Below are 94,116 nucleotides of genomic sequence, written 5' to 3'. Positions count from 1 at the left end.
CGTTTCACCGGGGCCCTCCGGGCGCTTCCCTTCGTTCTTGCGTTTCCGACTCTATCAGACTCTTTCGTGTCCGATTCCCGGCCGAAGCGGGTTCCTGCTGTTTCGCTTTCCAGTTCTTCGCTTTCGCGTTTCCCTTTCCGGCGAGTCCGACTCTATCAGATCCTTTCGGGCCTGATTCCCAGTCAGTGGGGTTTGCCGTCCCGGCCGCTGGGCCGTTCCGACGAGTGAGACTTTAGCGGAATCCCCAGCCCCGACGCTAATCGGGTCTCCTTCGAACACTGATTCCTCATTTCGCACGTGCGCACATAAAAACCCGCGACAGACGTCGCTCGTTTCGGTGGTTACTGCGGAATGGTTGTCCGGGGACCGACCGGAGTCGGCGCTCACGTCGGACAACTCGGAGCACACTACGGACCGGTGTGGGGCGTGTCAACCCCGGTCCGCCCGCCCCGTCACAGTAGGCCGGCCGGTAGTCGCGTGGGCTGGTGGCCAGGTGTGTCGCGAAGTGCTGGCGCATGGTGATCTCGCTGCCGGACCCGCGCGGCGTGCGACCTCGGGAAGAGCCAGGTCTGTGCGCTCCAGCAGCTTCTGGGCTGCGTCGATGCGTTGCGTGATCAGCCGGCGCATCGGCGTCGTACCGGTGGTGGCCTGGAAATGGCGGGCGAAGGTGCGGGCGGGCAGGCCGGCCGCGCCAGGATTGGTTGCGGTGGGGCCGCAGGGCTGGAAGCTGAGCGCCGAAGGAGTGGCTCGTGCCACCGCCTTGACGTTGCATGGCGGTGGGTTCGCGGGCGTGGTGTGCTGCGAGGAGCTGGTGACCGTCGTCAAGGAGTAGCTGGTCAGCCGTTGCCTGTGGCCAGCTCACGGCTGCGGTCGCGGGCAGCTTCCAGAGCGGCGATGAGGGCGGCCCGAACCCCGTGGTTCTCCAGTTCCCGGATGGCGCTGATCGTTGTGCCGGCCGGGCTGGTGACGGCCTCACGGAGCTTGACCGGGTGTTCACCGCTGTCCCGGAGCATGACCGCCGCCCCGATGGCGGCCTGGACGATCAGGTCGTGGGCCTGGGCGCGCGGCAGGCCTAGCAGAATGCCGGCGTCGGTCATCGCCTCGACGAGGAAGTAGAAGTACGCGGGCCCCGATCCGGAGAGTGCGGTGGCCGCGTCCTGCTGGGACTCGGGGACCCGGAGCGTCTTGCCGACGCCTCCGAAGATCGCCTCGGCGTGGTCAAGGTGCTCGGCGGTGGCGTGACTGCCCGCGGAGATGACGGACATGCCTTCGTCCACCAGGACGGGTGTGTTCGGCATGACGCGTACGACCGGGGTGCCTGAGGCGAGGCTGTCCTCGATGAAGGCCGTCGTGATACCGGCGGCGGCGCTGATGACGAGGCGGTCCGCGGTGATGTGGGGGGCGAGCTCGCCGAGGAGCCGGCCCATGTCCTGGGGCTTGACCGCGAGGATGAGGATGTCGGCGCTCTTGGCGGCCTCGGCGTTGGTGACGGCCTCGACTCCGTAGCGGGTGCGGAGCTCCTCGGCGCGTTCGGTGCGGCGGGTGGTCACCAGCAGGTCGCGAGCCCGCCAACCCGCCCGGATCATGCCGCTGAGCAGGGCCTCGCCGATCTTTCCGGTACCGAGGACTGCGACTGTCTGGGTCATGCGGTTCATCCTCCGGGTGGCGGTGCGCGGTGCTGCTCGTCGGTCGCCATCCTCGCACCGCGCCGTCAGGTGGTGCGGCGCCGGAGGGTGGCGGCGCCCGGGCGAGGCCGGTGATGCTGCCCGGCTCGACGGCGAAGTCGAGGCCGTGCGGTCTCCCCTTACGACGGTGAGCGCGCGGGCCTCGACGGCACTCGCGTCCGCAGGGGCTCGACACATCCATCATGCGATGACCGGTGATCCCGCCGACGCGCCCTCGTCAAGGGATACGGCCTGCCCCGCCGGGGCGGTCAGCGGACCAGCACGCCGGCTCCGACCTCATAACGCTTCTCGACCATGTCGTCGGGGAACACGGCTGCCAGCTGTCCGCGCTCCTCGTCCAGGGAGCGGCGGCGCGCGAAGTCACCGGATGCGGAAGGCTGCGCGAACCGGGTCCTCCCGGTGCGCCGTAAGCGCCGCTCTCCGCCCGGGGTGACGGCGCAGCCGGGTGTCATGGCCGGCGATTCAGCGGACGGTTCATCGTGCATACGCCCCGGGCGCTTCTACCGGCGCCCGGAGCGCTTTCCCTTGGCGCTCTTGCGGGCCGCCGGATTGCCGGTCCGGGACGAGCGGCGCTTCGTGTACTGGGCGAGCGCCGTCTCGTACTCCGTGCGACGCAGCTTCTCGCCCGGTGCCTCGGTGAACGAGCGGATGAAATAGGCGAGGAGCGAGCCGATGAAGCCGATCGACTTGAGACCGCGCAGCCGGTCCTCATGGGCCGGGTCGGCGGGGCGGCGGGTGAAGCCCTCCCAGGTCTTGCGGAAGGCGATGGCGCTGCAGACCGCGAACATCAGCACGACCAGCATGCCGACGAAGCTGCCGACCTCGGCGATCTCCAGCCCCTGGTAAGCGAAGCGCAGGACGAAGCACGCGGCGACGGCCGCGACGAGCGAGCCGACGGTGGCACCCACGCGCCGCAGCCCGTACCCGCCGTCATGGTCGACCCAGGTCGTACCGAAGAGACGGAGGGTTTCGGGCTGCGGCCCTGGTGTGGTGCCGCCCGAAGGCTCGGCCGAGGACGTTCCGGGGGCTTCACTGTTCTCGCTCACGGAATCGATTATCCCCGGGCGCGTGCCGGTTCCGTCAGTCGCAGCGCGGAGCGATGTACCCGTCACTGCCTGTCTTGACGTAGGCGTCGGCCACGAACTGGCCGTTGGCGATGTTGTCCCAGAGGTTCGACGTGCCGTACGGGCCGGACACCCGCTCCCCCGGCTTCTGGCAGTACACCGGGACGCTCATCCCGTACGGCAGCGTCCGGACGATCCCGTACCGCGTCCCGGGTCCCCTGCGGACGTTGACGCGGTATCCAGGAGCGATCGGGTAGACGACGGTGTCCGCGGCGAGCGCCGTGACCTCCTCGCCGGCGACCGCGCCGGCGTCCGTGGTGGTTGTGCCGGCCGTGTTCTCTTCAACACCCATGAGGGCCTCCCCCGTTGAAAGCGATGCGTGTGACGCGCAGGCTAACAAGCCCCACGCTCCTCGCACGCACCATCGACTAGGCTCCGTTCGTCGCGCTTGCGCACGAACACACGGGGGTGGGCGATGCCGCCGCTGCGAGGGACCGGATCACATCCGGAAGCGGAGCATCCTGAGTACGCCGGACAGTACCGGCTCGAGGCATGTCTCGGCGCGGGCGGCATGGGTGTCGTGCACCTGGCGCGCTCCGCCTCCGGGCTCCAGCTCGCGGTGAAGGTGGTCCACCGCCAGCACGCGGCGGACCCCGAGTTCAGGGCACGTTTCCGGCAGGAGGTCGCGGCTGCCCGAAGGGTCAGCGGGGCGTTCACCGCGCCGGTCGTGGATGCCGATCCGGCGGCCGCGCTGCCCTGGATGGCCACCCTCTACGTACCCGGCCCGACGCTCGCCGCGCAGGTGAAGCGGAACGGACCTATGAGCCCCGCCGAGCTGCGCAGGCTCACGGCAGGCCTCGCCGAGGCTTTGCGCGACATCCACCGGGCCGGTGTCATCCACCGGGATCTCAAGCCCAGCAACGTTCTGCTCCCCGACTCCGGGCCCAAGGTCATCGACTTCGGGATCTCACGGCCGTACGACAGCGATCTCCGCACGGAGACGGGCAAGCTGATCGGCTCGCCGCCGTACATGGCGCCCGAGCAGTTCCAGCGGCCCCGTGAGGTCGGTCCGGCCGCGGACGTGTTCGCACTGGGGGCGGTGCTGGTGCACGCGGCGACGGGCCGGGGCCCGTTCGACTCGGACAGCCCGTACCTGGTGGCCTACCAGGTGGTGCACGACGAGGCCGATCTGGCCGGGGTGCCGGCGGATCTCGCGCCCCTGGTCGGTCGCTGCCTGGCCAAGGACCCGGCGGAGCGCCCCACCCCGGGCGAGATCATGGCCGCGCTGCACCCTCCGTCGTACGAGGCGGCCGCCTTCATACCGGTCCAGCGCAGGCCGCTCGCCGCCGAGTGCGGGGAAGCCGACGAGGACATGGGGGCGGACGAGGAGACCACGCACGTGCGTGCGGCGGGCGGGCCGCCCTCCGGATCCGGGCCGGGGGCGGTGCCGGGCCGTCGCACGCGGCACCGGCTCGCAGCCGTCGCCGCGGCAGTGGTGCTGCTGGCCGGCGGTCTCTGGGCGGCCGGAGCCTGGGGCGGGTCCGGGACGCCGGAGGCGGAAACCGGCGCGGGCGCGGAGAAGGAGCGCGCGACGGCCGTCGTACCGTGGCAGACCACCTTGCGCTCCCCGGGCAGCTCGACTCCGTCGTGTGCCCCGGGGGCAGGTTCGGGCTCCGCCCTGTACTGCGTGACCGACGGTTTCGGCACCGCCCGGCTGGATCCTTCGGACGGCCGGGTGGTCTGGGCGCACCGGGACGCGTCGAAGAGCTCCGGGAGCACGAGTCCTGTCGGCGCGGTGTCCGGGAGCATGGCCTACACCGTCGTGGCGGGCGAGAAGCTCCGCACGTACTCCTCCGGCAGCGGAATTGAGCTCTGGCATACGGATCTCTCCCGGTACGTCGACACCCCCTTGCCTGCGGGTGACACCCTGCTGACGGCCCGCCAGGACGGAACGCTCCAGGGACTCGACTCGGCGACCGGCGCCTCCAGGTGGCGGCACGCCGTCCCGGGACACATGCGGCCGGGTTACGCCGTGTACGACGCCGCGACCGGTCTCGCGTACGCGTACGAGAGCTCGGCTCAGGGGGCCACCACCCTGGTCACGGCCATCGAGGCGAAGACCGGCAGCACGGCCTGGCAGCGCAGGCTGGACGGGATGCTCACTCCGGCAGGGATGTCGGGCGGGGCGCTCCTGCTGACCTCCATGAACGAGAAGGCGCAGACCACCGCACTCGTCCGCTACGACCCGGCGCTGCGGAGCACGGCCCGCATCGCGCTGCCCTTCCGGATGAACGGGCCGGAGACCGTGGTGGACGGAGACACCGCCCTGCTGCTGGAGCGCGGCGGAACCCTGCTGGCCGTCGACATCCGCCCGGGCGGAGGGCGGGCCGAGCGTTGGCGGCTGGAGACGGCTGTCGGGATGACCTCGGCGCCGGTCCTCGGAGCGGGCGGCCGGCTGTACTTCTCTGCCGCCGACGGCCGGCTGCTCGCCGTCGACACGGAGCAGGGGACGCTGCTCGGCCAGACGCGTCCGAGGCTCAGGGACGGCAGGCTCAGCCATGCCTCGTCCCTGCCCGCCCCCGTCGTCCTGGGCGGAAGCGTCATCGGCACCGGACCGGACGGAACCGTCTTCGCCGTGGACGCGGACGACCCCGCCCACTGGTGAGATCAGGGACGGGGCCGGACAGGCCGCAGGGGGTCAGCCGAGCTTGGAGACGTCGCGGACCGCGCCCCGGTCCGCGCTCGTGGCCATCGCCGCGTAGGCGCGCAGGGCCGCCGAGACCTTGCGGTCACGGTTCTTCGGCGCGTACACGCCGTTCAGCGCCTCGCGGCGGGCGTCCAGATCGGCGTCGGGGACGAGGAGCTCGATCGAACGGTTGGGGATGTCGATCCGGATCCGGTCGCCGTCCTCGACCAGCGCGATCGTGCCGCCGGACGCCGCCTCGGGCGACGCGTGGCCGATGGACAGGCCCGACGTACCGCCGGAGAAGCGGCCGTCGGTGACCAGCGCGCAGGTCTTGCCGAGGCCACGGCCCTTGAGGAACGACGTCGGGTAGAGCATCTCCTGCATGCCGGGGCCGCCCTTGGGGCCCTCGTAGCGGATGACGACCACGTCGCCGTCCTTGATCTCCTTGCGGAGGATCTTGTCGACGGCGTCGTCCTGCGACTCGCAGACGACGGCCGGGCCCTCGAAGGTCCAGATCGACTCGTCGACGCCCGCCGTCTTCACGACGCAGCCGTCCACGGCGAGATTGCCCTTGAGGACCGCGAGGCCGCCGTCCTTGGAGTACGCGTGCTCCAGGTCGCGGATGCAGCCGCCCGCGGCGTCCAGGTCCAGGGTGTCCCAGCGCTCCGACTGCGAGAAGGCCGTCGCCGAGCGGACGCAGCCGGGAGCCGCGTGCCAGAGCTCGACGGCCTCGGGCGAGGGGGAGCCGCCGCGGATGTCCCAGTTCTTCAGCCACTCGGCAAGGGTGTCGGAGTGGACCGAGTGCACGTCCTCGTTGAGGAGACCGGCCCGGTGCAGCTCGCCGAGGAGGGCGGGGATGCCGCCCGCCCGGTGGACGTCCTCCATGTAGTACGTGCCGCCGGGGGCGACGTTGGGGGCGACCTTCGACAGACAGGGCACGCGTCGCGAGACCGCGTTGATGTCGTCGAGATCGTAGGCGAGCTCGGCCTCCTGCGCCGCGGCGAGCAGGTGCAGGATCGTGTTGGTCGAGCCGCCCATGGCGATGTCGAGCGCCATGGCGTTGTCGAACGCGGCACGGGTGCCGATGGCCCGGGGCAGGACGGTCGCGTCGTCCTGCTCGTAGTAGCGCCGGGTGATGTCGACGACCGTGCGGCCCGCGTCCTCGTACAGCGCCTTGCGGGCGGTGTGCGTGGCGAGGACCGAGCCGTTGCCGGGGAGGGAGAGGCCGAGGACCTCGGTCAGGCAGTTCATCGAGTTGGCGGTGAACATGCCGGAGCAGCTGCCGCAGGTGGGGCAGGCGTTCTCCTCGATGCGGAGGATGTCCTCGTCGGAGATACTCTCGTCGACCGCGTCGCTGATCGCGTTGACCAGGTCGAGCTTGCGGACCGTGCCGTCGACGAGGGTGGCCTTGCCGGCCTCCATCGGACCGCCGGAGACGAACACCGTGGGGATGTTGAGGCGCATCGCGGCCATCAGCATGCCGGGGGTGATCTTGTCGCAGTTGGAGATACAGATCAGGGCGTCGGCGCAGTGGGCCTCGACCATGTACTCGACGCTGTCCGCGATGAGGTCACGGGAGGGCAGGCTGTAGAGCATGCCGTTGTGTCCCATGGCGATGCCGTCGTCCACCGCGATGGTGTTGAACTCACGGGGCACCGCGCCCGCCGCCTTGATCGCCTCGGAGACGATTCGGCCGACTGGGGCGAGGTGGGTGTGGCCCGGGACGAACTCGGTGAAGGAGTTGGCCACCGCGATGATCGGCTTACCGATGTCCTCACTGGCTACGCCGGACGCCCGCATAAGGGCGCGGGCGCCGGCCATGTTGCGGCCGTGGGTGACAGTGCGGGACCTCAGCTGGGGCATCGTCGCTCGCTCCTTCGACAGAAAAGACTGTCTCCGAGCGTACGCCCCTCGTGCCAAGATCTGGACACGCCGTCCGACAGGCGGGACGGGGCGCCCAGTGCGCGGGCACGTGACAGGCCCGGACCGGATCACCCGTCGTCCAGATACCACGGGGGCTGGGGCTGGGGCTGGGGCCACCATCGCGATGATCTTCTCGGGGTCCATGGACGCCAGTGGCTCCGCCCTGATGACGTACCGCGGGATCGAGATGCCTAGCATGTGCGAGGCCGCCGGTTCGGCACGGAAGGCCGGGCCGGGCACGTCCAGCTCCGCCGCGATCCGCTCCAGCAGCCGGCGCGGCACCTATGCCCGCCGCCTCGTGCGTGAGCGCCGAGCGCCCGGCGTCGGAGCCGGTGGTGTCCGCCGTGCGGGAAGGGCCCCCCGGCGTGGGGACGTGCCGTCGGCGCCGGGTATCACGGGCGGGGAGTCCGCGCCGACGACGCCAGATGGAGCCGGGTGAAGGCGAGCGCTTCCGCGAGATCGGCCTCACGTTCGGCCGAGGACATGGCCCGGCGGGTGTTGACCTCGATGACCACATGGCCGTCGAAGCCGGTACGGGCCAGCCGCTCCAGCAGTTCCGCACACGGCTGGTCGCCCCGGCCGGGCACCAGGTGCTCGTCCTTGTTGGAGCCCTTGCCGTCGGCGAGGTGGACGTGGGCGAGCCGGTCGCCCATCCGGTCCACCATGGCCAGGCTGTCGGTGCGGGCGGTCGCGGTGTGCGAGAGGTCCACCGTGAAGTGCCGGTAGTCGTCATTGCTGACGTCCCAGGCGGGGGCGTACGCGAGCATCTCGCGGTCCCGGTAGCGCCACGGGTACATGTTCTCCACCGCGAAGCGCACATCGGTCTCGTCCGCCATGCGCCAGATGCCGGTGACGAAGTCGCGGGCGTAGTTGCGCTGCCACCGAAACGGCGGGTGGACGACCACCGCCGACGCGCCGAGCGCCTCTGCGGCGGCTCTGGCCCGCTGGAGCTTCACCCACGGATCTGTGGACCAGACCCGCTGGGTGATCAGCAGACAGGGCGCGTGCACCGCCAGGATCGGCACCTGGTGGTAGTCCGAGAGCCGCCTCAGCGCCTCGATGTCCTGGCTGACGGGGTCGGTCCAGACCATGACCTCGACGCCGTCGTAACCGAGGCGCGCAGCGATCTCGAAGGCCGTCGCCGTCGACTCCGGATAGACGGAAGCCGTCGACAGGGCGACCTTCGCATCCGGGATGCGCACCACTGGTTCTGCCACGTGGCCAGGGTACGGGCAGCCGTCCGCGACGCCGAGGGAGCCCGGCTGAAAGTGACCAGGGCCATGAAGGGAGGCAGCCGGGATCAGGCCAGGGCCGCCTGCTCCGTCGGCAGGTGGTCGAGGCGGCGGAGGATGACTCCCTCGCGCAGAGCCCAGGGGCAGATCTCCAGCTCCTCGACCCCGAACAGGTCCATCGCGCCCTCGGCGACGAGCGCCCCCGCCAGGAGCTGTGCGGCGCGCCCCTCGGTGACCCCGGGCAGATTCCCCCGCTGCGCGACGGTCATCGCCGACAGATTCGGCACCCACTCCTCCAGGGCCTTGCGGGTGAGGACGCGCTGCACGTACAGCCCTTCGGCGGAGCGGGCGGCACCCGTGATCCTGGCGAGCTGCCGGAACGTCTTGGAGGTGCCGACGACGCGGTCGGGCGGTCCCAGCCGGGTGAACTCGCCGACCGTACGGGCGATGCCGGCCCGGACATGGCGGCGCAGCGCCCGTACGGCGGTCGGGTCCGGCGGATCGCCCGGGAGCCAGCCGGCGGTGAGCCGGCCGGCGCCGAACGGCAGCGAGACGGCGGCGTCGGGCTCCTCGTCCATCCCGTAGCCGACCTCCAGGGAACCGCCGCCGATGTCGAGGACCAGCAGCTTGCCCGCGGACCAGCCGAACCAGCGGCGGGCGGCGAGGAAGGTCAGCCGGGCCTCCTCCTCACCGCTGAGGACGGCGAGGGCGACACCGGTCTCGTCCTGCACCCGGGCCAGCACCTCGTCCGCGTTGCCCGCCTCCCGCACGGCGGAGGTGGCGAACGCCAGTACGTCCTCGCAGCCCTTGTCCTCGGCTGCCTGAAGGGCGTCGACGACCGTCTTCACGAGGCGGTTCACACCCTCGGGGCCGATGGCGCCGTCCCGGTCGAGGAGTTCGGCGAGCCGCAATTCCGCTTTGTGCGAGTGGGCGGGCAGCGGGCGGGCACCGGGGTGCGCGTCGACCACCAGCAGGTGCACTGTGTTCGACCCCACGTCGAGGACTCCGAGTCTCATACGGGCACGCTACTGCGGCTTACTCTGGGCACGTGCCAAAGACGAAAAAGGCGAAGCCGGACAAAGCCACGAAGAAGCAGCAGAGAACGATGCGGGAGGCACACCAGCCGGAAGGAACGGGGCCGGACGGGCCCGACGAGAAGGGCCTCGACTTCGCGCGGGCCTGGGTCGAATTCCCCGACCCCGCCGACGACGAGCAGATCTTCCGGTGCGATCTGACCTGGCTGACGTCCAGGTGGAACTGCATCTTCGGCAGCGGCTGCCAGGGCATCCAGGCGGGCCGCGCGGACGACGGCTGTTGCACGCTGGGCGCGCACTTCTCGGACGAGGACGACGAGAAGCGGGTGGCCGGGCATGTCGCGCGGCTCACACCGGAGCTGTGGCAGTTCCACGACGTCGGCACGAAGACCGGCTGGGTCGGGGTCGACGAGGACGGCGAGCGCCAGACGCGGCGCTGGGAGGGCTCATGCATCTTCCAGAACCGCCCCGGTTTCGCGGGTGGCATGGGCTGTTCCCTGCACATCCTTGCCCTCAAGGAGGGCAAGGAGCCGCTGGAGACCAAGCCGGACGTGTGCTGGCAGCTGCCGGTCCGCCGTACGTACGACTGGATCGAACGGCCCGACGACACGCGCGTGCTCCAGATCTCGATCGGGGAGTACGACCGCCGGGGCTGGGGCCCCGGTGGCCACGATCTTCACTGGTGGTGCACGTCGGCGACGTCCGCGCACGGGGCCGGTGACCCGGTCTATGTGTCCTACCGTCCCGAGCTCACGGAGATGATGGGCGAGGAGGCCTACGACCGGCTGGCCGAGCTGTGCGAGCAGCGGCTGGCGGCCCTGCTGCCGATGGCGCCGCATCCGGCCGATCCGGCCTGAGAGCGTCCGTCTGCCGCCCTGCCCCGGCGGCCCGGGGCGGAGCGGACAAACGTTCCGCCTCGTTCCCGGGCCGCCGTTCGCTTCATCCGGCCGGTCCGGCCGGGGAGCCCGAGCCCGTCGTCGGGCCGGAGGACGGCGCGGGCTCGCCGGATCCGCCGGACGGTGAGGGTGTGGGGTTCGGCGAGCCCGGTGTCCCCGTCGGCGGACCGGTCGGCGTGGGCGTCGGACCCGGTGGGCCGGCGGGGCCCGTGGGGGACGGGGCCGCATCCGTCGACGGGGCGGACGGCGTGGGGCTCGGGGACTGCGAGGACGGGTCGTCCGGTGATGGCTCCGGGACACCGGGGCGCGGGGACGCGGCGCCGTATCCGGTGACCGCGACCGTGGACCCCGACGGGGTGAGCAGGACGCGCGCATTCCACGGGCCCTGCGGCTCGGCCGTGCGGTTCACCAGCACGTAGAAGGTGACGCTCCGGCCGGGGGCGACCGTGCCGGACGTACGGCTGAGGCGCAGCCACGGGGCGTCCGCACGCGCCGACCAGGCGACCGCCCGTGTGCCGGTGGCGGTCAGGGTGATCGCCGTACGGCCGCCGGACGAGCGGGCCGAGACCGCGAGCGGGCCCGCTCCGGCCGGGCCGTCGCCCATGCTGATGACCTCGGCCGAGACATCAGGTGCCCCGGGGCCCACCGTGAAACCGCCCTTTCCGTCGGGGCGGGCGTTGCCCGCGTTCTCGTAGTGGTCGTACGGCTCGCCGCCGGAGGCCGGTACCGCGGCCACGTCCGTCGCGGTGACCGAGGTGTCGCGGCCCTCGCCGGTCAGCGGCGCACCCCGGTAGGCGGCCCACAGGGCGATCACCGGGGCGGCGACGACCGTCGCCACGACCGTGGTCGTCACGACCCGGGCGCGCACTCGGTCCCGGCGCGCGGCCTGGTCCTTGGGGTCCAGCGGGAAGCCGGTGCGGCCGAAGCGCGGGGCGCCGGACCGGGACCGCCGGGCGTGCGTCAGGGCGATGTGCACCGAGGGGCGGGGGGCCTCAACGACCGGCAGTGCGGCGACCGGGGTGATGGTCGCGCCGGGCCAGGGCCCTGCCGCGCCGGCTCGCTCGGCGGCACGGCGACAGCGGGGGCAGTCGTCGACGTGCCGGACGAGCTCCCGGCGCAAGGTCGCCGGGAGCAGCACCTGGTGGGTGCCGGTGAGCCGGGCGACGGCGGGGCAGTTCCCCGTCTCCACCACGGCGAGGGCGGCGCGGGTGCGCTCCACCTCGCAGGCCGCTCCGGCCAGGAGTTCCCGGGCGCTGCCGGGGTCGAGGCCGAGGACTGCGGCGACGGCACGCGGGGTGAGCCCGTGGCGCACGGCAAGCTCCAGGGCCTCGCGCTGCTCGGGGGTGGTACCGGCGGCCTCGGGCCAGGCCAGCTGCGCGAGTTCGCGCCCGCGTGCTTCGGCCGCCGGGGACTCCGCGGGGCAGCCGGGGGCGGCGGCCTCCTCCGCGGCGCCCTGGTTTGCCTGGGTGGCTCGGCTTCCCCGGGTGCCGGACGCGCGGGCGCCCTCACGCGGCGCGCCGCCGAGCGGGCCGGCCGGCCGCCGGTGCGCCTGACGGCCCCGCCTCTGCTCGGTGAGGGCCCGCAGGCAGGTCCATCTGGCCAGGGCGTACAGCCAGGATTTACGTTCCTCCTCAGCCGAGGGGCACCGGCCGTCCTGCCTTTCGGCGATCGCCAGGACCGCGCCGAGCGCCTCGGTGGCGGCCTCGTGGTCGCAGAGCACGGAGAGGCAGTAGGTGAACAGACCGTCGAGATAGGGCTCGTAACACGCGGGCGACCGCTGTGCCGAGGGTCGGGCCTCGCGGCGGTGCGCCCGGGCGCCGGTGGTGTGCGTAGGGGGCTCCAGCCTGCTGCTCGTCACGTGGCGACCGTAGGCAGGTACGGGCGGGACCATGCCCGCACTTTCCGACATTTGACCCTTACGAGTGACAGTCCCCCTCGAAAGGGGACAGGAATCCCGAATTCCTCCAGAAATATCGCATCGGGCACATGTTCGGCTTCCGTGCCCGCGACCGGCGCTGTCAGACCTCACCTATACGGTGACGCCATGGCTGCCCGTACGAAATCCGCGAAGGACCGCCCGTCCTACCGCTGCACCGAATGCGGCTGGACGACCGCCAAATGGCTCGGCCGCTGCCCGGAGTGTCAGGCCTGGGGGACGGTCGAGGAGTTCGGCGGCGCCCCCGCGGTGCGTACGACGGCCGCGGGCCGGGTCTCCACCCCCGCCGTGCCGATCGGCCAGGTCGACAGCCGGCAGGCCACAGCGCGCTCGACCGGGGTCGGTGAGCTGGACCGGGTGCTCGGCGGAGGACTCGTCCCCGGCGCGGTCGTGCTGCTCGCCGGTGAGCCGGGCGTCGGCAAGTCGACGCTGCTCCTGGACGTGGCCGCCAAGGCGGCGAGCGACGACCACCGCACCCTCTACGTCACGGCCGAGGAGTCCGCCAGCCAGGTGCGGATGCGGGCCGACCGGATCCGGGCGATCAACGACCACCTGTATCTGGCCGCCGAGACCGACCTCTCCGCGGTCCTGGGGCACCTGGACGCGGTCAAGCCGTCCCTCCTCGTCCTCGACTCCGTGCAGACGGTCGCCTCACCGGAGATCGACGGCGCGCCCGGCGGCATGGCGCAGGTCCGCGAGGTCGCGGGAGCACTCATCAGGGCCTCCAAGGAGCGCGGCATGTCGACGCTCCTGGTGGGCCATGTGACCAAGGACGGCGCGATCGCGGGGCCACGGCTCCTGGAGCACCTCGTCGACGTGGTGCTGTCCTTCGAAGGCGACCGGCACGCGCGCCTCCGGCTCGTACGGGGTGTCAAGAACCGCTACGGCGCCACGGACGAGGTCGGCTGCTTCGAGTTGCACGACGAGGGCATCACCGGCCTGGCCGATCCCTCCGGGCTCTTCCTCACCCGCCGCGACGAGCCCGTCCCGGGCACCTGTCTGACGGTCACCCTGGAGGGCAAGCGCCCTCTCGTCGCCGAGGTGCAGGCACTGACGGTCGATTCGCAGATCCCCTCGCCCCGGCGCACCACCTCGGGCCTGGAAACCTCCCGGGTCTCGATGATGCTGGCCGTTCTCGAACAGCGGGGCCGGATCAGCGCCCTCGGCAAACGGGACATCTACAGCGCGACGGTGGGTGGCGTGAAGCTCACCGAGCCGGCCGCGGACCTCGCGATCGCCCTGGCCCTGGCCAGCGCGGCCAGCGACACACCACTCCCGAAGAACCTGGTCGCGATCGGTGAGGTGGGCCTCGCCGGGGAGGTCAGAAGGGTGACGGGGGTCCAGCGCAGGCTGGCGGAGGCGTACCGTCTCGGGTTCAAGCACGCCCTCGTCCCGAGGGACCCGGGACAGGTCCCGGCCGGTATGAAGGTCACAGAAGTGGCCGACATGGGCGACGCCCTGAGAGTCCTCCCCCGTAGATCTCGGCCGGACGGACCACAGGAGGACGGCGCACGCCGGTAGACTTTGCCCTGGTCTCGCCCGCCCGTACGAACGGTATGAGGGACGCAAGGGCACCGAAAACCTGTGACCGGAGGAGTGCAGTGGCAGCCAACGACCGGGCAGCATCGCCCGGAAAGTCCGGCCAAGGCACGGGGAACGAGGCGCTGATGCGCGCCTCGTTGAGCGCGGTCGCGCCCGGAACGGCCCTTCGCGACGGCCTGGAGCGCATCCTCCGCGGCAACACCGGCGGACTGATCGTGCTCGGCATGGACAAAACCGTCGAATCCATGTGTACCGGCGGCTTCGTGCTCGACGTGGAGTTCACCTCGACGCGCCTGCGCGAACTGTGCAAGCTGGACGGCGCGATGATCCTCGACAAGGAGATGACCAAGATCCTGCGGGCCGGCGTGCAGCTGGTCCCGGACGCCTCCATCCCGACCGAGGAGACGGGCACCCGTCACCGCACGGCGGATCGGGTCTCCAAGGCGTGTGGCTTCCCGGTGGTGTCGGTCTCCCAGTCGATGCGCCTGATCGCGCTGTACGTGGACGGGGAGCGGCGGGTTCTGGAGGAGTCATCCGCGATCCTGTCCCGCGCCAATCAGGCACTCGCCACCCTCGAGCGCTACAAGCTCAGGCTGGACGAGGTCGCCGGGACGCTCTCCGCGCTGGAGATCGAGGACCTGGTGACGGTCCGGGACGTGACAGCGGTCTCGCAGCGCCTGGAGATGGTGCGGCGCATCGCGACCGAAATCGCCGAGTACGTGGTGGAGCTGGGCACCGACGGCCGCCTTCTGTCGCTTCAGCTCGACGAGTTGATCGCGGGTGTGGAGCCGGAGCGGGAGCTGGTCGTGCGCGACTACGTACCCGAGCCGACCGCGAAGCGGTCCCGTACGGTCCCGGAGGCACTGGCCGAACTGGACACGCTCACCCACACCGAGCTGCTTGAACTTCCCGTGGTGGCACGGGCGCTGGGCTACAGCGGGTCCCCGGAGACGCTGGACTCGGCGGTCTCCCCGCGGGGCTTCCGGCTTCTGGCGAAGGTGCCGCGGCTGCCCGGGGCGATCATCGAGCGGCTGGTGGAGCACTTCGGTGGCCTGCAGAAGCTGCTCGCCGCGAGCGTGGACGACCTCCAGGCCGTGGACGGAGTCGGCGAGGCGCGGGCCAGGAGCGTCCGGGAGGGGCTCTCGCGGCTGGCGGAGTCCTCGATCCTGGAGCGGTACGTGTGAAAGGTCTTTCGTCCGACCAGCTCGTCAGGCCCCGCCGGATCGTTTCCGGTGGAGCCCCGCCGTCTTGTCAGTCCTTGGCCAGGACGAACGATGCGCGCCGGACGGTCTCGCCCGACACCTCGGCCTCCACCAGATACGTACCCGGGGCTGCGGCCTTGACGGGCGGTGTCGCGCACCGGGGTGCGCTCCCCTCGCGGTCCCACTCGACGGTGTGGACGACGGTCGCTCCGGCGGGGACCCGCAGGAAGAGGGCGCCGCTCTTCGGGCAGTCCTCGGAGGACCACACCTGTTCGTCGCCCTCACCGGCTTCGGTGATCGTGAGCACCGCACTCTTCGGGCCGAAGTCGGCCTTGCAGTCGGCAGCCGAGGTGTTCCTGGCGCTCAGCCGGAACTCCGGCTTGTCGTCGGGTCCGTAGCTGATGTCCGTCTTCAGGCTCAACTGCAGCACGGCCGGCTTGCAGTTGGGGAGCGTCGAGCCGGTCGGTACCTGCTGGCCGCCCGTACTGCCGCCGGCGCCCGCGCCCGTACCGCCCGATGCGGAGCCGCCCGCACCAGCGGTGTCCGATCCCGCCGCGCCGCCTGCCCCGGTGCTCCCGCCGCCGCTCTCGGATCCCGCGTCCGTGCCGGTTCCGGGGTTCCCCGACTCGTCCCGGCCGCCCGGAGGTTGGCCGACGACGGGGCCGGAGCTCGACGGTCCGGGAGTGATGGACGGGGCGGGGTCGGAGCCTCCGGACTTCCCGTCGTCCTGCCCGCCGCCGCTGCCGCCGCCCGTGGTGACGGCCCACGCGACCAGCGCCGCGAGCAGCACGATCACCAGCACCGCTACTGTTCTCCGACGCCAGTAGATGCTGGAGGGAAGCGGCCCGACCGGATTGCGCATAGAACCCACGGACCGAACTGTACGAGAGATCCACGCCAACTCCGGCCCCAACCGTCGCTCTGTTGACAACTTTTCCGGATCATCATCACGGAGCGGCCGCGGGCGGGGCACTTCCATCCGTTTTGCACCGGCTCGGGGCCCTCCAGGGCCTCGCGAGGGGTCAGAACGGGTGGCGCTATCACCCCCTGAGCCCACAGCCGGGCCGACACCCCCGCAGCCGTGCCCGATGTCCCGCCTTCCGTGCCAGGATCGTAGGTGCGATGACTGCCACGACTTCGACACAGACGCCCCCCGCCTCCCTCCATACCCCCGTCATCGGGTGGTTCGAGCAGCACGCCCGCGATCTGCCCTGGCGCCGCCCCGACGCGGGTGCCTGGGGTGTGATGGTGAGCGAGTTCATGCTGCAGCAGACCCCGGTGAACCGAGTCCTTCCGGTCTACGAACAGTGGATGGCCCGCTGGCCGCGCCCGGCGGACCTCGCCGCCGACGCACCGGGCGAAGCGGTCCGTGCCTGGGGCCGGCTCGGCTACCCACGCCGTGCGCTGCGCCTGCACGGGGCCGCGCAGGCGATAGCGGAACGCCACGGCGGTGACGTTCCGAACGAGCACGGCCAGTTGCTCGCACTGCCCGGGATCGGGGAGTACACGGCTGCGGCCGTGGCCTCGTTCGCGTACGGACAGCGCCATGCCGTGCTCGACACGAACGTCCGCAGGGTGTTCGCGCGGGCCGCCACCGGCATCCAGTACCCGCCGAACGCGACCACCGCGGCCGAGCGCAAGCTCGCCCGCGCGCTGCTCCCCGAGGACAACGAGCGCGCCGCCCGCTGGGCGGCGGCCACGATGGAGCTCGGCGCACTGGTGTGCACCGCGAAGAACGAGGACTGCGCGCGCTGTCCGATCTCCGGACAGTGCGCCTGGCGGCTGGCCGGGAAACCCGCTCACCAGGGGCCACCGCGCCGCGGCCAGACGTATGCCGGTACGGACCGGCAAGTGCGGGGGCGGCTGCTCGCGGTGCTCCGCGACGCGGTCACCCCGGTGCCGCAGTCCGCGCTGGACGCGGTGTGGGAAGAGCCCGTGCAGCGGGCGCGCGCCCTGGACGGCCTCGTCTCCGACGGGCTGGTCGAGCCGCTGGCGAACGGCCGGTACCGGCTGCCTCTGACCTGACCACGCTCCGGGCGGACCGGGCTTGTCCAGCGGCTGTCCAACGGCTGTTACACAACCGATGGACAGCCGTGCGTCCGCGTACGGCTGCTCCGCACACCCTCGTGACAACGCCTCCGTAACGTCGCTGACGCCGGGCAACGGGACCACCCCGGCCCGGCGGCGGTACACGGGGATTCACGGGGACGGAGGCGGTCGTAATGGCGCAGGGCGAGGTGCTCGGATTCGAGGAGTACGTACGGACCAGGCAGGACGCGCTGTTGCGCAGTGCCCGCCGGCTCGTTCCCGATCCCGTGGACGCGCAGGACCTGCTGCAGACCGCCCTGGTCCGCACCTTCGGCCGCTGGGACGGCATCGCGGACAAGTCCCTCGCCGACGCCTATCTGCGCCGCGTCATGATCAACACGCGTACGGAGTGGTGGCGGGCCCGCAAGCTCGACGAGGTCCCCACCGAGCAGCTCCCCGACGCGAGCGTCGACGACGGCGCCGAGCAGCGGGCCGACCGCGCCCTGCTCATGGACGTCCTCGGGGTCCTCGCTCCGAAGCAGCGCAGCGTCGTCGTGCTGCGACACTGGGAGCAGATGAGCACGGAGGAGACGGCCGCGGCGCTCGGTATGTCCGCGGGTACGGTGAAGAGCACGCTGCACCGCGCCCTGGCACGACTGCGGCAGGAGCTGGAGGACCGTGCGGCCCGGAGCCGTGAGGCCGAGGAGACTCCGGCGCGGATACCCGCGCAGCGCAACAGGCGTCATGACGAGCGGGGGCGGGAGCGGTGCGCGGTCTGACGGGCGGCATTGAGAGCTTGACGGCCGGCCGCGGGAGAGGACTCCGGGCAGGCTCGGCGGCGGGGGGCACGGCACTGGCCGGGTTCGCCGCCTTCGGGCTGTTCTGCGCCGGCTGTTCCGCCGGAGGCACGGGTACGCGCGACGAGGGCGCGGCGAGCACCCAGCAGGTCGCCCGGGCCACGCCGTCGAGCACGGCTCCCACCGGGACGTCGAAGCCGGCCCCGCGGGTGAACGCCGTGCGGCTCGTCAAGGGCGACCCGAAGGTGAGCCACCAGCTCAAGGACGACCTGAAGCCCTGTGCCGGTGACGAGTACCCGGTCGACACCTCCTACGGCACGCTCACCGACGGGACGGCCACGGATGTCGTGGTCAACGTGCTGACCTGCGGCGACTCGGTGGGGGTCGGCACCTACGTCTACCGGCAGCTCGCCGACGGTTCGTACGGGAACGTCTTCTCCGCCGAGGTGCCCGCGGTCTACGGCACCATCGACCGGGGCGATCTGGTGGTGACGACGCAGGTGTACGGGTCGAAGGACTCGGTCGCGTATCCCTCCGGTGAGGACGTCGTCACCTACCACTGGAACGCCGGCCGGTTCACCGAGACCGACCGGGTGCACAACGACTTCAACCGGGCCGTCGGCAGCGGGGAGGGCGCACTCCCCGCACCCCGGACGACGCAGAACTGAGGACCGCTCGCATGGCTGAGACCCATGTCCTCTTCGTCGAGGACGACGACGTCATCCGAGAGGCCACCCAGCTCGCGCTGGAGCGGGTCGGCTTCTTGGTCACCGCGGTGCCCGACGGTCTGCTGGGCCTGGAGGCCTTCCGGGCGGACCGTCCGGACATCGCGCTGCTGGATGTGATGGTCCCGGGCCTGGACGGCGTCAGCCTGTGCCGGCGCATCCGCGACGAGTCGACCGTGCCCGTGATCATGCTCTCCGCGCGGGCCGACGCGATCGATGTGGTGCTCGGCCTGGAGGCCGGGGCCGACGACTACGTCACCAAGCCCTTCGACGGGGCGGTGCTCGTCGCCCGCATCCGCGCCGTACTGCGCCGTTTCGGCCACGCCGCCGGCGCGGGCGGGACACCCGCCGGGGCCGGTGGGCCGCCGGACGGGGCGGGCGGTGTGCTGGTCTTCGGTGATGTGGAGATCGACACCGAAGGCATGGAGGTGCGCCGAGAGGGCGCACACGTGGGTCTGACGCCGACGGAGATGCGGCTGCTGCTGGAATTCTCCGCTGCACCCGGCACGGTGCTCTCCCGGGACAAGCTGCTGGAGCGGGTCTGGGACTACGGCTGGGGCGGGGACACACGCGTCGTCGACGTCCATGTTCAGCGGCTGCGCACCAAGATCGGGCAGGACCGGATCGAGACGGTCCGCGGCTTCGGCTACAAGCTGCGCGCATGAGGCGGCTGGCACTGCGGACCGGGGTCCGCTGGAAGATCAGCATCGCGATCGCCGCTGTCGGCGCGCTCGTCGCGCTGGCCCTGAGCCTCGTCGTCCACAACGCGGCCCGCGTCTCGATGCTGGAGAACGCGCGCGAGGTGCAGTTGGAGCGGCTGCTGTTCGCCCAGCGGCTGTACGAGGCGACGAGCCCCCAGAAGCCGTCGCCGAAATTCGGCGCCAAGATCAACGACCCGTCGCTGCCGGTGAGCCTGCGCGACCAGATCCGGGATCACCGGCGCGCCACCCGTGTCGACGAGTACGCGGGCGGGGTGCCCGACGTCTGGGCGGCCGTACCGCTGGCCAACGGCGACGTCCTCTCGCTGCACACCCGCTTCGCCGACCACAGCGCCACGATCATGGGCGACCTCGACCGGGCGCTCACCATCGGCTCGGTCTCGGTCGTCTTCGGCGGCTGCGCCCTGGGCGTCCTGATCGGCGGCCAGCTGTCCCGGAGGCTGCGCAAGGCGGCGGCAGCGGCCGGCAAGGTCGCCCAGGGCAATACGGAGGTACGCGTACGGGAAGCGGTCGGCGGGGTCGTACGGGACGAGACCGACGAGCTGGCCAGGGCCGTGGACGCGCTCACGGACGCGCTGAACGAGCGGATCGAGGCGGAGCGCCGGGTCACCGCAGACATCGCCCATGAACTGCGCACCCCTGTGACCGGGCTGCTCACCGCGGCCGAGCTGCTGCCCCCGGGGCGGCCCACGGAGCTCGTACGGGACCGGGCCCAGGCGATGCGGACCCTGGTCGAGGACGTTCTGGAGGTGGCCAGGCTGGACAGCGCCTCGGAGCGGGCCGAGCTGCAGGAACTGCAGCTCGGCGAGTTCGTCAGCCGGCGGATCCGGCTGCTGGATCCGGAGATCGCGGTGCGGGTGGTGCACGAGTCCTGGGTGAGCACGGATCCGCGGCGGCTGGAACGCATCCTGGGCAATCTGCTGGGGAACGCCGCCAAGCACGGGGCCGGCCCGGTCGAGGTCACGGTCGAGGGCAGGGTGGTACGGGTCCGCGACCACGGGCCCGGTTTCCCCGAGGCTCTGCTGCGGGAGGGGCCGAGCCGGTTCCGTACCGGCAGCAGCGACAGGTCCGTACGGGGCCACGGTCTGGGGCTGACCATCGCGGCGGGGCAGGCCCGGGTTCTGGGGGCCAGGCTGACGTTCCGCAACGCGGGGCCCGGCGGGGGCACGGGCGGGGCGGTCGCCGTGCTGTGGCTGCCTGAGCACGCGCCGACGAACACCGGGAGCTTCCCGGTCCTGCGGCAGGCGGAAACGGGCTGAGAGAACGAGGTGGGCCCCGTTCACTCCAGCTGCGCAGACGGTCTGGGACTCCTCGGCCGCCGTTTCCCTGCCGGGCCGCGTGCAGGGGAGCCACGCCGATTGCGATGAGCTCCATGATCACGGCGGAGCTCCAGGCGGTGCCACCCCAGGTGGTGACCGGCACGATCACGGTGGTGCCCGCGGTGAGGAGCGCGGCGCCCAGGTAGCCGGTGCTTCATGGTGGGGCCGATGCTCAGCTCGCGCACCGTCGCCTGGTTCTCCTGGATGAAGACGGAGAGTCGCGCGGCGGCCTTGAGTGCCTCGCTGTGGCGGACCAGGATCTTCTTCTTCGTCTCCGGGGTGCGCGGTCGGCCCGTCATCAGCGCGAGTGGCCCTCGGAGACGCCGAAGGCGACCTCGAGGAGAAGCGCGAGGCTGCTCTCGAGATCGCCACAAGGCTGGTGGCCAGGGCCCACGATCAGGGCCCCGACGGTGCCGCGTAAGGCGGACGCCGGACGCGTCAGATGTGGACGTGCACGGAGTTCAGGAACGAGACCGGGTTGATCGCCGTGCCGTAGTTCGGGCTCGTCCGGATCTCGAAGTGCAGGTGCGGGCCGCTGGAGTTCCCGGTGTTGCCGGACAGGGCGATCTTCTCACCCGTCTTCACGCGCTCACCGATCTCGACCTGGATCTTCGACAGGTGGGCGTACTGCGAGTACGTGCCGTTGGCGTGCTTGATCACGATGGCGTTGCCGTACGCAGGACCGTCGCCGCCGCCGTTCGGGCCCGCCTTGACGACCCGGCCGGTGTGCGCGGCCTCCACCTTGGTGCCGATCGGTACGGCGAAGTCCTGACCGGAGTGCTTGTTGGACCAGCGGTCGCCGCCGGTGCCGTAGCTGGCACTCAGCACATACTTGGTGACCGGGGCTTCCCAGGAAGCAGCCTTCTTCTTCGCCGCCGCCTTCTTCTTGGCTGCCGCCTTCTCCTTGGCGTCGACCTTCGCCACCTTGTCGGCCTTCGCCTTCGCGGCGGCCTTGCTCTGGGAGGTCGCCTGCTGAGCGACGGAATCGGCGGTGGCCGCGCCGGCGACGGCCGCGGTGTCCGCGGTGCCCGTCGTGCCGGACGCGAACGCCGCGCCCGCACCGAACACCATCGACGCACCCAGGCCGGCGGCCACGACGGCGCCACTGACGCGGGACATGGACGGGCGGCGGGAGTGCTGGAACGTCACGCGCTTCGACATGCGGGGGAACCTCCGGGGGGGGGACTGGACCCAGTGCTCGACCGGGCTTGCTCCACCTTGGTAACCCGCATCCCCCACAACACTCAAACACCCCATCTACGATCAAAAGCCGTAGCGGAGGGGCCGGGAATTCATCGTCGGCCACCGGCCGTCGGCAGCAGGCGAGCTTCCCGGCATTCTTCGCCGAGCGGGTTTAACCCCTGCCCGAAAGGCCTCCCTCCCGGACACAGGCCAACAATCCGGTCATAACGACACAAACGCCGAACGCCTCCTCCGGGGCAGGGCCATAGCCCCGGGACCGGCGACCACTATTTCTTCTAAGGCGCCTAGTAGGCCTCTTCGGGCCTGTGCGCCTTGTCACTGCGGGCGGGTCGGAAGCCTGTCCGTTTCGGGACCTTCGGCCTTGCGGCCGAACCGGGCCGGCGGACAGCTGCTCAGCCCCGGGGACAGCTGAACTGGGCAACGGGCTGGACATCGATACGTACTGGAACGCGCGAAGGGGGCTGCCCCGGACCGCAAACGGTCCGGGGCAGCCCCCTTCGACGCTCAGGCGCTACGCGCCTCTACGCTTCCTTCGACAGGTTCGGGCCGCCGCCCGCTGCCTGCTCGATCGGCGGGACGTCGGGCAGCGGCGACTTCTCCTCGCCGCGGAACGAGAACTTCTTCTCGTCCCCTTCGCCCTCCGTGCCCACGACCACGATGTGACCGGGACGCAGCTCGCCGAAGAGGATCTTCTCCGAGAGGATGTCCTCGATCTCGCGCTGGATCGTCCGGCGCAGAGGCCGGGCGCCCATCACGGGGTCGTAGCCCTTCTTCGCCAGCAGCGACTTGGCCTCGGCACTGAGCTCGATGCCCATGTCACGGTCCTTGAGGCGCTCATCCACCTTGTCGACCATCAGGTCGACGATCTGGATGATGTCTTCCTCGGTGAGCTGGTGGAAGACGACCGTGTCGTCGACACGGTTGAGGAACTCGGGCCGGAAGTGCTGCTTGAGCTCTTCGTTGACCTTGACCTTCATCCGCTCGTAGTTCGTCTTGACATCGCCCTGGGCGGCGAAGCCCAGGTTGAAGCCCTTCGAGATGTCCCGGGTCCCGAGGTTGGTCGTCATGATGATGACCGTGTTCTTGAAGTCCACGACCCGGCCCTGGGAGTCGGTCAGACGACCGTCTTCCAGAATCTGGAGCAGGGAATTGAAGATATCGGGGTGGGCCTTCTCGACCTCGTCGAAGAGGACGACGGAGAACGGCTTGCGGCGCACCTTCTCGGTGAGCTGGCCGCCCTCTTCGTAACCCACGTAACCGGGGGGCGAACCGAAGAGGCGGGAAACCGTGTGCTTCTCGCTGAACTCCGACATGTCGAGGGAGATCAACGCGTCCTCGTCGCCGAAGAGGAACTCGGCGAGCGTCTTGGAGAGCTCCGTCTTACCGACACCGGACGGGCCGGCGAAGATGAACGAGCCACCGGGGCGCTTCGGGTCCTTCAGACCGGCTCGCGTACGGCGGATCGCCTGCGAGAGGGCCTTGATGGCGTCCTTCTGGCCGATGACGCGCTTGTGGAGCTCGTCCTCCATACGCAGCAGACGCGAGGACTCCTCCTCGGTCAGCTTGAAGACCGGGATACCGGTGGAGGCTGCCAGGACTTCCGCGATGAGCTCGCCGTCGACCTCGGCGACGACGTCCATGTCGCCGGCCTTCCACTCCTTCTCCCGCTTGGCCTTCGCCGCCAGCAGCTGCTTCTCCTTGTCTCGGAGCGAAGCTGCCTTCTCGAAGTCCTGGGAGTCGATCGCCGACTCCTTGTCGCGGCGGACGCCCGCGATCTTCTCGTCGAACTCGCGGAGGTCCGGCGGGGCGGTCATCCGGCGGATGCGCATCCGGGAGCCGGCCTCGTCGATCAGGTCGATCGCCTTGTCCGGCAGGAAGCGGTCCGAGATGTAACGGTCGGCCAGGGTGGCGGCCTGGACCAGCGCCTCGTCCGTGATGGAGACCCTGTGGTGGGCCTCGTAACGGTCGCGCAGACCCTTGAGGATCTCAATGGTGTGCGGCAGCGTCGGCTCCGCGACCTGGATGGGCTGGAAGCGGCGCTCGAGCGCGGCGTCCTTCTCCAGGTGCTTGCGGTACTCGTCGAGCGTCGTGGCACCGATGGTCTGGAGCTCGCCTCGCGCCAGCATGGGCTTGAGGATGCTCGCCGCGTCGATCGCGCCCTCGGCGGCACCGGCACCCACGAGGGTGTGGAGCTCGTCGATGAACAGGATGATGTCGCCGCGGGTGCGGATCTCCTTGAGGACCTTCTTCAGGCGCTCCTCGAAGTCACCGCGGTAGCGGGAACCGGCGACCAGCGCACCGAGGTCGAGGGTGTAGAGGTGCTTGTCCTTGAGGGTTTCGGGCACCTCGCCCTTGACGATGGCCTGAGCCAGGCCCTCGACGACCGCCGTCTTGCCGACGCCGGGCTCGCCGATGAGGACCGGGTTGTTCTTCGTACGGCGGGACAGCACCTGCATGACCCGCTCGATCTCCTTCTCGCGCCCGATGACCGGGTCGAGCTTGGACTCACGAGCGGCCTGGGTGAGATTCCGGCCGAACTGGTCGAGCACCAGGGACGTGGAGGGCGTGCCCTCGGCGGGGCCGCCGGCGGTGGCCGCCTCCTTGCCTCCCGAGTACCCGGAGAGCAGCTGGATGACCTGCTGCCGCACCCGGTTCAGGTCGGCGCCCAGCTTCACGAGAACCTGGGCGGCGACGCCCTCGCCCTCGCGGATCAGGCCGAGCAGGATGTGCTCCGTGCCGATGTAGTTGTGGCCGAGCTGAAGGGCCTCGCGGAGCGACAGCTCCAGGACCTTCTTCGCCCGGGGAGTGAAGGGGATGTGCCCGGACGGGGCCTGCTGGCCCTGACCGATGATCTCCTCCACCTGCTGGCGGACCGCCTCGAGCGAAATCCCGAGGCTCTCCAGGGCCTTAGCGGCGACACCCTCACCCTCGTGGATCAGGCCCAGGAGGATGTGCTCGGTGCCGATGTAGTTGTGGTTGAGCATCCGGGCTTCTTCCTGAGCCAGGACGACAACCCGCCGCGCGCGGTCGGTGAACCTCTCGAACATCGTTAATCGCTCCTCAGAGCGGTCAGGCAGTAAGGGGTCGGTCCCCTCCCTGTCCTTCCGCAGCTTAGTCCCGCAAGCGGGGACCGCTCATTTCAACTGCCGACACCCGGCCCTGCTGCCTGGCGGATCCCCCGCCCCGAACGCCGACAACTGCTCCAACCCGATGGTGCGAGACGATGTTCCCGCAGGCCAGGCAGATAGCCCTTTCGCCAGTACGCCGATGGCGAACGTGAGACGTTTTTGCCCGCGTGTCGCCCCTTCCCACTAGGGATGTCTTACCCGCACTCACTGACAGTCCATGCGGCGCACCCGCGTTTCCTCCGCTACGGGCGAACAACTTCGCGCTGCGGGGCGCTTCCACGCGCCCCCTCGTCGGACACGAAGAGCATCCGAGGGCGAACGGTGCGTAACTCCGGGGCCGGTTAGGCGGTTCATCGGACATGGTTTCCCTCGTCCCGCCACCCGGCTCGTCGCCGGGATCCGACGACCGCAGCCAGTGGTACGCCCGCGAACTCGGCTGGGCCTCGGCGGACACGTCGCCGGTGCGGCTGCTGACGGGGCTGTGCTTCGACGTCCTGGAGCTGCCCGCCGCGGCAGGTCACGCGGCTCTGCGCCGGGTCGGACGCACCGGCCCGGTGGCGCTGGCTGGGCGGCGGATGCGGCTCCTGGTGGCCGCGGGCAGCGCCGACGAGTTGCCCGGCCTGCTCGACTGGCTCGAATGGGGCGGGATCGCTCTCGACCTGTCCGCCATCGGACTGGGCGGACACATGACGGCCCCGGTGCCGCCGGGTGGCGCGACGGGCTCGCCGGGGGCCGCGTTCTGGCTGCGACCCCCCGGATCGCGCCAGGAAGTAGAACCATCACTCCCGGCCCTCGGCGGCCTCGGGAGCAGGGGTGGAGATGCTCCCGATCTCGTACGACTCGTGGACGCGGCGGCGACGGAATGCCACCGTGCCCGGCTCGCGCATGCCAGGACGTACCTGTGGACCCATCGGCCGACAGGTCAGCCGTTGGCCTTCTCGTAAGCCTCGCGGATCTCAGCGGGAACGCGGCCGCGGTCATTCACGTTGTGGCCGTTCTCGCGTGCCCACCTACGGATCTCGGCGGTGTCCTTGTTGCCACCGGTAACGGCGCGACCCTTGCCACGGCCGGTCGCGGCGCGACCACCGGTGCGACGTCCACTCTTGGCGTACGGCTCAAGGAGACCACGGAGCTTGTCCGCGTTGGACGTGGTGAGGTCGATCTCGTAGGTCTTGCCATCCAGAGCGAACGTCACGGTCTCGTCCGCTTCGCCACCGTCGAGGTCATCAACAAGAAGGACCTGAACCTTCTGTGCCACCGGATTTCCTTTCATCGAAAAATTCAGTACGCGGAAAGGAAACCGCTTTTCTCCGGAAAACACAAACCCTCGGGAGAGGTTCAGGAGCTCAAGAGCACGGGAAACATGCGCGATTCGGACATAGGGTTCCGGCATCTTCCGCCGGTCACAGGTGTAGAAGCATCCGGCTGTTACCCAAGGTGTTCGGCTTCACTCGTTCGAGGCCCAGGAACTCGGCGACACCCTCGTCATAGGAACGCAGCAGCTCGCTGTAGACATCTCCGTCGACCGGCGTCTCTCCGATCTCGGTGAAGCCGTGCGCGGCGAAGAAGTCGACTTCGAACGTGAGACAGAAAACCCGGCGGACGCCGAGCCAGCGGGCGGTCTGCAAGAGCTTGTCCAGGACCTGATGACCGACTCCGGCGCCCTTGATGCTGTGGTCGACGGCGAGAGTGCGGACTTCGGCGAGGTCTTCCCACATCACGTGGAGTGCGCCGCAGCCGATGACACGAGCGTCCTCGTCGCGTTCGGCGACCCAGAACTCCTGGATGTCCTCGTAAAGCGTCACCGTCGCTTTGTCGAGCAGGATGCCTTCCGAGACGTAGCCGTCGAGGAGTCCACGGACGGACGCCACATCGCTCGTCCTGGCACGGCGGACGGTGATGGCCCGCCTATTTACCGGCGGACCGGTATGAAGATCTGTGCGAGATCCGGTTTCCCGCCGGCTATGAGCTCCGGTTTGCGACTCGGCACGGTGCTCGGTTTGCGACTGCTCTGAGGACATCCCCCGACGCTATCGCCCACTCTCCGGCGGCGCTTCATCGGCCGTGGTCCTGCCCTCGGGGCGGCTCTCGGCGGGTTCGGGGAAGGTGGGCACGACGACACGCATCGCATCCCGGAGGGCCTCGCGTTGCTCCGCGGACATCATGCCGAAGAAGGCGACCAGTGCGGCCGCCGGGTTGTCGCTCTGCGACCAGGCCTCGTTCATCAGTGCGGCCGAGTATGCGGCGCGGGTGGAGACCGCCGTATATCGATATGCCCGGCCGTCCACTTCCCGGCGTACCCAGCCCTTCTGATGGAGATTGTCCATTACCGTCATGACGGTCGTGTACGCGATGGACCGTTCCTGTTGGAGATCCTCGAGAACTTCTCGCACGGTGACCGGGCGGTTCCATTGCCAGACCCGTGTCATCACGGTGTCTTCCAGCTCTCCCAATTGGCGAGGCATAGCGTCACCTTAGTGCTAGATGTCTGGAATGGGATAATTACGAGACGACAAAAGGGCGCACAGCTCCGGAGGAGCCGTGCGCCCTTCGTGCTCAGGTCGCCCTTCGTGCTCAGGTCCGGTCGGACGCCTCAGGTCCGCGGGGCCTGCTCGGCCGACGCGGCGCGGGCGAGCGCCGCGTCCACGGCAGCGTCCTCCTTGGCCTTGTTCGGGCCGCCCTGGCTCTTGATGATCGTCACGACAAGGCCGACGAAGAAGACGGCCATCACCACGGGGGGAACGAGCGCGGATACGTAGTCCATGCCTTCCAGGGTAGCGAGCCCGGCATTCCGGCCGCTCCCGGGCACCCCCTGAGGCGCGCCGGAGGGGTCAGGACACGGCGCGTCCCTCCGGCGGAGGCGCGGGCGCGGGCCGGCGGCGGGGCGGGAAGACCTCGGACGGCTTGGGCATCGGACGCTCACCCGGGGCCGCCGGGCGGGCCGGCGCGGCAGGCCCCGACGGGGTTCGGGGCCGCTCGGACTCCTTGGCCGCCGACAGGCCCCCGGGAAGGGCCAGCAGCCGACTGCGCGGCGCGGGCATCGTGGCGGGCACCGCGCGACCGGCGAGGCGGGCCCGCACCGAACGCTCGGCAAGCACCTGACAGCGCTCCAGCAGGGCTGCGGCGACCGGCCCGGCGCGCAGAGCGCGCAAGGCGGCGAGGTCGTCGGGGCGGGGGTCGTAGCCGGCCGCGAGGGCGTCCTGGAGGAGCTCCAGATAGCCGCTGAGCGAGCCGGGGAGGGCGTCTCGGTAGCGGGCGAGATCGGCGAGGAGGAAGGCGCGCAGCCGGCCCGCCTCGTTCGCCACCTCGTCCACCGCGCCCGCGAGGCGCAGGCAGTCCTGGACATCCTCTTCCGGCAGGGGCGTGGGGTGGAGGGCGTTGGCGAGAGCGCGTCGGAGCACCCGGAGCTCGTCCGCGCTGAACGCCATGCCGCCGCGTGATCCGTAGGGCGTGGGCATGACGCGACAATACGTGCTAAATGGACAAAATCCGCTTAACTACCCGCTCGGCGGCGCGGCGCCGGGCACCGCACCGCCGGGTCGTTCCCGCAGGTGGTCGCGGGCGCGTCCTACATCCGGGCGAGGTTGCGCTCGTACACGAGGCGCAGCCCGATGAGCGTCAGCCAGGGCTCGTGCTCGTCGATGACGGAGGACTCACCCAACACCATCGGAGCAAGGCCGCCGGTCGCGATGACGGTGACCTCGTCGGGGTCGGCCGCCAGCTCCTTCTTCATGCGCTGGACCACACCGTCGATCTGACCGGCGAAGCCGTACACGATGCCGGACTGCATGGCCTCGACGGTGTTCTTGCCGATCACGCTGCGCGGACGCGCCAGCTCGATCTTGCGGAGCTGGGCGCCCTTCACCCCGAGCGCCTCCACGGAGATCTCGATGCCCGGCGCGATGACCCCGCCCGTGTACTCACCGCGCGCGGAGACCGCGTCGAAGGTCGTGGCCGTGCCGAGGTCGACGACGATGGCCGGGCCGCCGTAGAGCTCGACGGCGGCGACCGCGTTGATGATGCGGTCCGCGCCGACCTCCTTCGGGTTGTCCGTGAGGACCGGCACGCCGGTCTTGACGCCCGGCTCCACGAGGACCGCCGGGACATCGCCGTAATAGCGGCGGGTGACGTCGCGGAGCTCGTGCAGCACGGCGGGGACGGTCGAGCAGATCGCGATGCCCTCGATGCCGTCGCCGAGTTCGACACCGAGCAGTGGGTGCATGCCCATCAGGCCCTGGAGCAGGACGGCGAGTTCGTCGGCGGTGCGGCGGGCGTCGGTGGAGATCCGCCAGTGCTCGACGATCTCCTCGCCGTCGAACAGGCCGAGGACGGTGTGGGAGTTGCCGACGTCGATGGTGAGCAGCATCAGGCGCCGGCCCCGTCGCGGAAGTCCAGGCCGATGTCGAGGATCGGCGAGGAGTGCGTGAGCGCGCCGACGGCCAGGTAGTCGACGCCGGCCTCGGCGTAGGCGCGGGCGGAGTCCAGGGTGAGCCGGCCTGAGGACTCCAGGACCGCACGGCCGCCGACGAGGGCGACCGCCTCGGCGGTCCCGGCCGGGGTGAAATTGTCCAGCAGGATCAGGTCGGCGCCGGCGTCGAGCACCTCGCGGACCTGCTCCAGGGTGTCGACCTCCACCTCGATCGCGAGCTCCGGGAACGCCTTCCTGACCCGCTGGAACGCCTCGGCGACACCGCCTGCCGCGATCACGTGGTTGTCCTTGACCAGTGCCGCGTCCACGAGCGACATGCGGTGGTTGACCCCGCCGCCGCAGCGCACCGCGTACTTCTCCAGCGCGCGGAGCCCGGGAGTGGTCTTGCGGGTGTCGCGGACCTTCGCCTTCGTGCCCTCGAGCACATCGGCCCAGGCGCGGGTCGCGGTCGCGATCCCGCTCAGCCTGCAGAGCAGGTTGAGCGCGCTGCGCTCACCGGTGAGCAGGTCACGGGTGCGGGTCGTGACCGTGAGCAGCTTCTGGCCGGGCGCGACACGGTCGCCGTCCTGGACGTGCCGCTCGACCTCGAACTCGTCGGTGCAGACGATGGACAGCACGGCCTCGGCGACGCGCAGACCCGAGACGACGCCCGCCTCACGCGCGGTGAAGTCGCCGGTGGCGACGGAGTCCTCCGGGACGGTCGCCACGGTGGTGACGTCCTCGCCTCCGTCGAGGTCCTCCTCGATCGCGACGTGGGCGATGTCCTCGACCTGGACCGGGTCCAGTCCGGCGTCGGCCAGGAGCTGGGCCAGGGCGGGATCGAGACCGCACTCCAGGCCGTCGGGGTCGTAGCCGTCGCCGCAGCCGCAGCCGTCGCCGCAGCCGCCCCCGGACTCGGCGGGTGCGCCGATGTGGATCAGCGGTACGTCCACGGGTGTGGGGCGCGGATTCTCTTCGGGCGTGCTCACGGTTACGGCTCCTCGGGGGCGTCGGCGGGCTGGTTGCGGAGACTGCCGGACAGTTCGGCCAGTGCTGTGTCTGTGGGGCCCTCAGGGTCCCCAGGGCGTACGGGCGGGAACGCGGCACTGTCCGTCATGCGGACGGCGGGCTGCCGGCCGGGGGCGATACGGAGGACGAGGTGGCGGCGCCAGGCGGCGTCGTCGCGGTCGGGCCGGTCCTCCCGCCAGTGGCAGCCGCGGGTCTCCTCGCGCTCCCGGGCGGCGGCGACCAGGACCCGTGAGACGAGCAGCAGGTTCGTGGCCTCCCACGCCTCCACCCCGGGTACGGCGTCCTTGGGGCCGTCCTCGCCGGCGGCGGCCGCGGCATGCCGGAGCTCCTCCAACTCCCCGGCCGCGGTGGCGAGGCTGTCGGCGGAACGGATGACCCCGGCGCCCCTGGTCATGATCCGCTGGATCGCGGTCCGGGACTCCGCGGTGAGCAGCGGGACGGTGTGGGCTCCGGCGGGGTCCACCGCGGGGGTACGCCGGAAGGAGGCCCCTGAACCGGTCCGGCGGGCGGCCGTGACGTCGGGGGTGCCGGCGCTGTCGGCGATGTCGGCCGCGATGCGCTCGGCGAAGACCAGGCCTTCCAGGAGGGAGTTGGACGCCAGCCGGTTGGCGCCGTGCACACCCGTGCAGGCGACCTCGCCGCAGGCGTACAGGCCGGGCACGGTCGTACGGCCCCGCAGGTCCGTGCGCACGCCGCCCGAGGCGTAGTGCGCGGCGGGGGCCACCGGGATCGGCTGTGTGACGGGGTCGATGCCGTGGGCGCGGCAGGCGGCGAGGATCGTCGGGAAGCGGTGCGCCCACATCGCGGCGCCGAAGTGGCGGGCGTCGAGATACATGTGCTCGGTGCCCTGGAGGTCCATCTGGCGGGTGATGGCCTTGGCGACGATGTCGCGGGGCGCCAGCTCGGCCAGCTCGTGCTGCCCGAGCATGAAGCGGGTGCCCGAGGCGTCGACGAGGTGGGCGCCCTCGCCCCTTACCGCCTCGGACACCAGTGGCTGCTGGCCCTCGGATCCGGCGCCGAGAAACAGGACGGTCGGGTGGAACTGGACGAATTCGAGGTCGGAGACCTCGGCGCCCGCCCGCAGCGCGAGCGCCACCCCGTCGCCCGTGGAGACCGGCGGGTTGGTGGTGGCGGAGAAGACCTGGCCCATGCCGCCGGTGGCGAGCACCACGGCCGGGGCGTGGACGGCGCCGACGCCGTCGTGCTGGCCTTCGCCCATGACGTGCAGGGTGACACCCTCCGTACGGCCTTCGGCGTCCGTGAGCAGATCCAGGACCAGAGCGTTCTCGATGGTGCGCAGAGCGGCCGAGCGGACCGCGTCGACCAGGGCGCGGGAGATCTCGGCGCCCGTCGCGTCACCCCCCGCGTGCGCGATACGGCGGCGGTGATGGCCGCCCTCACGGGTCAGGGCGATAGCCCCGGAGTCGGTGGTGTCGAAGTGCGCGCCGGTGTCGATCAGCCGGCGTACGGCGTCGGGGCCCTCCGTGACCAGGGCGCGCACCGCCGTCTCGTCGCACAGGCCGGCCCCGGCGACCAGGGTGTCGTCGAGGTGCTGCTCGGGGGTGTCGCCCTCGCCGAGCGCGGCGGCGATGCCGCCCTGCGCCCAGCGGGTGGAACCGTCGTCGAGACGGGCCTTGGTGACGACGACGGTCGCGAGGCCCGCCGCGGCGCAGCGCAGCGCGGTGGTGAGACCGGCCACACCTGAGCCGACCACGACGACGTCCGCGTCGATGGCCCAGCCGGGGACGGGGGCGGTCAGCCGTATTCCGGTCACGTGACGGCTCCGAGGGTCAGCGGGATGTTGTCGATCAGGCGAGTGGCCCCCACCCGCGCAGCGACGGTGAGGACCGCCTCGCCGCTGACACGGTCCTGGGGGACCTCGGTGAAGTCCGCCGGGTCGACGAGCGCCACGTAGTCCAGGGTGAGGGGCACCGCTTCCTCGGCCGCCTCGTCCAGGACGGCCCGTGCGGCGGCCAGCACGGCGGCGGCCGTCACGGTCGGCCGGGCCAGCGTCACCGCCTGGGTGTCGGCGGCCGCGCGGGCCTCTCCCAGACGGTTGAGAGCGGCGGCCCGGCCCTCGTGCTGCGGGGTTGTCCGGGCACGGGCGTGCAGCGTCTGCTGGGCGGCCAGCCGGTCGCGGGCGGCGAACAGGGCCCGGGGCAGGGCCAGCGCGGTCCGGCGCTCCTCGGCGGAGAGGAAGCGGTTGCGGCTGGAGAGCGCGAGGCCGTCCGGGGCACGGACGGTCGGCACCGCGACGATGTCGATGCCGAAGTTGAGGTCGCGCACCATGCGGCGGACCAGCGCAAGCTGCTGAGCGTCCTTCTGCCCGAAGAACGCCGCGTCCGGCCGGGTGAGGTGGAGGAGCTTGGCGACGACGGTGAGCATGCCGTCGAAGTGCCCGGGGCGGGCGGCGCCTTCCAGCCGTTCGCCCATGGGTCCCGCGGTAATCCTGACCTGGGGGTCGCCGCCGGGGTAGACCTCGTCGACGGAGGGGGCGAAGACCGCGTCGGCACCGGCCTCCGAGGCGACGGCGAGGTCGGCCTCCAGGGTGCGGGGGTAACGGTCGAGGTCGGCGGCCTCGCCGAACTGGAGCGGGTTGACGAAGACGGTGACCACGACCTGGCCCTCGGGCCCCGCGGCGGCCCGGGCCGCACGGATGAGGGTGGCGTGACCGTCGTGGAGCGCGCCCATCGTCATGGCGACGGCGCGACGTGCTCCGGCGGCCCGGCCGAGGGCGTCCAGCTCCGTGGCGGAGCGCAGCAGGGTGGCGGGTGCGGTGTTCATCGCTTCTCCCCCGGTCCGGACTCGTCCGGACCGTGTGTTCCGTTCGTTCCGTTCGCGGCACCGCTGTCCGCCAGGACGCCGAGGAGATCCTCCGCGAATTCCGGCTTGAGCAGGCCGCGGTCCAGCGCCCGGTCGGCCGTGGCGCGCGCCATGGCGAGGTATCCGGCCACCGTCTGCGGGGCGTGCGCGCGCAGTTCGCGGATGTGGGCGGCCACGGTCCCCGCGTCGCCCCGGGCGACGGGGCCGGTCAGCGCCGCGTCACCGGAGCGTAGGGCGTTGTCGAGCGCGGCCCCGAGCAGGGGGCCGAGCATCCGGTCGGGCGCGCCGACACCTGCTTCGCGGAGCAGCTCCATGGACTGCGCGACCAGGGTGACCAGGTGGTTCGCACCGAGGGCGAGTGCCGCGTGGTAGAGCGGCCGGGACTCCTCGGCGATCCATTCGGGCTCGCCGCCCATCTCGATGACGAGCGCCTCGGCGGCGAGTCTGAGCTCCTCGGGGGCGGTCACCCCGAAGGAGCAGCCGGCCAGCCGCTGGACGTCGACGGAGCTGCCGGTGAAGGTCATCGCCGGATGCAGGGCGAGCGGGAGTGCGCCGGCCCGCAGCGCGGGGTCGAGCACCCTCGTCCCGTACCGCCCGGAGGTGTGGACGAGGAGTTGGCCCGGTCGGACGGCGCCGGTCTCGGCGAGGCCTTCGACCAGGCCGGGCAGCGCGTCGTCGGGGACCGTCAGCAGCACGAGCTCGGCGGCCGCGAGCACCTCGGCGGGGGTCACCAGGGGGACGTCGGGGAGCAGTGCGGCGGCCCGGCGCACGGATGCGTCGGAAACACCCGAAACCGCGACCGGGCGGTGCCCGGCGAGCTGCAGCGAGGCCGCGAGGGCCGGGCCGACCCGCCCCGCGCCGACGACGCCGACGGTGAGGCGGGCGGGACGATCCCTCGCGTCGAGGGCTTCCTTGGAAACTGATGCGTTCACGCGGCGACGGCCTTCCGTTCCAGTCCGCGGGGGGTACCGGACGATTTCTCTGCATGCTACGCCAGCGTTTCGCCACATCCACCAGCCATCCACAGCCTGTGGATAACTTCTGGGGGCGAGATGACTCCGGGTGAATGGTGTCAGCGGTCCGGGTGATGATCGTCCCATGGGAGTCACCGATGAGCAGAAGCAGCGGAACCGCAGGCTGACCGCGTGGCAGCGGTCGGGAAAAGTGCTGGCACGGATGTCCGCGGACCACCCGCTGGCGGGGCGGCTGGCCTCGCTGGCCGCCGACGCCGGCACGGTCCACGACCAGGGCGAGTGGACGGATGTGTACGGCGACGGGGTGGTCGCCGAGGTCGAGCGGCGCACTGCGGACCTGCTGGGCACGGAGGCGGCAGCCTTCTTCCCGACCGGGACGATGGCGCAGCAGGTCGCGCTGCGGTGCTGGGCGGGGCGTACGGGCAATCCGGTCGTCGCCCTGCATCCGCTCTCCCACCCCGAGGTGCACGAGCGCGGCGCGCTCGCCTCGGTGAGCGGGCTGCGCACGGTGCATCCGACAGCCGCGCCCCGGCAGGCCACGGCGGACGAGGTCCGGGACTTCCCCGAGCCGTTCGGCACGCTGATGCTCGAGCTGCCGCTGCGTGACGCCGGATTCGTCCTGCCCTCCTGGGCGGAGCTGGAGGCCGTCGTTGCCGCCGCCCGGGAGCGGGACGCGGTGGTGCATCTGGACGGGGCGCGTCTCTGGGAGTGCGCGTCGCACTTCGGGCGCGGTCTGCCGGAGATCGCGGCGCTCGCCGACAGTGTGTACGTGTCGTTCTACAAGTCCCTCGACGGGCTGTCCGGAGCGGCGCTCGCCGGACCGGAGTCACTGATCGAGGAGGCGAGGACCTGGCGCCACCGGTATGGCGGTCAGATCTTCCAGCAGTACCCGGCGGCTCTCTCCGCCCTGTTGGGCCTGGAGCGGGAGCTGCCGAGGCTGGCGTCGTACGTCGCCCACGCGAAGGTGGTCGCGGCGGCTCTGGCGGAGGGTTTCGCCGGGTCGGCGGCGCCCTGGTTCCGGGTGCACCCCGAGCCGCCGCACACGCACCAGTTCCAGGTCTGGCTTCCCTACGCCGCGGACGTGCTGGACGAGGCATCGGTGCGGCAGGCCGAGGAGACGGGCGTGGCCCTCTTCCGCCGCTGGTTCGCGGCTCCGGCGGGCCCACCCGGGCTCTCGTACACCGAGGTCACGGTGGCGGCGCCGGGACTGGAGTGGACGGCCGGCGACGTACGGGAAGCGGTGGCCGGGTTCGTGGCGCGGCTCCAGGAGCAGGCGGCGCCTCAGGAGTAGGGCGGGCGGTGGGCGGCGGCCCAGGCGCGGATACACCGGCGGATGGTGCGCAGAACTTCCCGGTCGTGCGAGCCGGGCAGCGGGGGCGGGAACTCGCCGTGCTGCGCGGCGCGCCGGCTGTCGAGCATGTGCTGCTGAACGATGTCCATGCATCCAGCCTGGCCCCGGCCCGGCAGGTCCGCCCAGCTGTATCAGCCTGTACGGAACCGGGCGAACTCGCCGACTCGCACGGCATCAGGCCCCCGAGGTCTCCCGCCACCCGGCGCTGCTCCGCCACCGGACGGCCCGTTGATCCTGAGGAGACGGTCCATCGGTCAGCCCGCCTGGCCGCCGGCCCTGACCAGCCCTGTCTCGTACGCGAGGACGACCACCTGGACGCGGTCGCGCAGGCCCAGTTTGGTCAGGATGCGGCCCACGTGGGTCTTCACGGTCGCCTCCGACAGCACCAGACGGGCGGCGATCTCGCCGTTCGAAAGGCCCTGGGCGACCAGCAGCATCACTTCGCGCTCCCGCTCGGTCAGCTTCTCGACACGCTTGTGCTGCGGCTCCTTCCTGCCGCTCGGCAGCATCGGCGAGAACCGGTCGAGCAGCCTGCGGGTCGTGGACGGCGCCACGACGGCGTCGCCGCTGTGCACCGAGCGGATGGCGGAGAGCAGCTCGCCGGGCGGCACGTCCTTGAGCATGAACCCGCTCGCACCGGCCTTCAGACCGGAGAACGCGTACTCGTCCAGGTCGAAGGTGGTCAGGATCAGCACCTTGGGCGGATCGGTCTGCGCGCAGATGCGCCGGGTCGCCTCCACGCCGTCCAGCCGTGGCATGCGTACGTCCATCAGCACCACGTCGACGGCCGTGGACCTCAGTACCTCGATCGCCTCGGCCCCGTCGCCGGCCTCCGCGACGACCTCCATGTCCGGCTGGGCGGCGAGCACCATCCGGAACCCGGTGCGCAGCAGCACCTGGTCGTCGACGAGCATTACGCGGATCGCCATGAGGTGGTGTCCTGTTCCTGTCGTCACTGGTTGGCCGGTTTGAGCGGAAGCAGGGCGCTGATCCGGAAGCCGCCGCCCTGGCGCGGGCCCGCGTCCAGCGTGCCGCCGACCATGCCGACCCGCTCGCGCATACCGATCATTCCCTGTCCCGCGCCGTCGGCCCCGCCGTCCGCGTAGAGCTCGTGCGGGGCGCCACGGCCGTCGTCCTCGACCAGGAGGCCCAGCCCGTCGTCGAAATAGACCAGCCGCACGCTCGCCCCGGCGTCCGGGCCACCGTGCTTGCGGGTGTTCGTGAGGGCTTCCTGGACGATGCGGTACGCGGTCAGCTCGACCCCGCTCGGCAGCGGACGCGGGGTGCCCTCGATCTTGAAATCCACCGCGAGGCCGGTCTCCCTGACCTTGCCGACGAGTTCCTCGATCTGCCCGACGTCCGGCTGGGGGACGTATTCCCCGCTCTCCTGCGCATCGCCGGTCCTGAGCACTCCGAGCAGCCGCCGCATCTCGGCCAGGGCCTGGCGGCCGGTGCAGGAGATGGTCTCGAGTGCCTGCCTGGCCTGCTCGGGGGACGAGTCCATGACATACGCGGCGCCGTCGGCCTGCACCACCATCACCGAGACGTTGTGCGCGACGACGTCGTGCAGTTCGCGTGCGATGCGGGCCCGCTCGGCGGCCACCGCGACCTTCGACTGCGCCTCGCGCTCCCGCTCCAGCCGGGCGGCCCGCTCCTCCAGCTGACTGAAGTAGGCCCGCCGGGTGCGTATCGAATCGCCGAGCACCCAGGCCAGGACGAAGGGCACGGTCATGATGACGACATAGCCGACCGTCTGCACCCAGCCGCCCGTCGGAGCGTCGCCGGGCCAGCGCAGCCGCGAGATCGCCGCTGCGGCCAGGCTGCACCCGAGGGCGAGCCGGGATGCCCAGCGCTCCCCCACCGTGGCCACCGTGTACGTGATCACCAGCATGGCGAAGTCAGCCACATCGGGCCGCACTCCGAACAGCAGCTGGGCGAGCCCCATCAGGATCGCGAGCAGCAGCATCTTCTCCGGCGCGCGGCGGCGCAGCGCGACCACGGCGCACAGGCCGACGGCGATCGGCACGGCGGCGACGCGCTCCCGGCCGGCGCCGACCTGGCCGGCCACGATGGACACGCCGGAGAACCCGAGGAGGAGGACAGCCCAGAAGGTGTCGACGCCCGTCGGGTGTCTGCGGATGAAATCGTAGAAGCGCTGCACGTTACCCAGCGTAGGGACAGCTGATCGGTACCCGGGTCAGCCGAAGGGCCGATCCGGGTCCTGGGACCGTACTCCCCAAGGTGGAGACTTGCCCACGTGACGTATGACTGGTGCCGCTGGCGGGAAGCCGCCGAGACCGCTTTGTACGGGGAAGACGGTTTCTACCGGCGCCCCGAGGGCCCCGCGGGCCATTTCCGCACGTCGGTGCACGCCTCCCCGCTGTTCGCCACCGCCGTCGCCCGGCTGCTGGCCGGCACGGCACGGGAACTGGGCACCGACTCGGTCGCCCTGGTGGACGTGGGAGCGGGCCGCGGCGAGCTGCTGACCGGGGTGATGGCGGCCCTGCGGGACGGAACCCTGGCCCCCGGCCTCATCGTGCGGGCGTACGCCGTGGAGCTCGCCCCGCGCCCGCCCGGCCTGGACCCGGCCGTCGAGTGGTGCGCCGAACCCCCGCAGGGTGTGCGTGGGCTGCTGTTCGCCAACGAATGGCTGGACAACGTCCCGACGGACATCGCCGAAGCCGACGCGGACGGCGTGCCCCGCTACGTCCTCGTACGGAAGGCCGACGGCACCGAGCGGCTCGGTGATCCGGTGACCGGGGCGGACGCCCGGTGGCTGAGGCGATGGTGGCCGCTGTCCCGGCCCGGCGACCGCGCGGAGATCGGCCGGCCCCGTGACGAGGCCTGGGCCCGGGCCGTCGCCTCGCTGGCAGGCGGGACCGCGGTGGCGGTGGATTACGGCCATGTACGGGCGTCGAGGCCGCCTTTCGGGACGTTGACCGGATTCCGGGGCGGCCGCGAAGTGCCGCCCGTGCCCGACGGGAGCTGCGACCTGACCTCTCACGTGGCACTGGACGCCTGCGCGGCGGCGGCGGGCAGAACGGCCGAGCTCCTGGACCAGCGGACGGCACTGCGGGAACTGGGCATCAGCGGCGAACGCCCGCCGCTGGCACGGGCGTCGGCCGATCCCGTCGGCTATGTGCGGGCGCTCGCTTCGGCGGGAGAGGCGGCGGAGCTGACGGCGCCGGGTGGGCTGGGCGACTTCGGCTGGCTGCGGCATCGGGTTCCGGGTCGCAAGGAGGGATACTGTCCCGCATGACGGAGACGACGATCGGCATCGGCGGCGCGGCGGAGAGCACCGACATGGTGCTGAACATCGGCCCGCAGCACCCCTCCACCCACGGTGTGCTCCGGCTGCGGCTCGTCCTGGACGGTGAGCGGATCCAGCAGGCCGAACCCGTCATCGGCTATATGCACCGAGGCGCCGAGAAGCTCTTCGAGGCCAGGGACTACCGGCAGATCATCATGCTCGCCAACCGCCACGACTGGCTGTCGGCGTTCTCCAACGAGCTCGGGGTCGTCATGGCCGTCGAGCGGATGCTCGGCATGGAGGTCCCTGAGCGCGCCGTCTGGACGAGGACGCTGCTGGCGGAGCTCAACCGGGTCCTGAACCATCTGATGTTCCTCGGCTCCTACCCCCTCGAACTCGGCGGGATCACACCGATGTTCCACGCGTTCCGGGAACGCGAGGAACTCCAGGCCGCGATGGAGGAGGTCTCCGGCGGCCGGATGCACTACATGTTCAACCGGGTCGGCGGCCTCAAGGAGGACCTGCCCGCGGGCTGGCTCGGCCGTGCCCGGGACGCCGTGGCGTCCGTGCGCTCGCGGATGGACGTGTACGACCGGCTGGTGCTCGGCAACGAGATCTTCCGGGGCCGCACCCGCGGGGTGGGAGTGCTGTCCGCCGAGGCCGTGCACGCCTACGGGGTGTCCGGGCCGATCGCCCGGGCCTCCGGGGTCGACTTCGACCTGCGGCGCGACGAACCGTACCTGGCGTACGGGGAACTGCAGGACACGCTCAAGGTCGTCACCCGGACCGAGGGCGACTGCCTGGCCCGCTTCGAGTGCCTGCTGGAGCAGACGCACAACGCACTGGACCTCGCCGACGCCTGTGTGGACCGGATGGCGGACCTGCCGCCCGGGCCCATCAACCAGCGGCTGCCCAAGGTACTGAAGGCCCCGGAGGGCCACACCTACGCGTGGACCGAGAACCCGCTGGGCATCAACGGCTACTACCTGGTGTCCACCGGCGAGAAGACCCCCTACCGGCTGAAGCTGCGCTCCGCCTCGTTCAACAACATCCAGGCGCTCACCGAGCTGCTGCCGGGCACGCTCGTCTCCGACATGGTGGCGATCCTGGGCTCGCTCTTCTTCGTCGTCGGGGACATCGACAAGTAGGCCCCGCACGGCAGGGGCGGCCCCGAGAAGGCTACGAGGAGACCGCGCTGCGCAGCTCCACGACCTCCAGCTGCTCGGTGTCGTCGTGCGCCGTCAGGTCGATGACCTTGCCGACGGCACGGTTCCCGGGCGCGCTCGTACGGTGCGCCGCGAGTGCCTCCTCGCCCACCACGTCCGCGAGGTCCTCGTTCTGCACGGACTCGATCGCGGTGTCCGCCTTCTGCGTGCCGAAGAAGTCGAAGGTTCCCTGCGGTACGAGGTGACGGCGCGCCGCAGCATACGGAACGACGGCGGAGGCCACCGGCACGGCACGGGACGGGCGCACGGGCGCGGGCGACAGCTGGGGCGCGGGGAGGGCGGCCTGAGGACGGCGGTGCTGGAGGTCACCCGCTCCGGCGACCGCCGCGTGCTTCCCCTTGGGGCCGTCGCCCTCCGTCTCCCGTTCCGCGGACCGCTCGGAGAGGTCGCGCTGCCGGGCCGACTCGGCCGTGCGCCGCGCCTCCTGGAGTGCGGCGTTGCGGGGCAGATCCCGCAGGGCCCGGGCGGCGCGCAGATAGGCGCCCGGCGTCGGCGTGGACTGCGCGGGCAGCAGCTCACGCGGTACGGACGCCTCGATGACGAGCTGCCGGCGGCCCTCCAGGGCGCTGGCCCGCTCCGTCTCGGCGTTGGCGTACCGGCGTAGCAGCGCGGCGTGTTCGCCCCGCAGTCCGGCGAGCTCCACGCGCTTGCGGCGCAGCTTGGTCTCCAGCCGGGTGCGCAGTTCCCGTGATTCCTCGAGGTCCGTCTCGAGTTCGGCTATGCGCTCCTCGGCCTTCCACTCGTCGCCGGCCCGGGCACGGGTCAGCTCCGCGACACGCAGCCCCGCGGCCCGGTCCCAACCGCGCATCAGACAGGCACCGGTGACGGCGGCGGCCGCCGTCACCGCCACCAGGGCGCGCAGAGGCAGGGGTTCCGCGAGGAACCAGGCGCCGGCGGCACAGAGCACCGGCACTCCGGCCACCACGACGGGAGGCAGGATTCTGTGGAGGGGCGGCGAATGGCGGTGGCGTCCTCGTGGCATGGCTCGAAATTTACCGTGCTCGCGAGTCACTTGGGAGGCCGCCCGGCAATCTGTTCCCCGCCGGTTACCTGGCAGCCTCCCACATGGCGTTCCTGCAGGCCTTTTTACTTCTTGATCAGCCCCTTCGACCGGAGATAGTCCCCGGCCGCATCGGCGGGCTTGGCACGCTCCGCGTCGACCTTGCGGTTCAGTTCCGCGAGATCCTCCGTGGTGAGTACGTCGGTGAGCTCACCGAGCGCCTCGGCGATCTCCGGCGCGCCCGCATCCTTGGCATTGAGAACCGGAAGGACGTTGTCCGCGTTCTGCAGCTTCTTGTCGTCCTCCAGGAACACCAGGCCGTAGGAGTCGAGCACCGCGTCCGTGGTGGTGGTGAGGACCAGCTGGTCCTTCCCGTCCTTGACGGCCTGCTTGGACTGCGGCGTGCCGACGCCCTTGGGGTCGATCCCGGTGACATCGATGCCGTACGTCTTCTTCAGTCCAGGCGCGCAGAACGGGCGCACCTCGCACTCGTCGCCTGCCGCGATCTTCACCTTGATCTTGGAGCTGCCGAGATCGGAAAGCGTCTTGAGGTTGTTCTTCTCGGCGAATTCCTCGGACACCGCGAAGGCGTTCTGGTCGACCGCCTTGCCCGCCGGGAGGACCTTCAGTCCGAGCGGGGTGGCGAGCTTCTCCAAGGCGGCGACGGTGGCCGTCACGTCACCCGAGGCGACGGGCTTCGACTCCGCCTCCTTCGCTCCGTTGACCTTGGCGTTGAGGAATTCCGCGAGGGTCGCCGCGTATTCCGGGACGACATCGATCTCGCCCTTCTCCAGCGAGGGTTCGTACAGTTCGCGGTTCTTCACCGTGGTGACCGAGGTGTCATATCCGGCGTCGCCCAGGACCTGGGCGTAGAGCTCGGCGAGCACCTTGGACTCGGTGAAGCCGGCGGCCCCCACGACGAGCGAGCCCTTCCCGGAGCCGGCACCGGCACCCGTGCCGGAACCGCTCTTCTCGCTCTCCAGGCTGTCGCCGCCGCAGGCGGCCAGCGAGCCTGCCAGCGTGACCGCTCCGATGACCGCACCCGCTATGCGCGAGGTCCTGCTCATGTTGTTCTCCGTCCGCGAAAGAATGGTGTGCACAGTCCGGGAAGTCCGCGCGCTCATACCGTCCGGCGCCGTCGCAGGGGCGACAGCAGCCGGTCCAGCGCCACGAGAACGCCCTCCACCACCAGGGCCAGCAGGGCGACCAGCACGGCGCCCGCGAAGACCTGCGCGGTGTCGTAGGTGTTGAATCCGGCGGTGATGATCCGGCCCAGGCCTCCGAGGCCTACCATCGCCGCGATCGAAGCGGTGGCGACCACCTGGACGGCGGCGGACCGGAGGCCGCTCATGATCATCGGGTAGGCGAGGGGGAGCTCGACCCGTACGAAGAGCTGCGGGCCGGACATCCCCATGCCCCGCGCGGCCTCCAGCACCGCCCGGTCCACCTCGGTCATCCCGACGTACGCATTGGTCAGCAGCGGGGGCACGGCGAAGAGCACCAGCGCGACCACCGTCGGCAGATAGCCGGAGTCACGCAGGGGCGTCATCATGAAGAGGGCCAGCACCGCGAACACCGGGACCGCGCGGCCCACGTTGGAGATGTTGACGGCGAGCCCGCCCCCCTTGCCCACGTGCCCGAGGTACAGCGCGACCGGCAGGGCTATGACGCAGGCCGCCGCGAGGGCGATCCCGCTGACGTACAGGTGCTCGGCCAGCCGGTGTGCCGCCCCGCCGTCCCCCGACCAGTTGGCGCCGGTGGTGAGCCAGGCCCACGCTTCCCCGATGACTCCCATGGATCAGACCGCTTCCGTCTTCGCGATGCCCGCCTCCGCTGGCTTCCGTATCCGGGCCCAAGGCGTGAGCAGACGCTGCACCCCGAGCAGCAGCAGATCCGCGGCCACCGCGAGCAGTACGCAGAGCACGGAGGCGGTGAGCACCTGGGCCTTGAAGAAGCTGGGCAGCGCGTCCTCGATGAGATTGCCGAGGCCGCCCTTGCCGACGAGCGAGCCGACCGTGGTCAGGGCGACGGTCGACACCGTCGCGATCCGCAGTCCGGCCATCAGCGCGGGCAGCGCGAGGGGGAGTTCGACCTCCCAGAGGAGCCGGGCGGGTCCGTAGCCCATGCCCTTCGCGGCGTCCCTGGCCTCCTGCGGAACCGCTTCCAGACCCGCCAGGATGTTGCGTACGAGGACGGTCAGCGAATAGAGCACCAGGCCGGTGACCACGAGCGCCGCGGACAGCCCGAAGAGCGGCAGCAGCAGCGAGAACATCGCCAGCGACGGCACGGTGTAGAGCACGGTGGTCAGGCCCAGCACCGGGCCCGCGAAATGCCGGCCCCGGCGCGCGAGCAGCGCGAGCGGAAACGCCACCGCGAGACCTATCAGCACGGACACCGCCGTGATCCAGATGTGCTGGACGGTCGCCTCGGTCAACTCCTGGCTGCGGGAGCGCAGATACTCTCCGCAGATCCAGTCGTTCGCCACCAGGCAGTTCTGCTCGGACATCCGCCCCCACCTCCTGTTTGCCCTCGTGATGCCACCCCGGGTCCGGTCCCGAGTGACCCTATCCCCGACCACTGACAATCGCCGAGGCTGTCGTATTCCGGCAACATGGCCTTCACACAACCCGCGTCACAATGGGGAATCATGATCCGTTTCGAGCACGTCACCAAGCGGTACGCGGACGGCACCACCGCCGTCGACGACCTTTCCTTCGAGGTCGCCGAGGGTGAACTGGTCACGCTTGTCGGGCCTTCCGGCTGCGGCAAGACGACCACCATGAAAATGGTGAACCGTCTGACCGAACCGACCGACGGCCGGATTTTCCTCGACGGGGACGACATATCCACCATCGACCCGGTCCGGCTCCGCCGCCGGATCGGTTATGTGATCCAGCAGGTGGGTCTCTTCCCGCACAAAACGGTCCTGGAGAACACGGCAACCGTTCCCCATCTCCTCGGCTGGGGGCGGGAAAAGGGCAGGAAGCGCGCAGCCGAACTGCTCGATCTCGTCGGACTGGATCCTTCCGTTCATGGCGGCCGCTATCCCGAGCAGCTTTCCGGCGGTCAGCGTCAACGGGTCGGCGTGGCACGGGCCCTGGCCGCCGATCCGCCGGTCCTGCTGATGGACGAACCTTTCGGCGCCGTCGATCCGGTCGTACGGGAAAGGCTGCAGAACGAATTCCTGAAACTGCAGGCACAGGTCCGTAAGACCGTGCTGTTCGTCACCCATGACATCGAGGAAGCCGTCCGGCTCGGCGACCGGATCGCCGTGTACGGGCAAGGCAGCATCGAGCAGTTCGACACCCCGGCCACGGTCCTCGGGGCCCCGGCGACGCCGTACGTCGCCGACTTCGTCGGGGCGGACCGGGGTCTGAAGCGGCTCTCGGTGACCCCCATCGAGGAGAGCGACCTGGACCAGCCGCCGGTCGTCCATCTCGACGATCCGCTGGCGGCGGCGACCGAGCGGCTGCGGGCCGACGGGGCACGCTGGGCGGTCGTCCTCGACGGGCGGGACAATCTGCACGGCTGGATCCCGGCGGGCGGCGGGGCGGCGACGGTCGAGGGCACGGTCCGTGAGCACGCGCGCCGCATGGAGGCGTGGCTGCCGCTCGGCGCGCCGCTCAAGCAGGCCTTCGCGACGATGCTGCAGCACGACGCGGGCTGGATCGCGGTCATCGACAAGGAGGGCACCGGCCGTTTCCTGGGCGTCCTCACCCCGGCCCGACTCCACGAGGCCCTGCGCCGCTCGATCGACGCGGACGCACAGGACCTGCCACGCGCCGAGGTCGCCGTGGAGACCGTGGCGGGCGCCGGCTCCCTCTGAGCGGGGCCTTCGCCACGCTCAGGGGTGTGTACGGCCCGACCGCCCCCTTCGCCGACACGGCCTAGGCTGGTCGCATGAGTACGTTGCGAGGGCGCGGCACGGTCCGGGGTCTGCCGGAGTGGGACCGCTGTGCGGTCATGGGAGTCGTCAATGTGACGCCCGACTCCTTCTCCGACGGCGGCCGCTGGTTCGACACCACTGCGGCGATCAAGCACGGCCTCGAACTGGTGGCCGAAGGTGCGGATCTGGTCGATGTGGGGGGTGAGTCGACCCGCCCGGGCGCGAGCAGGGTGGACGAGGCCGAGGAACTGCGGCGGGTGCTCCCCGTGGTGCGGGGACTGGCCTCCGAAGGCGTCACCCTCTCCGTGGACACCATGCGGGCCCGTGTCGCCGAGCAGTCCGTCGCCGCCGGTGCGGCCTTGGTCAACGACGTGAGCGGCGGCCTCGCGGACCCGGGCATGATCCCGGTCGTCGCAGCCGCCGGAGTGCCGTTCGTCGTCATGCACTGGCGCGGTTTCAGCGAGTCGATGAACAGCCGCGCGGTGTACGCGGACGTCGTCGGCGAAGTCGTCGCGGAGCTGCGCGAGCGCATGGAGGCGGTGATCGAGGGCGGTGTCGACCCGGAGAAGCTGGTGATCGACCCTGGGCTCGGTTTCGCCAAGGACGCCGCCCAGGACCTCGCGCTGATCGCGCACCTCGACCGGCTGCGGGACCTGGGCAGGCCCCTGCTCGTCGCCGCCTCCCGCAAGCGGTTCCTCGGCCGTGTCCTGGCAGGCGAGGACGCCACCCCGCCGCCCGCCCGCGAGCGGGACGCCGCGACGGCCGCGATCTCCGCCCTCTCGGCCGACGCGGGCGCCTGGGCGGTCCGGGTGCACGCGGTACGGCCCACGGCGGACGCTGTGCGGGTCGCCCGCGCCGTCGAGGGGGCCGCATGAGCGCCCCGCGCGACGAGCACGAGGAGGCCGCCGCCGACATCGCGGCGGTCGAGCAGGCCAACACCGCCTTCTACGAGGCGATGGAACGCGGCGATTTCGAGGCGCTCTCGGGCCTGTGGCTGCCCGGGGAGGACCTCACCGTCTCCTGCGTCCACCCGGGCTGGCCTGTGCTCACGGGCCGTGGCGAGGTGCTGCGGAGCTACGCGCTGATCATGGCGAACACCGAGTACATCCAGTTCTTCCTGACCGATGTCGGGGTGTCCATGACCGGCGACACCGCCCTGGTGAGCTGCACCGAGAACATCCTCAGCGGCGGCCCCGCGGAGGAGGGCGCCGCACTGGGGCCGCTCGTCGGGCAGCTCGTCGTCGCCACCAACGTGTTCCGGCGCACACCGGACGGCTGGAAGCTCTGGTCCCACCACGGCTCCCCCGTACTGGCCGAAACCGGTGAGGAAGAGGACGAGGAGCCGACCGTCTGAGCGGGCGGAGCGGCCCGGAGGGATTGGGCCCCCTGATCACGGGGTATACGCGGCTACCAACCCCCTGACGGGCCGGTCCGTGCCCCCGCGGGCGGTCGCTGTCGGTGCTCGCGGGTAGATTCGAAAGATGGCACTCCACCGCCCGCACGCGGCCGGGTGCCTCCAGAGACGACGAACAGCAGGAGTGATTCGCGTGGATCGTGTCGCGCTGCGCGGCCTCAAGGCCCGTGGGCACCACGGTGTCTTCCCCAAGGAACGGGAAGAGGGCCAGACCTTCATCGTGGACCTGGTGCTCGGCCTCGACACCCGCCCCGCGGCAGCCACGGACGACCTGTCGAAGACCGTTCACTACGGCGTGGTCGCGGAAGAGGTCGTCGATGTCGTAAGGGGTGAGCCGGTCGATCTGATCGAGACCCTCGCGGAACGCATCGCACAGAAGTGCCTCAAGCACGAAGGGGTCGAGGAGGTCGAGGTCGTCGTCCACAAGCCGGATGCCCCGATCAGCGTCCCCTTCGACGACGTGACCATCACCATCATCCGGAGCCGAGCATGACTGCATTTTCCACCGAGGGGCAGAGCGACCCGACCGTACAGCCGGTTCCCGCCGCCGTGGTCGAGCAGGTCGACGCGGCAGACGTCACCCTCTCCAACCCCAAACGGGCCGTGATCTCCCTCGGCTCCAACCTCGGCAACCGGCTGGAGACGCTCCAGGGCGCCATCGACGCCCTGGAAGACACCCCCGGCCTTCGGGTCAAAGCGGTCTCCCCGGTCTACGAGACGGAGCCCTGGGGCGTCGACCCCGGCTCCCAGCCGTCGTATTTCAACGCGGTGATCGTCGTGAAGACGACCCTGCCCCCCTCATCCCTGCTGGAGCGCGGCCAGGCCATCGAGGAGGCCTTCGACCGGGTCCGCGACGAGCGCTGGGGACCGCGCACCATCGACGTCGACATCGTGTCGTACGCCGACGTGGTCTCCGACGACCCCCTGCTGACCCTCCCGCACCCGCGCGCCCGCGAGCGCGCCTTCGTCCTCGCCCCCTGGCACGACGTGGAACCGGACGCCCAACTGCCCGGCGTCGGCCCGGTGGCCGGTCTGCTGGCCGACGTCGGCCGCGCCGGAGTGCTCCCCCGGCCCGACCTGGAACTTCGTCTGCCCGAGTAGTCGTTAGGCTCAAGGACGACCGCCTGCGGGCGAACGACACAGGGCAACGGCGACGAAGGGCGGCACCTCGGTGAAGCAACTACGGCTCGGGCTACTGGCCGGCCTCTTCGCCGGAGCCGGCGTGCTGTCCTGGGGCGGATCCCGCCTCTGGGACTCTCTGGGGACCCTGCCGAGCGTGCCGCTCGCCGCCCCCGTCGTACTGGCTGTGATCGCCGTCGTCCTGCTGGCCACAGCCCTGTCGATCCGGGCACGGCTGCGCGCCCAGCGGGAGCGGCGTCCGGGGGCGAAAGGCGTGGAGCCGATGATGGCGGCGCGCGCCGTGGTCTTCGGCCAGGCGAGTGCGCTCGTCGTCGCTCTGATCGCGGGGATGTACGGCGGCACGGGCGTCTTCCTGCTCGGCTCCCTCGACGTCCCGCCCCGACGCGATCAGGCCATCTACGCAGGCTTCGCCGTCCTGGCCGGCATCGCGGTCGTCGCCGCCGCCGTCTTCCTGGAGCGTGTCTGCAAGCTCCCGGACGACGGGGACGACAAGAGGAACACGGCCCAGGCCGCCTGAGGCCCTCGTGTAGAGCCTCGGACCCGCCGGTCCTGCTAGGACACCGGGTTCTCGATCAGGGTGACCCGGTTGCCGTCGGGGTCGTGGACGGCGGCGAACCGCACCCCACGAGAACCGGGCTGGGTCTCACCCGCCTCGATCCCCCGGTCCGCGAGGTCCGAGAGCGCCTCGTCCAGATCATCGACCACCAGATTCACCAGCGTTCCGCCGACCTGCTCAGGCGACTCGAAGACCTGAAGCCAGGCGTACGGGGAGATGTGCCAGTCGGCCAGCCCGTCCATGGGACGCGCGTCGGCCGGGCGGCCGAGAAGCCGCTCGTACCACTCCACCGCCGGATCGATGGCCATCACCGGCGCTACGGCGAGCACATGGGTGAACGGCATGGGGAACTCCTCTCCTGGTGGATCCGACCGTTCGGGCACTCCCCTACGGTCGACTCCCCTGGCCGCGCCAACTCATCGCTGCCGCGCCGTTCCGCCCGTTCCAGGCCTTCTCGGCCCGTCCCCGTCCTTCTCAGCGCGCCATGATGAGGCTCATCGCCTCCGCTCGGGTGGCCGGGTCGCGCAGCTGCCCCCGGACCGCGGACGTGATCGTCTTGGCCCCGGGCTTGCGGATGCCCCGCATTGACATGCACATGTGCTCGCACTCGACCACGACGATCGCCCCGCGCGGCTCCAGGATCGCCATCAGGGAGTCCGCGATCTGCGTGGTGAGCCGCTCCTGGACCTGCGGCCGCCTGGCATAGACGTCGACCAGCCGGGCCAGCTTCGACAGCCCCGTGATCTTGCCGCTCGTCGCAGGGATGTAGCCGACGTGCGCGACACCGTGGAAGGGCACCAGGTGGTGCTCACAGGTGCTGAACACCTCGATGTCCTTGACCAGCACCATCTCGTCGTGGCCGAGGTCGAACGTCGTCGTCAGGACGTCCTCGGGCTCCTGATGGAGTCCCGCGAATATCTCCTTGTACGCACGTGCCACACGGCCCGGGGTCTCGAGCAGACCTTCACGGTCCGGGTCCTCCCCGACCGCGATGAGGAGCTCCCGTACGGCGGCTTCGGCCCGCTTCTCGTCGAATACGCCGATCGAACCCTGCCCGTCCAGCGTCACCGGGTCGGTCATCTGTGCCTCGTTCCTCTGTGCAAGTCGCAAGCGCAGGCCTGCCCGGACCTCACAGAAAAGGCGGCCTTGCGCATGCATACGAAAAAGCCGCGCCCCCACAGGCTAGAACCTGGGGGACGCGGCATCCATTCCGGGCCTGGTGGAGGCCCCGTGACAGGGGACACACCGGGTCGGGCAGGGGCTAGCTCTCGGGGCGGTCCTCCGGGAGGGCCGCCGTGGAGGTGCCGGTGTTCTTCGACGTGATGTCCGTCGGGGCGATCTCCGGGGTGGCCGAACCATTGGCAGAGCCGTTGGTCAGGGCCAGCTCCTTGGGAGAGAGCACGGGCGGACGCGTCGACGGGGTACGCCGGGCGGAACCGGTCCATGCCGGGCGAGCCGGACGCTTCACGATCGGGGCGAAGATCTCGGCGATCTGTTCCTTGCCGAGCGTCTCCTTCTCGAGGAGCTCCAGGACGAGGGCGTCGAGGATGTCGCGGTTCTCTACGAGGATTTCCCACGCGTCGTTGTGCGCGGTCTCGATGAGTTTCTTGACCTCTTCGTCGACGAGCGCCGCGACCTCTTCCGAGTAGTCGCGCTGGTGGCCCATCTCCCGGCCCACGAACGGCTCGGTGTTGTCTCCACCGAACTTGATCGCACCGAGGCGCTCCGTCATGCCGTACTGCGTGACCATCGCGCGGGCCGTGGCGGTGGCCTTCTCGATGTCGTTCGCAGCACCGGTCGTCGGGTCGTGGAAGACCAGCTCCTCGGCCGCGCGCCCGCCGAGCATGTACGCCAGCTGGTCGAGCATCTCGTTGCGCGTCGTGGAGTACTTGTCCTCTTCCGGGAGCACCATCGTGTAACCGAGGGCACGGCCGCGGGAGAGGATCGTGATCTTGTGGACCGGGTCCGACTGGGGTGAGGCCGCCGCGACCAGGGCATGTCCGCCCTCGTGGTACGCGGTGATCTTCTTTTCCTTCTCGGACATGATCCGGGTCCGCTTCTGCGGGCCCGCCACGACGCGGTCGATGGCCTCGTCGAGCATGTAGTTGTCGATCAGCTTCTTGTTGCTGCGCGCCGTGAGGAGCGCCGCTTCGTTCAGCACGTTCGACAGGTCGGCACCGGTGAAGCCGGGCGTACGACGGGCGACCGCGTTGAGGTCGACGTCCTCCGCGACCGGCTTGCCCTTCTGGTGCACCTTGAGGATCTCGAGGCGGCCCTGCATGTCCGGCCGGTCGACGGCGATCTGCCGGTCGAAGCGTCCCGGGCGCAGCAGCGCCGGGTCAAGGATGTCCGGCCGGTTCGTGGCGGCGATCAGGATGACGCCGCCCTTCACGTCGAAGCCGTCCATCTCCACGAGCAGCTGGTTGAGCGTCTGTTCGCGCTCGTCGTGACCGCCGCCCATGCCGGCACCGCGGTGCCGTCCGACGGCGTCGATCTCGTCGACGAAGACGATCGCCGGAGCGTTCGCCTTGGCCTGCTCGAAGAGGTCACGGACACGGGAGGCACCGACACCGACGAACATCTCGACGAAGTCGGAACCGGAGATCGAGTAGAACGGGACGCCCGCTTCGCCGGCGACGGCGCGAGCGAGCAGCGTCTTACCCGTACCGGGCGGCCCGTACAGCAGGACGCCCTTGGGGATCTTGGCGCCGACGGCCTGGAACTTCGCCGGCTCCTGGAGGAATTCCTTGATCTCGTACAGTTCCTCGACGGCCTCGTCCGACCCCGCCACATCGGCGAACGTCGTCTTCGGCGTGTCCTTGGTGATCAGCTTGGCCTTGGACTTGCCGAACTGCATGACCTTGGAGCCGCCGCCCTGCATCTGATTCATCAGAAACAGGAACACGACCACGATCAGGACGAAGGGCAGCAGAGAGAGAAGGATCGAGACGAACGGGGACTGCTTCGACGGCGAGACGGTGTAACCCTTCTCGATGTCACCGCTCTCGAACTTCTTCTGCAGGGTGTCGGCAAGCTCGACACCCTGGTTGCCGATGTAGCTCGCCTGGAACTTGCTGCCGGACTCGCCTTCGAGCTTCTGCTTGTCCTTCAGCTCGATCTTCAGGATCTGTTCGTCACCGGTGGTCAGCTTGGCCTGTTCCACCTGGTTCTTGCTGATCGCCTGGATCACCTTGCCGGTGTCCACCGTCTTGTAGCCGCCGGACGAGCCGACGACCTGCATCAGCACGACCACGGCGAGGACGGCCAGCACGATCCACATGACCGGCCCACGGAAGTATCGCTTCACGTCCATCCATACGGAGCGAAGACGCCCCGTCCCTCCTGCCCGTAGGTAAATGCTGCTGTGAGAAAAGACTGTTCTTCGGACGGTACCCCAGCATTGTCACCCGTGACCGCCCGGGAGGTCCGACAAACCCCTCTTCGAAGGCTCCAACGGCCCGAACGCCACGAGGGTTCCCGGGAGTCCGGCCCGGTTCGGCCGGGTGCCGCCGGGGCGGCCGCCTCAGCCGCCGTAGACGTGGGGGGCGAGCGTACCGACGAAGGGGAGGTTGCGGTACTTCTCCGCGTAGTCCAGTCCGTAGCCCACGACGAACTCGTTGGGGATGTCGAAGCCGACCCACTTCACGTCGATCGCAACCTTCGCGGCGTCCGGCTTGCGGAGCAGCGTGCAGACCTCCAGACTCGCGGGCTCGCGCGAACCGAGGTTGGTCAGCAGCCAGGACAGCGTGAGACCGGAGTCGATGATGTCCTCGACGATCAGGACGTGCTTGCCCTTGATGTCGGTGTCGAGGTCCTTGAGGATCCGGACGACGCCCGAGGACTGGGTTCCCGCGCCGTACGACGAGACGGCCATCCAGTCCATGGTGACGGGGGTGGACAGCGCGCGGGCCAGGTCAGCCATGACCATCACCGCGCCCTTGAGCACGCCGACGATGAGCAGGTCCTTGCCCGCGTGCTCCGCGTCGATCTTCGCTGCCAGCTCGACGAGCTTCGCGTCGATCTCTTCCTTGGTGAGGAGCACCGACTGAAGGTCGGTGCCCATGTCCTTCTCGTTCACCCGCGTCTCTTTCTCTGCCCTGCCGGACCCGGAAGTGTTCCCCGGGCCGGACCGGCGTTTCGCCTGCACTTCAGCCGCTTGCGCTTCAGCTCTGCCGAATCACCAGTCTGCCACCCTGCCGTCGCACCTCGACGCGGCCGGGCAGGTTGATGGCGCCCTGGCCGCGCCAGCCGGTGATGAGCCGGTCGACTTCCTCGACATGGCGGGCGAAGAGCGAACCCGCGGGGGACCCGGCGTCGATCACGGCCCGGCGCAGCACCCGGCGGCGTACCGCCGGCGGCAGGACGGAAAGCTTGGCGCACTCCAGCCGTCCGGCGTCGTCGCGGACCGACCGGGCGGCCTCGGCGGCCCAGGTGTCGAGGGCGTCGGCATCGTCGCGGGAGAGCTGCGCGGTCCGGGCGAGAGCTTCGACGACGCCCTTGCCCAGCGCCTTCTCCAGGGCGGGCAGACCCTCGTGGCGCAGCCGGGAGCGGGTGTAGGAGGGGTCGATGTTGTGGGGGTCGTCCCAGACGGGGATCGACTGCACGAGGCAGGCCTTGCGGGCGGTCTGCCGGTCGAGCTGGAGGAACGGGCGTCGGTAGCGGCCGGCCGGGCCGGAGGCGGCGGCCATCCCGGAGAGCGAGCGGATGCCCGAACCCCGGGCGAGGCCGAGCAGGACGGTCTCGGCCTGGTCGTCGCGGGTGTGGCCGAGCAGCACGGCGACGGCTCCATGGCGCTCCGCCGCGGCGTCCAGGGCTGCGTAGCGGGCATCGCGGGCTGCGGCCTCGGGCCCGCCGTCACGGCCGACCTGTACGGCGACGGCCTCGACCGGGTCGAGCTCCATCCCGGCGAGGCGGGAGACGACCTCGTCGGCGCGGAGTCCGGAGCCGGGCTGAAGATTGTGGTCGACGGTGATTCCACCGGCGCGGACAGGGAGCTTGCGTGACTCGAAGGCGAGGGCGGAGGCGAGAGCCATGGAGTCGGCGCCCCCGGAGCACGCGACGAGCACCAGCGGGGTGCCGGGCCCTTCGGGAAGCGCGGCGCGCCGCGCGCCCGCCCCTGCCTCGGCGAACGCGGCGCGTCCGGCCCGTTCGGTGTGACGGTTGTATTCGGCGACGACGTCGTGGAGTACGCGGCGGACCGCCAGGCGTATCGCCGCGACCGCAGGATGGGGACCCATGTCCGGTGCCCTTCGGGTGGAGTTCTGGGGGGGGTGCCTCGGTGTGCACGGGACGGAGCCCCGTCACTCAGAGTGCGTCGATGGTGACAGAGACAAGCTGTTCATCGAGCATCGCACGCCTTCCCATGCCCTTATGGTCCCTCGGATGGGTGATTGGAGAGGCAATCTCCTGCCGTCGGGACGGCCAAGATCACGAATCCGCCTTACGGTGCACCCGTGCCACCCAGTCCGCCGGTGAGGCGATCTCGGCCTTGCTGGGAAGGGTGTTGGGCGAGGTCCACACCCGGTTGAAACCGTCGATGCCGACCTCGTCCACCACGGCCCGGACGAACTTCTCGCCGTCGCGGTACTGCCGCAGCTTCGCGTCGAGCCCCAGTAGCTTGCGCAGCGCCAGGTCCAGCCGGCTCGCGCCGCGCGCCCTGCGCTGCTGGAACTTCTCCCGGATCTCGGCGACGGAGGCCACCACGTCGGGGCCCACCCCGTCCATCACGAAGTCCGCGTGCCCCTCGAGCAGGGACATCACGGCGGTGAGGCGGCCCAGGATCTCGCGCTGGGAGGGCGTCTGGACGATCTCGACGAGGCTGCGCCCGCGGTCGTCACCCTCCTCACCCTGTTCGCCTTCGGGGCGGCTGCCTCCGGAGAAGGCCTGCGCGGCCTCACGGAGGCGTTCGAGCACGGTCATCGGGTCGACGTCGGTCTCGTCGAGGAAGGACTGGATCTCGCCCTGCAGATGGTCGCGGAGCCAGGGCACACCGGTGAACTGGGTACGGTGCGTCTCCTCGTGGAGGGACACCCAGAGCCTGAAGTCGTGGGGGTCGACCTCCAGTTCGCGTTCGACATGGACGATGTTGGGCGCGACCAGGAGGAGCCTGCCACCCCCCTTGGAGGACGCGGGAAGCTCCCGGGTGGCCGGGGCGAAGGTCTCGTACTGCCCGAGGACCCGGGAAGCCAGGAAGGACAGCAGCATGCCCAGTTCGACGCCGGTCACCTTGCCGCCGACCGCGCCGAGCACGGCATTGCCCGGACCGCTGCCCCGGCGGTCCTGCATCTTCCCGAGCAGTGGACGCAGCAGCTCGCGGAAGCCCGCGACATTGGCCCTGATCCAGCCCGCCCGGTCGACGACGAGGACCGGGGTGTCCTCGGGTTCGTGCCCTTCCGGGATCATCCGGGTGAACGAACGGACGTGCTCCTCCGAGGCCTTGGCATGCCGACGGAGCTCCGCGACGACGGCGCGGGCCTCCTCGCGGCTGATCTCGGGACCCGGCCTCACGAACCGGGTCGCAGTCGCGACCGCGAGATTCCAGTCGACCATCTCGGCTCCACCGATGCTCGTCATGCGTCAACCGTACGTGAGGTGGGCGCTCCGTGGTGGGGTGTCAGCCGCTCACCGGGTGCCGTCGACGAGGGCGGTGGCCAGGGTGTCGAGCGAGGCTTCCGCCTCGCCCGGGGATGTGGTGCCCGAAGCCAGGAAGGCGAAGGCGAGCAGGCGGCCCTGTGCGTCGACCGCGGTTCCGGCCAGGCTGTTCACCCCGGTGAGGGTGCCCGTCTTGGCCCTGATCAGGCCGGTCGCCGGGGACGTCGCCGTGTAACGGTCGCCGAGCGTGCCGCTGAATCCGGCGACGGGGAGACCGGTGAGTACCGGACGGAGTTCAGGGTGGTCCGGTCCGGCGGCGAGCGCGAGCAACTGGGCCAGGAGCCCTGCCGTCACCTTGTCCGCGCGGTCGAGACCGCTGCCGTCGGCCAGGTGGGCGCCGGTCAGTGGCAGGCCGAGCGCCTTCAGCTGGGCGGTCACGGCCCGACGGCTCCCGGCGAAGGAGGCCGGCTGCCCGGCCTTCAGCGCGGTCTGCCGGGCCAGGGCCTCGGCGATGTCGTTGTCGCTGTTGGTCAGGGCCCGTTCGACCAAGGCGGAGAGCGGCTTCGACAGGTGTGTCGCCACCGTACGGGACCCGGCCGGGGTCCGCCCGGGCATGGGAACGGCCCGGGCCTCGACACCGGCGTCGTCGAGAAGGTCCGCGAAGGCGCGCGCGGCGTCACCCGCGGGATCCCCGGTTCGGGGGGCCGGCCCCCGGTCGCTCTTGTCGAGGCGGCCCTCGTCGACCATGAGCGCGCTGACGGGCGCGATGTTCTCGTTGGGGCCGATGGGGTGGAGCGCCGGACCCGAGTAGCGCGAGGTGTCGTACGCCAGCCGCAGAGCCCCGGTGCCGGCGTCGCGCAGGGAGCGCGCAGTGTCGGCCGCCAGGGCGCGCAGGGCCGCCTTGTCCAGGGTGGGGTCGCCGCCGCCGACAAGGGTGAGCGTCCGGAAGTCCGGAGACAGGGTGACCGTCGTCGCAATGCGGTGGGTGGGGCCGAGCGCGGAGAGCGCGGCAGCGGCCGTGGCGATCTTCACCGTGGACGCGGGAGTCATGGGGTCCGCCGCGCCCCGTGCGTACAGCTGCTTGCCGGTGGCCGTGTCGACGACCACGGCGGTGCGTACGGCACCGAGTGCGGGCGCGTCCAGCAGGGGATCGAGGGCGGTCTCCAGGCTGCTCGCGCCCGCCGGGGCCCTGAGGCCGGCCGTGCCGCCGAGGGTGCCCAGGACGGCGGGTGCGCTGGAGGCGGGCTCCGGGCCGTCGGGCGCGGTCCCTTCGTGATGTGCGCCACCTGCGCGCTGGTGGACGGCTACCTGGTCCCGCTCGGCCTTACGCTGACCGGAGTCCCAGGGACCGGCGGCCAGGACGGCACCGGCGGCGACCACCAGGCCGAGCATCGCGGAGCCTGCGACGAGCCGGAGGTCGTCCCGTCCGTTCCCGCGCTCCAGGTACTTCGGGGCTTTCCACTTGCCCCACCTGTTCAACGGGTCGTCCGTCGGTCTCTCCACCGGCTCGGCCACCGTTGACCAGCCCCTTTCGCGAGCACTCATCTGCGTGAGGGACACTTAACCACCAGTCGTAAGTGTTGATCATGGAGGAGCCACCCGTGGAGTTCGACGTCACCATCGAGATCCCGAAGGGTTCGCGGAACAAGTACGAGGTGGACCACGAGACCGGTCGGATCCGCCTGGACCGTCGACTCTTCACCTCGACCAGCTACCCGGCCGACTACGGCTTCGTAGAGAACACCCTCGGCGAGGACGGCGATCCGCTGGACGCGCTGGTCATCCTGGACGAGCCGACCTTCCCCGGCTGCCTCATCAAGTGCCGCGCGATCGGCATGTTCCGGATGACGGACGAAGCCGGCGGCGACGACAAGCTGCTGTGCGTCCCGGCGTCCGACCCCCGGGTGGAGCACCTGCGCGACATCCACCACGTGTCGGAGTTCGACCGCCTGGAGATCCAGCACTTCTTCGAGGTCTACAAGGACCTGGAGCCCGGCAAGTCCGTCGAGGGCGCCGACTGGGTCGGCCGTGCCGAGGCCGAGGCCGAGATCGAGGCCTCCTACAAGCGCCTCGAGGCACAGGGCGGCAAGCACTGACGTAACCCCTCCGGCTTCCGCTTACGGGCGGGAACGGCGCGGATCGCGGCGCATGGGCCGACCGACCCTGCTGACCGCACGGACAACGGGCGGCGCACCTTCACGGTGCGCCGCCCGCTGCGTGTGGCGGCTCATGTCCGTGCCCATACTGGGCAGAAGCGCTCCCGTAACGAGCGGTCGAGGAGGAACGAGGTCGAGTGGTGGCGGAACAGGGCGGTCCCGAGGACCAGAAGCCCCAGTCCGACGAGGCACACAGCGCCTTCGTCCCGCCGACCGGTGTGGAGCAGTCGGCGGCTCCGTCCGAGGACGACCATCCGACGTCGGAATTCGCCCTTCCGGCCGGTCTGCACACCGAGCCGTCGGCACCTTCGGGCTCCGGTCCCGGTTCCGTTTCCGTTTCCGGCCCGGGAGCCGACGTCCTCGCCTCAGCCTTCGTCCCGCCGAGCGGGTACAACTCCCAGCAGCAACCGCCCGCGTTCACTCCCGCGCACGGCATCCCGATGGTCCGGCTGACGAAGGAGGCCCCCTGGCAGGACCGGATGCGCACGATGCTGCGCATGCCGGTGACGGAGCGCCCGGCGCCGGAGAGCGTGCAGCGGACGGACGACTCGGGCCCCGCCGTACCGCGCGTGCTCGACCTGACGCTGCGTATCGGGGAGCTGCTCCTCGCGGGCGGCGAGGGTGCGGAGGACGTCGAAGCCGCCATGTTCGCGGTGACGCGTTCGTACGGGCTCGACCGCAGCGAGCCGACGGTCACCTTCACCCTGCTGTCCATCTCGTACCAGCCGTCGCTGGTCGACGACCCCGTGACGGCGAGCCGCACCGTACGCCGCCGGGGCACCGACTACACCCGGCTGGCGGCCGTCTTCCGGCTGATCGACGACATCACCACGGCGGAACATGTCGAGGTCTCGCTGGAGGAGGCCTACCGGCGCCTGGCCGAGATCCGCCGTAACCGGCACCCGTACCCCGGCTGGGTGCTGACGGCCGCCGCCGGTCTGCTCGCCGGCTCAGCTTCGGTGCTGGTCGGCGGTGGCGTGCTCGTCTTCATAGTGGCGGCGGCGGGCGCGATGCTCGGCGACCGGCTGGCCTGGCTCTGCGCCGGGCGCGGGCTGCCCGAATTCTACCAGTTCACGGTCGCGGCCATGCCTCCGGCGGCCATGGGCATCGCGCTGACCCTGACCCACTCGACGGACGTTCGGCCCTCCGCGGTGATCACCGGTGGGCTGTTCGCGCTGCTGCCCGGGCGGGCCCTCGTCGCCGGGGTGCAGGACGGTCTGACCGGTTACTACATCACCGCGGGGGCCCGGCTCCTGGAGGTCATGTACTTCTTCATCGGCATCGTGGCCGGCGTGCTGCTGATGCTCTATCTGGGCGTCCAGCTCGGCGCCGCGCTCAACCCGGAGGAGCGCTTCGTGCCCAACGACCGGCCGGTGCTCCAGATCCTGGCCTCGATGACCCTCACCCTGGCCTTCGCGATCCTGCTCCAGCAGGAGCGCTCCACCGTGCTCGCGGTGACCCTCAACGGGGGCGTGGCCTGGGTCATCTACGGGGCGATGGCCCGCGAGGGCGGTATCTCGCCAGTGGCTGCGACGGCGGTCGCGGCCGGGCTGGTGGGGCTGTTCGGCCAGCTGTTCTCGCGCTACCACTACAGCTCGTCGCTGCCCTACATCACGGCCGCGATCGGCCCTCTGCTGCCTGGTTCGGCGACGTACTTCGGTCTGCTGGGCGTCGCGCAGAACGAGGTGGACACCGGGCTCACCTCGCTCTCCACGGCGGTCGCCACGGCCCTGGCGATCGCCATCGGGGTCAACCTGGGAAGCGAGATCTCAAGGCTGTTCATGCGGGTACCGGGAGCGGTCGAGGGCGCGTCCCGCCGCGCGGCCAAACGGACCCGCGGCTTCTGACGGCCTCCGGCACAGGAACGGCGCCCCGGCCCCTCGGCGAAGTGCAGGGGACCGGGGCGCCATCGGTGTGTGCGCGGGCGGGTCAGCGCCTGTTCTGCCGGCCGTACTGACCCGGGTCGTCCTCCTGGCCGTCGCCCGGACCGGCCGCGGGCCGGTCACCGTAAGGGGCGCCGCCTTCGGCGTACGGGCCGGGCCGGGCACCGCCGTACCGGCCGTCGTGTGCGCCGTTGTACGGGGCGGCCTGGCCGCCGTACTGCCCGCCCTGGCCGGTGCCGTTCTGGGCGCCCTGGCCCGCGACGCCGTACTGATCCGCCTGACCGTTGCCGTACTGACCGCCCTGACCGGCGGCGTACTGGCCCTGGTCCGCGGCGCCGTACTGCCCGCCCTGGCCGGTGCCGTACTGGCCCTGGCCGTCACCGTACTGACCGCCTTGCCCGTTGCCGTACTGGGCGCCACCCTGGGGGCTGCCGTACTGGGCGCTGCCGTACTGGACGCCGCCCTGGGGGCTGCCGTACTGGGCGCCGCCCTGGGGGCTGCCGTACTGGGCGCCGCCGTACTGGTTGCCCTGTGCAGCGCCGTACTGCGCGGCGCTCTGCTGACCACCCTGGCCGCCGTACTGGCCCGGCTGACCGGTGCCGTACTGGCCCGGCTGACCGGTGCCGTACTGGCCCGGCTGACCGCCGTACTGACCCGGCTGACCGGTGCCGTACCCGCCGCCGTCGTACTGAGCGCCCTGGTCCGTGCCGTACGTGCTCCCGTACCGGCCCGCGTCGTACGGGGCTGCCTGGTCGCCGGTGTACTGCTGGGCGGCAGGGCCCTGGCCGTCGTCGCCCGCTCCGCCGTGGGAACCCGCTGCCGGGCCGCCGTCCGAGGGACCGTGGTCGCCCCCCTGCTGCGCGGCGCCTGCCTTCTTCGACTTGCTACGGGCCCGCAGGAACTCGATCACGATCGGCAGCACGGAGATCAGCACGATCAGGAGGAGGATCATCTCGATGTTCGCGTGCACGAAGTCGATCTTGCCGAGAGCAGCGCCGAGCACCGTCACCCCGACGCCCCAGAGGATGCCGCCGATGATGTTGAACGTGATGAACGAGCGGTAGTCCATCCGGCTCACACCGGCGATGATCGGCGTGAACGTGCGGACGACGGGCACGAAGCGGGCCAGCACCAGCGACTTCGGGCCGTACTTCTCGAAGAATTCGTGGGCCTTCTCGACGTTCTCCTGCTTGAAGAGGCGGGAGTCCGGGCGCTTGAAAAGGGACGGCCCCACCTTACGGCCGAAGAGATAGCCGACCTGGTCGCCGATGATCGCCGCCAGGGTGATCAGAAAGCAGACCAGCCACAGGGGGTACTTGAGGTCCCCCGTGGTCACCAGAAGGCCGGTGGTGAACAGCAGTGAGTCACCGGGCAGGAAGAAGCCGATCAGCAGACCGGACTCGGCGAACACGATGAGCAGGAGGCCGGGCAGCCCAAAGGTGTTGAGCAGATAATCCGGGTCCAGCCAGCTCGGGCCGAGCGCAAGCGTATTCAAGGGTCCGGGCTCCAGTATTGGTCGGTGTGCGCGGCTGCGTGGCCGCCCCAAGCTATCAACGCTGCGGCGGATGCCTGGGTTCCACTGGCGTAAGCAAGGATGCGCGCGGAACGAACCGGGGCAAAGCTTTCCGCAGGGCCGCCTCACGCGCTTTGCTGACCACGGCGGCGGGCAGCCGTGATCAACCGGCCCGGAGCAGCACCTCCCGCACCGCCCCTCTCCTGTCCCGGAGGTCCTCGCATGACCACGTCCGTCAACGTCGCCGTCATCTACTACTCCTCCACCGGCACCATCTCCACGATCGCCAGGGCCCTCGCGAAGGACGCCGAGAACGCCGGTGCGCGGGTACGCCTGCGAAAAGCCGCCGAACTCGCCCCGCGGGCGGCTGTCAACTCCAACCCGGCCTGGGCCGAGCACGCCGAGGCGACCGCCGGCATCCCCGATGTCTCGCCGGACGACATGCTCTGGGCCGACGCGGTGATCTTCGGTACGCCCACCCGGTACGGCAATGTCGCCGCCCAGCTCAAGCAGTTCCTCGACACGCTGGGAGGCCTCTGGCAGGCGGGGCGGCTCGCCGACAAGGTCTACACCGGCTTCACCGCCAGCAGCACCACCCATGGCGGTCAGGAGTCCACGCTGCTGGCGCTGTACAACACGATCTACCACTTCGGCGGCATCCTGGTCCCGCCCGGCTACACGGACCCCTCGAAGTTCGTCGACGGCAATCCGTACGGCACCTCCCATGTCTCGGGGCAGGGCGACATCCCGGTCGCCGAGCAGACCCTCACCGCCGCGCGCGTCCAGGCCGAGCGCGTCGTCAAATTCACCCGGGCCATCAAGGCCGGACTCGCGGCCGAGAACTGAGGGGACCTTCCATGCCGCTCCACAAGGGTTCGCACGGCAAGGCAGCTCCGTCCGAAGAGCACCGCAGGCTCGCCCTGAACCCGTTCTTCGGGGAGGCCGATCCGACCGCGCCGATGGTCGCGGCGCCGTCTACGCACCGCCTCCCTGACGGCCCGCTGCCGCCCTCGACCGCCTACCGGCTCGTCCATGACGAGCTGATGCTCGACGGGAACTCCCGGCTCAATCTCGCGACCTTCGTCACCACCTGGATGGAACCCCAGGCCGGTGTGCTGATGGGTGAGTGCCGGGACAAGAACATGATCGACAAGGACGAGTACCCGCGCACCGCCGAGCTGGAGCGTCGCTGCGTGGCGATGCTCGCCGACCTCTGGAACGCCCCCGACCCGGTGTCCACGGTCGGCTGCTCGACCACGGGCTCCAGCGAGGCCTGCATGCTGGCGGGGATGGCGCTGAAGCGCCGCTGGTCCGCCAGGAACGCCGACCGCTATCCGGCGTCCGCCCGGCCCAATCTGGTGATGGGCGTCAATGTGCAGGTCTGCTGGGACAAATTCTGCACGTTCTGGGAGGTGGAGCCCCGCCAGGTCCCGATGGAGGGCGAACGTTTCCATCTGGACCCGCAGGCGGCCGCCGAACTGTGCGACGAGAACACCATCGGCGTGGTCGGGATCCTCGGCTCCACCTTCGACGGTTCGTACGAGCCGATCGCCGAACTCTGCGCTGCGCTGGACGATCTCCAGGAACGCACCGGCCTCGACATCCCTGTCCATGTGGACGGAGCGTCCGGGGCGATGGTGGCACCGTTCCTCGACGAGGACCTGGTGTGGGACTTCCGACTGCCCCGGGTGTCCTCGATCAACACCTCCGGACACAAGTACGGTCTGGTCTACCCGGGTGTGGGCTGGGCGCTGTGGCGTTCACCGGCCGAGCTCCCGGAGGAGCTGGTCTTCCGGGTCAACTACCTGGGCGGCGACATGCCGACGTTCGCACTGAACTTCTCCCGGCCCGGCGCGCAGGTGGTGGCGCAGTACTACACGTTCCTGCGGCTGGGCCGGGAAGGCTACCGGGCCGTGCAGCAGGCGTCCCGGGACATCGCGCGACGGCTCGCCACGGAATTCGAGACCCTGGGCGACTTCAGGCCGCTGACCCGGGGCGACGAACTTCCGGTGTTCGCGGTGACGACGAAACCCGAGGTGCGGGCGTACGACGTCTTCGACGTGTCGAGGCGGCTGCGGGAGCGCGGCTGGCTGGTACCTGCCTACACCTTCCCCGCCAACCGCCAGGACCTGTCGGTGCTGCGCGTCGTCTGCCGGAACGGCTTCTCCTCGGATCTCGCGGAGCTGCTGCTGGACGACCTGAGCGGGCTCCTGCCCGAACTGCGTGCCCAGCAGCACCCGCTGTACCGGGACCCTGGAGCGCGGACCGCCTTCCACCACTGACGGGCCGCGCGGGGGTTCAGCGGCTGAGCCGTGCGAACCTCCGTACCGCCAGGGGGAAGAACACCGCGAGCAGCACCACCGGCCAGACCACCGCGAGCAGTTCGGCGTGTTCGGCGGCCCAGGAGTCCGAGCCCCCGCCCGGGTTGCCGAACAGGCCGCGTACCGCCGTGGCCGTGGCCGACATCGGATTCCACTCGACGGCCGCGCCCAGCCAGCCCGGCATCGAATCCGGCGACGCGAAGACGTTGGAGAGGAAGCCCACCGGCCAGACCAGGATCTGCACGGCCTGCACCATCTCCGGCCTGCCCGCCACCATCGCGAGCTGGATGCCGATCCACAGCATCGCGAACCGCAACAGGAGCAGCAGCCCCAGCGCGGCCAGGGCGGCGGCCGTGCCGTTGTGCCAGCGCCAGCCGAGGACGTACCCGACTCCGGTCATCACGGCGAGCGCGGCCACCGACTGGAGCATGTCGGCGGCGCTCCGCCCGACCAGGACCGCGCCCGACACCATCGGCATGGAACGGAACCGGTCGATGACGCCCTTGTTCAGGTCCTGGGTGACGGCCAGCATCGTGCCCTCCAGGCCGAAGGCCATGGTGAGCGCGAGCATGCCGGGCACCAGGTACTCGGTGTTGTCCCCGTCGACCCCGCTGCCGCCGCCCACCATGTAGTTGAACATCAGGAGCAGCATCACCGGGAAGGCCAGACCGACGACCACCTGGACCGGCTGCCGCGACCAATGCGCCAGTTCGCGCCGGGTCATCGTCCATGAGTCGGTAAGCGCCCAGCCGATGCGTCCCGGTCCCGCCGTCGCCGTACTCATGCCGCCGCCTCCGTGTCCATGGGGACGTGCGCCCCGCCGCCAGCTCCGGTGAGGGACAGGAACACCTCGTCCAGCGTGGGGCGGCGCACCGCGATGTCCTCCGCCTCGATGCCCGCCTCCTCCAGCGCCCGCACGGCCCGTGCCAGGGCCTGCATGCGGTCGGGGGCGGGTGCGCGGAGCAGCCGCCGGTCCGCGTCCGCCCTCACCCCCTCGCCGAGCAGCCCGGCCGCCTCGCCGAGCCGGTCCCCATCACGGACGACCACGTCGACACGGTCACCACCGACCATCGCCTTGAGCCCGTCGGCCGTACCCTCCGCGATGACCCGGCCATCGTCGATCACCGAGATCCGGTCGGCCAGCTGGTCCGCCTCCTCCAGATACTGCGTGGTCAGCAGGACGGTGGTGCCCCCGGCGGCCAGGGACCGGACGGCGCTCCACACCTCGGCCCGTCCCCGCGGGTCGAGTCCGGTCGTCGGCTCGTCCAGGAAGAGCACCTCCGGGTCCGTGATCAGGGACGCGGCCAGGTCGAGGCGACGGCGCATGCCCCCGCTGTACCGCTTGACCGCCTTGCGCCCGGTGTCCATGAGCCCGAACCGCTCCAGCAGCTCGTCGGCCCGCAGGCCCGCCCTGCGTGCACCCAGGTGGTGCAGCCGGCCGAACATCTCCAGGTTCTGCCGACCGCCGAGCTCCTCGTCGACCGCGGCATGCTGCCCGAGCAGCCCGATCCGCCGCCTGACCTCGGCGGCCTCGGACCACACGTCGAACCCCGCCACCTCGACCCTGCCCTCGTCGTGCCGCAGCAGGGTCGTCAGCACCCGTACGGCGGTGGTCTTGCCCGCCCCGTTGGGGCCGAGTACCCCATGGACGGTGCCGCTGCGGACGACGAGGTCGAGTCCGTCCAGGGCGCGTTTCACTCCGTACCGCTTGTGCACTCCTTCGACGACGATCGCGTCGCTCACGGTGCCCACCAGCTCCCTCGAATCCAAGTAGTCAAACTTGACTACAAAGGGAAGGTAAGCCCGTCGAGACCATTCGTCAAACTTGATCAGTCGGAATCTCCGGGGTCGGTGGCCCCGGTGGCGTACGGATTGTCCTGCCCCTCGGCGAGCACCCCGACGAAGGGATCGCCCTCACCCGAGAAGGTGTACGCGCCCGCTTCGATGCGCGCGATCAGGCCGCGGGTCCACTCGGCGCCCGCGTCCGCCGAGTGGACCCACATGTGCATGATCTCGCCGATGTGCCCGAGCGACTCCGGGCCGTCCGCGGGCGTGTAGTGCTCCGTGACCGAGGCCCGCCAGCCCTCGATGGCGGCGACGCGCTGCCGCAGGAGCTCCAGCGCCTCGGCCCGCTCCAGGTCGACGATGAACCCGATGCCGGCCGAGAGCACGTCCACACTCTGGTCGTACGAGGTCAGCGCGGCCCGCAGCAGGGTGAAGTACTCCTGGGTGCCGGCGCCTGTGATCTCGTACTCGGTGCGGGGCGGGCCGCCGGCCGTGGACGCGGCGACCTCGTGGGGGATCAGCAGCCCCTGCTTCGCCATCTGCTTGAGTGCGTGGTAGATCGATCCGGGCTTGGCGTTGGACCACTCGTGCGCACCCCAGTACTCCAGGTCGTTGCGCACCTGATAGCCGTGCGCCCGGCCGTGCTGACGCACGGCACCCAGGACCAGGAGACGGATCGCCGACATACCACACACCCTTTGTATTCAACTTTGACTAGGGTAGCCCGCTTCCTCGGCGACCAGATCGAGGGCCTTCTTTCCGTCCACCGCCTCGCGGAGCATGTCGGCATGGCCCGCGTGGCGGCCGATCTCCTCGACGAGATGGACCAGCAGCCAGCGCATGGAACAGCGCTCGTTCTCGGGGAACCAAGGAGCCGGCGGCAGCGGGAAGGTGTCGTTCATGCTGTCGACGTCATCGAGGATGAAGGCCTCGGTCTCCGAAGCGACCTTCACCCAGAACTCGAGCATCCGCGGGACCGTCTCGTCGCCCACGAGCCTGAAGCTGTCGGCCCAGGTCGCCTCGTTCCGCTCCTTCTCGTTCGGACGCTGCTGGGCCATCCTCAGCCAGTTCAGCTCCGTCTCGGCGACGTGCTTGAGCAGTCCTGAGAGGGAGAGTTCGCTGACACCGGGACGGCTCGCGGCCTGCTCCTCGGTGAGACCCAGCACGGAGCGCCTGATCGCGCCGCGCTGCGCCTCGACGAAGGCAAGGAGTGCGCCGCGCTCGTCGCCGGAAACCTCCGCGGGGACGTGGGTGACCATGATGGCTTCCTTCCGTCGGGCGTGCGGACCGGCTGCGTGCCGCGTACCGCCTGCTTGCGCCGTCAACCTACTGACCCAGCAGGTCAGAAGTTGTCCTCGATCCGTCGTGTCAGAAGGAGGAATCAGAAGAAGGCCAGAAGGGGAAAACCGTTCGTCCGTGCTGCACCGAAATCCACTTGCGCGTGGTGAACGCCTCGACGGCGGCCTCGCCGTTCAGCCGCCCCAGGCCGGACCTCTTCTCACCCCCGAACGCGACCGCCGGATCGTCCTGCACGGTCGCGCCGTTGACGTGGAACATGCCGCCCCTGATACGCCGGGCGAACCGCACGCCCCGCTCACCGTCCGCCGTATGGACGGCGCCGCTCAGCCCGTAGGGGCTGGCGTTGACCAGCCGCACCGCGTCGTCCTCACCGTCGAACGGCACGAGCAGCGCCACGGGGCCGAAGATCTCCTGATCCAGCAGCGGTGACCCCTCCGGCAGCCCGGTCAGTACGGTCGGCTCGACGAGATTGCCGCGTGTGCGGCCCCGTACGAGCGCCGTGGCACCGGCCTCGATCGCCCCGTCGACCAGCGCGGTGAGCGCTTCGGCCTGGAAGGCGCTGATGACCGGTCCGATACGGGTGTCCGGGTCCCGCGGATCTCCCGAGGGGAGGGCGGACACCGCCGCGGTGAAGCGCTCGGTGAACTCCTTCTCCACGGAACGGTCCACCAGGATGCGATTGGCGGCCATGCCGACCTGCCCCTGGAACAGGAAGCGGCTGTAGACGGCCGCCCGTACCGCATGGTCGAGGTCGGCGTCCTCCAGTACGACCAGGGCGCTGTTGCCGCTGAGTTCGAGGATGGTCCTCTTGAACAGCCCGGCGGCGACCGCCGCGACGTGGCGGCCGACCCGGTCCGAACCGGTGAACGAGATCACCTTGGGCACGGGGTGCTGGATGAAGGCGTCACCGATCTCGGCACTGTCGGTGATCAGGACGTTGAGGAGTCCCGCGGGCAGCCCCGCGTCCTCGAAGATGCGGGCCACCAGCCCGCCGCCGGCGACCGGGGCGTTCTGATGGGGCTTCACCACGACTGCGTTGCCGAGTGCGAGCGCGGGGGCGACGGTCTTCATCGTCACCAGGAAAGGAAAGTTGAAGGCGCTGATCACGCCGATGACCCCGACGGGCAGCCGGTAGACCCGGTTCTCCTTGCCGTCGGCGACAGAGGGCAGGAGCCGGGCCCCCGGGCGGATCGCCTGCCCGGCGGCCTCACGCAGGAACTCCTGTGCGGCGCGCACCTCGTATTCAGCCTTCGCCAGGGTCCCGCCGAGCTCGTCGATGAGCAGTTCGGTGATTTCGCCGCTGCGTTCCCCGACGAGCCGTACGGCGTTCTCCAGAACGGTCCGCCGCGCATAGGGGCTGACCGCCGCCCATTCCCGCTGCGCGCGTTCGGCCGCCCGGTAGGCAAGGTCGACTTCCGCCGCGGTGGCCACGGTGACGGAGCAGAGTTTTTCGCCGTTATAGGGATTGATATCAATGATGTCCCACGCACCGTTGCCGGTCAGCCACTCGCCGTCGATGTACTGGCGGGCCAGTTCACTGGGGAAGGACATGCAATCCCTTACTGCAGGCGCAGACTCCTGTCGGTTCGTCATCGTACTGGCGAATCACGTCAGTTGAAGGAGTCCCCGGAGAAGATCCCGGCTCTCCTCGGGCCCGGGGCTGTCCTTGTGGAGCCGGTCCATGGCCTTTTCGTACTGGGCGACTTCTTCGGCCTTGTCCAGATAGAGCGCACTTGTCAGCTGCTCCAAATAGACAATGTCCGACAGATCGGATTCCGGGAAACGCAGCATGGTGAATGCCCCGCTCTCACCGGCATGACCGCCGAAGCTGAAGGGCATCACCTGGAGCGTGATATTCGGCTGCTCCGACATATCGATCAGATGCCGCAATTGCGCACGCATCACCTCGCGCCCGCCGTACGGACGACGCAGGGCCGCCTCGTCGAGCACGGCGTGGAAGCGGGGCGCCCGCTCGGAGACGAGCGCCTTCTGCCGTGCCAGTCGCAGCGCGACCCTGCGGTCGATCTCGGCCGCCGGCGCGCCGGGCATACCGCGCAGCACGACGGCATGGGCGTAGGCCTCGGTCTGCAACAGCCCGTGAACGAACTGGACTTCGTAGATCCGGATGAGCGAGGCCGCCCCCTCCAGACCGATATACGTCTGGAACCAGCCGGGCAGCACATCGCCGTAACTGTGCCACCAGCCCGCCACGTTGGCCTCACGTGCCAGGCCGAGGAGCGAATCCCGCTCCGCCTCGTCCGTGACTCCGTACAGCGTGAGCAGGTCCTCGACGTCCCTGGCCTTGAAGCTCACCCGTCCCAACTCCATGCGGCTGATCTTCGATTCGGAGGCGCGGATGGAGTAGCCGGCCGCCTCACGGGTGATGCCGCGCGACTCGCGCAGACGCCTGAGCTGTGAGCCCAGCAGGATGCGCCGCACCACAGAACCACTCGACTCCCCTGCCGACACTGGCTTCCCAACCCTCCCCATCGCTTCCCGTACTCCGGGGTTCCCCCGAACCCCGGAGGCGGATTCTGCCACCAAAACGCTTCAGCCCGTACTCAATCAGTTACAGAGATGGCAAGACTTTCCGAAAGCTTCAGAACTGAGAAGTGGAAGAAATGAGTCTGAACCGGCATGTTTCAGGGCGGACTCCGCACGTGCACGTGCATCTGCCCTTGCATCTGCTCTGCGCATTCGGAACCATGGCTCTCGCGCACCTGCGTGCTCGTTCGTGTTGTGCCGCCGTACCCGCAGTTCCCGCCAGAAGCAGTGCCGCTACAGCCGCGAATCCCGGGAGTGCCTCGCATGGGGACGAATGGATCGACGATGCTCGAGCCGTTACGGCAGGGGCTTCCCCCCATCGACCTCTCGGCGGTCGCCGGCTCGGCCCACTGCACACTGCCGGCCCGGTACGAAGCGGTGGGCGGGGCACGGAAGTTCACCCGTACGACGCTGAACTCCTGGGACCTGGGCGACCGCTTCGACGACGTCGCTCTGGTCGTGTCCGAGCTGGTCACCAACGCGCTCCGGCACGCCCTCCCGGCCGATGCCGCACGGGAGCGCCAGGACTGTTCCGTACGGCTGCATCTGATGCGCTGGACCTCGCGCCTGGTGTGCGCGGTGCGCGATCCCAGCGAGAAGGGGCCCATCGCCGGCGAAGCGCCGGATTCGGCCGAGTCGGGCCGGGGCCTCTTCCTCGTGGAGTCGTTCAGCGACAGCTGGGGCTGGCACCCCTCCCCCGCACCGGCCGGGGACACGCCGCCCGACGGGGGCCTCGGCAAGGTGGTCTGGGCGCTGTTCCGACTGACGGACCGCACGGCGCCGGAGCGGCCCGCCCCGGTCGACGCCTTCCCTGACGGCCCGTAGTACGGCGCGCCCCGGGGCACATACCGGCTTGCCGCAGGCATACGGACCGGCCGGCGAACAGCCGTGCGCTCAGCCGCCTGTGGCCAGGTGGTCGAACTCCCCGTCCTTGACGCCCAGCAGCAGCGCCTCGATCTCCGCCGGCGTATAGACCAGTGCGGGCCCGTCGGGGTGCCGCGAGTTCCGCATCGCCACATTCCCGCCGGGTAGTTTCGCGAACTCCACGCATGATCCCTGGGAGTTGCTGTGTCTGCTCTTCTGCCAGACGACCCCGCGAAGCTCTGTGGCCGCCATGCCGTTGTACACGTGGTGCACAGGACGCTCCCCGAGTTGCAAGGTGCAAATGTCAACGAGTTCGGATCATAGCTGTGTTCATATGCCAATGCATGAGCAGATGCACGTGCACGCCTGGTGCGCACGTGATTACAGTTTCACGGTGATCCGCTCACCCGACTGTTCCCCCTCCCTCCCCTCTATGAGGAACAGACGAACGGCACGCCAATTTGGCTCCCGGTATCCCGAGTTGTTCAGCGCCCCTGGTAGATCGGCTCGGCCTTCCGGCCGTGAACCCACAAGGGCGAAACTCCATATGGAGGGGCTGCCGCGCTCCGGTGCTCTTGTCACCGCCGCTCTCTGCGCCTCGTCGGCGGATCTGCCAGGACGAGAACACCGAACGCACGCCGAAGGTCCCCACTCCCTGATCCGCCGTCCCGCCCTACGCCCGCCCGCTGCTGATCTCCAGGGCCCGCGAGAAGTCCTCCAGGGCCCGGAGCAGCAGGGTGGCCCCGTTGCGTACGAAGGAGTCGGGCGATGGCCCGGGGCCGGCGTCCCGGCTCGTCAGCGCCTCCCTGACCGGCTCCCAGTCCGGGACGCGGCGCTCACGCACCGCCTTCGCCCCCTCCTCGGTGGCACGGCGCAGCGCGTCGGCCAGCCCGGCGGCCTCGGGCACCGGAGTGGCGGACACGGCGGGCAGGTGGGCCTCCATGAGCATCGCGACCCGGCCGAACTGGGCGAGCGCGTCATGGGCGTCCGCCGCGGAGGTCCGGGATATGCCCCGGTGGCGTACGGGCTCGTGCCGGGCCGTCTCCAGCGCCTCCTGCCAGGCGACGCGCGCCTCCCGGGTGGTGAGGAGGGCGGCGCGCACGTCCTCCAGGCTCCTGGACTCGGGATCTGCGTACCGGTCGAGGACCGTGGCCGCGTAACGCCCGTCCGTGATCACCCAGTGGGCGAGCCGGTCGCGTAGCCGCGGGGTCTCCCAGGCCGGGTAGACCGCGTACGCCACCATCGCGAGGATCCCGCCGATGAGGGTCAGCACCACCCGTTCGGGTACGGTCTGCGACCAGTCGTCGCCCGCCATACCGAGCAGGAAGACGACATAGGCGGAGACGCAGACCTGGCTGACCGCGTATCCGGTGCGCATCAGCAGGTACATCAGCGCGGCGCTGACGACGGCGAGCCCGGCGGAGAGCTCCACGTTCGGGTGTGCGGTCTGCACGATGCCGGTGGCGAGGGCGACGCCCATCACGGTGCCGAGGAAGCGGGCCACGGACCGCGAGTACGTCTGGGTGAATTCCGGGCGCATCACCATCACGGCGGTCATCGGCGCCCAGTAGCCGTGGCCGAACGGCAGCACCGCCCCCATGAGATAGCCCGACGTGGCAACCGCCGACACCCGGAGCGCGTGGCGCAGGATCGTCGACCCCCGGCGCAGTTCGCGGCGCATGGACGCGTAGACGACGGGAACCAGCCGCAGCAGGGTGGGCCTACGGCGGTGCGGGACGAGCGGTTCACCGGGTGTCCGGTCGTCCGTACCGGTCCCCTCGGCGATCTCGATGACATCGGCGAGCAGTGAGGTGAGCCGGTCGGCGGCCCGGCGGGGCGGGCCGGTGAGGATGACCTCGGTGTCGGGGGACTTCAGTACGGAGAGCGCTGTCTCGTCCAGCCGCACCGGGTCGCCGTGGCGTACGGCCCGGGCCGCGGAGTCGAGCAGGGATCCGGCGGCGCCGAGGATTTCCCGCGCCCAGTAGCGCTCGGGGCCCTCGGCCGGGACGCCCAGTGCGGGATCCGCCAGTGAGGCGAGGACCGGCCGCAGCCGCTCGGCGACCCCCCGCGCGCCGTGCAGGTCGGCGGGGCGGCGCCGGGCCTGACGGGGGGTGACGGCGGCGGCGTTGCGTGCGTTCATCAGCGGTACGGGGTCGAAGGGTGCGACCGGATCGTGCCGCAGTCTGCGGGCGTAGTCGGCTTCGGCGGCCAGGGCATCGGCGAGCGCGTCGCGCTGGGCGCCCCATCTGCGGACCGGGAACAGTACGATCAGCGCCGCCTGGACGAGCCCGCCGAACGCCATCATCGCGGCGTGGGCGGCGGCGTCGGCGACGGAGGTGGGCAGGGTGATCGTGACCAGCATGATCGCCACGTTGGAGCCCGCGATGATGCCGCCCGTCGGGCCCGCTGCCCAGGCCATCCCGGCGGCGAACGTCCAGAGGACCAGCAGCGCCAGGAACAGCAGGGTGTGGGACACGGTGACGTAGCCGACGAACGTCGACACGGCCAGACTCGCCCCGGAGACCAGAGCGAGCACGGGCCGGGGCCGCCAGCTGCGCTGGAAGGTCGCGATGGCTGCCTGGAACGCGCCGAACGCGGAGCCGGCTGCGATCACGGGGCCGAAGAGCGCCAGACTCACCCCGACTACGACGGCGAGGCCCGCGGCGCCACGGACCGCGATGAGCGGTTCGAGACGCCGCCGCTCGATCGTCAGCCCCGAGCGGGCCGTCTCCTTCAGCGCCCGGAGCCAGCTCATGGACCGAGCCTAGCCGGATTCCCCGACAACCCCGACTTATGCCCCTCCACTGACCTAACGGCGGATTTCCGGCGCTCTTCCGCCCATCCTGGCCCGGTCGGCCGCGGCAGTGCCGTGGGTCCAGCCCTCCGCGTCCGTCGCCCCGCGCAGCCTGGTCGTGGTGGTCCGCGGGAACATCCGCTCGGCCGTGCCGGCGACGGCGACGTCCCTGGCTGCCAGGACCGGCAGCAGAGCCCCGGTGCCACCGCCGCGGCCCTCTCCGGAGCCGGCCTCCGAGCCGGCCGCGTCGGTGACCCTCGCGGTGTCCGCCGCGAGACGATTGCCGAGCCGCTGGGCGTACGCCATCAGGAAGGACTGTCGGAATGTCTTGGTCCGCTTACGCCCGCCGGCGCGCTGCCCGGCCTCCGCCTTCGTCATCGCTGCGGTGCCCTGCACCAGCAGGGAGGTGAAGAGCAGCTCCACCGCCTGCAGGTCCGGCTCGAAACCCACGACCGTGGTGAAGCCGAGATCGCTGTTCCACACCGCACGGCAGCGGTTCGCCGAGGCGACGGAGTCGAGCAGGACGGCCTTCGCGCTCTCGTACGGGGCGTCGACACCGATCCGGACAGCCCCCGGCTCATCGGCGCTGTGTGTACGGGCGGCGAGGAGCGCCTCGTCGATGCTGTGCCGGGCCATCAGTTCCTGCGCCTTGGTGGTGAGCGCCTCGGCCTCCTCCGGGAAACCGGTCGCCTCCGCCTTGGCCAGCAGCGCCCGGATCCGGGTGAGCATGCGGGGTTCACCAGGGACCGGCGGCCGGTACGGAGCGTCGGCGGCCGTGCCGGGCGACGGCCCGACCGGCTCGATGACCGGCAGCCGCAGCAGCAGCCTGTACAGCTCAAGGAGCCCGGAGGCGTACGTGAAGCGGTCGGGCCGGTTGCGCGGCGCCGGAGCGGGCAGCGCGGCGAGCTGGTCCGCCCAGCGCGGGGGAAGTTGCCCGTACCGTGCCGTCTCCGCCTTGATCAGGGCGGAGACGAGTGCGGCCCCGGCGTCGTCCAGCTCGCGCCGGACGGTCCGTACGACGTCGGCGGGCTGCCAGCCGCGCGTCCAGGCCCGCCGGACGAACTCCTCGCCCCGGCGGTGCAGCTCCTCGTCGGCGGACGGCTCCGCGGCGAGGAGGGAGGCGCCGGTGTCCAGGCCCGCGTCGCCCTCCTCGTACAGGGCTGCGGCGCACGCCCGGTCGATCACCGATTCCATCGGACCAGGGTAGGCGGCGGCAGAGCGCTCAGTGCTCCCCGGGGAGCAGGACGAGCTTGCCGCGCACGTGGCCGGCCTCGCTCCGTTCCTGGGCCCGCGCCGCCTCACGCAGCGCGAATGTCCGTTCGACACGGATCCGCAGGCCTCCGACCGCCGCCGCCTCCGCGTACTCCGCAAGCCGCCCGCCCTCGTCCGGGCGGCTTCCGCCGGCCGCCGAAAAGGCCACCCCGTAGTGGGCCGCGTCCGGATCGGCGATGGTGACGATCCGGTCGGTCGTGCCACCGCGCAGCTCCACCGAGTCCGCCAGCGCACCCATGCCCGCCGCGTCGAACACCGCGTCCACGCCCTGCGGTGCGGCCGCCCTCACCCGGTCCACCTGCCCTTCCCCGTACGCCACCGGGACCGCGCCGAGTACCCGCACATAGTCGTGGTTGGCCGGAGAAGCGGTCCCGACGACGGTGGCTCCCCGGGCCGCGGCCAACTGGACGGCGGCGCACCCGACCGCGCCGGACGCCCCGTGCACCAGCAGGGTCTCGCCTGCGGCCACCGCGAGCTCGTCGAGCACCCGGGCGGCGGTCAGGGTCGCGACGGGCAGCGCGGCGGCCTCCGCCCAGCCCAGTCCCTCCGGCTTGGGCGCCACGGCTCCCACGTCGGCCAGGACGTACGCCGCGTACGCGCCGGTCGTGCTCCGGCCGAGCACCTCGTCGCCGATCGCGAACTCCGTGACGCCCTCGCCGGTCTCGTCGACGACCCCGGCGAACTCGATGCCGGGTGTGGCGGGCAGCGAGGTGGGGAACGCCGCCTTCATCCAGCCGTTACGGATCTTGTAGTCGACCGGATTGACCCCCGCGGCCCTGACCTCCACCCGGATCTGCCCGGGGCCCGGGTGGACGTCCTCGACCTGGGCCGGGCGCAGAACCTCGGGGCCGCCGAACTCCTCGTACACGATCGCTTCCATCACCGTCTCCTCCGCCGCCTGCCGCGTTACCGGTGCGCGCCACGCGCACCGCACTCCGATCCTCGAGGCAGCCGGACACGCCCGCCCGGCGAGCCGGCCCGCTGATGCTCAGCAGAGCGTCAGTCAGTGCCCGAGCCACGACCACCGGAACCCGCTACGAGTACCAATGTCAGTGCCGGGTGCAAGACTCGGCCCATGACCGAACGTTGGGCTCTGGCCATGGTGGAAGGGGGCGGCGCGCTCCTCGTGCCGCTGACGCGCGACGGCCTGCCCGCCGGTCCCGTTCTGGCCGAGCCCGACCTCGTCGAATCCGTCCGCTCCCGCCCCGAGGTGGTCCGCTGGGTCTGGCGTTCGACCTCGGGGATCTACCCCCGGCTGCTCGCGGCGGGCGTGCGCGTGGAGCGGTGCTACGACATCGAGTGCGCCGAGCTGCTGCTGCTCGGCCACGAGGGGCGGCTCGGTGAGCCCCGCTCGGCCGCGGCGGCCTGGGCCCGGCTGCGGCAGACCCCGGTGCCGCCCGATCCGCCGCCCCGCTCGGCCGTGCCCGGCTCCCAGTCCTCCCTCTTCGAGCCGCGCTCAGGCACCGACCTGCCGTTCGACGCGCTGCTCCAGGTCTACGCGGAGCAGCTGCGTCGCCACGAGGCGACGGAGCACCCCGGCAGGATGCGGCTGCTCACGGCCGCCGAATCCGCGGGCATGCTGGTCGCCGCCGAGATGAACAGATCCGGGCTCCCCTGGCGCGCCGATGTGCACCGCGACGTGCTGAACGACCTGCTCGGCGAGCGCTACGCGGGCGGCGGCGAGCCCCGCAGACTGGCCGAGGCCGCGGACGAGGTGTCGGCGGCGTTCGGCAGACGGGTGCGGCCCGACCTGCCGGCCGATGTCGTGAAGGCGTTCGCGCAGGCCGGCATCAAGGTGAGATCGACCCGGCGCTGGGAGCTGGAGGAGCTCGACCACCCGGCGGTGGAGCCGCTGATCCGGTACAAAAAGCTGTACCGCGTCTGGACGGCGCACGGCTGGAGCTGGCTCCAGGACTGGGTGCGCGAGGGCCGTTTCCGCCCCGAGTACCAGCCGGGAGGCACGGTCAGCGGACGCTGGACGACCAACGGCGGCGGGGCGCTGCAGATCCCCAAGGTGATACGCCAGGCGGTCGTCGCCGACGAGGGCTGGCGTCTGGTCGTGGCGGACGCCGACCAGATGGAGCCGCGGGTGCTGGCGGCGATCTCCCGCGACCGGGGGCTGATCGAAGTGGCCGGACATGACGGCGATCTCTACAAAGCCCTGTCCGACCGGGCATTCCACGGTGACCGGGACCACGCCAAGCTGGCGCTGCTGGGCGCGATCTACGGGCAGACCTCGGGCGACGGCCTGAAGAACCTGGCAGCGCTGCGGCGGCGGTTCCCGCACGCCGTCGCCTACGTCGACGACGCGGCGAAGGCCGGCGAGGAGGGCCGCCTCGTCCGGACCTGGCTGGGCCGCACGAGCCCGCCCGCCGTCGGGGCGGGCGAAGACGAGGAGGCGGGCATCCCGCAGGAGAGCGGGGAGCCGACGGCCGAGAGCCCCGGCGGATACGGCTTCACCCCGGGCTACGCCTCGTCGGACGCCCGGGCGCGGGGCCGCTTCACCCGCAACTTCGTGGTCCAGGGCAGCGCCGCGGACTGGGCGCTGCTGCTCCTCGCGGCGTTGCGGCGGACGCTCACCGCCGGGGGGATGCGGGCGGAGCTGGTGTTCTTCCAGCACGACGAGGTGATCGTGCACTGCCCGGCCGGGGAGGCACCCGCGGTGGTGGAGGCGATCCGCGAGGCCGGGGAACTCGCCGGACGGGTCACGTTCGGGGAGACACCGGTGCGGTTCCCCTTCAGCACGACGGTCGTCGAGCGCTATTCGGATGCCAAGTAGCCCGCCCACGCCGCCATAGGCTCCGGCCATCCGACGCACGAGCACGAGATCACCGAGCCCGTCGACCCCGGCCTGCCCGACGGCAGCCTGAATCCACCTCGACTTCCTGGCACTGAACACGTCTACGTGCTGCAACGACACCTGGGCCGTCCTGGACCACGGCCGCGGGCGCTGGCCGCGTACGGTCGACTGGAACTGCGGCGCCGCGTCCGGCCGCGCGGACCGGCACACGGTCGGCCTCCACTTCGGCGGACGCTGGACGGAGAACACCGGCTCCACCGAGAACGGCCTCTGTGCGGACGGCCGGCTCACCAAGATCGGCAAGGAGCTGGACCGGCAGTGGTCCGTCGCCGTCCCGCCGGCCCCCTGGGCCCTCCGCACACCCTCGTCCGGTCAGGTGGACCCGACGTTCACGCCGTTCCACAACCGGGCCGTGCACACGGACGCCGGACTGATGGCCAACCGCACCGACCAGTGCTTCGGGCACTACGACGGCCGGATCCGCACGGACGACGGCGACGAGATCGCCGTGGAACACCTGCTGGGCCGGGCCGAGGACACTCACATGCGCTGGTGACTCCCCGGGTGGGACGACGCGGGTAGGTTTCCCCCATGCATATAGGCCCACTGCTGGGCTCGGGCCGCACCGCCGACGTGTACGCACTCGACGGTCCCTGGGTCCTGCGCCGCTACCGCCACGGCATCGACACCACCGGTGAGCTGGCCGTGATGTCGTACCTCTCGGCCTCGGGCTTCCCGGTCCCGCGCATCGGGCCGCCGGCCGAGGAGTCGCTCCCCACGGACCTGGTGGTGCAGCGGCTGACCGGCCCGACACTGGCCGAGGGACTGCTGGCGGGCACTGTCTCCGAATGCGCGGGCGCGGACCTGCTGGCTCGGCTCCTGCGGGAGCTGCACGCGATCCCTCCACGGCTCTCCCAGGACCCCGAGGACCGGATCCTGCACCTGGACCTGCACCCGGAGAACGTGATCCTGGCCCCCGAGGGCGTCATGGTGACCGACTGGCTCATGGCCGACGAGGGGCCGCCCGCGCTGGACCGGGCCATGACCTGCCTGAATCTGGCCCAGGCGGCCCTCGACCCGTCGTTCACCGCCGGCACCCAGTTCCGGGAGCTGCTGGCGGCACTGCTCTCCCGGTTCGTGGGCGACGGCGGTGTACCCGCCGACGCTCTCGCCCGCGCCACCGCCCTGCGCGCGGCGGGCCCCCGGCTCACCGCGCACGAGAAGGCGCTGCCCGCCGAGGCGGCGGAGCTGGTCGCCTCGCTGGCGGGCTGACTCCTTGTCAACTGCGTGCAGGAGCCGGACCATCCGGTGCCCGTGCGGCGTCGAGGGGTCGCTGAACTCGCGTGCGAAGTCCGCGAAGCTCCCCTGCGGAGCGCTGACGGGGCCTGCGGACTTAAGTCCGAGTTAAAAGCGCCTTAAGCCATCCGGAGCTCATCACGCTCGTCCAAGTAACCGCAGGTCACGGCGATTTCATCGTCACCACCACGGTTTGCCGAGCCGAGGCGACTGCGTACCATCAGGCTCCGTCGGCGGCGAACACCGCGAGACGAGAGCGCTCTCAGAACGCGCTCCCGCACGCCGTTCCACACATTCCCGCCGGCTCCGCGTCCTGCTCTTCCCCACAGAAAAGGTACGTAGCCCATGGCCGCTCACCGCGCACGCAGATGGTCACTAGGCGGACTGGTTCTCCTGCTCTCCGCCGCGCTCACCGCCGCCTTCCTGATCACCACGACCGGGCCCACCACCACCCGGGCCAACGCTGCCTCCACCGCCGCGCAGACCTGGTCCGACGAGTTCGACGGCGCTGCGGGCAGCCCTCCGGACTCCTCGAAGTGGACTCTGGAGACGGGCGGTTCGGGCAACGGCAACAATGAGCTGCAGTACTACACAGACAGCACCCGAAACGCGTCTCTGGACGGCAACGGGAACCTGGTGATCACCGCTCACAAGAACAGCGACTCCGGCCTCCAGTGCTGGTACGGGACCTGCCAGTACACCTCCGCCCGGCTGAACACCGCGAAGACCTTCACCCAGGCGTACGGCCGCTACGAGGCCCGGATCAAGATCCCACGCGGCCAGGGCATCTGGCCGGCCTTCTGGATGCTCGGCGACGACCTCGGCAGCGCGGGATGGCCGAACAGCGGCGAGATCGACATCATGGAGAACGTCGGCAAGGAGCCCGGCACCGTCCACGGCACCATCCACGGTCCCGGTTACTCCGGCGGTGCCGGCATCGGCGCCTCGTACAGCCTGCCGGACGGCAAGGCATTCGCCGACGAATTCCACACCTTCGCAGTCGACTGGAGCCCGGACGCCCTCGTCTGGTCGGTTGACGGTCAGACCTACCAGACACGCACTCCCGCCGATGTGAACGGCAACAAGTGGGTCTTCGACCACCCGTTCTTCATCATCCTGAACCTGGCCGTCGGCGGTAACTGGCCCGGCAGCCCGGACGGTTCCACCGCCCTTCCGCAGACCATGACCATCGACTACGTAAGGGTCTCCGCCTCCGACGGTTCCGGCGGCGACACAGGCTCCACCGGCCCGATCAGGGGTATCGGCGGCATGTGCGTCGATGTCGCGGGCGCTTCGAACGCCGACGGCACCCCGATCCAGCTCCACGACTGCAACGGCGTCGACGCACAGAAGTGGACCCTGGCCGACGACGGATCCGTGCGCGCACTGGGCAAGTGCCTGGATGTGCAGGGTGGTTCCACCGCTGACGGCACCGTCGTCCAGCTCTACACCTGCAACGGCACCGGGGCCCAGAAGTGGGTCCACACCCAGGCCGGCGACCTGACCAACGCCGGGGCGGACAAGTGCCTCGACGCCACGGGCGGTTCCTCGGCCGACGGCACCCGGCTCCAGATCTGGACGTGCACCGGCGCAGCGAACCAGAAGTGGACCACCGGCTGACCCTCTGAGTCCCGGCCCCCCACATACCCGTCGGGCTCGTGGCCCCACACCTACCCGGACGAAGGAAGAACCCTTACATGCCCCCTCGCCACCAGCGCAACGTCTCCCGCCGCAAGCTGCTCACCGCTCTGGCCGGAGCCGCTGTGGCCGCCCCCGCCATCGCCGTCATCGCCCCGCACGCACTCGCCACGGTCGGCTCGGACGACGACGGTACGAAGGGCTCAGCCGCAGGCGCCCTGCCGCTGACGATCGTCAACAACTCCGGTTCGTTCGCCAACTCCTCGGTGTTCGTCTACATCGTGGGCAACCAGGACGGCAAGCAGGTCCGGGTCACGCCCGAAGGCACTCCGGCGCCGATATCCCTCTCGGACAACGGCGCAGACGGCTTCACCGACTACGCCATCGCCCTGTCCGGCAGCGGCGAGACGAAGCTGTCGCTGCCGTACATGTCCGGCCGCATCTACGTCGCCCTCGGCGACAAGCTGAAGTTCAAGGCGGTGGCGGACGGCAACGGCAACGCGGCCCTCCAGTACCCCGCGGGCTGGGTGAGCTCCGACCCCAACTACTCCGTGCTCCACGACTGCGCGGAGTTCACGTACAACTCCTCCGGGATGTTCTGCAACACCACCATGGTCGACATGTTCAGCGTCCCCCTGAGCATCGGTCTGACCGGCACCAAGGACCAGACCACCGGCACCCTGCGCGAAGGCGGACGCGCGCAGGCCTTCGCGGCTGTCAGCGCGATCCCCGAGTTCGCGCCCCTGGTGGTGGCCGAACGGCGCATCATCGCCCCGGGACACGGCCTCGACGCGGGCATCTTCGCCACGGACTACTTCGCCCCGTACATCGACGAGGTGTGGAGCACCTACACGGGCAAGGACCTCACCGTGACAACCAACGCAGGCGCCTTCACCGGCCGGGTCCGCGGCGACCAGTTCGTGTTCGACGGCCCCGCGCCGGTCTCGTTCAGCAGGCCGACCACCCGCGACGTGCTCTTCTGCGACGGCAATCTGGCCGCTCCCAACGACGGCACGACGGGCCCCGTCGCCGCGGTCCTGGGCGCAGGCTTCAACCGCTCCACCCTGGTCAGCAACCCGGCCCAGCCCACCACCGACCCGGCCACTTTCTACCGGTCCTCGCCGCTGACCAACCACTACGCGGAGGCCATCCACGCGGCGACCCTGGACGGCAAGGCGTACGGTTTCGCCTTCGACGATGTGGCCGACTTCGCCTCGTACATCCAGGACACCGCACCCACGGGGGCCCGGCTGACGCTGACGCCGTTCTAGACAGCTGTCGCCGTCCTGAAAGGCGGCCGGTCCGCGCTTCCTTTCAGCGGAAAGCCCCAGGTCGCAGGGGGCCTGGGCCTTCCGAACGTCCGCAGCCGCTTGGGACCGCGCCCCGGACCGAACGGCGCGGCCCTCGTGGCCTGACCGGAGAAAAGCAAAAGCCCCAGGTCACGGCGAGTGAGTCCTGGGGCTTTCACAGAGCCGCCTTCGGGATTCGAACCCGAGACCTACGCATTACGAGTGCGTTGCTCTGGCCAACTGAGCTAAGGCGGCACGCTCGGTCGCACCATGGTGCGACCAGCAGCGACGCCAAGTCTACACAGTTTCCGGGGGTGCTCCGTACCGCCCGCCCGCGCCACCGTATCCGCAGGTCAGGTCAGGTCAGGTGCACTTCTTGCCGTCCTTTGGCGGCGTGCCCTCCAGCAGATAGGTGTTGATCGCGGTGTCGACGCAGTCACTGCCCCGGCCGTACGCCGTGTGCCCGTCGCCCTCGTAGGTGAGCAAAGTGCCGGAGGAGAGCTGGTCCGCGAGGGACTCGGCCCACTTGTAGGGGGTGGCCGGGTCGCGGGTGGTGCCGACCACGACGATGGGCGCGGCGCCCTCCGCCTCGGTGCGGTGCGGGGTGCCGGTGGGGTCCACGGGCCAGGAGCCGCAGTTCAGGGCCGCCCAGGCGAAGCCCCTGCCGAAGACCGGCGAGGCCTTCTCGAACTCCGGGAGCGCCTTCTCCACCGCTGCGGTGCCGGTGAAGGCGGGAGGCAGGTCGAGGCAGTTCACAGCGGCGTTGGCGAACATGAGATTGGCGTACTTACCGCTCGGCTCGCGCTCGTAGTACCTGTCGGCCAGAGCGAGCAGTCCGGAGCCGTCACCGCGCTGCGCGCCGGCAACGGCTTCGCGGAGCTGGGGCCAGGCGGCCTCGTCGTACATGGCGGCGATCACACCCGTGGTCGCCAGGGACTCTGTCAACTCCCGGGTCTCGCCGGTCGCCGCGGGTGCGGAGTCCAGATCGGCGAAGAGCTTCTTCAGCGCCGTCGCCGCACCAGCGGTGGACGTGGTGCCGAGTGGGCAGTCGGCCTGCTTCACACAGTCCGCGGCGAATGACTGGAACGCCGCCTCGAAGCCCGCGGTCTGATCGCGGTTGATGTCGATCGCGTGGAGCGAGGGGTCCATCGCCCCGTCCAGGAGGAGACGTCCCACCCGGGTGGGGAACAGCTCGGCGTAGGTCGCGCCGAGGAACGTGCCGTACGAGGCGCCGACGTAGTGCAGCTTCTCGTCGCCGAGCAGGGAACGCAGGATGTCCATGTCGCGCGCCGACTCGACCGTGGAGACATGCGGGAGGATCTTGCCGGAGCGCTTCTCGCAGCCGTCGGCGAACTTTTCGTAGGACCTCTTCAACTCGGTGATCTCGCCCTGGTCGTCCGGTGTCTGATCCACCTTCGTGTAGGCGTCCATCTCCTTGCCGGTGAGGCACTCGACCGGTTCGCTGCGAGCCACCCCGCGCGGATCGATGGCCACCATGTCGTACCGGGCACGGACGGGGGCGGGGTAGCCGATGGCCGCGTACCCCTGGAGATAGCCGACGGCCGAGCCGCCGGGGCCGCCGGGATTCACCAGGAGCGAACCGATCCGCTTGCCCGGCCCGGTGGCCTTCTTTCGGAAGACGGCCAGCTTGACGTCCTCGTCTCCAGGCTTCGCGTAGTCCAGCGGGGCCTTCATCGTGGTGCACTGGAAGCCCTCCACACCGCAGTTCCGCCAGCCCAGCTTCTGCCCGTAGTACGGCTGCAGTCCCTCGGCGGTGGCCGAACCCGTCGCCGACGCACTCGGCGCCGGACTACCGCTGCTGCAGCCGGAGACGAGAAGGCCGGCAGTGCCGAGCGCGGTGGCAAAGATGCGGAGCAGGCGCCTGGTGTCCATCCCCGGAGCGTAGCCGCCAGGGGACGACTCAACCGATCCCCCGCTCATACGGGTGAATTCACCGCACCTGCGGGGCCACGCATGGTGCGCCGACGCCGGACCTCAGCCCGCTCGGAGCGCCACCGCCATCGCCTCCACGGCGAGCAGGGGCGCGACGTTACGATCGAGGGAGCGGCGGCAGGCGATCACGGCCTCTATCCGGCGCAGGGTGCGCGCGGGCGTGGACGACTCGGCGATCCGGTCGAGAGCATCCTGCACATCGGTGTTGGCGAGGGCGATCCGTGAGCCGAGCTGAAGTGCCAGCACATCGCGGTAGAAGCCGGTGAGTTCGCTCAGCGCGAGATCGAGGCTGTCTCGCTGCGTACGCGTCCTGCGGCGCTTCTGTCTGTCCTCCAGCTCCTTCATCGCACCCGCCGTACCGCGCGGCATCCGGCCCCCGGCCACGCCGCCGAGCGCCGCCTTCATGTCGTCCGTCTCCTTGACGTCGACCTCCTCGGCGACCTGCTTGGCGTCGTCCGTCGCCGTATCGATCAGCTCCTGGGCCGCCTTGAGGCAGCCGCCGACGTCGTGGACGCGCAGCGGGAGCTTGAGCACGGCGGCACGGCGTGCACGCGCCCGCTCATCCGTGGCCAGGCGGCGCGCCCTGTCGATGTGCCCCTGGGTGGCACGGGCGGCGGACGCGGCCCGCTCGGGATCGACGCCGTCACGCCTGATCAGCACATCGGCAACGGCGTCCACCGAAGGCGTACGCAGCGTGAGATGGCGGCAGCGGGAGCGGATCGTCGGCAGCACGTCCTCGAGAGAGGGGGCGCAGAGCAGCCACACCGTGCGGGGCGCGGGCTCCTCCACGGCCTTCAGCAGGACGTTTCCCGCACCCTCGGTGAGGCGGTCGGCATCCTCCATGACGATGACCTGCCAGCGGCCCACGGCGGGAGACAGCTGGGCCCGGCGGACCAGCTCACGGGTCTGCTTCACACCGATGGAGAGCAGATCCGTGCGGATCACCTCGACATCGGCGTGGGTGCCGATCAGCGCCGTGTGGCAGCCGTCGCAGAAACCACAGCCGGGCGCCCCGCCCAGAGCCCGGTCGGGGCCGGTGCACTGGAGCGCGGCGGCGAAGGCACGGGCTGCGGTGGAGCGGCCGGAGCCGGGCGGGCCCGTGAACAGCCAGGCGTGGGTCATCTTGGAACCCGGGGGCACCGGCTCGCCCGCGGAATTGGCGGTGACCAGTACATCGGCGTCCCGGGCGGCGGCGCCGAGCTGCTCCTGCACCCGGTCCTGTCCGACCAGGTCGTCCCATACGGTCATGGTCACCGCCCTTCCGATGGTGTGGTGCGGGGACGCCGAAATCCCAGCGCTTCCCTATTGTGCGGGAAGGGTCTGACAATCCCTGCGTCCCGTCCCCGGGCCCACCGCCCGCCCCGTCGTCAGCGGCGCGGCCGGCGCCCGCCCCGTCCGGAGCCGCCCTGATCGTCGTCCTGGCCGCCGAGCAGTTCGTCGGCCAGGGACGGCAGATCGTCGAGCGGCGTCTCCTCGGCCCAGTCGGAACGGGGCCGCTTCCGGCGGCCGGGGGCGTCCTGAGCCGCCCGTCCTGCCTGCGGGTCGTCGCTGACCTGGGGCATTTCGCGCGTGCGCTCGTTCTCGCTCTCGGGGCGGGAAGCGTGGCGCTCGTCGCGGAAGACGCCCGGCGGTACCCGGTCCGACGGGTCCTCGTCGCGCACGGGCGGCAGGACGGTCGTCTCATCCGCGTCCCGGACGGGCGGCAGGACGGTCGTCTCATCCGCGTCCCGGACGGGCGGCAGGACGGTCGTCTCGTCCGCCTCGCGCGCCGGGCGGTCCGGCCGGGCGACCGGCACGGGCTGCGTGATCTCGTTGGGGTTCACGACCGGAGTCGGGACGGTGAGCTCGTTGTCCGGCACGGAGTGCCCGGCGGAACCGGAACGGCCGGTCTCCTGGGCACGCTGCGCGGCCGCGGCCTCCTCGGCCCGGGCAGCAGCCTCGGCCTCGGCGCGACGGCGTGCCTCCTCGGCCCGTACCAGCGCCTCCTCCGCCCTGCGCTGCTTCTCCAGACGCAGCTCCTCCGCCTCCTTGCGTAGCCGCGCCTCCTCCTGAGCCTGTCGGCGCAGCCGCTCCTGTTCGGCCTCACGCACCCGCTCCTCGGCCTCGAGACGGGCCCGCTCCTCTTCCGCCCGGCGGCGTGCCTCCTCGGCGCGCTGCCGGGCCTCCTCCGCCTGACGTTCGGCCTCACGCTGCCGCGCCTCTTCCTCCTCGCGGCGCTTGCGCTCCTCCTCCTCGGCACGGAGCTTGGCAAGCTGAGCCTGCCGCTCGCGCTCCAGCCGCTCCTCCTCGGCCTTCCGGGCCGCCTCTTCCGCGGCCTTGCGCCTGGCCTCCTCCTCGGCTGCCTTGCGCGCGTCCTCCTGGGCCTTGATCTCGGCCTCGGAGAGCGGCAGGAGGTGGTCGAGCCGGTGGCGTACGACCGTGGTGATCGCTTCCGGTTCCTGACCGGCGTCCACCACGAGGTAGCGGGCCGGGTCGGCCGCCGCGAGGGTGAGAAAGCCGGACCGCACCCGGGTGTGGAATTCGGCCGGCTCGGACTCGAGCCGGTCGGGCGCCTCGGTGAAGCGCTCCCGCGCCGTCTCCGGATCGACGTCCAGAAGCACCGTCAGATGCGGTACGAGTCCGCTCGTCGCCCAGCGCGAGATCCGGGCGATCTCGGTCGGGGCGAGGTCGCGGCCCGCGCCCTGGTAGGCGACCGACGAGTCGATGTAGCGGTCCGAGATGACGATCGCGCCGCGCTCCAGTGCCGGACGGACGACCGAGTCGACGTGCTCGGCGCGGTCGGCGGCGTACAGGAGTGCCTCGGCGCGGTTCGACAGACCGGCCGACGAGACGTCCAGCAGGATGGAACGCAGCCGCTTGCCGACCGGGGTGGCGCCCGGCTCACGGGTCACGACGACCTCGTGACCCTTGGCACGGATCCATTCGGCGAGCGCCTCGACCTGAGTGGACTTGCCGGCTCCGTCGCCGCCCTCCAGTACGAGGAAGAAACCGCTCGCCGCGGGGGCGACGGCGGGATCGCCTCCACGCAGCGCCTCACGCAGATCACGGCGCAGCGGTACCCCGGCGCGGTCGTCGGTCTTTGCGAGGACGATCACCGCGACGGGCAGCAGCAGGGCGCCGATGAGCATCAGCGCGAAGGCCGCGCCACCGTGCGCGAAGACGAAGTCACCGGACCCCAGACGGTGCCGCCCGATGGCTGTGGCGAGCAGCGGACCGCCCACCGCGCCGAGCGCGACCAGCACCCGGACGACGGCCTGGAGGTGTTCGGTGGCCCTGGACTGCCGGAACACCTCCGTCTCCTGGTCGATGACCGCATGCCCGATGTGTGCGGCGACGCCCGCCGCGTAACCGGCGAGCAGCGCGATCAGCAGCCCGGTGGCGGTGTCGGGCACCAAGCCGAGCGCCAGGAGCGCCACACCCGTGACGGCGACCGCCAGAGCCAGCAGCCGGCGTCGCGACAGGGCGGGCAGCACCTTGCGCGCGGTACGGATACCGAGCGCGGTGCCACTGGTCAGGGCCAGAACCAGCAGGGCGAAGGTGGCGGGCCCGCCACCGAGGTCGGCGGCGTGCAGCACCGAGACGGCGGCAGCGGCGGCGACGGCCCCGGCGACCGCGGCGCACGCGGCGACGACCAGCGGGACGCTGCCGGTGCGGCCCTTGTCCGGCCCCGTTCCGGTGACCGGCCTGCGCAGGCCTTCCAGGGGCGAACGGGGGCGGGGCGTCTGCGTGGCCGGGAAATCGAGGAAGTACAGGGTCGAGACGGAGGCGGCGAAGAGACCTGCCGCGACGTAGGAGCCGAGAGCGGCCTGGTGGAGGGAGAACCAGTCGAAGCCGGTGCCGAGCAGTTCACCGATCAGCGCGGCGACCACGAGCACGGCGGCGGCCGCGGGGACCGCCAGGAAGTTCGTCCGCAGGGAGAGCCTGCGCAGGGCATCGAGGTGGTCCGGCAGCGGGCGCACCGCGGCGCCCTCCGGGGGCGGGGCTGGGAGCAGCGCGGGAGCCGCGCTCTCCTTGGCCACCGCCCACAGCCGTTCGCCGCCACCGGCGACGAAGACGGTGATCAGGATCATCATGAGTGCCTTGTCCGGCATCCAGTCGATCCATAGGGGCGCGACGACCAGCAGAGCGAGCCGCAGCCCGTCCGTCCCGATCATCAGCCAGCGGCGGTCGACGGGACCGCCGGGTGCCGTGAGCGCCGTCAGAGGCCCCAGGAGTACGGCTCCGAAGAGCACGGTGGAAACAATCCGGGCACCGAACACGGCGGCGACGGCAAAGGCCGCCCCGCGGTATCCGGCCCCGAAGGAGCCCTCGAGGACCGCCGCCTGCAGCGACAACAGCACAAGCACAAGAAGGGCGAGTGAATCGCCGATACTGCCGACGAGCTGGGCGCTCCACAACCGCCTGAGCGGGGGAACACGCAACAAGGCTCGTACGGCGCGCTCGCGTGAGTCTGCGGCAAGTGTGTCGGAGGTGGGGCTCACGACCGGTGGCTGCTCGGCTCGCGTCATCCGCCCAGCCTATCGGGAGCGGAGAGGTGCCCGGAGACCGCGTCCGAACATATATGCCCCACAGGGAACGCGGGCCGTCTGTCACGGGAACGCCGGAAGGGCTGGGACGTCCCAGCCCTTCCGGCGTTCCCGTACAGCCGACGGTCAGCTCTGCACTGCCTCAGAACCGATACGCGACGGTCAGCTCTCCTCGGACGAAGCCGAAGCCGCCCTCTTCGCCGCGGCCGTCTTCTTCGCGGGCGCCTTCTTGGCCGCGGTCGTCGTCTTCTTGGCCGCCGTGGCCTTCTTCGCCGTGGCCTTCTTCGCCGTGGCCTTCTTCGCCGTCGCCTTCTTGGCCGGAGCCTTCTTCGCCGTCTTCTTCGCCGGCCCCTTGGCCCGCTTCTCGGCGAGCAGCTCGTAGCCGCGCTCCGGCGTGATGTCCTCGACGCTGTCGTCGGTCCGCAGCGTCGCGTTCGTCTCACCGTCGGTGACGTACGCGCCGAAGCGGCCGTCCTTCACGACCACCGGAGCACCGCTCACGGGGTCCGTGCCCAGTTCCTTCAGCGGCGGCTTGGCGGCGGCCCGCCCGCGCTGCTTCGGCTGGGCGTAGACCGCGAGGGCCTCGTCGAGCGTGATGTCGAAGAGCTGGTCCTCGGACGTCAGCGAACGCGAGTCCGTGCCCTTCTTGAGGTAAGGCCCGTAGCGGCCGTTCTGCGCGGTGATCTCGACACCCTCGGCGTCCTCACCGACGACCCTCGGCAGCGACATCAGCTTGAGCGCGTCGGCCAGCGTCACCGTATCGAGCGACATGGACTTGAAGAGACTGGCCGTCCGCGGCTTCACCGCGTTCTTGCCCGTCTTCGGCGTGCCCTCGGGCAGCACCTCGGTGACGTACGGACCGTAGCGCCCATCCTTGGCGATGATCTGGTGCCCGCTGACCGGGTCGGCGCCGAGTTCGAAATCACCGCTGGGCTTGGCCAGCAGCTCCTCCGCGTACTCCACGGACAGCTCGTCGGGCGCCAGGTCCTCCGGCACGTCCGCGCGCTGGTGACCCTCGGAGTCCTTCTCGCCGCGCTCGATGTACGGGCCGTAGCGGCCGACGCGGAGCTTGATGTCGTTCCCGACGGGGAACGAGGAGATCTCGCGGGCGTCGATGGCGCCCAGGTCGGTCACGAGCTCCTTCAGGCCACCGAGGTGGTCCCCGTCGCCGTTACCCGCGGAGGAGGCCGCGCCCGCGCCGGTCGTGTCGTCGCCGGTGCCGAAGTAGAAGTGCCGCAGCCACGGCACGGACTGGGCCTCGCCCCGCGCGATGCGGTCGAGGTCGTCCTCCATGCGGGCGGTGAAGTCGTAGTCGACGAGTCGGCCGAAGTGCTTCTCCAGCAGGTTGACCACGGCGAACGAGAGGAACGACGGCACCAGGGCCGTGCCCTTCTTGAACACATAGCCGCGGTCCAGGATGGTCCCGATGATCGAGGCGTACGTCGACGGGCGGCCGATCTCCCGCTCCTCGAGCTCCTTGACCAGCGAGGCCTCGGTGTAACGGGCCGGCGGCTTGGTGGCGTGGCCGTCGACGGTCACCTCGTCGGCGGTCAGCGCGTCACCCTCGGCGACCTGCGGCAGCCGCCGCTCGCGGTCGTCCAGCTCGGCGTTCGGGTCGTCCGCGCCCTCGACGTACGCCTTCATGAAGCCGTGGAAAGTGATCGTCTTGCCGGACGCGGAGAACTCGGCGTCACGGCCGTCGCTCGCCCGGCCACCGATCTTGACGGTGACGGAGTTACCGACGGCATCCTTCATCTGAGAGGCGACGGTCCGCTTCCAGATCAGCTCGTACAGCCGGAACTGGTCGCCGGTGAGGCCCGTCTCGGCCGGGGTGCGGAAGCGGTCGCCGGAGGGGCGGATCGCCTCGTGCGCCTCCTGCGCGTTCTTGACCTTCCCGGCGTACGTTCGGGGCTTGTCCGGCAGATAATTCGCCCCGTACAGCTGCGTGACCTGCGCGCGGGCAGCGGAGATCGCGGTGTCCGAGAGCGTCGTGGAGTCCGTACGCATATAGGTGATGAAGCCGTTCTCGTACAGCTTCTGCGCCACCTGCATCGTGGCCTTGGCCCCGAAGCCCAGCTTGCGGCTCGCCTCCTGCTGGAGGGTCGTCGTGCGGAACGGGGCGTACGGCGAGCGGCGGTACGGCTTCGACTCGACCGAGCGGACCGCGAACGTGGAGTCGGCGAGCGCCACCGCCAGGGCGCGGGCGTTCGCCTCGTCCAGGTGCAGCGTCCGGTCCGAGCCGGACTTGAGCTGCCCGTCCGGACCGAAGTCACGGCCCTGGGCGATGCGGCGCCCGTCGACCGCGCTGAGGCGGGCGGTGAGCGTCGAGGGGTCCGAGGCGTCACCGGTGCGCCCGGTGGCGAAGGTGCCGGTCAGGTCCCAGTACTCGGCGGACCGGAAGGCGATGCGCTCGCGCTCCCGCTCGACGACGAGGCGGGTGGCCACGGACTGGACACGGCCTGCGGAAAGCCGCGGCATGACCTTCTTCCACAGGACCGGCGAGACCTCGTAGCCGTAGAGGCGGTCGAGGATACGGCGGGTCTCCTGGGCGTCGACCATGCGCTGGTTGAGCTCACGCGGATTGGCGACGGCGGCCCGGATCGCGTCCTTGGTGATCTCGTGGAAGACCATCCGGTGAACCGGGACCTTGGGCCTGAGGACTTCCTGCAGGTGCCACGCGATGGCTTCGCCCTCGCGGTCCTCATCGGTGGCGAGGAAGAGTTCGTCGGATTCGGCGAGGAGCTGCTTGAGCTTCCTGACCTGGGCTTTCTTGTCTGCATTGACGACGTAGATCGGCTGGAAGTCGTTGTCGACGTCCACGCCGAGGCGGCGTACCTCACCGGTGTACTCGTCCGGCACCTCGGCGGCGCCGTTCGGCAGGTCGCGGATGTGCCCGACGCTCGCCTCGACGACGTATCCGGGGCCGAGATAGCCCTTGATCGTCTTCGCCTTGGCAGGCGACTCGACAATGACGAGTCGGCGGCCTGCGCTCTCGCTGGTCGGGGACAACTTCGCTCTTCTCTCCGGTCGGCACTCGTGGGCATCCGGGCAGCGCTCTGAGGCTGCCCGCGGTGCTGTCGCTGCGGAGTGTGACGGTACAACCCGCCCCCGTGTCAAACGGCAAAAGCCCGCAACGGCCACTCGAACGGTAACCCGACTTCCGCCATTCCTGCCGCCCGGACTGTCCGGTCCGCTGCTCGCGGTGCTGTCGCCTGCGGGTTTCGAGGCCCTGTCGGGAAACCGTGCGGGACGCCTGCCCGCCCGCCGCCGGCCCTGCCGCACAAGTGGATTCAGACGCGGCTGAAACACCACACGCCGAGGACAAGGAAGAGTACGCCGAAGAGCGCGGCGAGAGCGATGGAGGCGACGGGGCTCACACCGAGCGCCACCGGCGCACGCTGGATGGTGCGCGCCCCTGTCCAGGCCAGGAGGGCGGCGCCGAACAGCACGAAGGCCGCACCGGCGAAGACCGCGGTGACGCTTTCCATGTCCGGACCCCTCGGTTTTCTTGCCGTCGCACTGTGCGTGCGGCTCTGCCAGAGGAGAGGCTGCCACGTCGGCACATCGTCGGTACGAACCCGGGATGAACACCGGGCGGCTGCCCTGGGAACGGCCGTGAGCGGAACCCGCGGGCCGCTCCCGAGCGGCGTGAAAGCGGGGGCTCACGGGCTGGTCAGAGGGGTGTTGAGCGTCGGAGGGCGCGGCTCCGGCGCGCGAGAACGGAGCGCGGCTGCGCACCGGGAACGCCGACACCGGCGGGGAAGCGGGCGCTGCTGGGGAAGCCCGCACCGACACGGCGCCGCGTCACCGCACGGGCTCCAGGAAGCCTTCCTCCACCAGCAGTCGGATCGCCTGCGGGGTGCGGTCGCGCAGCAGCACCGGGTCCTCGGCCATCAGCTGGGCGATGGCGTCCAGGATCCGGCCCGCGGGCAGCGAACCGTCGCACACGCCGGCGAACCCGGCCCCGACGGCATCGACCTTGGTCGCACGCCGCATCCCGCGGTGCTGACGCAGCACCACATGCTCGGGATCCTCGGCACCCGGCAGCCCGACCTGCTCCTGCACGACCTCCTCGGCAAGCGTGAAGTGTGCGGCGAGCAACGCCGCGTCGTCGTGCTCCCGCAGATAGTCCTGGCGTGCGAAATGCGCCTCGACGGCGGGCCCGAGGGGCTGCTCCACCGCGTGCGGCCACTCCTCGGCCACGATCGAGGGATTTCCGGCGGCAGCCGCGGCGGACTTCCGGAGCGCGATCCAGCCGAAGCCGACGGCCTTGGTGTTGCGGGCCTCGAACTCGTCCAGCCAGGCCTCGTACCGCTCGGTGTACACGGTGGGGTCGGCGCGGTGGTCGCCGCTGTCGCGCAGCCACAGCTCGGCGTACTGCGTGATGTCCTGCACCTCGCGCTGCACGATCCAGGCGTCACAGCCCGCCGGCACCCAGGAGCGCACCCGGTCCTGCCACTCCTCGTCCTCCACGTGCTGCCAGTTGGCGAGGAACTGCGCGTACCCGCCCTCGTTGAGCCGGTCCCCGGCCTGCTGCACGAGGTTCCGGCACAGATCGTCGCCGCCCATGCCGCCGTCGCGATATGTCAGCCGGGCACCGGGCGAGATGACGAAGGGCGGGTTGGACACGATCAGGTCGTACGTCTCGGCACCGACCGGTTCGAAGAGAGAACCCTCGCGCAGATCGGCGGGTGCCGCTCCGGACAGGGCAAGAGTCAGGCGGGTGAATTCCAGCGCACGCGGGTTGACGTCCGTGGCTGTGACCCGGGTGGCGTGCTGGGCGGCGTGCAGGGCCTGGATGCCCGAGCCGGTACCGAGATCGAGGGCGGAGGTCACGGGCCTGCGTACGGTGATCCCGGCGAGCGTGGTGGAGGCCCCGCCGACTCCCAGGACAACGCCTTCCTCGTGCGAACCGATGCCGCCGGCCCCGCCGACCGCGCACCCCAGGTCGGAGACGATGAACCAGTCCTGCCCCTCGGGCCCGCCGTAGGGCCGGACGTCGACGGTGGCTGTCACCAGGCCGCCCTCGTGGACCACCCAGCCGTCCTCCACGCACTCCTCCAGCGGGAGGGCGGCGGCAGCCGCGGCAGCCGGAACGGGGCGCTGCAGAAGGAACAGCCGCACCAGCGTGTCGAGAGGCGAATCCCCGCGGGTGGCCCGGAGTGCCGGGACGGTTTCGCTACGGGCGAGCGCGGCGTACGCGGGCGCGCCGAGCCGTTCGAGGAGGCCATCGGCGGTGAACGCGGCGGTGATCAGGGCTTCGCGAAGCCGGGGGGCACGGTCGGATGCAGGGAGGCTGGTCGTACTCACCCGCCCATTGTGTCCGCTCACGCCGACAACGGCAGCTGCCCGGCCCCCCGAGGGGCGGCCGGGCAGCTGCAAGGGGGGTCTCGACCGCTACGGCTTCCCGACCGCTACGACTTCTCGACCGCCGAGGCCGAAGGCGATGCGGACTTCGATGTCGGGGCGGACGGAGCGGAAGCAGGGGGAGCCGAGGCCGTCGGCTTCTGGCAGCCCTTCTGCTTCGCCATCGCGGAACCGACCTCGCCGGACTGAAGGTTCTTCAGCGCCTGGTCACCGTTGGTGCTGATCTTTGTCAGCTCATCGGCGATGTCCTTGAGACCGTCGGCGAACTTCGCCTGGTCCTCCGGATCGAGCGCGTCGACCTTCGTCTTCAGGTTCACATAAGCCGTCGAGGAAGCGTTGAGCTCTTTCACGGCCTCCTTGTGCGTGGTGTCTCCGCCCTCCACGGGCGGCGCGCCCGCCGACCGCACAGCCGTGCCCAGCGACTTGTACGCCTGCGAGATCTGCTGGAAGGCGGCCGAGTCGGTCTTCTGGACGTCGGCAGGCTTGCTGTCGTCGCCCGTCTGCTGCTGGATCGCGGCATTGGCGTCCGCGATCTTCTGCAGCTGCGGCTGAACCTGGTCGCAGACCTTCTTCGCCCAGTCGTTCACCTTGTTGTCGCTGTCGTCGCTGCAGCCCGACAGCGTCAGCACGAGTACCGCACCGCCGGACAGTGCGGCTGCAAGCTTCTTGTTCACCGGATTGGGTCCCTTCCAAGGCTCTCGGCCCGGAACTTACACGTCGAGTGGGCGACAATCAGGCGCGGGGTATTCGATATACACGCTTTTGCAGCCATTTACACCAAAGGAAACGAGGGAGATACAACTCACCTGCCCACCGGACCCCCGTACGGGACCCGTCTCGCCCGCGGAAGTCCGCTCGAGCCGCAGACGCTGCGGACGGCACATCAGGATGTGCCGTCCGCAGCTGCGCTGAGCAAGCGTCACCTACGGGCCCGCCGGCCCGCCACGCCGTGCCTCACGAGACTGCGGCAGGTCCGGCGGACTTGGCGGGGCCGCTCCCTCCGTCGTCACCGTCACCACCACCCGGGCTGTCGCTGTCGCCCACGGCAATCCCTCGTCGCTTGGACACATGGATTGCACCGACGATGACCACAATGGCGATGACGGCCACCAGAGCCCGTACCCCCGCGCTCGCGTCCTCGCCGTAACTGAACTGCACCACCGCGGGAGCGATAAGCAGCGCCACCAGATTCATCACCTTGAGAAGGGGGTTGATGGCCGGGCCCGCCGTGTCCTTGAAGGGATCGCCGACCGTGTCGCCGATGACCGTCGCGGCATGGGCCTCGCTGCCCTTTCCGCCGTGGTGGCCGTCCTCGACGAGCTTCTTGGCGTTGTCCCACGCACCACCGGAGTTGGCGAGGAAAACTGCCATGAGGGTGCCGGTGGCGATCGCTCCCGCGAGATAGGAACCAAGGGCCCCGACCCCCAGGGAGAACCCGACCGCGATCGGCGCAAGGACCGCGAGCAGCCCGGGCGTGGCGAGCTCGCGCAGCGCGTCCTTGGTACAGATGTCGACGACGCGTCCGTACTCCGGCTTCTCCGTGTAGTCCATGATCCCGGGGTGTTCCCGGAACTGCCGCCGCACCTCGTGGACCACGGCCCCGGCCGAACGGGAGACGGCGTTGATGGCCAGCCCGGAGAAGAAGAAGACGACCGCGGCTCCGAGGATCAGGCCCACCAGGTTGTTCGGCTGCGAGATGTCCAGACTCAGCCCGAGCTCTCCCGCCCTGGCCCCCACGTCGTCGACCGCCGAGGCGATGGCATCCCGGTACGAGCCGAAGAGCGCCGCCGCCGCCAGAACTGCCGTGGCGATCGCGATGCCCTTGGTGATGGCCTTGGTGGTGTTGCCGACGGCGTCCAGGTCCGTGAGGACCTGGGCTCCGGCGCCTGTGACGTCCCCGGACATCTCGGCGATGCCCTGGGCGTTGTCGGAGACCGGTCCGAAGGTGTCCATCGCGACGATGACACCCACGGTGGTCAGCAGGCCGGTCCCTGCCAGGGCCACCGCGAAGAGCGCCAGCGTGATCGACGTGCCGCCGAGCAGGAAAGC

General features: G+C 70.7%; 83 protein-coding genes, 1 tRNA gene and 4 pseudogenes (1 of these 88 cut by a window edge). 30 read left to right on the top strand and 58 right to left on the bottom strand.

The genetic code is table 11. The features are described 5' to 3' along the window. Positions 1–286: 286 nt before the first annotated feature. A pseudogene (locus tag ACWD04_RS19660) lies at positions 287–687 on the bottom strand (helix-turn-helix domain-containing protein); the annotation flags it as partial. Between ACWD04_RS19660 and ACWD04_RS19655 the strand changes: the two are divergent. Then, positions 572–832: a hypothetical protein gene (locus ACWD04_RS19655; protein WP_451133543.1), complete on the top strand. Its 261-nt coding sequence runs from the start codon at positions 572–574 to the stop codon at positions 830–832. The pseudogene ACWD04_RS19660 and the gene ACWD04_RS19655 sit on opposite strands and share 116 nt — an antisense overlap. 4 nt (positions 833–836) lie before the next feature. Here ACWD04_RS19655 and proC read toward each other — a convergent pair whose 3' ends face one another. From proC to ACWD04_RS19635, 4 genes are all read right to left on the bottom strand, one after another. Continuing rightward, positions 837–1,655 (bottom strand): pyrroline-5-carboxylate reductase, encoded by an 819-nt coding sequence (proC, locus tag ACWD04_RS19650; RefSeq protein ID WP_451133501.1) that lies wholly within the window; start codon positions 1,653–1,655, stop codon positions 837–839. Positions 1,656–1,933: 278 nt separating this feature from the next. Continuing rightward, positions 1,934–2,170, bottom strand: coding sequence for a hypothetical protein (locus tag ACWD04_RS19645; protein ID WP_451133499.1), 237 nt, complete (start codon positions 2,168–2,170; stop codon positions 1,934–1,936). 15 nt (positions 2,171–2,185) lie between these two features. Continuing rightward, the gene (locus ACWD04_RS19640) at positions 2,186–2,731 is read right to left on the bottom strand and encodes a hypothetical protein (RefSeq protein WP_451133497.1); all 546 of its coding nucleotides are present in this window, start codon (positions 2,729–2,731) and stop codon (positions 2,186–2,188) included. A gap of 34 nt (positions 2,732–2,765) precedes the next feature. Then, positions 2,766–3,101 (bottom strand): SH3 domain-containing protein, encoded by a 336-nt coding sequence (locus ACWD04_RS19635; RefSeq protein ID WP_451133495.1) that lies wholly within the window; start codon positions 3,099–3,101, stop codon positions 2,766–2,768. 123 nt (positions 3,102–3,224) lie between these two features. Here ACWD04_RS19635 and ACWD04_RS19630 point away from each other — a divergent pair, with 123 nt between their 5' ends. Continuing rightward, a complete protein-coding gene (locus tag ACWD04_RS19630) occupies positions 3,225–5,414 on the top strand; it encodes a protein kinase domain-containing protein (protein ID WP_451133536.1) in 2,190 nt (729 codons plus the stop codon). A 33-nt stretch (positions 5,415–5,447) separates the two neighbouring features. Here the strand turns inward: ACWD04_RS19630 and ilvD are convergent, their stop codons facing one another. The 4 genes and pseudogenes from ilvD to ACWD04_RS19610 all read right to left on the bottom strand — a co-directional run bounded on the left by ilvD (position 5,448) and on the right by ACWD04_RS19610 (position 9,606). Then, positions 5,448–7,298, bottom strand: coding sequence for a dihydroxy-acid dehydratase (gene ilvD / locus ACWD04_RS19625; RefSeq protein ID WP_451133534.1), 1,851 nt, complete (start codon positions 7,296–7,298; stop codon positions 5,448–5,450). Between the two features lie 177 nt (positions 7,299–7,475). After that, positions 7,476–7,640: pseudogene (locus ACWD04_RS19620) on the bottom strand (TetR/AcrR family transcriptional regulator); the annotation flags it as partial. A 110-nt stretch (positions 7,641–7,750) separates the two neighbouring features. Further along, positions 7,751–8,575, bottom strand: coding sequence for a sugar phosphate isomerase/epimerase family protein (locus ACWD04_RS19615; protein ID WP_451133493.1), 825 nt, complete (start codon positions 8,573–8,575; stop codon positions 7,751–7,753). 83 nt (positions 8,576–8,658) lie between these two features. Further along, positions 8,659–9,606: a Ppx/GppA phosphatase family protein gene (locus tag ACWD04_RS19610; protein WP_451133491.1), complete on the bottom strand. Its 948-nt coding sequence runs from the start codon at positions 9,604–9,606 to the stop codon at positions 8,659–8,661. A 32-nt stretch (positions 9,607–9,638) separates the two neighbouring features. Between ACWD04_RS19610 and ACWD04_RS19605 the strand changes: the two genes are divergently transcribed. Then, positions 9,639–10,481: a hypothetical protein gene (locus ACWD04_RS19605; protein ID WP_451133489.1), complete on the top strand. Its 843-nt coding sequence runs from the start codon at positions 9,639–9,641 to the stop codon at positions 10,479–10,481. A gap of 82 nt (positions 10,482–10,563) precedes the next feature. Here the strand turns inward: ACWD04_RS19605 and ACWD04_RS19600 are convergent, their stop codons facing one another. Beyond that, entirely contained in the window at positions 10,564–12,378 is a 1,815-nt protein-coding gene (locus ACWD04_RS19600) for a BACON domain-containing protein (protein WP_451133487.1), read from the bottom strand. 186 nt (positions 12,379–12,564) lie between these two features. Between ACWD04_RS19600 and radA the strand changes: the two genes are divergently transcribed. Together radA and disA are read left to right on the top strand one after the other, a co-directional pair. Further along, the gene (gene radA / locus ACWD04_RS19595; protein WP_451133485.1) at positions 12,565–13,977 is read left to right on the top strand and encodes a DNA repair protein RadA; all 1,413 of its coding nucleotides are present in this window, start codon (positions 12,565–12,567) and stop codon (positions 13,975–13,977) included. Between the two features lie 80 nt (positions 13,978–14,057). Beyond that, complete coding sequence (gene disA / locus ACWD04_RS19590) at positions 14,058–15,182, top strand: DNA integrity scanning diadenylate cyclase DisA (RefSeq protein WP_451133483.1); 1,125 nt, start codon at positions 14,058–14,060, stop codon at positions 15,180–15,182. Positions 15,183–15,249: 67 nt separating this feature from the next. Here disA and ACWD04_RS19585 read toward each other — a convergent pair whose 3' ends face one another. After that, a complete protein-coding gene (locus ACWD04_RS19585) occupies positions 15,250–16,062 on the bottom strand; it encodes a hypothetical protein (protein ID WP_451133532.1) in 813 nt (270 codons plus the stop codon). Positions 16,063–16,322: 260 nt separating this feature from the next. Between ACWD04_RS19585 and ACWD04_RS19580 the strand changes: the two genes are divergently transcribed. The 5 genes from ACWD04_RS19580 to cseC all read left to right on the top strand — a co-directional run bounded on the left by ACWD04_RS19580 (position 16,323) and on the right by cseC (position 20,728). Then, positions 16,323–17,225: an A/G-specific adenine glycosylase gene (locus ACWD04_RS19580; RefSeq protein ID WP_451133481.1), complete on the top strand. Its 903-nt coding sequence runs from the start codon at positions 16,323–16,325 to the stop codon at positions 17,223–17,225. A gap of 197 nt (positions 17,226–17,422) precedes the next feature. Next, entirely contained in the window at positions 17,423–18,007 is a 585-nt protein-coding gene (locus ACWD04_RS19575; protein ID WP_451133479.1) for a SigE family RNA polymerase sigma factor, read from the top strand. A gap of 17 nt (positions 18,008–18,024) precedes the next feature. Continuing rightward, complete coding sequence (locus ACWD04_RS19570) at positions 18,025–18,693, top strand: hypothetical protein (RefSeq protein ID WP_451133477.1); 669 nt, start codon at positions 18,025–18,027, stop codon at positions 18,691–18,693. An 11-nt stretch (positions 18,694–18,704) separates the two neighbouring features. After that, entirely contained in the window at positions 18,705–19,415 is a 711-nt protein-coding gene (gene cseB / locus ACWD04_RS19565) for a two-component system response regulator CseB (protein WP_451133475.1), read from the top strand. After that, positions 19,412–20,728, top strand: a complete 1,317-nt coding sequence (gene cseC / locus ACWD04_RS19560; RefSeq protein WP_451133473.1) for a two-component system sensor histidine kinase CseC — start codon at positions 19,412–19,414, stop codon at positions 20,726–20,728. Before cseB ends, cseC begins: the two co-directional genes overlap by 4 nt. Positions 20,729–20,931: 203 nt before the next feature. Here the strand turns inward: cseC and ACWD04_RS19555 are convergent. From ACWD04_RS19555 to ACWD04_RS19545, 3 genes and pseudogenes are all read right to left on the bottom strand, one after another. Continuing rightward, positions 20,932–21,078 (bottom strand): annotated as a pseudogene (locus ACWD04_RS19555) (TetR family transcriptional regulator); the annotation flags it as partial. Between the two features lie 148 nt (positions 21,079–21,226). Next, entirely contained in the window at positions 21,227–21,949 is a 723-nt protein-coding gene (locus ACWD04_RS19550; RefSeq protein WP_451133471.1) for a M23 family metallopeptidase, read from the bottom strand. A gap of 563 nt (positions 21,950–22,512) precedes the next feature. Next, a complete protein-coding gene (locus ACWD04_RS19545) occupies positions 22,513–25,038 on the bottom strand; it encodes an ATP-dependent Clp protease ATP-binding subunit (RefSeq protein WP_389191853.1) in 2,526 nt (841 codons plus the stop codon). A gap of 440 nt (positions 25,039–25,478) precedes the next feature. Here ACWD04_RS19545 and ACWD04_RS19540 point away from each other — a divergent pair, with 440 nt between their 5' ends. Next, the gene (locus ACWD04_RS19540) at positions 25,479–26,063 is read left to right on the top strand and encodes an SCO3374 family protein (protein WP_451133469.1); all 585 of its coding nucleotides are present in this window, start codon (positions 25,479–25,481) and stop codon (positions 26,061–26,063) included. Here ACWD04_RS19540 and ACWD04_RS19535 read toward each other — a convergent pair. From ACWD04_RS19535 to ACWD04_RS19490, 10 genes are all read right to left on the bottom strand, one after another. Further along, complete coding sequence (locus ACWD04_RS19535) at positions 26,042–26,377, bottom strand: histone-like nucleoid-structuring protein Lsr2 (RefSeq protein WP_351279859.1); 336 nt, start codon at positions 26,375–26,377, stop codon at positions 26,042–26,044. The genes ACWD04_RS19540 and ACWD04_RS19535 overlap by 22 nt on opposite strands. Before the next feature lie 145 nt (positions 26,378–26,522). Continuing rightward, positions 26,523–27,140, bottom strand: coding sequence for an amino-acid N-acetyltransferase (locus ACWD04_RS19530; RefSeq protein ID WP_451133467.1), 618 nt, complete (start codon positions 27,138–27,140; stop codon positions 26,523–26,525). A gap of 9 nt (positions 27,141–27,149) precedes the next feature. Next, on the bottom strand, positions 27,150–27,584 hold the full coding sequence (locus ACWD04_RS19525) for a BlaI/MecI/CopY family transcriptional regulator (RefSeq protein WP_451133465.1): 435 nt from the start codon (positions 27,582–27,584) through the stop codon (positions 27,150–27,152). 128 nt (positions 27,585–27,712) lie between these two features. Beyond that, positions 27,713–27,883, bottom strand: a complete 171-nt coding sequence (locus ACWD04_RS19520) for a hypothetical protein (protein ID WP_451133463.1) — start codon at positions 27,881–27,883, stop codon at positions 27,713–27,715. 67 nt (positions 27,884–27,950) lie between these two features. Next, positions 27,951–28,547, bottom strand: a complete 597-nt coding sequence (locus ACWD04_RS19515) for a hypothetical protein (RefSeq protein ID WP_451133530.1) — start codon at positions 28,545–28,547, stop codon at positions 27,951–27,953. Between the two features lie 140 nt (positions 28,548–28,687). Further along, positions 28,688–29,485, bottom strand: a complete 798-nt coding sequence (locus ACWD04_RS19510; RefSeq protein WP_451133461.1) for a type III pantothenate kinase — start codon at positions 29,483–29,485, stop codon at positions 28,688–28,690. Next, on the bottom strand, positions 29,485–30,516 hold the full coding sequence (gene nadC / locus ACWD04_RS19505; RefSeq protein WP_451133459.1) for a carboxylating nicotinate-nucleotide diphosphorylase: 1,032 nt from the start codon (positions 30,514–30,516) through the stop codon (positions 29,485–29,487). The genes ACWD04_RS19510 and nadC overlap by 1 nt, the downstream gene beginning before the upstream one ends. 2 nt (positions 30,517–30,518) lie before the next feature. Beyond that, positions 30,519–32,330, bottom strand: a complete 1,812-nt coding sequence (locus ACWD04_RS19500) for an L-aspartate oxidase (protein WP_451133457.1) — start codon at positions 32,328–32,330, stop codon at positions 30,519–30,521. Continuing rightward, the gene (panC, locus tag ACWD04_RS19495; RefSeq protein WP_451133455.1) at positions 32,327–33,340 is read right to left on the bottom strand and encodes a pantoate--beta-alanine ligase; all 1,014 of its coding nucleotides are present in this window, start codon (positions 33,338–33,340) and stop codon (positions 32,327–32,329) included. The genes ACWD04_RS19500 and panC overlap by 4 nt, the downstream gene beginning before the upstream one ends. After that, positions 33,337–34,311: a Rossmann-like and DUF2520 domain-containing protein gene (locus tag ACWD04_RS19490; RefSeq protein WP_451133453.1), complete on the bottom strand. Its 975-nt coding sequence runs from the start codon at positions 34,309–34,311 to the stop codon at positions 33,337–33,339. Before ACWD04_RS19490 ends, panC begins: the two co-directional genes overlap by 4 nt. A 166-nt stretch (positions 34,312–34,477) precedes the next feature. Here ACWD04_RS19490 and ACWD04_RS19485 point away from each other — a divergent pair, with 166 nt between their 5' ends. After that, positions 34,478–35,644, top strand: coding sequence for a threonine aldolase family protein (locus tag ACWD04_RS19485; RefSeq protein ID WP_451133451.1), 1,167 nt, complete (start codon positions 34,478–34,480; stop codon positions 35,642–35,644). On the opposite strand, the gene ACWD04_RS19480 is transcribed toward ACWD04_RS19485, so the two are convergent. From ACWD04_RS19480 to ACWD04_RS19470, 3 genes are all read right to left on the bottom strand, one after another. Then, positions 35,635–35,793 carry a hypothetical protein gene (locus ACWD04_RS19480; RefSeq protein WP_451133449.1) on the bottom strand — a complete coding sequence of 53 codons (159 nt, stop codon included), beginning with the start codon at positions 35,791–35,793 and terminating at the stop codon, positions 35,635–35,637. The genes ACWD04_RS19485 and ACWD04_RS19480 overlap by 10 nt on opposite strands. A gap of 165 nt (positions 35,794–35,958) precedes the next feature. Next, a complete protein-coding gene (locus tag ACWD04_RS19475) occupies positions 35,959–36,633 on the bottom strand; it encodes a response regulator (protein ID WP_451133447.1) in 675 nt (224 codons plus the stop codon). 23 nt (positions 36,634–36,656) lie between these two features. Next, on the bottom strand, positions 36,657–37,865 hold the full coding sequence (locus ACWD04_RS19470; protein ID WP_451133445.1) for a sensor histidine kinase: 1,209 nt from the start codon (positions 37,863–37,865) through the stop codon (positions 36,657–36,659). 96 nt (positions 37,866–37,961) lie between these two features. Here ACWD04_RS19470 and ACWD04_RS19465 point away from each other — a divergent pair, with 96 nt between their 5' ends. Then, on the top strand, positions 37,962–38,963 hold the full coding sequence (locus tag ACWD04_RS19465; RefSeq protein WP_451133443.1) for an SAM-dependent methyltransferase: 1,002 nt from the start codon (positions 37,962–37,964) through the stop codon (positions 38,961–38,963). Next, complete coding sequence (locus ACWD04_RS19460) at positions 38,960–40,102, top strand: NADH-quinone oxidoreductase subunit D (RefSeq protein WP_451133441.1); 1,143 nt, start codon at positions 38,960–38,962, stop codon at positions 40,100–40,102. Before ACWD04_RS19465 ends, ACWD04_RS19460 begins: the two co-directional genes overlap by 4 nt. A 31-nt stretch (positions 40,103–40,133) precedes the next feature. Here the strand turns inward: ACWD04_RS19460 and ACWD04_RS19455 are convergent, their stop codons facing one another. From ACWD04_RS19455 to ACWD04_RS19440, 4 genes are all read right to left on the bottom strand, one after another. After that, positions 40,134–41,162 carry a hypothetical protein gene (locus ACWD04_RS19455; RefSeq protein WP_451133439.1) on the bottom strand — a complete coding sequence of 343 codons (1,029 nt, stop codon included), beginning with the start codon at positions 41,160–41,162 and terminating at the stop codon, positions 40,134–40,136. Between the two features lie 104 nt (positions 41,163–41,266). After that, positions 41,267–42,247, bottom strand: a complete 981-nt coding sequence (locus ACWD04_RS19450) for an ABC transporter substrate-binding protein (protein ID WP_451133437.1) — start codon at positions 42,245–42,247, stop codon at positions 41,267–41,269. Between the two features lie 53 nt (positions 42,248–42,300). After that, a complete protein-coding gene (locus ACWD04_RS19445; RefSeq protein WP_451133435.1) occupies positions 42,301–42,975 on the bottom strand; it encodes an ABC transporter permease in 675 nt (224 codons plus the stop codon). Positions 42,976–42,978: 3 nt separating this feature from the next. Next, positions 42,979–43,686 carry an ABC transporter permease gene (locus tag ACWD04_RS19440; protein ID WP_451133433.1) on the bottom strand — a complete coding sequence of 236 codons (708 nt, stop codon included), beginning with the start codon at positions 43,684–43,686 and terminating at the stop codon, positions 42,979–42,981. A 141-nt stretch (positions 43,687–43,827) separates the two neighbouring features. Between ACWD04_RS19440 and ACWD04_RS19435 the strand changes: the two genes are divergently transcribed. The 6 genes from ACWD04_RS19435 to ACWD04_RS19410 all read left to right on the top strand — a co-directional run bounded on the left by ACWD04_RS19435 (position 43,828) and on the right by ACWD04_RS19410 (position 48,137). Continuing rightward, on the top strand, positions 43,828–45,006 hold the full coding sequence (locus ACWD04_RS19435; RefSeq protein ID WP_451133431.1) for an ABC transporter ATP-binding protein: 1,179 nt from the start codon (positions 43,828–43,830) through the stop codon (positions 45,004–45,006). 74 nt (positions 45,007–45,080) lie between these two features. Beyond that, positions 45,081–45,941 (top strand): dihydropteroate synthase, encoded by an 861-nt coding sequence (gene folP / locus ACWD04_RS19430; RefSeq protein ID WP_451133429.1) that lies wholly within the window; start codon positions 45,081–45,083, stop codon positions 45,939–45,941. Continuing rightward, positions 45,938–46,420, top strand: coding sequence for a nuclear transport factor 2 family protein (locus ACWD04_RS19425; protein WP_451133427.1), 483 nt, complete (start codon positions 45,938–45,940; stop codon positions 46,418–46,420). The genes folP and ACWD04_RS19425 overlap by 4 nt, the downstream gene beginning before the upstream one ends. A 193-nt stretch (positions 46,421–46,613) precedes the next feature. Next, positions 46,614–46,973, top strand: coding sequence for a dihydroneopterin aldolase (gene folB, locus ACWD04_RS19420; protein ID WP_451133425.1), 360 nt, complete (start codon positions 46,614–46,616; stop codon positions 46,971–46,973). Further along, positions 46,970–47,581 (top strand): 2-amino-4-hydroxy-6-hydroxymethyldihydropteridine diphosphokinase, encoded by a 612-nt coding sequence (gene folK, locus ACWD04_RS19415; protein ID WP_451133423.1) that lies wholly within the window; start codon positions 46,970–46,972, stop codon positions 47,579–47,581. Before folB ends, folK begins: the two co-directional genes overlap by 4 nt. A gap of 70 nt (positions 47,582–47,651) precedes the next feature. Beyond that, positions 47,652–48,137 carry a DUF3180 domain-containing protein gene (locus ACWD04_RS19410; RefSeq protein WP_451133421.1) on the top strand — a complete coding sequence of 162 codons (486 nt, stop codon included), beginning with the start codon at positions 47,652–47,654 and terminating at the stop codon, positions 48,135–48,137. Positions 48,138–48,172: 35 nt separating this feature from the next. Here ACWD04_RS19410 and ACWD04_RS19405 read toward each other — a convergent pair whose 3' ends face one another. The 7 genes from ACWD04_RS19405 to dacB form a co-directional block, all read right to left on the bottom strand. Then, the gene (locus ACWD04_RS19405; protein WP_451133419.1) at positions 48,173–48,520 is read right to left on the bottom strand and encodes a VOC family protein; all 348 of its coding nucleotides are present in this window, start codon (positions 48,518–48,520) and stop codon (positions 48,173–48,175) included. Positions 48,521–48,650: 130 nt separating this feature from the next. Then, positions 48,651–49,256: a GTP cyclohydrolase I FolE gene (gene folE / locus ACWD04_RS19400; RefSeq protein ID WP_451133417.1), complete on the bottom strand. Its 606-nt coding sequence runs from the start codon at positions 49,254–49,256 to the stop codon at positions 48,651–48,653. 181 nt (positions 49,257–49,437) lie between these two features. Next, entirely contained in the window at positions 49,438–51,489 is a 2,052-nt protein-coding gene (gene ftsH, locus ACWD04_RS19395) for an ATP-dependent zinc metalloprotease FtsH (protein ID WP_451133415.1), read from the bottom strand. A 210-nt stretch (positions 51,490–51,699) separates the two neighbouring features. Beyond that, entirely contained in the window at positions 51,700–52,239 is a 540-nt protein-coding gene (gene hpt / locus ACWD04_RS19390) for a hypoxanthine phosphoribosyltransferase (protein ID WP_451133528.1), read from the bottom strand. 100 nt (positions 52,240–52,339) lie between these two features. Beyond that, on the bottom strand, positions 52,340–53,413 hold the full coding sequence (gene tilS, locus ACWD04_RS19385) for a tRNA lysidine(34) synthetase TilS (protein WP_451133413.1): 1,074 nt from the start codon (positions 53,411–53,413) through the stop codon (positions 52,340–52,342). 190 nt (positions 53,414–53,603) lie between these two features. Then, the gene (locus ACWD04_RS19380) at positions 53,604–54,749 is read right to left on the bottom strand and encodes a zinc-dependent metalloprotease (RefSeq protein WP_451133411.1); all 1,146 of its coding nucleotides are present in this window, start codon (positions 54,747–54,749) and stop codon (positions 53,604–53,606) included. 48 nt (positions 54,750–54,797) lie between these two features. Beyond that, a complete protein-coding gene (gene dacB / locus ACWD04_RS19375; protein ID WP_451133526.1) occupies positions 54,798–56,282 on the bottom strand; it encodes a D-alanyl-D-alanine carboxypeptidase/D-alanyl-D-alanine endopeptidase in 1,485 nt (494 codons plus the stop codon). Between the two features lie 86 nt (positions 56,283–56,368). Here dacB and ACWD04_RS19370 point away from each other — a divergent pair, with 86 nt between their 5' ends. Next, positions 56,369–56,863, top strand: a complete 495-nt coding sequence (locus ACWD04_RS19370; protein WP_037691000.1) for an inorganic diphosphatase — start codon at positions 56,369–56,371, stop codon at positions 56,861–56,863. Positions 56,864–57,060: 197 nt separating this feature from the next. Further along, positions 57,061–58,770 carry a threonine/serine ThrE exporter family protein gene (locus ACWD04_RS19365; RefSeq protein ID WP_451133409.1) on the top strand — a complete coding sequence of 570 codons (1,710 nt, stop codon included), beginning with the start codon at positions 57,061–57,063 and terminating at the stop codon, positions 58,768–58,770. A gap of 82 nt (positions 58,771–58,852) precedes the next feature. On the opposite strand, the gene ACWD04_RS19360 is transcribed toward ACWD04_RS19365, so the two are convergent. Beyond that, positions 58,853–60,301: a DedA family protein gene (locus ACWD04_RS19360; RefSeq protein ID WP_451133407.1), complete on the bottom strand. Its 1,449-nt coding sequence runs from the start codon at positions 60,299–60,301 to the stop codon at positions 58,853–58,855. Positions 60,302–60,541: 240 nt separating this feature from the next. On the opposite strand from ACWD04_RS19360, the gene wrbA reads away from it, so the two are divergent. Both wrbA and ACWD04_RS19350 read left to right on the top strand, forming a co-directional pair. Beyond that, positions 60,542–61,165, top strand: coding sequence for an NAD(P)H:quinone oxidoreductase (gene wrbA / locus ACWD04_RS19355; RefSeq protein ID WP_451133405.1), 624 nt, complete (start codon positions 60,542–60,544; stop codon positions 61,163–61,165). Between the two features lie 11 nt (positions 61,166–61,176). Next, positions 61,177–62,601 carry a glutamate decarboxylase gene (locus ACWD04_RS19350; protein WP_451133403.1) on the top strand — a complete coding sequence of 475 codons (1,425 nt, stop codon included), beginning with the start codon at positions 61,177–61,179 and terminating at the stop codon, positions 62,599–62,601. 16 nt (positions 62,602–62,617) lie between these two features. Here the strand turns inward: ACWD04_RS19350 and ACWD04_RS19345 are convergent, their stop codons facing one another. The 6 genes from ACWD04_RS19345 to ACWD04_RS19320 form a co-directional block, all read right to left on the bottom strand. After that, entirely contained in the window at positions 62,618–63,424 is an 807-nt protein-coding gene (locus ACWD04_RS19345) for an ABC transporter permease (protein ID WP_451133401.1), read from the bottom strand. Continuing rightward, the gene (locus tag ACWD04_RS19340; protein ID WP_451133399.1) at positions 63,421–64,383 is read right to left on the bottom strand and encodes an ATP-binding cassette domain-containing protein; all 963 of its coding nucleotides are present in this window, start codon (positions 64,381–64,383) and stop codon (positions 63,421–63,423) included. The genes ACWD04_RS19345 and ACWD04_RS19340 overlap by 4 nt, the downstream gene beginning before the upstream one ends. A gap of 86 nt (positions 64,384–64,469) precedes the next feature. Further along, positions 64,470–65,111: a PadR family transcriptional regulator gene (locus tag ACWD04_RS19335; RefSeq protein WP_451133397.1), complete on the bottom strand. Its 642-nt coding sequence runs from the start codon at positions 65,109–65,111 to the stop codon at positions 64,470–64,472. An 18-nt stretch (positions 65,112–65,129) separates the two neighbouring features. Continuing rightward, a complete protein-coding gene (locus ACWD04_RS19330; RefSeq protein ID WP_451133395.1) occupies positions 65,130–65,684 on the bottom strand; it encodes a DinB family protein in 555 nt (184 codons plus the stop codon). A gap of 109 nt (positions 65,685–65,793) precedes the next feature. Further along, the gene (locus ACWD04_RS19325) at positions 65,794–67,275 is read right to left on the bottom strand and encodes an aldehyde dehydrogenase family protein (protein ID WP_451133393.1); all 1,482 of its coding nucleotides are present in this window, start codon (positions 67,273–67,275) and stop codon (positions 65,794–65,796) included. 54 nt (positions 67,276–67,329) lie between these two features. Continuing rightward, a complete protein-coding gene (locus ACWD04_RS19320) occupies positions 67,330–68,214 on the bottom strand; it encodes a helix-turn-helix domain-containing protein (RefSeq protein WP_451133391.1) in 885 nt (294 codons plus the stop codon). Positions 68,215–68,553: 339 nt separating this feature from the next. Between ACWD04_RS19320 and ACWD04_RS19315 the strand changes: the two genes are divergently transcribed. Further along, the gene (locus tag ACWD04_RS19315) at positions 68,554–69,093 is read left to right on the top strand and encodes an ATP-binding protein (RefSeq protein WP_451133389.1); all 540 of its coding nucleotides are present in this window, start codon (positions 68,554–68,556) and stop codon (positions 69,091–69,093) included. 69 nt (positions 69,094–69,162) lie between these two features. Here the strand turns inward: ACWD04_RS19315 and ACWD04_RS19310 are convergent, their stop codons facing one another. The 4 genes from ACWD04_RS19310 to ACWD04_RS19295 form a co-directional block, all read right to left on the bottom strand. Further along, positions 69,163–69,405, bottom strand: a complete 243-nt coding sequence (locus tag ACWD04_RS19310) for a DUF397 domain-containing protein (RefSeq protein WP_056793446.1) — start codon at positions 69,403–69,405, stop codon at positions 69,163–69,165. Positions 69,406–69,805: 400 nt separating this feature from the next. After that, complete coding sequence (locus tag ACWD04_RS19305) at positions 69,806–71,887, bottom strand: FUSC family protein (protein WP_451133387.1); 2,082 nt, start codon at positions 71,885–71,887, stop codon at positions 69,806–69,808. A gap of 54 nt (positions 71,888–71,941) precedes the next feature. Continuing rightward, positions 71,942–73,120, bottom strand: coding sequence for a DUF2786 domain-containing protein (locus ACWD04_RS19300; protein ID WP_451133385.1), 1,179 nt, complete (start codon positions 73,118–73,120; stop codon positions 71,942–71,944). A 28-nt stretch (positions 73,121–73,148) separates the two neighbouring features. Next, positions 73,149–74,078 carry an NADP-dependent oxidoreductase gene (locus ACWD04_RS19295; protein WP_451133383.1) on the bottom strand — a complete coding sequence of 310 codons (930 nt, stop codon included), beginning with the start codon at positions 74,076–74,078 and terminating at the stop codon, positions 73,149–73,151. Positions 74,079–74,273: 195 nt separating this feature from the next. Here ACWD04_RS19295 and ACWD04_RS19290 point away from each other — a divergent pair, with 195 nt between their 5' ends. The 5 genes and pseudogenes from ACWD04_RS19290 (at position 74,274) to ACWD04_RS19270 (ending at position 80,203) form a co-directional block, all read left to right on the top strand. Beyond that, complete coding sequence (locus ACWD04_RS19290; protein WP_451133381.1) at positions 74,274–75,977, top strand: bifunctional 3'-5' exonuclease/DNA polymerase; 1,704 nt, start codon at positions 74,274–74,276, stop codon at positions 75,975–75,977. A 136-nt stretch (positions 75,978–76,113) separates the two neighbouring features. Beyond that, a pseudogene (locus ACWD04_RS19285) lies at positions 76,114–76,554 on the top strand (DUF2804 family protein); the annotation flags it as partial. A gap of 35 nt (positions 76,555–76,589) precedes the next feature. Then, the gene (locus ACWD04_RS19280) at positions 76,590–77,270 is read left to right on the top strand and encodes a phosphotransferase (protein ID WP_451133379.1); all 681 of its coding nucleotides are present in this window, start codon (positions 76,590–76,592) and stop codon (positions 77,268–77,270) included. 369 nt (positions 77,271–77,639) lie between these two features. Beyond that, on the top strand, positions 77,640–78,914 hold the full coding sequence (locus ACWD04_RS19275) for a family 16 glycosylhydrolase (protein WP_451133377.1): 1,275 nt from the start codon (positions 77,640–77,642) through the stop codon (positions 78,912–78,914). A gap of 77 nt (positions 78,915–78,991) precedes the next feature. Beyond that, positions 78,992–80,203 carry a beta-1,3-glucanase family protein gene (locus ACWD04_RS19270; protein ID WP_451133375.1) on the top strand — a complete coding sequence of 404 codons (1,212 nt, stop codon included), beginning with the start codon at positions 78,992–78,994 and terminating at the stop codon, positions 80,201–80,203. A 199-nt stretch (positions 80,204–80,402) separates the two neighbouring features. On the opposite strand, the gene ACWD04_RS19265 is transcribed toward ACWD04_RS19270, so the two are convergent. The 9 genes from ACWD04_RS19265 to ACWD04_RS19225 form a co-directional block, all read right to left on the bottom strand. Further along, positions 80,403–80,476, bottom strand: a tRNA-Thr gene (locus tag ACWD04_RS19265). Between the two features lie 108 nt (positions 80,477–80,584). Next, complete coding sequence (locus ACWD04_RS19260) at positions 80,585–82,114, bottom strand: alpha/beta hydrolase (protein ID WP_451133373.1); 1,530 nt, start codon at positions 82,112–82,114, stop codon at positions 80,585–80,587. Between the two features lie 102 nt (positions 82,115–82,216). Further along, positions 82,217–83,422, bottom strand: a complete 1,206-nt coding sequence (locus ACWD04_RS19255) for a DNA polymerase III subunit delta' (protein ID WP_451133371.1) — start codon at positions 83,420–83,422, stop codon at positions 82,217–82,219. Positions 83,423–83,541: 119 nt separating this feature from the next. Then, on the bottom strand, positions 83,542–86,682 hold the full coding sequence (gene tmk / locus ACWD04_RS19250) for a dTMP kinase (protein WP_451133369.1): 3,141 nt from the start codon (positions 86,680–86,682) through the stop codon (positions 83,542–83,544). Between the two features lie 180 nt (positions 86,683–86,862). Then, complete coding sequence (gene topA / locus ACWD04_RS19245; protein ID WP_451133367.1) at positions 86,863–89,709, bottom strand: type I DNA topoisomerase; 2,847 nt, start codon at positions 89,707–89,709, stop codon at positions 86,863–86,865. Between the two features lie 281 nt (positions 89,710–89,990). Beyond that, positions 89,991–90,188, bottom strand: a complete 198-nt coding sequence (locus ACWD04_RS19240; protein ID WP_451133365.1) for a hypothetical protein — start codon at positions 90,186–90,188, stop codon at positions 89,991–89,993. Between the two features lie 316 nt (positions 90,189–90,504). Then, positions 90,505–92,010, bottom strand: coding sequence for a DUF7059 domain-containing protein (locus ACWD04_RS19235; protein ID WP_451133363.1), 1,506 nt, complete (start codon positions 92,008–92,010; stop codon positions 90,505–90,507). Positions 92,011–92,114: 104 nt separating this feature from the next. After that, positions 92,115–92,741 (bottom strand): small secreted protein, encoded by a 627-nt coding sequence (locus ACWD04_RS19230; RefSeq protein ID WP_451133361.1) that lies wholly within the window; start codon positions 92,739–92,741, stop codon positions 92,115–92,117. 280 nt (positions 92,742–93,021) lie between these two features. After that, positions 93,022–94,116, bottom strand: partial view of a sodium-translocating pyrophosphatase gene (locus tag ACWD04_RS19225; protein WP_451133359.1) — the end only. 1,353 nt of this gene lie beyond the right edge of the window; 1,095 of the gene's 2,448 nt are visible here — the last part of the coding sequence; its start codon lies beyond the right edge, outside the window — the gene reads right to left on this strand; the stop codon is at positions 93,022–93,024.

Source organism: Streptomyces sp. NPDC002911 (assembly GCF_053591835.1).
This window is presented reverse-complemented; position numbering and strand designations above follow the sequence as displayed.

Excerpts from the sequence above, each read along its gene's own strand:
- ACWD04_RS19530 (WP_451133467.1), bottom strand. The coding sequence starts at position 27,140 with ATGTCCTCAGAGCAGTCGCAAACCGAGCACCGTGCCGAGTCGCAAACC.
- tilS (WP_451133413.1), bottom strand. The coding sequence starts at position 53,413 with ATGGGTCCCCATCCTGCGGTCGCGGCGATACGCCTGGCGGTCCGCCGC.
- ACWD04_RS19280 (WP_451133379.1), top strand. The coding sequence starts at position 76,590 with ATGCATATAGGCCCACTGCTGGGCTCGGGCCGCACCGCCGACGTGTAC.
- folE (WP_451133417.1), bottom strand. The coding sequence starts at position 49,256 with ATGACCGACCCGGTGACGCTGGACGGGCAGGGTTCGATCGGCGTATTC.
- ACWD04_RS19510 (WP_451133461.1), bottom strand. The coding sequence starts at position 29,485 with ATGCTGCTCACCATCGACGTCGGCAACTCCCACACCGTCCTCGGCCTG.
- ACWD04_RS19380 (WP_451133411.1), bottom strand. The coding sequence starts at position 54,749 with ATGACGAGCATCGGTGGAGCCGAGATGGTCGACTGGAATCTCGCGGTC.
- ACWD04_RS19290 (WP_451133381.1), top strand. The coding sequence starts at position 74,274 with ATGACCGAACGTTGGGCTCTGGCCATGGTGGAAGGGGGCGGCGCGCTC.
- cseB (WP_451133475.1), top strand. The coding sequence starts at position 18,705 with ATGGCTGAGACCCATGTCCTCTTCGTCGAGGACGACGACGTCATCCGA.
- ACWD04_RS19270 (WP_451133375.1), top strand. The coding sequence starts at position 78,992 with ATGCCCCCTCGCCACCAGCGCAACGTCTCCCGCCGCAAGCTGCTCACC.
- ACWD04_RS19525 (WP_451133465.1), bottom strand. The coding sequence starts at position 27,584 with ATGCCTCGCCAATTGGGAGAGCTGGAAGACACCGTGATGACACGGGTC.
- ACWD04_RS19460 (WP_451133441.1), top strand. The coding sequence starts at position 38,960 with ATGACGGAGACGACGATCGGCATCGGCGGCGCGGCGGAGAGCACCGAC.
- ACWD04_RS19475 (WP_451133447.1), bottom strand. The coding sequence starts at position 36,633 with ATGGCGATCCGCGTAATGCTCGTCGACGACCAGGTGCTGCTGCGCACC.
- ACWD04_RS19325 (WP_451133393.1), bottom strand. The coding sequence starts at position 67,275 with ATGTCCTTCCCCAGTGAACTGGCCCGCCAGTACATCGACGGCGAGTGG.
- ACWD04_RS19630 (WP_451133536.1), top strand. The coding sequence starts at position 3,225 with ATGCCGCCGCTGCGAGGGACCGGATCACATCCGGAAGCGGAGCATCCT.
- ACWD04_RS19345 (WP_451133401.1), bottom strand. The coding sequence starts at position 63,424 with ATGAGTACGGCGACGGCGGGACCGGGACGCATCGGCTGGGCGCTTACC.
- ACWD04_RS19405 (WP_451133419.1), bottom strand. The coding sequence starts at position 48,520 with ATGCCGTTCACCCATGTGCTCGCCGTAGCGCCGGTGATGGCCATCGAT.
- ACWD04_RS19320 (WP_451133391.1), bottom strand. The coding sequence starts at position 68,214 with ATGGGGAGGGTTGGGAAGCCAGTGTCGGCAGGGGAGTCGAGTGGTTCT.
- cseC (WP_451133473.1), top strand. The coding sequence starts at position 19,412 with ATGAGGCGGCTGGCACTGCGGACCGGGGTCCGCTGGAAGATCAGCATC.
- ACWD04_RS19585 (WP_451133532.1), bottom strand. The coding sequence starts at position 16,062 with ATGCGCAATCCGGTCGGGCCGCTTCCCTCCAGCATCTACTGGCGTCGG.
- ACWD04_RS19645 (WP_451133499.1), bottom strand. The coding sequence starts at position 2,170 with ATGCACGATGAACCGTCCGCTGAATCGCCGGCCATGACACCCGGCTGC.
- ACWD04_RS19440 (WP_451133433.1), bottom strand. The coding sequence starts at position 43,686 with ATGTCCGAGCAGAACTGCCTGGTGGCGAACGACTGGATCTGCGGAGAG.
- wrbA (WP_451133405.1), top strand. The coding sequence starts at position 60,542 with ATGACCACGTCCGTCAACGTCGCCGTCATCTACTACTCCTCCACCGGC.
- ACWD04_RS19610 (WP_451133491.1), bottom strand. The coding sequence starts at position 9,606 with ATGAGACTCGGAGTCCTCGACGTGGGGTCGAACACAGTGCACCTGCTG.
- ACWD04_RS19515 (WP_451133530.1), bottom strand. The coding sequence starts at position 28,547 with ATGGCGTTCAGCGCGGACGAGCTCCGGGTGCTCCGACGCGCTCTCGCC.
- ACWD04_RS19480 (WP_451133449.1), bottom strand. The coding sequence starts at position 35,793 with ATGGACATCGTTCAGCAGCACATGCTCGACAGCCGGCGCGCCGCGCAG.
- ACWD04_RS19275 (WP_451133377.1), top strand. The coding sequence starts at position 77,640 with ATGGCCGCTCACCGCGCACGCAGATGGTCACTAGGCGGACTGGTTCTC.
- ACWD04_RS19445 (WP_451133435.1), bottom strand. The coding sequence starts at position 42,975 with ATGGGAGTCATCGGGGAAGCGTGGGCCTGGCTCACCACCGGCGCCAAC.
- folK (WP_451133423.1), top strand. The coding sequence starts at position 46,970 with ATGACTGCATTTTCCACCGAGGGGCAGAGCGACCCGACCGTACAGCCG.
- proC (WP_451133501.1), bottom strand. The coding sequence starts at position 1,655 with ATGAACCGCATGACCCAGACAGTCGCAGTCCTCGGTACCGGAAAGATC.
- ACWD04_RS19305 (WP_451133387.1), bottom strand. The coding sequence starts at position 71,887 with ATGAGCTGGCTCCGGGCGCTGAAGGAGACGGCCCGCTCGGGGCTGACG.
- ACWD04_RS19350 (WP_451133403.1), top strand. The coding sequence starts at position 61,177 with ATGCCGCTCCACAAGGGTTCGCACGGCAAGGCAGCTCCGTCCGAAGAG.
- ACWD04_RS19550 (WP_451133471.1), bottom strand. The coding sequence starts at position 21,949 with ATGTCGAAGCGCGTGACGTTCCAGCACTCCCGCCGCCCGTCCATGTCC.
- ACWD04_RS19295 (WP_451133383.1), bottom strand. The coding sequence starts at position 74,078 with ATGGAAGCGATCGTGTACGAGGAGTTCGGCGGCCCCGAGGTTCTGCGC.
- ACWD04_RS19540 (WP_451133469.1), top strand. The coding sequence starts at position 25,479 with ATGGTTTCCCTCGTCCCGCCACCCGGCTCGTCGCCGGGATCCGACGAC.
- radA (WP_451133485.1), top strand. The coding sequence starts at position 12,565 with ATGGCTGCCCGTACGAAATCCGCGAAGGACCGCCCGTCCTACCGCTGC.
- ACWD04_RS19635 (WP_451133495.1), bottom strand. The coding sequence starts at position 3,101 with ATGGGTGTTGAAGAGAACACGGCCGGCACAACCACCACGGACGCCGGC.
- ACWD04_RS19330 (WP_451133395.1), bottom strand. The coding sequence starts at position 65,684 with ATGGTCACCCACGTCCCCGCGGAGGTTTCCGGCGACGAGCGCGGCGCA.
- ACWD04_RS19455 (WP_451133439.1), bottom strand. The coding sequence starts at position 41,162 with ATGCCACGAGGACGCCACCGCCATTCGCCGCCCCTCCACAGAATCCTG.
- ACWD04_RS19520 (WP_451133463.1), bottom strand. The coding sequence starts at position 27,883 with ATGGACTACGTATCCGCGCTCGTTCCCCCCGTGGTGATGGCCGTCTTC.
- hpt (WP_451133528.1), bottom strand. The coding sequence starts at position 52,239 with ATGGGCACCGACCTTCAGTCGGTGCTCCTCACCAAGGAAGAGATCGAC.
- ACWD04_RS19255 (WP_451133371.1), bottom strand. The coding sequence starts at position 83,422 with ATGACCGTATGGGACGACCTGGTCGGACAGGACCGGGTGCAGGAGCAG.
- ACWD04_RS19240 (WP_451133365.1), bottom strand. The coding sequence starts at position 90,188 with ATGGAAAGCGTCACCGCGGTCTTCGCCGGTGCGGCCTTCGTGCTGTTC.
- ACWD04_RS19425 (WP_451133427.1), top strand. The coding sequence starts at position 45,938 with ATGAGCGCCCCGCGCGACGAGCACGAGGAGGCCGCCGCCGACATCGCG.
- tmk (WP_451133369.1), bottom strand. The coding sequence starts at position 86,682 with ATGACGCGAGCCGAGCAGCCACCGGTCGTGAGCCCCACCTCCGACACA.
- ACWD04_RS19315 (WP_451133389.1), top strand. The coding sequence starts at position 68,554 with ATGCTCGAGCCGTTACGGCAGGGGCTTCCCCCCATCGACCTCTCGGCG.
- ACWD04_RS19450 (WP_451133437.1), bottom strand. The coding sequence starts at position 42,247 with ATGAGCAGGACCTCGCGCATAGCGGGTGCGGTCATCGGAGCGGTCACG.
- ACWD04_RS19260 (WP_451133373.1), bottom strand. The coding sequence starts at position 82,114 with ATGGACACCAGGCGCCTGCTCCGCATCTTTGCCACCGCGCTCGGCACT.
- ACWD04_RS19300 (WP_451133385.1), bottom strand. The coding sequence starts at position 73,120 with ATGGAATCGGTGATCGACCGGGCGTGCGCCGCAGCCCTGTACGAGGAG.
- ACWD04_RS19335 (WP_451133397.1), bottom strand. The coding sequence starts at position 65,111 with ATGTCGGCGATCCGTCTCCTGGTCCTGGGTGCCGTGCGTCAGCACGGC.
- ACWD04_RS19545 (WP_389191853.1), bottom strand. The coding sequence starts at position 25,038 with ATGTTCGAGAGGTTCACCGACCGCGCGCGGCGGGTTGTCGTCCTGGCT.
- ACWD04_RS19485 (WP_451133451.1), top strand. The coding sequence starts at position 34,478 with ATGGGAGTCACCGATGAGCAGAAGCAGCGGAACCGCAGGCTGACCGCG.
- ACWD04_RS19580 (WP_451133481.1), top strand. The coding sequence starts at position 16,323 with ATGACTGCCACGACTTCGACACAGACGCCCCCCGCCTCCCTCCATACC.
- ftsH (WP_451133415.1), bottom strand. The coding sequence starts at position 51,489 with ATGGACGTGAAGCGATACTTCCGTGGGCCGGTCATGTGGATCGTGCTG.
- folP (WP_451133429.1), top strand. The coding sequence starts at position 45,081 with ATGAGTACGTTGCGAGGGCGCGGCACGGTCCGGGGTCTGCCGGAGTGG.
- ACWD04_RS19435 (WP_451133431.1), top strand. The coding sequence starts at position 43,828 with ATGATCCGTTTCGAGCACGTCACCAAGCGGTACGCGGACGGCACCACC.
- ilvD (WP_451133534.1), bottom strand. The coding sequence starts at position 7,298 with ATGCCCCAGCTGAGGTCCCGCACTGTCACCCACGGCCGCAACATGGCC.
- panC (WP_451133455.1), bottom strand. The coding sequence starts at position 33,340 with ATGAACACCGCACCCGCCACCCTGCTGCGCTCCGCCACGGAGCTGGAC.
- ACWD04_RS19575 (WP_451133479.1), top strand. The coding sequence starts at position 17,423 with ATGGCGCAGGGCGAGGTGCTCGGATTCGAGGAGTACGTACGGACCAGG.